Annotated in this window: 105 protein-coding genes, 2 tRNA genes and 7 pseudogenes (2 of these 114 running past the window's edge); 63 read left to right on the forward strand and 51 right to left on the reverse strand. The window is 64.8% G+C overall.

The features are described from left to right. The 6 genes from cobS to ACX40Y_RS09500 all read left to right on the forward strand — a co-directional run. Nucleotides 1-306 carry the 3' portion of a cobaltochelatase subunit CobS gene (gene cobS, locus ACX40Y_RS09475; RefSeq protein ID WP_459119314.1) on the forward strand. Its footprint begins 702 nt before the window's first position, so only the last 306 of its 1008 coding nucleotides appear in the window; its start codon lies beyond the left edge, outside the window; the stop codon is at nucleotides 304-306. Nucleotides 307-321: 15 nt separating this feature from the next. Further along, nucleotides 322-444, forward strand: a complete 123-nt coding sequence (locus tag ACX40Y_RS09480; protein WP_459119315.1) for a hypothetical protein — start codon at nucleotides 322-324, stop codon at nucleotides 442-444. A gap of 68 nt (nucleotides 445-512) precedes the next feature. Continuing rightward, entirely contained in the window at nucleotides 513-2342 is a 1830-nt protein-coding gene (gene cobT / locus ACX40Y_RS09485; protein WP_459119316.1) for a cobaltochelatase subunit CobT, read from the forward strand. Nucleotides 2343-2394: 52 nt separating this feature from the next. Further along, nucleotides 2395-2613: a ribbon-helix-helix domain-containing protein gene (locus ACX40Y_RS09490; protein WP_459119317.1), complete on the forward strand. Its 219-nt coding sequence runs from the start codon at nucleotides 2395-2397 to the stop codon at nucleotides 2611-2613. Nucleotides 2614-2708: 95 nt separating this feature from the next. Further along, nucleotides 2709-5099, forward strand: a complete 2391-nt coding sequence (locus ACX40Y_RS09495; protein ID WP_459119318.1) for a TonB-dependent receptor — start codon at nucleotides 2709-2711, stop codon at nucleotides 5097-5099. Between the two features lie 134 nt (nucleotides 5100-5233). Continuing rightward, nucleotides 5234-5917, forward strand: coding sequence for a Fe2+-dependent dioxygenase (locus ACX40Y_RS09500; protein WP_459119319.1), 684 nt, complete (start codon nucleotides 5234-5236; stop codon nucleotides 5915-5917). Between the two features lie 10 nt (nucleotides 5918-5927). On the opposite strand, the gene ACX40Y_RS09505 is transcribed toward ACX40Y_RS09500, so the two are convergent. The 6 genes from ACX40Y_RS09505 to ACX40Y_RS09530 form a co-directional block, all read right to left on the reverse strand. Then, nucleotides 5928-6896 carry an FAD:protein FMN transferase gene (locus tag ACX40Y_RS09505; RefSeq protein ID WP_459119320.1) on the reverse strand — a complete coding sequence of 323 codons (969 nt, stop codon included), beginning with the start codon at nucleotides 6894-6896 and terminating at the stop codon, nucleotides 5928-5930. 26 nt (nucleotides 6897-6922) lie between these two features. Beyond that, the gene (locus ACX40Y_RS09510; protein WP_459119321.1) at nucleotides 6923-7798 is read right to left on the reverse strand and encodes a DUF4198 domain-containing protein; all 876 of its coding nucleotides are present in this window, start codon (nucleotides 7796-7798) and stop codon (nucleotides 6923-6925) included. Between the two features lie 19 nt (nucleotides 7799-7817). Beyond that, nucleotides 7818-8348, reverse strand: coding sequence for a DUF2271 domain-containing protein (locus ACX40Y_RS09515; RefSeq protein ID WP_459119322.1), 531 nt, complete (start codon nucleotides 8346-8348; stop codon nucleotides 7818-7820). Nucleotides 8349-8356: 8 nt separating this feature from the next. Next, a complete protein-coding gene (locus tag ACX40Y_RS09520; protein WP_459119323.1) occupies nucleotides 8357-8998 on the reverse strand; it encodes a PepSY-associated TM helix domain-containing protein in 642 nt (213 codons plus the stop codon). Nucleotides 8999-9136: 138 nt separating this feature from the next. Further along, on the reverse strand, nucleotides 9137-13759 hold the full coding sequence (locus tag ACX40Y_RS09525; RefSeq protein WP_459119324.1) for an NAD-glutamate dehydrogenase: 4623 nt from the start codon (nucleotides 13757-13759) through the stop codon (nucleotides 9137-9139). Between the two features lie 78 nt (nucleotides 13760-13837). Continuing rightward, on the reverse strand, nucleotides 13838-15106 hold the full coding sequence (locus ACX40Y_RS09530; RefSeq protein ID WP_459119325.1) for a PAS domain-containing protein: 1269 nt from the start codon (nucleotides 15104-15106) through the stop codon (nucleotides 13838-13840). A gap of 200 nt (nucleotides 15107-15306) precedes the next feature. Here ACX40Y_RS09530 and ACX40Y_RS09535 point away from each other — a divergent pair. Beyond that, nucleotides 15307-15382, forward strand: a tRNA-Thr gene (locus ACX40Y_RS09535). A gap of 1164 nt (nucleotides 15383-16546) precedes the next feature. On the opposite strand, the gene ACX40Y_RS09540 is transcribed toward ACX40Y_RS09535, so the two are convergent. Together ACX40Y_RS09540 and ACX40Y_RS09545 are read right to left on the reverse strand one after the other, a co-directional pair. Further along, complete coding sequence (locus ACX40Y_RS09540; RefSeq protein WP_459119326.1) at nucleotides 16547-16924, reverse strand: hypothetical protein; 378 nt, start codon at nucleotides 16922-16924, stop codon at nucleotides 16547-16549. Beyond that, nucleotides 16921-17460 (reverse strand): hypothetical protein, encoded by a 540-nt coding sequence (locus tag ACX40Y_RS09545; protein ID WP_459119327.1) that lies wholly within the window; start codon nucleotides 17458-17460, stop codon nucleotides 16921-16923. The genes ACX40Y_RS09540 and ACX40Y_RS09545 overlap by 4 nt, the downstream gene beginning before the upstream one ends. Here ACX40Y_RS09545 and ACX40Y_RS09550 point away from each other — a divergent pair. The 4 genes and pseudogenes from ACX40Y_RS09550 to tnpB form a co-directional block, all read left to right on the forward strand. Beyond that, nucleotides 17452-18288 carry a hypothetical protein gene (locus tag ACX40Y_RS09550; protein WP_459119328.1) on the forward strand — a complete coding sequence of 279 codons (837 nt, stop codon included), beginning with the start codon at nucleotides 17452-17454 and terminating at the stop codon, nucleotides 18286-18288. The genes ACX40Y_RS09545 and ACX40Y_RS09550 overlap by 9 nt on opposite strands. A 422-nt stretch (nucleotides 18289-18710) precedes the next feature. Continuing rightward, nucleotides 18711-18983, forward strand: a complete 273-nt coding sequence (locus ACX40Y_RS09555) for a hypothetical protein (RefSeq protein WP_459119329.1) — start codon at nucleotides 18711-18713, stop codon at nucleotides 18981-18983. Nucleotides 18984-19396: 413 nt separating this feature from the next. Further along, nucleotides 19397-19771, forward strand: coding sequence for an IS66-like element accessory protein TnpA (gene tnpA, locus ACX40Y_RS09560; RefSeq protein WP_459119330.1), 375 nt, complete (start codon nucleotides 19397-19399; stop codon nucleotides 19769-19771). Next, nucleotides 19768-20064, forward strand: a pseudogene (tnpB, locus tag ACX40Y_RS09565) (IS66 family insertion sequence element accessory protein TnpB); the annotation flags it as partial. The gene tnpA and the pseudogene tnpB, both read left to right, overlap by 4 nt. A 159-nt stretch (nucleotides 20065-20223) precedes the next feature. Here the strand turns inward: tnpB and ACX40Y_RS09570 are convergent. The 7 genes and pseudogenes from ACX40Y_RS09570 to ACX40Y_RS09600 form a co-directional block, all read right to left on the reverse strand. After that, a pseudogene (locus ACX40Y_RS09570) lies at nucleotides 20224-20508 on the reverse strand (JAB domain-containing protein); the annotation flags it as partial. Nucleotides 20509-20609: 101 nt separating this feature from the next. Continuing rightward, entirely contained in the window at nucleotides 20610-21473 is an 864-nt protein-coding gene (locus ACX40Y_RS09575) for a hypothetical protein (RefSeq protein ID WP_459119331.1), read from the reverse strand. A 356-nt stretch (nucleotides 21474-21829) separates the two neighbouring features. Then, on the reverse strand, nucleotides 21830-22624 hold the full coding sequence (locus ACX40Y_RS09580; protein WP_459119332.1) for a hypothetical protein: 795 nt from the start codon (nucleotides 22622-22624) through the stop codon (nucleotides 21830-21832). Nucleotides 22625-22676: 52 nt separating this feature from the next. After that, the gene (locus ACX40Y_RS09585; protein ID WP_459119333.1) at nucleotides 22677-22925 is read right to left on the reverse strand and encodes a hypothetical protein; all 249 of its coding nucleotides are present in this window, start codon (nucleotides 22923-22925) and stop codon (nucleotides 22677-22679) included. Nucleotides 22926-22949: 24 nt separating this feature from the next. Further along, on the reverse strand, nucleotides 22950-23288 hold the full coding sequence (locus tag ACX40Y_RS09590; RefSeq protein ID WP_459119334.1) for a hypothetical protein: 339 nt from the start codon (nucleotides 23286-23288) through the stop codon (nucleotides 22950-22952). 54 nt (nucleotides 23289-23342) lie between these two features. After that, a complete protein-coding gene (locus ACX40Y_RS09595) occupies nucleotides 23343-24017 on the reverse strand; it encodes a hypothetical protein (protein WP_459119335.1) in 675 nt (224 codons plus the stop codon). 447 nt (nucleotides 24018-24464) lie between these two features. Next, nucleotides 24465-25499, reverse strand: coding sequence for an FRG domain-containing protein (locus ACX40Y_RS09600; protein WP_459119336.1), 1035 nt, complete (start codon nucleotides 25497-25499; stop codon nucleotides 24465-24467). A 1018-nt stretch (nucleotides 25500-26517) separates the two neighbouring features. Between ACX40Y_RS09600 and hsdR the strand changes: the two genes are divergently transcribed. The 6 genes and pseudogenes from hsdR to ACX40Y_RS09630 form a co-directional block, all read left to right on the forward strand. Beyond that, complete coding sequence (hsdR, locus tag ACX40Y_RS09605) at nucleotides 26518-29901, forward strand: type I restriction-modification system endonuclease (RefSeq protein ID WP_459119337.1); 3384 nt, start codon at nucleotides 26518-26520, stop codon at nucleotides 29899-29901. A 23-nt stretch (nucleotides 29902-29924) separates the two neighbouring features. Continuing rightward, nucleotides 29925-31403: a class I SAM-dependent DNA methyltransferase gene (locus ACX40Y_RS09610; protein WP_459119338.1), complete on the forward strand. Its 1479-nt coding sequence runs from the start codon at nucleotides 29925-29927 to the stop codon at nucleotides 31401-31403. Continuing rightward, complete coding sequence (locus tag ACX40Y_RS09615; RefSeq protein ID WP_459119339.1) at nucleotides 31400-32710, forward strand: restriction endonuclease subunit S; 1311 nt, start codon at nucleotides 31400-31402, stop codon at nucleotides 32708-32710. The genes ACX40Y_RS09610 and ACX40Y_RS09615 overlap by 4 nt, the downstream gene beginning before the upstream one ends. Next, nucleotides 32703-32987, forward strand: a complete 285-nt coding sequence (locus tag ACX40Y_RS09620) for a hypothetical protein (RefSeq protein WP_459119340.1) — start codon at nucleotides 32703-32705, stop codon at nucleotides 32985-32987. The genes ACX40Y_RS09615 and ACX40Y_RS09620 overlap by 8 nt, the downstream gene beginning before the upstream one ends. A gap of 84 nt (nucleotides 32988-33071) precedes the next feature. Further along, nucleotides 33072-33141 (forward strand) — tRNA-Ser (locus ACX40Y_RS09625). A gap of 151 nt (nucleotides 33142-33292) precedes the next feature. After that, nucleotides 33293-33859 (forward strand): annotated as a pseudogene (locus ACX40Y_RS09630) (tyrosine-type recombinase/integrase); the annotation flags it as partial. A 72-nt stretch (nucleotides 33860-33931) separates the two neighbouring features. Here ACX40Y_RS09630 and ACX40Y_RS09635 read toward each other — a convergent pair. Continuing rightward, nucleotides 33932-35095: a TonB-dependent receptor plug domain-containing protein gene (locus ACX40Y_RS09635; protein ID WP_459119341.1), complete on the reverse strand. Its 1164-nt coding sequence runs from the start codon at nucleotides 35093-35095 to the stop codon at nucleotides 33932-33934. A gap of 421 nt (nucleotides 35096-35516) precedes the next feature. Here ACX40Y_RS09635 and ACX40Y_RS09640 point away from each other — a divergent pair. The 3 genes and pseudogenes from ACX40Y_RS09640 to ACX40Y_RS09650 form a co-directional block, all read left to right on the forward strand. Further along, nucleotides 35517-36536, forward strand: a pseudogene (locus ACX40Y_RS09640) (M16 family metallopeptidase); the annotation flags it as partial. Nucleotides 36537-36657: 121 nt separating this feature from the next. Then, the gene (locus tag ACX40Y_RS09645; RefSeq protein WP_459119551.1) at nucleotides 36658-37908 is read left to right on the forward strand and encodes a M16 family metallopeptidase; all 1251 of its coding nucleotides are present in this window, start codon (nucleotides 36658-36660) and stop codon (nucleotides 37906-37908) included. A gap of 128 nt (nucleotides 37909-38036) precedes the next feature. Next, nucleotides 38037-38591: pseudogene (locus ACX40Y_RS09650) on the forward strand (DUF3526 domain-containing protein); the annotation flags it as partial. 165 nt (nucleotides 38592-38756) lie between these two features. Here the strand turns inward: ACX40Y_RS09650 and ACX40Y_RS09655 are convergent. After that, nucleotides 38757-40283 (reverse strand): FUSC family protein, encoded by a 1527-nt coding sequence (locus tag ACX40Y_RS09655; protein WP_459119342.1) that lies wholly within the window; start codon nucleotides 40281-40283, stop codon nucleotides 38757-38759. 37 nt (nucleotides 40284-40320) lie between these two features. On the opposite strand from ACX40Y_RS09655, the gene ACX40Y_RS09660 reads away from it, so the two are divergent. Further along, the gene (locus ACX40Y_RS09660) at nucleotides 40321-41079 is read left to right on the forward strand and encodes an IclR family transcriptional regulator (RefSeq protein WP_459119343.1); all 759 of its coding nucleotides are present in this window, start codon (nucleotides 40321-40323) and stop codon (nucleotides 41077-41079) included. A gap of 28 nt (nucleotides 41080-41107) precedes the next feature. On the opposite strand, the gene ACX40Y_RS09665 is transcribed toward ACX40Y_RS09660, so the two are convergent. Further along, entirely contained in the window at nucleotides 41108-42580 is a 1473-nt protein-coding gene (locus ACX40Y_RS09665; protein WP_459119344.1) for an aldehyde dehydrogenase family protein, read from the reverse strand. Between the two features lie 28 nt (nucleotides 42581-42608). Next, a complete protein-coding gene (locus ACX40Y_RS09670) occupies nucleotides 42609-44075 on the reverse strand; it encodes a carotenoid oxygenase family protein (protein WP_459119345.1) in 1467 nt (488 codons plus the stop codon). Between the two features lie 153 nt (nucleotides 44076-44228). Here ACX40Y_RS09670 and ACX40Y_RS09675 point away from each other — a divergent pair, with 153 nt between their 5' ends. The 5 genes from ACX40Y_RS09675 to ACX40Y_RS09695 all read left to right on the forward strand — a co-directional run bounded on the left by ACX40Y_RS09675 (nucleotide 44229) and on the right by ACX40Y_RS09695 (nucleotide 49996). After that, nucleotides 44229-45101: a VOC family protein gene (locus tag ACX40Y_RS09675; protein WP_459119346.1), complete on the forward strand. Its 873-nt coding sequence runs from the start codon at nucleotides 44229-44231 to the stop codon at nucleotides 45099-45101. 29 nt (nucleotides 45102-45130) lie between these two features. After that, nucleotides 45131-45979 carry a fumarylacetoacetate hydrolase family protein gene (locus tag ACX40Y_RS09680; RefSeq protein WP_459119347.1) on the forward strand — a complete coding sequence of 283 codons (849 nt, stop codon included), beginning with the start codon at nucleotides 45131-45133 and terminating at the stop codon, nucleotides 45977-45979. Beyond that, the gene (locus ACX40Y_RS09685) at nucleotides 45979-47622 is read left to right on the forward strand and encodes a bifunctional 3-(3-hydroxy-phenyl)propionate/3-hydroxycinnamic acid hydroxylase (RefSeq protein ID WP_459119348.1); all 1644 of its coding nucleotides are present in this window, start codon (nucleotides 45979-45981) and stop codon (nucleotides 47620-47622) included. The genes ACX40Y_RS09680 and ACX40Y_RS09685 overlap by 1 nt, the downstream gene beginning before the upstream one ends. Before the next feature lie 131 nt (nucleotides 47623-47753). Continuing rightward, on the forward strand, nucleotides 47754-48761 hold the full coding sequence (locus ACX40Y_RS09690) for a SphA family protein (protein ID WP_459119349.1): 1008 nt from the start codon (nucleotides 47754-47756) through the stop codon (nucleotides 48759-48761). A gap of 26 nt (nucleotides 48762-48787) precedes the next feature. Next, the gene (locus tag ACX40Y_RS09695) at nucleotides 48788-49996 is read left to right on the forward strand and encodes an MFS transporter (RefSeq protein WP_459119350.1); all 1209 of its coding nucleotides are present in this window, start codon (nucleotides 48788-48790) and stop codon (nucleotides 49994-49996) included. Nucleotides 49997-50167: 171 nt separating this feature from the next. Here the strand turns inward: ACX40Y_RS09695 and ACX40Y_RS09700 are convergent. Beyond that, a protein-coding gene (locus ACX40Y_RS09700; RefSeq protein WP_459119552.1) for an IS3 family transposase occupies nucleotides 50168-51255 on the reverse strand; the annotation gives its coding sequence in 2 pieces (ribosomal slippage) (nucleotides 50168-51018 and nucleotides 51018-51255; 1089 coding nt in all). Nucleotides 51256-51318: 63 nt separating this feature from the next. Between ACX40Y_RS09700 and ACX40Y_RS09705 the strand changes: the two genes are divergently transcribed. After that, nucleotides 51319-52523 (forward strand): IS3 family transposase gene (locus ACX40Y_RS09705; protein WP_459119351.1). Its coding sequence is split into 2 segments (ribosomal slippage): nucleotides 51319-51571 and nucleotides 51571-52523, totalling 1206 coding nucleotides; the frame shifts between segments, so codons are not numbered across the junction. Between the two features lie 290 nt (nucleotides 52524-52813). On the opposite strand, the gene ACX40Y_RS09710 is transcribed toward ACX40Y_RS09705, so the two are convergent. The 3 genes and pseudogenes from ACX40Y_RS09710 to ACX40Y_RS09720 form a co-directional block, all read right to left on the reverse strand. After that, a complete protein-coding gene (locus ACX40Y_RS09710) occupies nucleotides 52814-53665 on the reverse strand; it encodes an energy transducer TonB (protein ID WP_459119352.1) in 852 nt (283 codons plus the stop codon). 85 nt (nucleotides 53666-53750) lie between these two features. Next, nucleotides 53751-54530, reverse strand: a pseudogene (locus ACX40Y_RS09715) (IS5 family transposase). 132 nt (nucleotides 54531-54662) lie between these two features. Next, nucleotides 54663-55343, reverse strand: a complete 681-nt coding sequence (locus tag ACX40Y_RS09720) for an acyloxyacyl hydrolase (protein ID WP_459119353.1) — start codon at nucleotides 55341-55343, stop codon at nucleotides 54663-54665. A gap of 195 nt (nucleotides 55344-55538) precedes the next feature. On the opposite strand from ACX40Y_RS09720, the gene ACX40Y_RS09725 reads away from it, so the two are divergent. Further along, a complete protein-coding gene (locus ACX40Y_RS09725) occupies nucleotides 55539-55985 on the forward strand; it encodes an RcnB family protein (RefSeq protein WP_459119354.1) in 447 nt (148 codons plus the stop codon). An 8-nt stretch (nucleotides 55986-55993) separates the two neighbouring features. On the opposite strand, the gene ACX40Y_RS09730 is transcribed toward ACX40Y_RS09725, so the two are convergent. Then, nucleotides 55994-57337 carry an ATP-binding protein gene (locus ACX40Y_RS09730; protein WP_459119355.1) on the reverse strand — a complete coding sequence of 448 codons (1344 nt, stop codon included), beginning with the start codon at nucleotides 57335-57337 and terminating at the stop codon, nucleotides 55994-55996. Further along, nucleotides 57334-58050, reverse strand: a complete 717-nt coding sequence (locus ACX40Y_RS09735) for a response regulator (RefSeq protein WP_459119356.1) — start codon at nucleotides 58048-58050, stop codon at nucleotides 57334-57336. Before ACX40Y_RS09735 ends, ACX40Y_RS09730 begins: the two co-directional genes overlap by 4 nt. A 159-nt stretch (nucleotides 58051-58209) precedes the next feature. On the opposite strand from ACX40Y_RS09735, the gene ACX40Y_RS09740 reads away from it, so the two are divergent. From ACX40Y_RS09740 to ACX40Y_RS09795, 12 genes are all read left to right on the forward strand, one after another. Then, nucleotides 58210-58695, forward strand: coding sequence for a hypothetical protein (locus ACX40Y_RS09740; RefSeq protein ID WP_459119357.1), 486 nt, complete (start codon nucleotides 58210-58212; stop codon nucleotides 58693-58695). A gap of 70 nt (nucleotides 58696-58765) precedes the next feature. Next, the gene (locus ACX40Y_RS09745; protein WP_459119358.1) at nucleotides 58766-59191 is read left to right on the forward strand and encodes an EF-hand domain-containing protein; all 426 of its coding nucleotides are present in this window, start codon (nucleotides 58766-58768) and stop codon (nucleotides 59189-59191) included. A 50-nt stretch (nucleotides 59192-59241) separates the two neighbouring features. Beyond that, nucleotides 59242-60297 (forward strand): sensor histidine kinase, encoded by a 1056-nt coding sequence (locus tag ACX40Y_RS09750; RefSeq protein WP_459119359.1) that lies wholly within the window; start codon nucleotides 59242-59244, stop codon nucleotides 60295-60297. Beyond that, nucleotides 60294-61034, forward strand: a complete 741-nt coding sequence (locus ACX40Y_RS09755; RefSeq protein WP_459119360.1) for a LytR/AlgR family response regulator transcription factor — start codon at nucleotides 60294-60296, stop codon at nucleotides 61032-61034. Before ACX40Y_RS09750 ends, ACX40Y_RS09755 begins: the two co-directional genes overlap by 4 nt. 123 nt (nucleotides 61035-61157) lie before the next feature. Further along, complete coding sequence (locus ACX40Y_RS09760; RefSeq protein WP_459119361.1) at nucleotides 61158-63569, forward strand: DUF6265 family protein; 2412 nt, start codon at nucleotides 61158-61160, stop codon at nucleotides 63567-63569. Nucleotides 63570-63584: 15 nt separating this feature from the next. After that, nucleotides 63585-63794: a DUF2274 domain-containing protein gene (locus ACX40Y_RS09765; protein ID WP_459119553.1), complete on the forward strand. Its 210-nt coding sequence runs from the start codon at nucleotides 63585-63587 to the stop codon at nucleotides 63792-63794. Between the two features lie 232 nt (nucleotides 63795-64026). Then, complete coding sequence (locus tag ACX40Y_RS09770; RefSeq protein WP_459119362.1) at nucleotides 64027-64359, forward strand: ArsR/SmtB family transcription factor; 333 nt, start codon at nucleotides 64027-64029, stop codon at nucleotides 64357-64359. A gap of 11 nt (nucleotides 64360-64370) precedes the next feature. Further along, nucleotides 64371-64799: an arsenate reductase (glutaredoxin) gene (arsC, locus tag ACX40Y_RS09775; RefSeq protein WP_459119363.1), complete on the forward strand. Its 429-nt coding sequence runs from the start codon at nucleotides 64371-64373 to the stop codon at nucleotides 64797-64799. A 4-nt stretch (nucleotides 64800-64803) separates the two neighbouring features. Next, nucleotides 64804-65883, forward strand: coding sequence for an ACR3 family arsenite efflux transporter (arsB, locus tag ACX40Y_RS09780; RefSeq protein ID WP_459119364.1), 1080 nt, complete (start codon nucleotides 64804-64806; stop codon nucleotides 65881-65883). Next, on the forward strand, nucleotides 65883-66638 hold the full coding sequence (gene arsH / locus ACX40Y_RS09785; protein WP_459119365.1) for an arsenical resistance protein ArsH: 756 nt from the start codon (nucleotides 65883-65885) through the stop codon (nucleotides 66636-66638). Before arsB ends, arsH begins: the two co-directional genes overlap by 1 nt. 336 nt (nucleotides 66639-66974) lie before the next feature. After that, nucleotides 66975-67268 carry a helix-turn-helix domain-containing protein gene (locus tag ACX40Y_RS09790; protein WP_459119366.1) on the forward strand — a complete coding sequence of 98 codons (294 nt, stop codon included), beginning with the start codon at nucleotides 66975-66977 and terminating at the stop codon, nucleotides 67266-67268. Between the two features lie 2 nt (nucleotides 67269-67270). Beyond that, on the forward strand, nucleotides 67271-68518 hold the full coding sequence (locus ACX40Y_RS09795) for a type II toxin-antitoxin system HipA family toxin (protein ID WP_459119367.1): 1248 nt from the start codon (nucleotides 67271-67273) through the stop codon (nucleotides 68516-68518). A gap of 342 nt (nucleotides 68519-68860) precedes the next feature. On the opposite strand, the gene ACX40Y_RS09800 is transcribed toward ACX40Y_RS09795, so the two are convergent. Genes ACX40Y_RS09800 through ACX40Y_RS09810 form a run of 3 tightly spaced genes read right to left on the reverse strand, consistent with a single transcriptional unit; the run spans nucleotide 68861 to nucleotide 72182 of the window. Then, nucleotides 68861-69193 (reverse strand): hypothetical protein, encoded by a 333-nt coding sequence (locus ACX40Y_RS09800; protein ID WP_459119368.1) that lies wholly within the window; start codon nucleotides 69191-69193, stop codon nucleotides 68861-68863. 50 nt (nucleotides 69194-69243) lie between these two features. Continuing rightward, a complete protein-coding gene (locus ACX40Y_RS09805) occupies nucleotides 69244-70902 on the reverse strand; it encodes a GH39 family glycosyl hydrolase (RefSeq protein ID WP_459119369.1) in 1659 nt (552 codons plus the stop codon). Then, nucleotides 70899-72182: a metal-dependent hydrolase family protein gene (locus ACX40Y_RS09810; protein ID WP_459119370.1), complete on the reverse strand. Its 1284-nt coding sequence runs from the start codon at nucleotides 72180-72182 to the stop codon at nucleotides 70899-70901. Before ACX40Y_RS09810 ends, ACX40Y_RS09805 begins: the two co-directional genes overlap by 4 nt. Nucleotides 72183-72209: 27 nt before the next feature. Between ACX40Y_RS09810 and ACX40Y_RS09815 the strand changes: the two genes are divergently transcribed. From ACX40Y_RS09815 to ACX40Y_RS09825, 3 genes are all read left to right on the forward strand, one after another. After that, entirely contained in the window at nucleotides 72210-74411 is a 2202-nt protein-coding gene (locus ACX40Y_RS09815) for a penicillin acylase family protein (RefSeq protein ID WP_459119371.1), read from the forward strand. A 559-nt stretch (nucleotides 74412-74970) separates the two neighbouring features. After that, nucleotides 74971-76089: a DUF47 family protein gene (locus tag ACX40Y_RS09820; protein ID WP_459119554.1), complete on the forward strand. Its 1119-nt coding sequence runs from the start codon at nucleotides 74971-74973 to the stop codon at nucleotides 76087-76089. A 6-nt stretch (nucleotides 76090-76095) separates the two neighbouring features. Further along, nucleotides 76096-77109 carry an inorganic phosphate transporter gene (locus ACX40Y_RS09825; protein ID WP_459119372.1) on the forward strand — a complete coding sequence of 338 codons (1014 nt, stop codon included), beginning with the start codon at nucleotides 76096-76098 and terminating at the stop codon, nucleotides 77107-77109. A 496-nt stretch (nucleotides 77110-77605) separates the two neighbouring features. Here the strand turns inward: ACX40Y_RS09825 and ACX40Y_RS09830 are convergent. Then, nucleotides 77606-77947, reverse strand: a pseudogene (locus tag ACX40Y_RS09830) (integrase core domain-containing protein); the annotation flags it as partial. A gap of 518 nt (nucleotides 77948-78465) precedes the next feature. Between ACX40Y_RS09830 and ACX40Y_RS09835 the strand changes: the two are divergent. Then, nucleotides 78466-79584: a collagen-binding domain-containing protein gene (locus ACX40Y_RS09835; RefSeq protein WP_459119373.1), complete on the forward strand. Its 1119-nt coding sequence runs from the start codon at nucleotides 78466-78468 to the stop codon at nucleotides 79582-79584. A 709-nt stretch (nucleotides 79585-80293) separates the two neighbouring features. Beyond that, the gene (asd, locus tag ACX40Y_RS09840; protein ID WP_459119374.1) at nucleotides 80294-81145 is read left to right on the forward strand and encodes an archaetidylserine decarboxylase; all 852 of its coding nucleotides are present in this window, start codon (nucleotides 80294-80296) and stop codon (nucleotides 81143-81145) included. Nucleotides 81146-81151: 6 nt separating this feature from the next. Here the strand turns inward: asd and ACX40Y_RS09845 are convergent, their stop codons facing one another. The 5 genes from ACX40Y_RS09845 to ACX40Y_RS09865 form a co-directional block, all read right to left on the reverse strand. Further along, the gene (locus tag ACX40Y_RS09845; RefSeq protein WP_459119375.1) at nucleotides 81152-81892 is read right to left on the reverse strand and encodes an HvfC/BufC family peptide modification chaperone; all 741 of its coding nucleotides are present in this window, start codon (nucleotides 81890-81892) and stop codon (nucleotides 81152-81154) included. Beyond that, on the reverse strand, nucleotides 81889-82710 hold the full coding sequence (gene bufB / locus ACX40Y_RS09850; protein WP_459119376.1) for an MNIO family bufferin maturase: 822 nt from the start codon (nucleotides 82708-82710) through the stop codon (nucleotides 81889-81891). Before bufB ends, ACX40Y_RS09845 begins: the two co-directional genes overlap by 4 nt. A 56-nt stretch (nucleotides 82711-82766) precedes the next feature. After that, a complete protein-coding gene (gene bufA2, locus ACX40Y_RS09855; protein WP_459119377.1) occupies nucleotides 82767-83027 on the reverse strand; it encodes a BufA2 family periplasmic bufferin-type metallophore in 261 nt (86 codons plus the stop codon). A 71-nt stretch (nucleotides 83028-83098) separates the two neighbouring features. Beyond that, entirely contained in the window at nucleotides 83099-83764 is a 666-nt protein-coding gene (locus ACX40Y_RS09860; protein ID WP_459119378.1) for a DUF1109 domain-containing protein, read from the reverse strand. Beyond that, nucleotides 83764-84297 (reverse strand): sigma-70 family RNA polymerase sigma factor, encoded by a 534-nt coding sequence (locus ACX40Y_RS09865; protein WP_459119379.1) that lies wholly within the window; start codon nucleotides 84295-84297, stop codon nucleotides 83764-83766. The genes ACX40Y_RS09860 and ACX40Y_RS09865 overlap by 1 nt, the downstream gene beginning before the upstream one ends. Nucleotides 84298-84514: 217 nt before the next feature. Here ACX40Y_RS09865 and ACX40Y_RS09870 point away from each other — a divergent pair, with 217 nt between their 5' ends. The 13 genes from ACX40Y_RS09870 to ACX40Y_RS09930 all read left to right on the forward strand — a co-directional run bounded on the left by ACX40Y_RS09870 (nucleotide 84515) and on the right by ACX40Y_RS09930 (nucleotide 96142). Next, on the forward strand, nucleotides 84515-84772 hold the full coding sequence (locus ACX40Y_RS09870) for a BufA1 family periplasmic bufferin-type metallophore (RefSeq protein WP_459119380.1): 258 nt from the start codon (nucleotides 84515-84517) through the stop codon (nucleotides 84770-84772). A gap of 61 nt (nucleotides 84773-84833) precedes the next feature. Beyond that, entirely contained in the window at nucleotides 84834-85283 is a 450-nt protein-coding gene (locus ACX40Y_RS09875; RefSeq protein ID WP_459119381.1) for a DoxX family protein, read from the forward strand. A 65-nt stretch (nucleotides 85284-85348) separates the two neighbouring features. Further along, nucleotides 85349-86515 (forward strand): lycopene beta-cyclase CrtY, encoded by a 1167-nt coding sequence (gene crtY / locus ACX40Y_RS09880; protein ID WP_459119382.1) that lies wholly within the window; start codon nucleotides 85349-85351, stop codon nucleotides 86513-86515. Between the two features lie 205 nt (nucleotides 86516-86720). Then, entirely contained in the window at nucleotides 86721-88265 is a 1545-nt protein-coding gene (locus ACX40Y_RS09885) for an alpha-N-arabinofuranosidase (RefSeq protein WP_459119383.1), read from the forward strand. Between the two features lie 154 nt (nucleotides 88266-88419). Further along, nucleotides 88420-88851 carry a GNAT family acetyltransferase gene (locus ACX40Y_RS09890; RefSeq protein ID WP_459119384.1) on the forward strand — a complete coding sequence of 144 codons (432 nt, stop codon included), beginning with the start codon at nucleotides 88420-88422 and terminating at the stop codon, nucleotides 88849-88851. 7 nt (nucleotides 88852-88858) lie between these two features. After that, nucleotides 88859-89206, forward strand: coding sequence for an ArsC family reductase (locus tag ACX40Y_RS09895; protein ID WP_459119385.1), 348 nt, complete (start codon nucleotides 88859-88861; stop codon nucleotides 89204-89206). Nucleotides 89207-89288: 82 nt separating this feature from the next. Beyond that, entirely contained in the window at nucleotides 89289-89729 is a 441-nt protein-coding gene (locus ACX40Y_RS09900) for a hypothetical protein (RefSeq protein ID WP_459119386.1), read from the forward strand. Nucleotides 89730-89914: 185 nt separating this feature from the next. Next, nucleotides 89915-91042: a glycoside hydrolase family 43 protein gene (locus ACX40Y_RS09905; protein ID WP_459119387.1), complete on the forward strand. Its 1128-nt coding sequence runs from the start codon at nucleotides 89915-89917 to the stop codon at nucleotides 91040-91042. A gap of 130 nt (nucleotides 91043-91172) precedes the next feature. Continuing rightward, entirely contained in the window at nucleotides 91173-92030 is an 858-nt protein-coding gene (gene panB / locus ACX40Y_RS09910) for a 3-methyl-2-oxobutanoate hydroxymethyltransferase (protein ID WP_459119388.1), read from the forward strand. A gap of 74 nt (nucleotides 92031-92104) precedes the next feature. Next, entirely contained in the window at nucleotides 92105-92815 is a 711-nt protein-coding gene (locus ACX40Y_RS09915; protein WP_459119389.1) for a tetratricopeptide repeat protein, read from the forward strand. Continuing rightward, entirely contained in the window at nucleotides 92812-94137 is a 1326-nt protein-coding gene (locus ACX40Y_RS09920; protein WP_459119390.1) for an outer membrane protein assembly factor BamB family protein, read from the forward strand. Before ACX40Y_RS09915 ends, ACX40Y_RS09920 begins: the two co-directional genes overlap by 4 nt. A 132-nt stretch (nucleotides 94138-94269) precedes the next feature. Further along, a complete protein-coding gene (der, locus tag ACX40Y_RS09925; RefSeq protein ID WP_459119391.1) occupies nucleotides 94270-95640 on the forward strand; it encodes a ribosome biogenesis GTPase Der in 1371 nt (456 codons plus the stop codon). 76 nt (nucleotides 95641-95716) lie between these two features. After that, complete coding sequence (locus ACX40Y_RS09930) at nucleotides 95717-96142, forward strand: Hpt domain-containing protein (RefSeq protein WP_459119392.1); 426 nt, start codon at nucleotides 95717-95719, stop codon at nucleotides 96140-96142. Nucleotides 96143-96208: 66 nt separating this feature from the next. Here ACX40Y_RS09930 and bfr read toward each other — a convergent pair whose 3' ends face one another. The 7 genes from bfr to purL all read right to left on the reverse strand — a co-directional run bounded on the left by bfr (nucleotide 96209) and on the right by purL (nucleotide 102860). After that, complete coding sequence (gene bfr / locus ACX40Y_RS09935; RefSeq protein ID WP_459119393.1) at nucleotides 96209-96691, reverse strand: bacterioferritin; 483 nt, start codon at nucleotides 96689-96691, stop codon at nucleotides 96209-96211. An 88-nt stretch (nucleotides 96692-96779) separates the two neighbouring features. Beyond that, a complete protein-coding gene (locus ACX40Y_RS09940; protein ID WP_459119555.1) occupies nucleotides 96780-96950 on the reverse strand; it encodes a (2Fe-2S)-binding protein in 171 nt (56 codons plus the stop codon). 34 nt (nucleotides 96951-96984) lie between these two features. After that, nucleotides 96985-98226, reverse strand: a complete 1242-nt coding sequence (locus tag ACX40Y_RS09945) for a DUF418 domain-containing protein (protein WP_459119394.1) — start codon at nucleotides 98224-98226, stop codon at nucleotides 96985-96987. A gap of 10 nt (nucleotides 98227-98236) precedes the next feature. Continuing rightward, nucleotides 98237-98905 (reverse strand): nitroreductase family protein, encoded by a 669-nt coding sequence (locus tag ACX40Y_RS09950; RefSeq protein WP_459119395.1) that lies wholly within the window; start codon nucleotides 98903-98905, stop codon nucleotides 98237-98239. A gap of 77 nt (nucleotides 98906-98982) precedes the next feature. Next, nucleotides 98983-99384 (reverse strand): hypothetical protein, encoded by a 402-nt coding sequence (locus tag ACX40Y_RS09955; RefSeq protein WP_459119396.1) that lies wholly within the window; start codon nucleotides 99382-99384, stop codon nucleotides 98983-98985. Nucleotides 99385-99457: 73 nt separating this feature from the next. After that, nucleotides 99458-100522, reverse strand: a complete 1065-nt coding sequence (locus ACX40Y_RS09960; protein ID WP_459119397.1) for a sensor histidine kinase — start codon at nucleotides 100520-100522, stop codon at nucleotides 99458-99460. Between the two features lie 121 nt (nucleotides 100523-100643). Then, nucleotides 100644-102860, reverse strand: a complete 2217-nt coding sequence (purL, locus tag ACX40Y_RS09965) for a phosphoribosylformylglycinamidine synthase subunit PurL (protein WP_459119398.1) — start codon at nucleotides 102858-102860, stop codon at nucleotides 100644-100646. A 98-nt stretch (nucleotides 102861-102958) separates the two neighbouring features. Between purL and ACX40Y_RS09970 the strand changes: the two genes are divergently transcribed. After that, complete coding sequence (locus ACX40Y_RS09970; protein WP_459119399.1) at nucleotides 102959-103342, forward strand: PAS domain-containing protein; 384 nt, start codon at nucleotides 102959-102961, stop codon at nucleotides 103340-103342. A gap of 33 nt (nucleotides 103343-103375) precedes the next feature. Here the strand turns inward: ACX40Y_RS09970 and ACX40Y_RS09975 are convergent, their stop codons facing one another. Both ACX40Y_RS09975 and ACX40Y_RS09980 read right to left on the reverse strand, forming a co-directional pair. Beyond that, a complete protein-coding gene (locus ACX40Y_RS09975; protein WP_459119400.1) occupies nucleotides 103376-103654 on the reverse strand; it encodes a hypothetical protein in 279 nt (92 codons plus the stop codon). A gap of 149 nt (nucleotides 103655-103803) precedes the next feature. After that, entirely contained in the window at nucleotides 103804-104211 is a 408-nt protein-coding gene (locus tag ACX40Y_RS09980; protein WP_459119401.1) for a winged helix-turn-helix transcriptional regulator, read from the reverse strand. 88 nt (nucleotides 104212-104299) lie between these two features. On the opposite strand from ACX40Y_RS09980, the gene ACX40Y_RS09985 reads away from it, so the two are divergent. Then, nucleotides 104300-105148: an NAD(P)H-binding protein gene (locus ACX40Y_RS09985; RefSeq protein ID WP_459119402.1), complete on the forward strand. Its 849-nt coding sequence runs from the start codon at nucleotides 104300-104302 to the stop codon at nucleotides 105146-105148. 188 nt (nucleotides 105149-105336) lie between these two features. Here ACX40Y_RS09985 and arsC (ACX40Y_RS09990) read toward each other — a convergent pair whose 3' ends face one another. Genes arsC (ACX40Y_RS09990) through aroQ form a run of 4 tightly spaced genes read right to left on the reverse strand, consistent with a single transcriptional unit; the run spans nucleotide 105337 to nucleotide 108003 of the window. Then, on the reverse strand, nucleotides 105337-105672 hold the full coding sequence (gene arsC / locus ACX40Y_RS09990; protein WP_459119403.1) for an arsenate reductase (glutaredoxin): 336 nt from the start codon (nucleotides 105670-105672) through the stop codon (nucleotides 105337-105339). Then, entirely contained in the window at nucleotides 105669-107033 is a 1365-nt protein-coding gene (gene accC / locus ACX40Y_RS09995) for an acetyl-CoA carboxylase biotin carboxylase subunit (protein ID WP_459119404.1), read from the reverse strand. The genes arsC (ACX40Y_RS09990) and accC overlap by 4 nt, the downstream gene beginning before the upstream one ends. Before the next feature lie 10 nt (nucleotides 107034-107043). Continuing rightward, nucleotides 107044-107526 carry an acetyl-CoA carboxylase biotin carboxyl carrier protein gene (accB, locus tag ACX40Y_RS10000; protein ID WP_459119405.1) on the reverse strand — a complete coding sequence of 161 codons (483 nt, stop codon included), beginning with the start codon at nucleotides 107524-107526 and terminating at the stop codon, nucleotides 107044-107046. 42 nt (nucleotides 107527-107568) lie between these two features. After that, nucleotides 107569-108003 carry a type II 3-dehydroquinate dehydratase gene (gene aroQ / locus ACX40Y_RS10005; protein ID WP_459119406.1) on the reverse strand — a complete coding sequence of 145 codons (435 nt, stop codon included), beginning with the start codon at nucleotides 108001-108003 and terminating at the stop codon, nucleotides 107569-107571. A gap of 79 nt (nucleotides 108004-108082) precedes the next feature. Between aroQ and thiS the strand changes: the two genes are divergently transcribed. Continuing rightward, nucleotides 108083-109087: a sulfur carrier protein ThiS gene (thiS, locus tag ACX40Y_RS10010; protein WP_459119407.1), complete on the forward strand. Its 1005-nt coding sequence runs from the start codon at nucleotides 108083-108085 to the stop codon at nucleotides 109085-109087. Next, nucleotides 109087-109860, forward strand: coding sequence for an alpha/beta hydrolase (locus ACX40Y_RS10015; RefSeq protein ID WP_459119408.1), 774 nt, complete (start codon nucleotides 109087-109089; stop codon nucleotides 109858-109860). The genes thiS and ACX40Y_RS10015 overlap by 1 nt, the downstream gene beginning before the upstream one ends. On the opposite strand, the gene ACX40Y_RS10020 is transcribed toward ACX40Y_RS10015, so the two are convergent. Beyond that, on the reverse strand, nucleotides 109857-110450 hold the full coding sequence (locus ACX40Y_RS10020; RefSeq protein ID WP_459119409.1) for a methyltransferase domain-containing protein: 594 nt from the start codon (nucleotides 110448-110450) through the stop codon (nucleotides 109857-109859). The two genes, ACX40Y_RS10015 and ACX40Y_RS10020, sit on opposite strands and share 4 nt — an antisense overlap. 91 nt (nucleotides 110451-110541) lie before the next feature. Between ACX40Y_RS10020 and ACX40Y_RS10025 the strand changes: the two genes are divergently transcribed. Beyond that, on the forward strand, nucleotides 110542-110712 hold the full coding sequence (locus ACX40Y_RS10025) for a CsbD family protein (RefSeq protein WP_459119410.1): 171 nt from the start codon (nucleotides 110542-110544) through the stop codon (nucleotides 110710-110712). Nucleotides 110713-110787: 75 nt separating this feature from the next. Here ACX40Y_RS10025 and ACX40Y_RS10030 read toward each other — a convergent pair whose 3' ends face one another. The 3 genes in view from ACX40Y_RS10030 to ACX40Y_RS10040 are tightly spaced (at most 53 nt apart) and all read right to left on the reverse strand, a layout consistent with a single transcriptional unit that may run on beyond the window. Then, entirely contained in the window at nucleotides 110788-111054 is a 267-nt protein-coding gene (locus ACX40Y_RS10030; protein ID WP_459119411.1) for a hypothetical protein, read from the reverse strand. 53 nt (nucleotides 111055-111107) lie between these two features. Next, complete coding sequence (locus tag ACX40Y_RS10035; protein ID WP_459119412.1) at nucleotides 111108-112763, reverse strand: thiamine pyrophosphate-binding protein; 1656 nt, start codon at nucleotides 112761-112763, stop codon at nucleotides 111108-111110. 46 nt (nucleotides 112764-112809) lie between these two features. Next, on the reverse strand, nucleotides 112810-113525 hold the 3' portion of the coding sequence (locus ACX40Y_RS10040) for a GH25 family lysozyme (protein WP_459119413.1). Its footprint extends 139 nt past the window's final position; the window shows 716 of its 855 coding nt (coding positions 140-855); its start codon lies off the right edge, out of view; the stop codon is at nucleotides 112810-112812.

Consider the following 113525-nt stretch of genomic DNA (forward strand, 5'->3'; position numbering starts at 1 on the left):
CGGATCGTGCTCGCCAAGTCCGGCGAATATGACAAGCCCGGCGGCAAGGAGACGGTGGAGAACATGGTCCGGGTGGCGGAGCTTACCCGCCGCGGCTTCATCAACGGCGACATCTCGACGGTGATGAGCCCGCGTACCGTGATCACCTGGGCGCAGAATGCGCTGATCTTCGGCGATATCGGCTTCGCCTTCCGCCTGTCGTTCCTCAACAAGTGCGACGAGGCGGAGCGGGCGCAGGTCGCCGAATATTATCAGCGCGTGTTCGGCAAGGACCTGCCCGAGAGCGTGGTCGGCCGCGCCGCCTGAATAAGGGCGATCCAGGTGGAAGCGGAGGCGATCCGCACCAACCCGGAAATCGTCAAGCTGCGCGCGGTGGAGAAGTGGAACGGCCAGTTGCCGACCTATACGGGATCGGGTCCGCTGCCCTTTATCGACGTCAAGTGACCCAAGCGGCGCCGGCAGCGATGCCGGCGCTTCCTTGACTTCTGCCCCGCCGGGGGCATGTGGGAGGGATGGCGCAGGATTCCCCTCTCGATCGCTTCCGGGACGTGCTTGCCGGCACCGCCCGCGCGCTTTCCGGCAATGCGGAGCTGGAGTTCGGTTTCACCGCCGATGCGCCGTTCCAGAGCGGCAAGACGATCAAGGTGCCGACGCCGTCGCGGGCGCTGCCGCCCGAACAGGTGGCGGAGGCGCGCGGCTTTGCCGACAGTTTTGCGCTGCGGATGCGCCACCATGATGCGGCGATGCACAACCGTGCCGCCCCGCGCGAGGCGGCGGCGCGCGCCGTGTATGACGCCGTCGAGACCGCGCGGGTCGAGGCGCTGGGCGCGCGCGGCTATGCCGGGATCGCCGACAATCTGGAACATGCGCTGGCGATGCGGCTGCGCTCCGACCCGATCGGCCGAGCACGGACACGGGACGAAGTGCCGCTGTCAACCGCCGTCGGGCTGCTGGTGCGCGAACGGCTGACCGGGCGCGAATCGCCGGCTGCGGCGGCGCTCGGGCTGGCGCTGATGCGCGACTGGATCGAGGATCGCGCCGGGCCGGAGCTCGACGCGATGGCGCTGGCGATTGACGACCAGCGTGCCTTTGCCGCGCTGGCCACGAAGCTGCTCGAGGATCTCGAACTCACCGAGGGCGAGATGGTCCCGGACGAAGCCGATGAGGGCGGCGACGAGGACGAGGGCGAGCAGGATCAGCAGGAGCAGGGCGAAGACGAAGGCGAAAGCCAGGCCCAGCAAGGCGAGGGCCAGACCGAGGCGCGCGGCGAGCAGCGCGATCGCGAGCAGGGTGACGAGGGCGATCAGGACCAGCAATCCGACGACGGCGAGGAAGGCGACGGCGAGCCGGGGGAGGATGGCGATGACGGCATGATGCCCGCTCGCCCCAATCGCCCGTGGAGCGATCTGCCGCCGCAATTCGAATATCGCGCCTATACCGGCAAGTTCGACGAGGTGATCGCCGCGACCGACCTTTGCGATGCCGACGAGCTGGAACGGCTGCGTGCCTATCTCGACCAGCAGCTCGTGCATCTGCAGGGCGCGGTGACGAAGCTGGCAAACCGCCTTCAACGCCGGCTGATGGCGCAGCAGAGCCGCAGCTGGGATTTCGACCAGGACGAAGGGTTGCTCGATGCCGCGCGGCTGGCGCGCGTCGTGGTCAATCCGATGCAGTCGCTGAGCTACAAGGTCGAGCGTGATACCGAGTTCAAGGACACGGTGGTCACGCTCTTGATCGACAATTCGGGATCGATGCGTGGTCGGCCGATCTCGATCGCGGCGATCAGCGCCGACATCCTTGCCCGCACGCTCGAGCGGGTCGGCGTGAAGACCGAAATCCTGGGCTTCACCACGCGCGCGTGGAAAGGCGGACAGTCGCGCGAACAGTGGCTTGCCGATGGCCGCCCGGCCCAGCCGGGGCGGCTCAACGATCTGCGCCATATCGTCTACAAACAGGCCGACGAGCCGTGGCGGCGCGCCAAGCGCTCGCTGGGCCTGATGATGCGCGAAGGGCTGCTCAAGGAGAATATCGACGGCGAGGCGTTGCTCTGGGCGCATTCGCGGCTGATCGCCCGGCACGAGGATCGCAAGATCCTGATGGTGATCTCCGATGGGGCGCCGGTCGACGATTCCACGCTGTCGGTCAATTCGGGTTCCTATCTGGAGCGCCATCTGCGCCAGGTAATCGGCTGGATCGAGGCGCGCTCGCCGGTCGAGCTGGTGGCGATCGGCATCGGCCATGACGTGACCCGTTATTACCAGCGCGCGGTGACGATCATGGACGCCGAGCAACTCGCCGGTACGATGGTCGAGCAGCTCGCGGCGCTGTTCGACAGCGAGTAGCGCCTTGGCCGAAATCGGCATCGTTCCGCCACCCGGTGGCTTTCGCGGCCCGGTGAAGCGATCGATCACGATTGCCGGTCACGCGACCTCGATCAGCCTCGAACCCGTCTTCTGGCAGGCCCTGGAGGCTGCGGCCGAGTCGGCAGGCGTCCCGCTCAGCAGCCTCGTCGCAGCGATCGATCGCGCCCGCATCTCGGCGGACGAGCCGCCCAACCTCGCCAGCGCGCTGCGCACCTGGCTGATGGCTTCACGCGACGCTTTAGAGGGGTAATTCGGCCGCGAACCGCTAATATGCAACTCGCTCGCAATTGCATTGACACTGAGAACCAGTCGCAATAATCGCTTCCGCAACGATTGTTCGCGATAATGAAGGGGAATTCAGTGAATCGCAGTTCCGCGTCGACGACGCGTATGCCGGCCTTTGTGGCGCTTGCCTGTGTCGGTTTCATCGCATCGGCGCCCGCCCGTGCCGAGGATCCGGTCAAGACCGGCGACGCCGTCCATGCCGATTCGACCGCCGCCGAGGGCGAAGACCAGGACCAGCAGGGCCGCATCATCGTCAACGGTCAGCCCTATGAACCGAAGCAGGAAACGCCCAAGGCCACCCGGCCGGTGCGCGATACGCCGCAGACGATCACCATCCTGACCAACGAAGTGATCGAGCAGCAGAACCTGCTGACGCTGCGCGACATGCTCTCCACCGTCCCCGGCATCACCTTCGGTGCGGGCGAAGGCGGCGGCGGCTATGGCGATTCGATCAACCTGCGCGGCTATTCGGCGAACACCGACATCACCGTCGACGGCGTGCGTGACAGCGCGCAATATACCCGCACCGATCCGTTCAACCTCGAACAGCTCGAAGTCGTCAACGGTCCGAACTCGGTTCAGAACGGCGCCGGCTCGGTCGGCGGTTCGATCAACATCGTCACGAAGAAGCCGCAGGCAAACACGCGGATCGTGGCGTCTGCTGGTGTCGGCACCGACAATTACTATCGTGCGACCGTCGACGCGAATGTGCGTGTCAACGATCTGATCGCCTTCCGCCTGAACGCGATGAAGCATGAAAACGACGTGCCGGGGCGCGACGTCGAGAAATACAAGCGCTGGGGCGTCGCGCCTGCGGTGACGATCGGCATCGACGGTCCGACCCGGCTGACGCTGCAATATGTCCATCAGGAAGATGACAACACGCCGCAATATGGCGTGCCCTATTACCAGTCGATCGGCGGCGCCGTGCCCGGCGTCGATCGCAGCGATTATTTCGGGTTTCGCAACGTCGATACCCAGCAGACCAATGTCGATCAGGCGACGATCACGTTCGAGCATGAGTTCAGCGACTCGGTGTCGATCCGCAACCTGGCGCGCTGGCAGGACGTGACGCAGCTCGCGATCGTCGATCCGCCGCAGGGCACCTATTGTCTCGCCTCCGGCCAGACCCCGACGGGAACGGCGTGCCCGGCGACGGTGCCGGTGGGCTATTACCTGCCGAGCGGCCCGCGCGGGAACACGCGCGATTCGGAAAACCAGCTGATGTACGACCAGGTCGATCTCAGCGCCGGTTTCGACACCGCAGGCTTGAAGCACACGCTGGTGCTCGGCGCGGCGGTGAGCTGGGAGAAGTATAATCTGTCGACCGGCAACGTGCTGCGCAATGCCAATGGCAGCGCCTATTATTCGGCTTATCCGCTGATCAATATCGCCAACCCGAACGAAGTGGTGCAGGGGCCGGCCGGCTTCACCTATGGCAGCAACGTCTATACTGGGCCGATCAACTATATCGAAAGCGCCCGCCAGCGGGGCGAGCTGACCAACTATGCGGTCTATCTGTTCGACACCATCCAGCTTACCGAACAGCTTGAACTCAACGGCGGCGTGCGTTGGGAACGGAACGAGGGATCGTACCGCGCGGATACCGTCTCGACTGCCGCCGCAACGCTGGGCCAGGTCACAACGGGCAAGACCTTCATCAACAATGACGATCTGTTCTCGTACCGGGCGGGCCTCGTCTACAAGCCGGTCGAGGCGGTGAGCCTCTACGTCGCCTATGGCAATTCGAAGACGCCGTCGAAGACATCGGTCAACGGTTCGTGCACCGATGCGACGTGCAACGTCGATCCGGAAACCGCGAAGAACTATGAAGTCGGTGCAAAGGCGGAAGTCGCGGGCGGCCGCCTGCTCCTCACTGCGGCGCTGTTCCGCAACGAGCGGACCAACTACCGCGTCGCGACGGGCGATCCGATCGTCCCCGAGCAGCAGCTGGACGGCCAGTCGCGCGTGGATGGCATCGCGCTGGGTGCAGTGGGGCAGATCACCCCGGCCTGGTCGATCACGGCGAACTACACCTATCTCGACAGCAAGGTGATCCGCAGCATCGCGCGCAACAGCCCGGCTGGGACGATCGACTATGCGGCGGGCCAGCGGCTGCCGAACACGCCCGATCATTCTGGCAGCATCTTCACCACCTATCGGCTGCCGTTCGGCCTGACGCTTGGCTATGGCGTGACCTATCAGGGTGAGATGGCGTTCAACAATTCGTCGCTCAACACCACGACGAACGTCGTTTCCGAAGTCGCGACCAGCGACGACTTCTGGGTCCATAACGCATTCCTGACCTATGACATCACGCGCAATGTTTCGGCGCAGCTCAACGTCAAGAACGTGACGGACAGCGAATATTATACTCGCATCCGCAACAATGGCTGGGCGACACCCGGCGAGTCCCGCTCGGCGGTGCTGACGCTCAACGTCCGCTACTGATCGACGACAATCCATCGCGGCATCGACCCTTCCCGGCGACGGGGAGGGCCGATGTGCGGGGGCTTGATCTTCCGCATGGTTCCTGCGTCGCCGATCGTGGCAGGATGCCGCTTTCGCCAAATCCAGGAACGACCATGCTCATCCCGATTCCCGATCTGCTCGATACGGCCCAGGTGGAGCGCGTCCGCGCCATCATCGATGCGGGCGAATGGGCCGACGGCAACATCACCTCCGGCCCCCAGGCCGCGCTCGCCAAGCGCAACGAACAGCTGGTCGAGGGTTGCGCCGCGCATCGCGAGGCGGGGGCGATCATTCTCGATGCGCTCGGCAAGTCGCCGCTGTTCGTTGCGGCGGCGCTCCCGCTCAAGGTGTTTCCGCCACTGTTCAATCGCTATGCCGGCGGCCAGAATTTCGGCACGCATGTCGACAATGCCGTCCGTATCCAGCGGGGCAGCGAATTTCGCGTCCGTTCCGATCTGTCGATGACCGTCTTTCTGGAGGCGCCGGATGCCTATGACGGCGGTGAACTGCTGATCGAGGGGCTGTTCGGCGCCCAGTCGGTCAAGCTGCCGGCGGGGCACGCGATCCTCTACCCCTCGTCGAGCCTTCACCGCGTCACGCCCGTGACACGCGGCGCGCGCGTCGCCAGCTTCTTCTGGCTGCAATCGATGGTGCGCGACGATGCCGCGCGGCGGATATTGTTCGATCTCGATCGATCGATCCAGACGCTGGCGGTGGAACTGGGGCAGGGCCATGCCCAGCTGGTGGAGTTGACAGGCGTGTACCACAATCTGCTGCGGCGCTGGGCCGACGCCTGAACCCCCGGGCTCAGTCCAGCATCGCGATCAGCGCGGGTGACAGCTGCTCGCGAAAGCCGCCGCCGTCGCGAACCACCATCTGCACCGCCAGTCGCTCGCGTTCGGCAAGCGCCATGCCGTCCTGCTCCCCCAGCACCGTCAGCGCCGTGGCCCAGGCATCGGCGTACATGGCGCTGGCATGGAGCACGCTGACCGATGCGACCTCATTGTCGATCGGGCGCCCGGTACGCGGATCGACACTATGGGCATAGCGGCGGCCGTCATGTTCAAAGAAGCGCCGATAATCGCCCGAGGTGGCGACCGACAGCCCGTGCAGCGCCACCCGTAGTGGCGGCGTGGCGGCGCCCTCGATTCGCTCGAGCTCGACCCACCAGGGCTGACCATCGGGCTTGATGCCCTCGCCGCGAAACTCGCCGCCGATCTCGATCAGAAAGTCCCCGATGCCGATCGCGCGCAGCCGATCGGCCACGGCGTCGACCGCATGCCCCTTGGCGATGCCGGACAGGTCGAGACGCGCCGGCGCCAGCCGGCGGAAGCGCAGGGCAGCGGCATCGATCTCGATATGGCGAAGGCCCGATACGGCGAGCGCTTCGGCAACGGCACAAGGCGCCGGCAGGTCGATGCGCGGCCCTGCCGGACCAAAGCCCCACAAGTCGACGAGCAGGCCGATCGCCGGATCGAACCCGCCATCGCTGCGTGCCGCCACCGCGCGCGCGGCGTCGAGCACATGCAGCGCCTCTGCCGAGAGCGGCTGCCACCGGGCGACGACGCTGTCGTTGAACCGGCCGATCCGCGAATCGCGTGCATAGTGGCTGAACTCGGCGATGATCCGATCAAAAACCGCCAGCACTTCGCATTCGGCTTCCGGCGGTGGATCGACGGCGAGCAGCCGCCAGCTGGTGCCCATCGTTTCGCCGCCCAGCGCCGCCACAGGCGCGCCGAAACGCCGGCGACGAAAGGCCGCCGGCGTCAGCGTCATCGGAATGGCGATGCGGGCTTGTTCGCTCAGGGGGCGAGCACTTCGAGCGTGGTCGTGTAGCTCACCCGGCGGGGCTGCGGCCCGGCCGGACCCTGGCCCGGCTGGCGGGCGCCGCCAGGACCGCCGGGGCCTTGCCCTGCGCCTTCGGCTTCGCCGCGCGGCGCATTGGGCGTGACGTTCACCCAGTACATGCCGGGTTCGGGCCAGGTGATCGTCACCTTGCCCTGCGCATCGGTCCGCAGGTCCATCTGCTTCAGCGCATCCCGATAGCGGATGCCGCCGGGGATCGCCGTGACGTAGAGGTTCGGCGCAGGCTTGCCGTCGAGCAGAAACTGGAAGGTCGCGGCCTCGCCGGCGACCAGATCGTTGGGATGCTTCACCGGCACCAGTTCGATGCCGCGGCCGCTGGGCTTGAACACGGTGTCGGTCGGGGCGCCCTGCGTGACGAAGATCTCGTTGCGCATCAGGGCTTCGGACGTGACGACGTCGGTCGCCCCGGCCGGGATCACCGACGCCAGCTTGTCCTTGGTCGTGCCGCGCGGAATCATCTTGGTCTCGCCGTTCAGCGTGTATCGGCCGAACACGCCGTCATTGACCACGGCGATGCGATAGGTGCCCTGCTGCGTCAGGTGCACATCGAACGTGGCGCGGAACTGGCCGACCGCGTGGTTTTCCACCTTGCCTTCGGTGCCGTCCGGCTGCGTCACCGTCGGGATGGCGGGCAGCGGGCGGTGATCGAAAAAGAACAGGTCATTTGAGACGGCGGCGTCGACCGTGATCCAGTTGTCGGTGCCCGAAACCACCGTGGACGACGGCAGCAGCCACATCCGATGGGCGAGTGCGGCCGGGCCGGCGAGCGCGGCGACGGCCGCGACGGCGATAAGCGGCTTGCGGAAATTCATGTTGATCCCTCCCGTTGAATCAGCGCGTGATCGTCAGTGCGACGGCCCCGAGTTCGCTCGTGCCCTTGGTGCTGGCCGTGGCGGTCTTGCCGTTCCAGCTGAACGGCAGGCGGACCACCTCGCGCCCGCCCACTTCGCGTGCGGCCTCGACAACCAGCGTGTAGTTGCCCGGCGTCAGCACGGGCATCGCGCCCTTGCCGCCGGACAGGCGAAGCTTCTGTACGCCCGGCGCGCGTGTCGCACCGCTGACGCCGTCCGCCGGAAACTGCATCGTCCGCCCCGCCGCGCGCCACCACTGGCGCACGTCGCGCAGCCATTTGGTGCCTTCGCCGCCGCGCTTGTCGACATCATACCAGACCGAAAGCGTGCGGGGGGCGCTGCCCTCCTTTTCCAGCCAGATGGCGACATAGGGGCGGTGATATTCGGCCACCTTCATGCGCGGCAGCTCGACTGACAGGTCGACGGTCTGCGCGCCGGCCGTGGCGGGAAGCAGCGTGCCGACGCCCAGCGCGGCGGTGGTCAGCCCGGTAAGGCGGAAAGATATGCTCATGATGCCCCTCAATGGATCAGAAACAGCGCGATCAGCGCGGGAATGGCGAGCCCGGCACCCACCAGCGGCCAGGTGCTCTTGCGATGGCGGGCGTGCATCCACAGCAGCACCAGTCCGGTGAGCGTGAAGACCAGGCAGGCAAAGGCGAACACGTCGATGAACCATTTCCACGTGCTGCCCGAATTGCGGCCTTTATGAAGATCGTTGAGATAGGCGATCCAGCCGCGCGACGTGACCTCGCTCGTCACCTTGCCGCTTTCGCGCTCGATCGCGATCCAGCCATCGCCGCCCGGCCGGGGCAGCGGCAGATAGATTTCGTCGGCCGACCATTCGGCCACGCCCGTGGCCGGCATGTCGAGCGCCGTGCCAAGCCAGGAGGCGACGGCCGGCGGCAGCGGCTTCTTGGTGTCCGGCGCGTCGTCGGGGCGAACCATCGGCTGGAGCGACGCGGGCAGCTGGGCGGCGCGCTCGATGCTGGTCGGGCTGCCTTCGATATCGGCGGCGTGGTTGAGCGTGAAGCCGGTTATCGCGAACAGCAGCAGGCCGATCAGGCTGATGGCTGAGCTCATCCAGTGCCAGGTATGGAGCTGCTTGAGCCAGAAGCTCTTGCGGCTCCGCTTTCGGCTCAGCGGTGGCGAGGGGGCGTGCATCGGGATCGCGCGGTTCCGCAGACAGAGTGAATCGCCGCGTGGATAACGCGAACGATTCGCACTTGCAACGTAATCCTTCAAATGCAGCCGCCCTGTCCGCAACCTGCCACCGGCGGGTCGCAAACAGGGCGGGCGCGATCATTCGCGGCCGAGCAACACCCGCGTCTGGCCGGCGATCTGGGCCAGCATCGCCGCATTCGGCGTGGGCGTCTGCCGGGCACGGCGGACAAGGGCGGCGAACTGGTCGACACGGGCACGGTGGCTTTCCAGCCATGCCGCCACCGCCGCCTGCGGGTCCTGTCCGTCGATCCGGGCCAGGAACTCGAGCCGCAACTGCTGGAAATCACGGGCGAGGCCGGCGATCAGCAGGCGTTCCCAAACGTCGCCGGTGGTGATCCGCGACGCCGTCGATTGTGCCCAGTCGAGCCCCAGCGCCTGGCCAAGCGAAGTGAAGGCCCGGGTGAGTACCAGCTCGTCGATGCCGCGGCGCTGGCCCAGATCGGCCAGGCCGATGCCGCCGTCCAGTTCGAACACGCGGACCACGCGGTCGACCAGCTCGCGCGGGGCGCCGGCATTGGTCAGGCGCTCGCAAAGGCGATCGGCCTGCGCGCGCACTTCGGCCAGCATCAGTCCCTTGGCCTCGCGGCCAAGCGCTTCGATGCCGGGCTTCAGCCGCTCGATCACCTCGGCCGGGCTGGCGCCGGGCGGGGTGACGCGCAGCAGATCGGCGATGTGCCCGCGCACCGCCAGCGCCAGTTCGTCGAGCAATGCGATGCGCGCGGTTTCGCTGATCTCGGCGGTTTCCACCGCTTCCCATAGCGCGGGGAGGCTGAGCAGCTGTTCGGCGACGACGAACATCGCGGCAATGTCGCGCATCGCCGCGCCTTCTTCCTCCGCCAGTTCGAACGGGTGCAGCACGCCGAGCCGGTTGACGATGCGATTGGCGAGCTTGGTCGCGACGATTTCGCCGCGCAGCCGATGCTCGTCGATGGCGGTGGCGAAGCGATCCTGCATCGCCTTGGGGAAGGCGGTGTGAAGATCGTGGACCAGCGCAGGATCATGGCCCAGATCGCCGCGCTCCACCGCGTCCTGCAGCGCCAGCTTGGCGGAAGCGAGCAGCACCGCCAGTTCGGGCCGGGTGAGGCCGCGGCCTTCCTGTGCGCGTCGCAGCAGATCCTCGTTCGAGCCGAGCCCTTCGACATTGCGATCGAGCCGCCCCTCGGATTCGAGGATCTCGATCACCCGCACATAGCTGGGCAGATCGAGCGCGCCGTCATTCTCCATGAAGGACAGCGCCAGCGTCTGGAGACGATTGTCCTCCAGCACCAGATGCGCGACATCGTCGGTCATCGAGGCGAGGAGCGCGTTGCGGTCCTCATAGGCCAGCCGGCCCTCGATCATCTCGCGGTTGAGCGCGATCTTGATGTTGACCTCATTGTCCGAACAGTCGACGCCGGCCGAATTGTCGATGAAGTCGGTGTTGATGCGGCCGCCGTTCCGCGCGAACGCGATGCGCGCCGCCTGGGTAACGCCCAGATTGGCGCCTTCGCCCACCACCTGCGCACGAACCTGTTCGGCATTGATGCGGATGCGGTCGTTGGCGGGATCGCCCACCTCGCCGTTGCTCTCGCTCGCCGCCTTCAGATAGGTGCCGATGCCGCCGAACCAGAGCAAGCCGACGCGCGCCTTGAGGATCGCGATCATCAGGCTGTTCGGATCGATGCTGTCGACGTCGAGATCGAGCAGCGCCTTGATCTGCGGGCTGAGCGGGATCGACTTTTCGGTGCGCGCGAACACGCCGCCGCCCTCGGAAATGAGCTCGGGGTTATAGTCCGCCCAGCTCGAACGCGGCAGCGCGAACATGCGGGCGCGCTCTTCCCAGCTTTTTGCGGGGTCCGGGTTCGGATCGAGGAAGATGTGGCGATGGTCGAACGCGGCGACCAGCTTGATCGCCTTGGACAGGAGCATGCCGTTGCCGAACACGTCGCCCGACATGTCGCCCACGCCCGCCACGGTCACCGGCTCGGACTGGATATCGGTGCCCATTTCGAGGAAGTGGCGGCGCACCGACACCCAGGCGCCCTTGGCGGTGATGCCCATCGCCTTGTGGTCGTACCCCACGCTTCCTCCGGAGGCGAAGGCATCGCCCAGCCAGAAATTGCGATCGGTGGCGATCTTGTTGGCGACGTCCGAGAAGGTGGCGGTGCCCTTGTCGGCAGCAACGACGAAATAGGGATCGTCGCCGTCCAGCACGGTCACGCCCTCCGGGTGCACCACCTCACCCGCGACGATATTGTCGGTGATCGACAGCAGCGCGCGGATGAAGATGCGGTAGCTTTCGGTGCCCTCGGCCAGCCAGGCGTCGCGATCGACGGCGGGCGAGGGGAGTTGCTTCGGATAGAAGCCGCCCTTGGCGCCCGTCGGCACGATCACCGCGTTCTTCACGCGCTGCGCCTTCATCAGCCCCAGGATTTCGGTGCGGAAGTCGTCACGCCGATCGGACCAGCGCAGGCCGCCGCGCGCGACCGGCCCGGCGCGCAGATGAATGCCCTCGATGCGCGGACTATAGACCCAGATCTCGCGCCAGGGCAGCGGGGCGGGCAGCCCCGGCACCTTCGCGGAATCGAGCTTGAACGCCAGCGCTTCCTCGCCGGCCGGCGCATAGGCGTTGGTGCGCAGCGTGGCGAGCACCACGCCCTTGAACAGGCGCAGGATGCGATCGTCGTCGATCGCATTCACCTGCACCAGCCCCGCGTCGATCGCCTTGGCGGCGGCATCGATCGCATCGGCATCGCCACCGCGCGCGGGATTGTGCGCCGCCTCGAACCGCTCGACCAGCGCCATCGCGACCCGCGGCGCGCGTCGCAGCGCATCCACCACCGTCGCCAGCCCGTAATGCATGCCTGCCTGTCGCAGGTAGCGGAACCAGGCGCGCAGCAGCACCACCGCCGACGGCGTGAGCCCCGCCTCGACGATCAGGCGATTGAACAGGTCGTTTTCCGCCCGGCCTTCCAGCACGGCGGCGATCGCGTCTTCGACGACCGTCGGATTGCGATCGAGCATGTCGCTGTGCGACGCCTGCTCGACCTCGAAATCATGGATGAAGGCGCCATTGGTCAGTTCGGTCGGCACTTCCTCCAGCACGCGGAAACCGAAATTCTCGAACGCGGGCACCGCGTCGGACAGCGCCAGCGCGCCGCCCAGGCGATAGAGCTTGATGCGATATTTGCCCGCTTCGTTCGGCACCGGCGTGATCCGCACCGATCGGGCGTGATCGTCCTCCAGCCCGCCGATCCGCACCATGTCGTGCGCGGCTTCCTCGGGCGTGTGGGTCAGGCGATAGACGTCCGGGAACGCATTGGCGAGGCGCAGCGACAGGCGGGCGGCGCCGCTGCCGGCGACTTCGGTAAGGCACGCCTCGACCGCCGGGGCCCAGCCGCGCACCATCCGCGCGACGCGGGCGTCGAGTGCGGCCTCGTCCGGCATCATCGTGTCGCCACGCAGATCGAGCGTGTAGCGCAGCTGCGCCAGCACGCCGTCTTCCAGCGCGATCGACCAGTTGATCATCTTCGCATGCGCAGCCTCGACCAGCATGTTGCCGATCGTCTCGCGGTGGCCGGCGGCGACCTGTTCGCGCGGCAGCCAGACAAAGGCGAAAAGATGACGGCCCAGCGTGCTGCGCACCAGCACCAGCTTCGAACGCGGGCGATCGGCCACCGACATCGCGGTAAGCACCAGGCTTTCCAGCGCCTCGAGGTCGAACGAGGTGGTCAGATCATGCGGCAGGCCGGTCAGCGCATGCGTCATCGCCTTGCCGGTATGGCCCGCTGGATCGAAACCGAATTTCGATTCGAGCATTTCCAGCCGGTTGCGCAGCATCGGCACCATCGCCGGCGGGGTGTTGAGCGCCTGGCTGGTCCACAGGCCATAATGGATCGACAGGCCGGTCACGTCGTTGCCGGTCATCAACGGGGTTACGACGATGTCGAGCGGCACGCGCCGGTGCACCGTCGATGTTGCATTGGATTTCAGCAGCAGCGGCGTTTCGCCGCCCATTTCGAAATAGTCGATCGCCAGCTTGCGCGACGCGTCGGCGAGCAACGGCACTTCATGGGTGTAGCGGGCAAGGCCCAGCTGATCGGTGCTCTCGCCGGCGACGTTCCACTTCTCGTGGCCGAGCAGCGTCATCGCGTCGTCGGCGAACCAGCGCATCAGCGCCTCGCCCTCGCGCGATGGCACGCGAGCCGCATCCAGCCCCATCGCCTGTTGCAGCGGTCGCCAGTCGGAGACGACGTCGCGCACATGCTCCAGCACCCGTTCGATCTCGCTCGCCAGCCCGCGGCGGGTGCGTGCGTCGGCGCGCTCCATCTCGATGTAGATCATCGATTCGGGCCGCGCGTCCTTCGCCTTCTCGCCGACATCGGCCACGCGCCCCTGCGCGTCGCGTTCGACCGGCAGGATCGGATGGATGATGCGGAAGATGCCGAGATCGAACGACGCGATGGCGCCCGCGATCGAATCGACGAGGAACGGCATGTCGTCGTTGATCACGGCGAGCCGCATCTTGCGGCTCGACTCGTCGTGATAGGTTTCGAGATTGAGCCGGACGGTCTGCGGCGGCCGTTCCGCCGCCGTCTCCGCGACAAAGCGCGCCACATCGGTGCGCTCGCCTTCGTCCAGTCCTTCCAGCTCTCCGGGCAGGGCGCCTTCGAAGATCCGATCTTCAAAGGCCTGCATGATCGTTTTTTCCATGATCTTCATATAGGCGCTATGCGCCCGCCGCGATGGCTCCTCAAGTCTGGAAAAACCGGGAGGAAGGGCGCAAGACGGCGGTTCGTCTCACGCGCCGGCGCGGCGCAGCGCCCGTTCGGTCATTGCCGGATCGCCGTCGATCCTCGCGACGATGTCGAGGCCCTGATCGCCGGTGCGTGCCAGCAGCAGCACGAACTCGTCGCCGTCCGAATCGATTGCCACATGCGCGATCGCCGGCCGGTTGCGCAGCGCCTCCGCGGCGCGCGCCAGGACCGCGGGCTTGTTCGACCGCGCGGTGCCGCGGCGCAGTTCGCGCTCGGCGCGGACGACACCCTTGATCCCGCCCGGCGTGATCTCCAGGAACGCGTCTAGGCCGCCCTGCGGCACGGCGATCCGCTTGGCATGGGTGAGGACGGCGGCGAATTCGGTGACGCGCGTCTTGTCGTAATCGGCGCCGAAGACGAGCTTGACGATTGGCGTCATCGGCGCGCGCGCCTGCCGAACCAGGCCCGCCTCCGCGAGCAATTCCGCATAATTTTCATCATCTTGTTCGGCGGCGATCGCGAAATCATAGGCGCGGTCGAGCGCGCGATACAATGCAGCACGCCCACGAAGATCGGAAGCCCGCGCCGCCGCCGCCGATTCGCGCGCCAGCATCAGCTGGTCGGCCAGCGCCGAGTGCAGCGCGGTGCGCGGCAGATCGGCAGCGGCAGGCGCGTCATAGCCGGCGCTCGGCCCGTCCGCCCAGACCGACTGGGCGATCAGCGCATGCGGGGCGAGCCGTCGCGACTGCTCGATCGCCGCGTCCAGCTGTGCCTGGGTGTCGGCGTCGACCAGTTCCTTCCAGTTGATCACGCCATAGATGAAGTCGATGGTGTCCTCGTCGGACGAAAAGGGCATCAGGATGCCGCGATACATCGTGTTGAACCCGCGCTGGCCGACGAACTCCGCCTCGAAGCCGATCGGCGCACGGTTGGCAATGATCTGAAGATAATGATCGGTCAGGCGTGACAGCAGCGAACGGCGCGGCACCTGATCGACATGGGTAATCGATTCGTCGACGCCGCATTCCTCGCGCAGCGCATGGCCGAGATAACGGATCGCCGGATCCTCAACGCCCGCGCGAAAATCGAGCAGCACGCCGTGCGGGCCGAAATCGGCGATGTTCGCCGGATCAAGGTCTTCGATCGAGGGATAGGCGCGTCCCCGCAGCAGCGACACCCAGTGATTATAGGCGCGCACATGCATGCGCCGTTCGTCGCTGCCGACGTCAAAGGGGCGCTCGATACCCTCGTCACCCGGTTCCGACGACGGATCGGGATCGAAGGCGGGATTGATGCCACGAGCCATATTCATGCGGGTGCTCCAATGGGGGCCAGGCCCGGGAAAGCCATATCGGCCTTCTGTGCACGCTCCGTGGTAAACGCCGCGTAAAGGCGCCGGTGCGGGCCGTGCCGAGTTTTTCCTGCCGGAAGCGCGACGGGTGCTTGCCAGCGCGAACGGGTGCTGGTAAGCGCGCCGTCCTCCGGGCAAGCCAGCGCCCGGCTGCACGGTGTGCCGCTTTAGCTCAGCTGGTAGAGCATCGCATTCGTAATGCGGGGGTCACAGGTTCGAGTCCTGTAAGCGGCACCATTTTAAGTGATTGATTTTTCAATGTTTTGTCTCGCGACGCTCGTTTGGCAGCCGCGAGATCAACGATTTTGGTATCGCGCCGGTATCGCAGGTGAGCGTCTGTGTAGCGCCCGACGTCGGCCCAGAATGACTCAACCCCTTCAATAAAGTCGCTGAGATATTCGGGGCGTATGTGGCGGTAATGTCTCTGATTCGTGCCGGTGCCTCGGTGACCCGCCGCCGTCTCGATCTGCGCTTCAGGCACACCCCGGCGGTGCATCTCGGTGCTGGCCGTATGTCGGAGCGTGTTCGGCGAGCCAATTCCGATGAGCTTGGGCCGCGGCGCCGTCTCGCCTAGCTTGCGGCGCGGTGGCAGCCACAGGTCGTTGCCAGCGGAATCTACGGCCTGCTTGCATATGCCGGCATCGATCAGGGTCTTGGCGAATGCGGTTTTAATGCTGTCGACCGGAACCAGATGAAAAGCTGTCTCTCCGCTAACCGTATCTGGCTGAGGCTTCCGCCACTGGATAGCGCGTCCACGATGAATCTCCAGCCAAGGCGCGAGGGTAGGGCAGATTGGAACGATTGACCTACGCTTTTTGGTTTGCTGACGGCCAGGCGCATTGAAGTAGATGAGTCCGTCACGAACTTGCACGTCCTTATTTAATTCGAGAACGGCCTCCACGCGCGCGTTGGTGCTAAGCATGATCATGACAAACATGTGGATGTGATGGCGTTGCTCGCAGGCCCAGGCGGCTTCCAGTAGTGCTGCGACCTGCTCGACCGTGTAGACAAGATCACGCGGTTCGCTTTTCTGGCGCACGTCAGGAACAAATGGTGCTGAAGCGATCATGTTGCGCTTCCAGCCCCAGTTCAGGGGCTGGCGAAGCGCAGCGGTATCGCGGGAGATCGTTGCAGGGCTAACCCCGTGTCCAGCACGCCAAGCGTGGAAGCGCTCGACTAAAGCTGTGGTGATGTCGGCCACGGTCGGGGCGCCGAATAGGCGCCCCTCCTTCTGCTCTAGGGCGAAGAACGTTTGCCAGTGAACGACACCATTTGCGTAGCGCACCGGATCCGCTAGCTTCGGCTGCGCGTGCTGGAGCAACCAATCAGCCATAAGCTTCTCAACGTAGATCTGATCAATTGGCGCCTGCATTGGCTTCTGCGACGCAAGGTAATGGTCGGCTAGCGCGTTGCTCGCTTCTTCCGGCGGCTGATCTGGAGTGCCGCCTCCGACGCCAGTCGACTTGCGGCATGTCCGACGTCCGCGGCCTGCTGCATCTCCGCCTTGATACCAGCAGATGTTCCAATCGTCGCGGTCTGAGCGATACCACAGCCAGAAGGGGCCGAGTTGATGACGGGCGTGGCCGCTGCGGTTGGAGGTGCGTCGTCCTGCTGGCACTGTGCGTTTAGTTCCTTTAACTCGGCCATGGAAATGGCGCTGTAGATGGGTTCGGACATCAGAACGCGGATATGTTGTACGTCCAGATGCAGGCGCGTGCCGTTTCTCGCAGCTCGTCGAAGCCGATCTGCGAGATCGCTGCACGGAAGGGAGAGCGTCAAGGTTCGAGCTCTTTGTGCGCCCAATCGTTAGACCAAGCCCATAGGTCACTCGCTGTTTCCAGGGGGCCAGGAAAAGCCTCTCTTCCGATTAGCTGGGCGATCGACATCATGCGGCTGCCAAAATCGAACTGGGCCTCAATGGGATGAACACCGGGATCTTGGTCGACATGCGCTTTGAAGTCTGATGCAGAGATCGTAAGAAGATAACTATCATTTCCGCTCTCGCCTTGAGACATGGTGAGTAGACCTGCTGCAGTTACGACGACTTCGGTGCATTTGTATGGGCATCTGCCCTTTACGATCGCTTTCGAGCAAGCCTTCTCGCTGCCGAGATTTGAGAGAATGCGATTAAGTGATCCCAGCAGCTTTTCGGTGTTCGCGCGAATTGTGGCAGTCACCACCTCCGGGCGCAAACCGAGGTCGATGAAATCGAGCGCGACAGTGAGTTCGACCATTTGGCGCCAGCCGTAGCTGGCGCGCGTGCCCTTGCCTGTGTTTACCTGGCTCGGCACTCCCGCGCGCTGAAGATGCTGCAAGCGGCCGCGAAACGCCGACGCGTGCGCTTCGGCAATTCCAAAGCGCTGCACGAACACGGACTCGACCTGTTTAAACGAAAGCTCCACGACCTCACCTACGACAATGTTGCTGTTTGCATCTTGCAGGACTCGGCGTGCATTGCAATAGGGAATAACGGCAATGTTGCCGTTAATGGAGCTCGAATGTCGCTTAACCTTCTGGGCCTGGATGCCCTCAGTTCGTCGTCGCCGGGAACCCGCCGATGCCCCTCGATCGATTCCACATCGGCTCCGATTCCTAAGCCATCCCTACGCAAGCCATCACCGGCGAAGCGCCAGTCAAACCCCCTGCTCACTCGGGAAGATATGATCAATTGGCTCTCAGATTCGCGCTTCACTCACGCCCTGACGCTGAACTTCAACCGCGTCGACTGCAGCCTGCGGACGGCTAGGAAATTGTTCGGCATTTTTTGCCGCGATGTTGATCGGATGATGCTTGGCAGGAGGCGTGTCGAAAGGTTGCACACCTGTGAGCGCTTTGAGGCCATCGCGTTCCCTGAGCATCTAGAGTCAAATTTGCATCTTCACGTCGTCGCGAACTTCGCCCGTCGCTACTGGGGAGGGCGTTCGATCACCGAGGAGCAACTGGCCGAGCTGGCACCCATCTGGCGACGTGTGACCAGAGGTTCGGGCACCAGCGAGATCAAGCTGGCGCGAGACGCCGGCTGGGCGAGATATGTGACCAAGGAAATGCACCGCCCTGGCCACGAATACATTCTTTCAGCGGATTTTCATTCGGATCGCTATGTGGTATTATCCCTTCCAGCGCTAGACGACCTGACATCCTAGTGCCACATGGACATAGAAAGGCAGAGCTTGGGTCAGGCCAAGTGACGCTACCCGCAACGTGGCTGCTCTCCTTGAGCACCGCAAAGGGACGGCGGGCTGTCGCATGGCTCGAGGCCGCCGAGGAACCTTTAGGTATCCTTCTCCGCTATGTTGACGGTATCCGTCAGCATTGGAAGGTCGTGCCCGAAAGACACTCGGCTGTCACCTGCTCTAGCAAGAGCGGGGCACATCATTTGATCCTCGCGAGAGATATAACTCTTGGGCATTGCCGAACCATCCTAGGCGATTTGCGCGAAACACAATCATAGACGGTAGGCTGCCTCAAATCGGCGTTGTGGTTGATTGCGAGCCCCTGATTTCCCACCCGCATTCGTGCTCAGCAAAATGCATGGTCGTCTCGTCATCACTAGCGAGATCAAACCATGATGCTTTTTTCTATCGAGTTCGAAGGCGGGCTGCGCAAATACGTCTTTGCTCCCGGAGTTCATCAGGCAGCAGGCTACTTCATCACCTGGCAAATGGCTAACGATCTGCCGACAAGTAGTTTCGTGCTGGATAGGGTTACGATCGGCTCAAAGTCGGGCCAGGAGCGGGATCATCTTCGTGACGCTTTGTCATGGGAGATCGAAGGGATCGCAACATACGACGAAATGGCAGGCTGGCACATTCGCCCGGTGGAGGATGAACGCGAGTAGCAACCCAATACGATCGTCGTGCGGCGCCTCGAGAACGAAGCGAGAGCCTATGTTGCGTTCTGCCCTACACGGCGAGTGCCGCACGCGTCGGGTTTCTGCGATGTTGTGAAAAGGCTGCTCGTTGACTTCGTCAATCAAGCGCGCGCTCGGATGCGCGTGGTTGACGGTTGTTGGTCGTTTGTTGACGCTTAGCGCGTGCTTCCATGAACCCGTTGCCTGGCCTCGTCACCCAAAACGCCGAGACCATGACCCGCGGAGTTCTTGAAGCGCTTCGCGGGTCAGGGCGTGACGAGTAAGCGCGGTCTGCAGGCCGCCTTGCGGTATCGTCGATAGGCGGGATGCTTGCCGCCTTTGACGAGGGCGGTGGTGGTGCAGGAAGTTCGTGTTCTACGACCAGTCATACGAGCACTCATATGACTGGTCGCATGGAAATAGTTGGCCGTGTGTCTGGGCGGCGGCGATGGTCGGACGCGGAGAAGCTGGAGATCCTGGCCGAGGCGTTCCGGCCTGGAGCCAGGGTCTGCGATGTGATCGCCCGGCGCGAGTTGTCGAGCAGCCTGATCTATACGTGGCGCAAGCAACTGCGCGAAGGCAGGCTGGCCGGGGCTGCGCGTCCGCTGCCGGTGTTCGCCGAGGTTCGGCTCACCGAGCCGGTGGTGTCGGCCCCGCCGCCGATGCCGTGTCCGCCGGGGCGCATCGATATCGCGTTGCCCGGCGGTGTTCGGATCAGTGTCGACGGCGGGGTGGATGCAGATGCGCTGGCAGGGGTGTTGTCGGTGCTGCGGTGAGCCCGGCGCCGTTGCCGACGCGGGTATATCTGGCGTGCGGCGTGACCGACATGCGCAAGAGCTTCGACGGCCTGGCGGTGCTGGTGCAGCAGGTGCTGGCGCAAAACCCGCATTCTGGCGCGCTGTTCGCGTTCCGCGGCAAGGGCGGGCATCTGGTCAAGCTGTTGTGGTTCGACGGGCAAGGCCTTTGCCTGTTTTCGAAGCGCCTCGACCGGGGCCGCTTCGCCTGGCCGATGACGGCGACCGGCACGGTGGTGCTGACGCCGGCGCAATTGTCGACGCTGTTGGAGGGCACGCTCGGCTACACCCAGCTGAAGGCGCATGGCGCGATCCGGCTGCTGGTGATGACGCTGTCGCTCAGCGGCTTCATGCTGATCACCTGGTCGGCGACCTTCATCTACACGATCTGGGGCGAGAGTTTCCGGGAGGAGGGCTGAGCCCCTCGGCGTCCGTCAGATCAGGCCGCGCGCGCGGAGGCTGACATGGCCTTCGCGGTCGATTACGACGTGATCGTGGACGACGATGCCGAGCCGCTTGCCGACATCGGCGATGGTGCGCGTGATCTCGATATCGGCGCGGCTGGGGGAGGGATCGCCCGAAGGGTGGTTGTGGACGAGGATCAGCAAGGCCGAGCCGAAATCGATCGCGCGGCGGATCACCTCACGCACATGCACCGGCGCCTCGTCGATCGAGCCTTCGGTCGTCAGATCGTCGCGGATCAGCATGTTGCGCGTGTTTGCCCGAAAACAGGTTATGCTAACCGGCAGAAATCGCAGTTTCTTGCGGATTTCAGGCTCACGCCTTTCTGACTTCATTTTCCACCAGTGAGCCCACGGGCTCAGATTGTCGTCGTCCGCGCCCTAATGTCTTCCATAAGAACAATCAGTTGGGACGGCCAAACGGCTCCCTTGTCAGTTGCCTTCGCGAGCATTTCGTCGATGTGCTTGGTGGACGCAGGAGTGCCGCCGAGCGTGACGTAAGCACCCCGCATTCCTGAGATCGCGTTCTCGACCTTTTTATGCTGTGCCCTGAGTTTGGGGTAGAAGAACGGGAAAGCAATCAGCGACCATGCGGTGCCCAACAGGGTGAGGACGAGGATGATGCCGCCAATCCAATTCATGATCGTGTTGTCATTGCCAATCCAGAGCACGAACGCGGCGATGGCAAGACCGGCAGCGACGCTCACGACATTGTTGAGCAGCCAGCCCAGAATCAGGGGGAGCTTCCTCTTGAGGATTGGCTGAACCTCATCCGCGAAGCCGAACATCTCGCTAGCGATCAGCATGTCCAACAAAAGGCGGTCTAGTGCGGGAACGCGATAGGGGAGGCGAAGATAGGTAGCAGCAGCTTCCTGCGTGTCCTGAGCAATAATGTATGGCTCAAGCCGCCTTTTGCCAGCGAGCCTAATGTGTTGCTTGTGGTACCAGAAGCCCTTCTTCGAACCGCGCTCCTCTTCATCAAGTAGCTTCCAACCGTCCTCATTCACGGCCCGCAGGATTGTCTCAACGACTTCAGCGCCTTGATTGAAGCGCCAGTAGCGGTCTCCCTGATCCGACTTCTTGGCCTCGTCGGCTACTGCCCTGAGCAGACTGCCGTAGCTTCTTTCCTTGATGAGAGGATGGCGCTCGAATGCTCTTCGCAGCTGGGCATCGTCATCCAGGTTCCAGATCGGCTCTTCGTCGTCGTGCGCTTCTTCGATCATAGCATCCCCCGCGGGTAGATGTTGCCGTAGGGCAGTAAGTCGTTCAAGCGATGTTACTCGGTACGCTAAAGACCCCGTCATCGAGTTCTCGCGGGTAAGCCTTCATGATCGCGCACATGGCGCGAGAGGTCATTGGAATTGGCGAGTCTTTGCCGGTGAGCCGAGAAGGATCTGTTTCCCAGCAGCAGGGTTGAGCTATCCGCGCTTCGAATTGGCGGATTTTCGCTTTTCGGCTCCCGTTGCGGCTGCTCTTCGGCGCCCATTCATGCCAAAGAAGCAATTTGGGTCATGGGCCGGAGCGAACTCGCCGCAAACGTCGCAGCGATAATCGTTTTTCGCCATCGAGCCTCTCCGCCTTACGAGCTGGGCAGGAGGAATTGATGCGTGAGCAGTACGGGCGCAACCCACGAGCTGGTGAGCTTGTATGCGTCTATTACGGTCTCAGCAGTGTCCTTCCAGCCCTTCGCTTCATCTACCTTGGATTGGAACGTTCGCAGGATTTTGACGAATCCCTTGAAAAATGCCTCGGCATCTGGGTTGCCATCGCCCGTGTAGGTTCGGTGGTATGCTTCGTAGACAAACACGACCTCCCGGAACGCCGCGAGAGCGTAACCAGTACCCATCCAACCAATCTTCTCCAGCTGAAACTTGAACACGGTCATGCCGTCGAATATTGCCTGTCGAACGAATGGAGGTCCTTCGTCGGATTTATTTAGCTCAGCTAGGTATGTGTCGATCAGAGTGATTAGTTCTTCGACCTCGTCGTCGCTAAGTCTAGGATAGCTGACGATCGGCCGAACAGTCTGAGAGAGGAACTGGATGGGGCTGCCGTGGTCCTTCATCGCTGTCAGGCCTATACCGGCCTCGTTCCACGCTTTCCGAAGCGAATCTCCGGTGAAACCACTCTTGAAGTTGGCGAGGTGGTCCAGCGCCTTGGCCCGGTGGTCGTCGTCAAGACCGGATTCGCCAACGATCTTAGACACAGCATCAATGCGTTCGCAAATACATGCTATTATCTTGAAGAAGTCCGTCGACCATGGCTCCACGCCGAACTGAGAGGCAAGGTATTTGTCTCCTGCGTTGTTGGAGCTTTTAGTCAGTCGCTCAGCGATCTCGCCAAGCTCTCTCGCCGGATCAGTTATCGATGCCATGTCGCATCATTTCGACCTTCGCTCCGATGGTCAACCATGTCGCCAGTCTTGCTTATGGTAGGGGCGCGTTCGATAGCCGCATGTACTGGCTCTCGGTGACAAACACGGAAATCTGCTCGCCTCGGCAATCCTTGATGTAGCCGGTCTCGTAGGTTTCCGATCCCTCGACGCACACGCCGCTGAGCATGACCAAGCCGTCGTGCGTGAAAGCCTGTCGATCGATGCGGACCGTTAGGACCCCTGACGGTCCATGATGAGCAAAGTGCCTATTCAGGTGCGGAAGGTCCGGCGCGTTGCTCATGACCAGAGGCTCCCACCGGGGCGATTAAAATAGGCCCAGCCGCTTGCGAGCGGGCTTGCCGGCTAAAATGCGCTCCATGGATCGCGCCAGCTTCATCACAGCAGCGTAAACGGCATTCGATCGGCCGAGCGGCACCAACGCCTCGATTTCACTAGGCGCCGAAATGCGAATAAGATCGCGATAGTAGCCTTCTACCTCTTGCTGCGTGAGCTTCGTGCCGTAGCGAACGTGCCGCATGGGAAAGTCGATGGCGTCAGCATAGCGTTCGTATCGGGCAGCGCGTTCGCCCTCGTCCGTTGTCCAGCACTGGTCTCGTCGTGTCCGCAAAGCTCGGATGTAGTCGTTCAACGCGTCGTAGTTCAAAGCAAGTCACCATCTGAGTGGAAGCGACGGGCTCAACGCGAGCCCGTCGTCACCTTACTTCCACTGGAGACCGGAAGTGTCGAACACAAATTGCTGACGGCCCTTCTGGAAAAATTCGGCTTCAACCACGGTGCGCTTGGCTTTTTTGAGCCCCGCAAGTACCCGCCCTTCGTTGGTGAAGAACGCGGTCTCACTTGAGCCATCGCTCGTGCCGGTACAGCTCATTTTCTGGACGGGGCCGTCATCGAACTTCATCGAGATGTACGTGTCAGTGAAGCCGTTACAAAGAACCTGACCACTCTCGACCGAGAACATGACGTTCAGGCCGCTCTCGGGGTTCTTCCTAACCGTCAAGGTTCCAGTGGTCACACCATAAGGGAAATCCAGGTCAATCTCGTTGTTGCTCTCGATTGAAGCGAATTTGGTCGTAGACCCCCTCATCTCGTCCTTGTCCTCCGAGTAGGACCATTTGCTTTCGACCGCAGGCTCAGCAGGGGCCTTCTCAGCCACACCGGAGGGTGAACTGGCGTTCGGAGTAGAAGCGACCTTTTCTGTCTTCTCAGAGGCTGCGGCGACGTTCGGCGAGTCTGGCTTGGGAACGACGATCATCATAAGAACGAACGATACCGCAGCCGCGATCCCGAAGTGCTTGCGCGTCAGATTCGGTATGTATGGCTTAATCACCCCTACGACCGCCGCAAGAAAGACGATCGTCACCAACCCCATCATGGTAAATTCCCCTCCGTTGAACACGTATCATTCGCGCACGGGGCGCGAAGAGCAAGATTCCTCTTTTCACCAATCAGTTACAGAAGGGTAACCGCCTTCGTTAATGATTTCAGGCCGCCTGACTTCGCATCGGCGTGACTATAGCAAGCAATCGCGGCGCCCGCGGAGTGGGCTAAGCGCGAAGCGCGGCAATCAGGGGCGGCGAGCGCGTAGCGGCGAACCATGTCCGTGCCTTGGCGCCTTCGTCGCCGTCCGGGTTGCCGAAATGCGTGATCGGGATGATGCAGCGGCAGCGCGGATCGAGGACGGGCTGCTCCCAGAAGCCCGCCGTTCCAGATTCCCATAACCCGGCCGGCAGCAATGCTCGCCAATTTCCGGTCGTTCAGCGGGTTGGGATTTGATATTTAAAGCCGCCGTTTGTCGGAGATGTCGGTCGAGAGGACGGATTTAGATTGGGAGAGATGATCGGACCGCATCTGCCAGTTCGCACATTCCGTCGACTGATGAGCGCGGATATAGTGCGCTTTCACCAACCAGCGGAAAGTGCCCACTTTTCTCCCAGAAGCTTTCTGGTTCGAACCGGAATTTGGCTATTAGCCGACGGCCAAAATCCATTTCGGCGTGAGAATAAAGCACCTTCTGCTCCGCCGTAGCGCATTCAGGATATTCAGCGAGAAGGTAACCCTCCTGCACATGAGGTCGAACAGCAGTCGGGGGACAGACACTTGCGAGCCTGACTGTCTGGATTCCTGCCTCGGCACTTGCGGTGATTGCTCCGCTTACGTTGGGGATGCCTAGGACAAACACAAACGCCTCCCCGTTCGCGTGGTGCGACGCGAAGGATGCCGCGATCCGTAGCGACTGTGTCACGTCCAGAAGAGGGGTAGGGCAAATCTCGTAATGCTGAATCATAGCCCAGCGAAGGATGCGCTGACGCTCGAGCCTCTCCCGACCGAGTAGCCCGCGAGCCTTGTATTCCTTCACCAGTGCCGCTTCCGCATACACAAGTCGCTCAAAGCGCTTGTTTAGTGCCGTCTCTGTTGGCACACGGCTCGAACTTGAGGCGCGCAGCAGGCTCGGCTTCAGCGAAGTGTAGCCAAGCCTGTTCTTGTGATCACCGCTCTGGCCCCGGAACATGAGAACATAATCACGGTTCCTGAACTGCAGCTCCGCAACCTTGGTGGCGAGGTCGACGTAGTTGCGTACTAAGTGAGCGCGGCCCTTGCGGATAGCGCTGGTGCTCAATCCCGTCGTACTCTCCGCGCTGTCAGTAAACGTCCAAATCTTCTGGCTGCCAATAATCTCCATTCTCGTTCCCCCTATAGGCGAATGTGCATGAAACTGTTCGATTTCCAAGCGCGCTTCCTCCTGAAGGGGCTGGTCATATTGGGGAGCAGTATTTCGTTCAACCGAAAGAAAATCCAAAAGCTGACAGTCGGGGTGCGGCACAATCTCCGTTGTTCCGCGGTGCCGGTCGGGCATGCGCCGGAGTCGGCTTCTCGCCGCGCGTGCCGTTCAACACGCCGCTACGGGACGCTCGCAAAGTCCTGTTCGAGTTGTTCTATTGCGCCGAGCGGACAGCCAGAGGTCCTAGTGAATCCCGGTGCTATTCACCCGGGTGGTGCCGATCAGGCGCGTTCCGCGCTACATTAGCCATCCATCGCCTCTTATATGCTAAATATTGCTCATTATCAGTAGCTTGTTGACCTATGGGGGTGTTGTTGGCTACCGCGTTGATATTGATGATCCTCACAGCATCAGGAATTGGAATGTCAGATCTCAAGATACCGAAGGTTGAGCACGAGAAGCACACGGCTCGACCTCCAGAAAACGTAAACCGTGAAAAACTGCGCGAGGCTATCAATCAGGCGTATCGTAACACGTTGAAATATCTTGGTCGGTGATCCTGTGTTGCTGGCACTGGAAGATGCCAGGGCAATCCACGCTTACCAGATTTTGCTACGAGGCGGTTTGGCCGGGATCAAGGATGAAGGCCTTGTAGAGAGTGCATTGGCCGCCCGTTCAATTTGTGGACGTATGAGGGGCCGATGATGTGCTTACCCTCGGCATCAAGCTGTGCATGGCGATCGCGTGCAATCATGGCCACCTGGATGGCAACAAGCAAACCGGCACAGCCGCAATGCTGGAGTATTTGGCGCTGAACGGGTACTGGTTGTCTGTTCCAGACAGTAACGAAACGCGTCCGCTACTGTTCTGGTAGAGCAATGCCTCGTGCGGGAGATCGACGAGCGTCAACTCTATGAGATGCTCGTTTCTAATTGATAAGGAAGTGCGGGGTGCAAACGAATAGCGTTCGGCTGACCATCTGAATGGGCTGGGCGGCATGCGCCAGCTCGCTGCGAGCTACCTCCGTCGGGGCAGTGCTTGCGTTTCGCTCGGAACCTGTCACTCAAGCTCGCTGCGGCTCGTGTGGACGCAATATGAAGCGGCAACATGCGCTCCATCTTGTAGAGTTTGACGGTGGACCTATGATCTCCTTGTGAGTGGGGGATCGTCAAACTTTAGCTTTCTTGCGGCGACCGATGATCGCCTCTGGCGTCTGGCCGTACTCGCTGAGCGGTATTTCGTCGATGATGCGCCTACCTCTCTCGCCAAGCTCCGCCTCTTTGCAGAACTGATGGCGAAGGAAATCGCGGCTGCACATGCGTTGCTCCCGCTGGGCAAGCCCAGCTTCGATGACGTGCTGTCCGCGCTGCGTCGAGGCTCGGTGCTGCCGCAGGAAGCGCTCAATATCTTCCACTTTCTCCGCCGCACCGGCAATGCCGCGGTACATGAGAATGCCGGCTCTGCCCGCGAGGCGCTAGCGGGGCTGAAGATCGCCCGCGAACTCGCGATTTGGTATCACAAGGTCTACAACAAGCAGGCCGGCTTCGACCCTGGACCGTTCATTCCACCGTCGCCGCCCGCAGACCCGAGCGCGGACTTACTGAAGGAGCTTGCCGAGCTTCGTAAGGTCGCCGACCAGAGCAAGCATGCGGAAGCGGCTGCGCGTCTCGCTGCGGCCGATGCCGAGGCTGCCCGACGGGAGGCGTTGTTGCTCGCCGGCAAGCGCGAGGAAGAGGCTGCCTTTTGGGAACGCTTCGCGCGGGAGACCGAAGCTAAGGCTAAGGCGGCGGAGACGGCGGTCCTGGCCACGCAGCAGGCGGCCGAAGCCGAACCTGCCGCGGAGCGTGATGTGCTGGCCGCTGCCGCCGCGAAGGTGCCGATCGATCTCGACGAGCGCGACACACGCGTCCTGGTCGACGAGCAGCTGCGCGCGGCGGGGTGGGAAGCGGACAGCGTGCGCCTCGATTACCGCAAAGGCGCGCGCCCCGAATATGGGCGTGCCATGGCAATCGCCGAGTGGCCGACCAAGAGCGGGGATGTCGATTACGCCCTGTTCGTCGATGGCCGCTGCGTCGGCGTGATCGAGGCCAAGCGTCGGCTGAAGGACGTGCCCGGCCATCTTCCCCAGGCTCAGCGCTATGCCCGCGACATCACCCTCGACCCCGACGCACTGCCCCAAGGTGGCCCCTGGATCGACGGCGACGCCCGCTACCGCGTTCCCTTCATCTTCGCCACCAACGGCCGCCCCTATGTAAAGCAGCTGGCGACCAAGTCCGGCATCTGGTTCTGGAATGCGCGCACCGGCGAGGCGCCGCGCGCCATCGCCGAGTGGTTCTCGCCGCAGGATCTGGTCGAGCGCCTCGAGCAGGAAATCGGCGACCCGCTCGCCAAGGTGGCCGAGCGCGAGCTCGGTGTCTCCGGCCTTCGCCCCTATCAGGAGCAGGCGATCACTGCGGTCAACGAGGCGATCGCCGCCGGCCAGCGCGCGATCCTGCTCTCGATGGCGACTGGCACCGGCAAGACCCGGCTTGCCATCGCGCTGATGTACGAGCTGCTGCGCGCCAAGCGCTTCCGCCGTATCCTGTTTCTCGTCGATCGCAGCGCGCTTGGCCGCCAGACGCTCGATGCGATGGCGACGACCGACACCGCCGGCTTCCTGAAGTTCGACCAGGTCTTCCCCGTCGCCGATCTGGAGGCCAAGTTCCCTGAGGCGACAACGCGCGTCCAGGTCGCGACCGTTCAGGCGATGGTCCGCCGCCTGTTCGACGAGAGCAAGGACGGCGAACGCCCGACCCCCGGCACCTACGACCTGATCATCGTCGACGAGGCGCATCGCGGCTACACGCTCGATGCCGAGCTGCGCGAGGAGGATCTCGGCTTCCGCACGCTCGACGACTATCTCTCCGTCTATCGCCGCGTGCTCGACTATTTCGACGCCACCACCGTCGCGCTCACTGCCACGCCGGCGCTGCACACGCGCGAAATCTTCGGCCCGTCGGTGTTCCACTATGGCTATCGCCAGGCGGTGATCGACGGCTATCTGATCGACCATCGCCCGCCGCGCCGCATCACCACCGCGCTCAGCCAGACCGGCATCGTGTTCGACAAGGGTGACGAGGTCTCGGTCTATGATCCCCGGACCGGCGAGCTAAACCTGATCGACTTGCCCGATCAGGTCGATTTCGAAGTCTCCGAGTTCAACAAGAAGGTCTATACCGAAGCGTTCAACCGCGCCGTCGCCCAGGCGATCGCGCTTGAATGCCCGCCGGATCAGCCGGGCAAGACGCTGCTCTTCGCGACCCGCGAGGATCACGCCAATCTGCTGGTCGATGCGCTCAAGCAGGCGTTGCGCGAGGAATATGGCCCGCAGCCCGACGACCTGGTGATGAAGATCACCGGCCGCAACGATCGCCCGCTCGACGACATCAAGAAGTTCAAGAACGATCCCCGCCCCAAATATGTCGTGACGGTGGACCTGCTCACCACCGGCGTGGACGTGCCCGCAATCACCAACCTGGTGTTCGTGCGGCGGGTGAACAGCCGCATCCTCTACGACCAGATGATCGGCCGCGCCACGCGCCGCTGCGACGAAATCGGCAAGGACTATTTCCGCATCTTCGACGCGGTCGAAATCTACGCCAACCTCCAGGACTTTACCGACATGCGCCCGGTCGTCACCGATCCGGCGCTGAGCTTCGCCGAGCTGGTTCGCGATCTCGAACGCGCGCCGACCGAGCCCGATCAGGCGATCGTCCGCGACCAGATCGTGGTGAAGCTGCGCGGCGCGCTCAAGCGGCTCGACGAGGACCGCCGCACCGCGCTGGAGCAGGTGCTGGGCAGCCTGCCGGCGCTGCCAAACCGGCTGAAGGATGCGCCCCCGGCAGACACGCTCGCGCTGTTCCGCCAGCATCCCAAGCTCGCCGCGGTGCTCGACACGCCGACGCGGCGGAACAATGACGGCATCTACGTCTCCGAGCATGACGACGAACTCGTCTCGGTCGAGGATGACTATGGCGACAAGGCCTCGCCCGCCGATTACATTTCGGGCTTCGAGGCCTTCGTCCGCGACAACATGAACGCCGTGCCCGCGCTGATCGCCGCCACCCAGCGCCCGCGCGATCTGACCCGCGCCGAGCTCAAGGAAATCGCCGTGCTGCTCGATGGCCAGGGCTATTCGGAGGCGAGCCTGCGCCAGGCCTATGGCCGCGTCCGCAATGCCGACATCGCCGCGCACATCATCGGCTTCGTCCGCCAGGCAGCGCTTGGCGACCCGCTGGTGCCTTATGCGGTGCGGGTGGAGAATGGCGTGCAGAAGATCCTCGCCGGCCGCGACTGGACGCCGGTGCAGCGCCGCTGGCTGCAGCGCATCGGCCGCGCGCTGAAGGAGCAGCCGGTGGGCGATCCCGCGATGCTCGCCGATCCGCTGTTCGCCCAGAATGGCGGCTTCCCGGTGATCGACCAGCAGTTCGACCACAAGCTGGCCGAGGTGCTGATGGACCTGAACGCCGCCATCTGGGATAGCGGCGCCGCCGCCTGAACGGCCGCATTAGGAGTGACAAGTTGAATCCCGCCAGCGAACTCGTGAACAAGCTGTGGCGCCTGTGCGCGCTGCTGCGCAAGGACGGCATCACCTACCAGCAGTACGTCACCGAGCTGACCTATCTGCTGTTCCTCAAGATGGCGTCCGAGCAGAAGGACGAGGGCAAGATCCCCGAGGCCTATCGCTGGCGCGCGATCACCGCGGCCAACGAGGCCGAGGTGCTGCAGCGCTATCGGCAGGCGCTGGTCGATCTCGGCGATCCGTCCAAGGTCTCCGAACGCTCGGTCGTCGCGATCTTCCAGAACGCCACTACCGTCGTCCGCGAGCCGGCGACGCTGCGCAAGCTGATCGACGCGATCGACGGCCTCCACTGGTTCACCGAAGAGCGCGACGCGTTCGGCGATGCCTATGAAGGCCTGCTCCAGAAGATGGCGGAGGAGACCAAGCGCGGCGCAGGCCAGTATTTCACCCCGCGCGTGCTGATCGACACGATGGTCGCGCTGATGCAGCCCCGGCCGGGCGAGGTGATCCAGGATCCCGCCGCCGGCACTGGCGGCTTCCTGATCGCCGCCGATCGCCACATGCGCGCGGCGACCGACGATTATTTCGAGCTGTCGCCTGCCCAGCAGAAGTTCCAGCTCGGCCAGGCGATCCGCGGCATCGAGAATGTGCCCGACACCTTCCGCCTGCTGCTGATGAACCTGCACCTGCACAAGATCGACCCCGATCATATCGATCTGGGCGACACGCTGTCGCCCAAGGGCAGCGATCCGCGCTTCAAGCAGGCCGATCTGATCCTCTCGAATCCACCCTTCGGCCCGGCGGGCGGGCCGCCGACGCGCGACGACCTGTCGATCACCGATCGCGTCTCGTCCTACCAGCTGCCGTTCGTCGAGCACATCGTCCGCGCGCTGCGGCTGGGTGGGCGCGCGGCGGTGATCGTGCCGGATAACGTTCTGTTCGACGACGGCCGCGGCAAGGCGCTGCGCCAGCGGCTGATGAGCTGGTGCGACCTCCACACCATCCTTCGCCTGCCCACCGGCATCTTCTACGCGCAGGGCGTGAAGACCAACATACTGTTCTTCACCCGCGCCGATGAGGAGGCGCCGCTGGAGGATGCCACGCAAGGCGTGTGGATCTACGACATGCGATCGGGCGCGCCCGCCTATGGCAAGACCAACCCGCTCAAGGAATCGGACTTTGCCGAGTTCGTCGCGGCGTTCGGCGATGATCCGTTCGGCCGCGCACCCCGCACCGATGGCGGCGAAACCGGCCGCTTCCGCCATTTCACCCGCGCCGAGATCGCCGCGCGCGGCGACAATCTCGACATCAGTTGGCTGAAGGACTCGAGCGCCGATGCCGAGGACGGGCTGGACACGCCCGAGGAACTGGCGGCGGCGATCGAGGGCCATCTGCTGGCCGCGCTGGAGGAAGTCGGCGCGCTGGTGGCGGAGCTGGGCGTCGAGGCGGATGCGCCGGTGGTGGAGGAACTGGCGTGACGCTGCCGATGGGGTGGGTTGAGGCGACGGTTGATGACCTTGGTGAGTACCTCAACGGCATGGCCTTCAAGCCGACCGACTGGGCCGAGGAAGGCGTTGGCATCATTCGCATTCAAAATCTGACGGACCTCTCGAAGCCTCTCAACAAGACGAAACGGACTTTCGACGAAAGGTATCGTGTCCGCAAAGGCGACCTGCTCGTGAGCTGGTCGGCTACGCTTGATGCGTTCATTTGGAACCGTGAAGATGCTGTGTTGAATCAGCATATCTTCAAGGTCACGCCATCGGACTGTGTTGACCGGGGTTTCCTGTTTTATCAGCTGCGCGAACTGATTGCGGAGATGGCCGCTTCTGAGCATCTCCATGGCTCAACGATGAAGCACATCAACCGGGGACCGTTTCTCGCACATTCTGCCGCGCTACCCCCGCTCGCAGAACAGTGCCGCATCGTCGCGAAGCTGGACGCGCTGACCGCCCGCCTCGCCCGCGCGCGGGCGGAACTGGATCGGGTGCCGGTGCTGGCCAAGCGACTGCGTGAGACGATTGTGGAGGCTGCATTCTCGCCCGATGACTCGTCGAGCTGGCGCAATTTCAGCCTGGGAGAGCTCGCGGTGGAGGGGCCATCAAACGGTTGGTCGCCCAAAAGTGACGCCGGTGCTCAAGGCGCACTGACGTTGAAGCTTACGGCGACGACCAGTGGCCGCCTCCGCTTGGACGAAGCAGCAGTCAAGCGGATCCACGAGGTGCCGGAGACTGGTTCGAGATATTGGCTGCGACCCGGTGACCTTCTTGTGCAGCGAGCCAATGCGTTGGAGCATGTCGGGGTCAGCGCAATATTCGAAGGGCCGGAGAACACATACATCTATCCTGACCTGATGATGCGCTTGCGCTTCTCAGATCCCAATCTCACGAAGCTGCTTTGGTATCGTATGAACTCGCCGACCATACGCCAGTACATGCGAGATCGCGCGACCGGCACGGCAGGAAATATGCCGAAGATTAGCGGCGGTGTGGTTCGTGAAATCCCTGTTCCACTCCCTGCTAAGCCATGCTGGGCGCCAACGGTGGCGCGTCTCGACTCCGCCTTCGCCCGCGCCGATCGTCTCGAAGCCGAGGCGGCGCGCGCCCGTGCGCTGCTCGTTCGGCTGGAGGCGGCGATCCTCGCCCGGGCGTTCCGGGGCGAGCTGGTGCCGCAGGACCCGGCTGACGAGCCGGCCAGCGTGCTGCTCGACCGCATCCGCGCCGCCCGCGCGGCGGCGCCCAAGGCGAAGCGGGGAAGGAAGGCAAAGGAGCGAGAAAATGCGTAGCGCCGAGTTCCGGGCCTGGCTGAAGCGACGCACCTACAAGGGCCAGCCGCTCAACGACAAGGCGATCACCACCCGCGTCGGTAAGCTGCCGCGGGTCGAGCGGGCACTGGCCGATCTCGGCTTCGACGCGCCCGATCTGGATACGGGCGGGGGTTCAAACGCAGCTACGAGGTTATGTTCAGTCAGCCGCACGCGTTTGACAGCGCTGTTCAAGAGTCATCGGTTGCGCAGGATCGGCGGCCCTTCGCTCCCGTCACTGGGTGGGGCTGAGGTGTAGCTGGCTTGGTATCGCGCTGGTATCGCAAGAACCTCGATTTACCCATCTTTTGGGTCCTTCTTTGCGACCTTCTGACGGTTTTCTGCGGTTTTATCGTACGTGACGCGCATTCGTAATGCGGGGGTCACAGGTTCGAGTCCTGTAAGCGGCACCAGTACATCTAGAGAACATCGATAGAAAACCGCAGAAAACTGGGATAAAATGGGCCTAACGCGGTCCCATATTTTCTCATTATGTTCCGCTGTGGCCCACTCAAAAGGGGCCACGAATCATGGGGCCACGAACGCTTCAGGAGCCGTGGCCCCATGCTTACCGTGGTCCAGATTCGAGCGCTTCAGCGGGCACCCCGGCCCTTCAAGGTTTTCGACTCGGACGGGCTCTATCTGCTCGTTCAACCCAGCGGCGCCCTGCTCTGGCGGTTCCGCTATCGCTGCTGCGGGATCGAGCGGAAGCTGTCGCTCGGCAGCTTCCCCGACGTATCGCTCCAGCAGGCTCGGCGGGCGCGGGACTTGGCGAAGGCCGAGCTCGACGACGGGATCGATCCGGTCGAGGAGAAGCGGCAGAAGCGCCTCCAATCGGAATTGGCGGCGAAGACCACCTTCGAGGTCGTCGCGAAAGAGTATATCGAAAAGATGGAGCGGGAGGGGAAGTCGGCGGCCACCCTCAAGAAGGCGCGCTGGTTTCTGGAACTGCTAGCGGGCATCGCCCGGCGGCCGATCGCGGCGATAACCCCGCACGAGTTGCTCGACGTGCTGAAGCGGGTCGAGCGCCGAGGGCATCATGAAACGCCGGTGCGGCTGCGCTCCTTCGCAGGCCGCGTGTTCCGCTATGGCTTCGCAACGCTACGCACCGAAAAGAACCCGGCGGACATTCTCCGGGGGGCGCTGACCGTACCCCGTGTGAAACATCATGCCGCGATTGTCGAACCGAAGAAGGTGGGGGAGCTACTCCGCGCGATCGAAAATTGTGCCGAGATAATCCAGCGTCACCCGCAGGCGATCGGTGATCCGCTGTTCGACATTGAGCGTCAGGCCGTAATTTTCCTGGTGCTCGCCGGCATCGGGCGGAATCTTGCTGCTGACGGTGTTCTTGTCGAAATCCTGCAAGCCGGCCGCCGTCGGGTTGCTGAAGTCGGTTCCCGGGCGCCATTGCAGATAGCGCACATTGGTCTGCGGCCAGCCAAAGGGCGTGGTCGCCGGCATCGTATAGATCAGCTCGATCGCGCCCGGCTCGGCATCGTCGACCGCAGAGCGCTGGTCGAGCGGATAGTTGGCGAGGCCGGCCGCGACCAGTTCCTGCCGCGAAATGCGGCCGCGATAATCATGGGTGGTATAGCCCAGCTTCGCGTTTTCGGCCGGGCTGGTGCGGGTGTACGAAAAGGTCGCGGTAACGGAACCGCTGGACCAGGCGGTTGCAGCCGTCGCCGTTGCCTGGCGGGTGTCGGCCCCGGTGCTGCTGAATTCGTTGCGGGCGGTGAGCGATAGCCCCTTATAGCCCTTTTTCAGAATGAAATTGACCACGCCGCCCAGTGCGTCGGCGCCATAGATGGCGCTGCCGCCGCCCAGGCTCACCTCGACGCGCTCCACTGCGGCGAGCGGGATGTTGTTGATGTTGGCAAAGCCTTCCTCGATCCCCGCGGCCCCGGCGATACGGCGGCCGTTGACGAGGACGAGCGTGTTCTTGCTCCCGAGCCCGCGAAGGTTCACGCCCGCGACGCCCAGCCCGCCCAGACCGCCGTCGTCGAACTTCACTTCGGTCGACTTGCGATTGTTGAGGCCATAGCCGACCGATGCCTGGTTCTGCGGCAGCGAGCGGATGAAATCCTGGACGTTGGACACGCCGAGCGCCTTGATATCGTCGCTGGTATAGACCTTGACGTCACTGCTGCGATCGTAGCTGCCCAGCCGCGAGCCGGTGACGAGGATTGAATTGCCGTGGCTGTCACCCTCTTGCTTGTCCACCTGCGCCGGCACTTGGGTGGTTACCGGCACCTGGCCGTCGGCATCGGCGGGTTGTTCCTGGACCGGCGTACCGTCTTCGCTGGCGGGATCGGTGCCCGCTACGGTCTGCGCCCAGGCGTCCTGCGCAGCGCAGACGAAGGACGTCACCAGGATGGTACTGACGAATAATGCTGTTCTGATTTTCTGTGCTTGCGACACGACGCTTCCCCTTTTCGGGGGCGTCCGCATCTCGACGGATCGCCCCTCAACCCCGATGGAAATGACAGCGTCGAACGCGAAGCTTGCAATAAGCTTGCAGCGCGCCTGCGGGAAATCCCGTCGGGCCGGCGGCACCATTTGTGCGGGTAAGCATCCTGCAAGCTTCGCGGGCAAAGCCATGCCGCCATGGCCATGGGGCCGGGTGTGCAGGGAAGGAGCGACGATGTTCACGCGACGGATGCTAATGGCGGGGCTGATGATGACGGCGTCTCCGTCGTCGCTGGCGATGGCGCAGGGCACCCCCTCCAGGCCCATGGCCGCCGCTTCCGCGCCCGCCCAGGCCCCCGCAGCCGCCGATTCGATCGACGCGATGCAGCTGCCGTTCGACAAGTTCACCCTGCCCAACGGGCTGACCGTCATCGTCTACCCCGATCATTCGCAGCCCGATGTCCTCGTCTCCATGACCTATCGGGTCGGGTCGAAGGACGAGCCGCGCGGCAAGACCGGCTTCGCGCATCTTTTCGAGCACATGATGTTCCAGGAGACCGAGCATCGCAAAGGCGAGTATTTCACGCCGCTGCGCGAAAGCGGCGCGCTGAACGTCAATGGCAACACGACCACCGATCGCACGCGCTATTTCGAACTCGTCCCCACCAGTGCGCTTGATCTGGCGCTGTGGATGGAGAGCGACCGGATGCAGTATCTGGTCGGCGCGATCGACGCTCAGGCGCTCGACGGGCAGCGCGCGGTGGTGAAGAACGAGAAGCGCCAGTCGGAAACCGGTGCCAGCGCGGCGCAGACGGAAGCCTTTCTGGCCGCCATGTATCCGGCCGCACATCCCTATTCGCACACCGTGATCGGGTCGATGCGCGATCTGGACAATACCAGCGTCGAGGATGTCCGCACCTGGTTCGACACCTATTACGGTGCCTCCAATGCCATATTGGTGCTGGCGGGCGACATCGATCCGGCCACGGCGCGCGAGAAGGTCGCTCATTATTTCAAGGATGTGCGGCCCGGACAGCAGGTACAGCAGATCGCCCGATGGGTGCCCGTGCTCACCAGCCCGCGGCGGCTCAAATTCGTCGGCAAGCTACCGAACGTCCAGCTCAGCCGCACCTGGCCCGTACCGAGCGGCGACGATAGGGACGGCGTTCTGCTGGATGCCTTTGCCGCGGCGATATCCGGCGCGCCGGATCGCCCGCTGAACCAGGCGCTGGTCGAGCATGGCGGGCCAGCGCTCGGCGTAAACGCCCATTTCGACGACGCGCAGGTGAACGCCACCTTCACGATCGACGTCGATGTGAAGCCGGGCGCTGACCTGGCCGACGTGAACCGCAGGCTGGACGCGGCAATGGCGAAGCTGTTGCGCGACGGGCCGGACCCGGTGGCACTGCGCCAGAATATCAACATCAAGGACAATATGCTGCTCGAAAGCTTTCCCCGCCATCGAACGGGCGACGCTTGCCAATGGCGCGCGGATCGTCGTCCTGCGCCGGCCCAGGCTGCCGCTGGTAGAAGTCGCGTTCGTATTCAACACGGGCAAATATATCGACCGCGCCTATCCGCACGGGCTGGCCAATTCGACCTTCAGCAGCCTGTTCGGCGGCAGCGCGCAATATCCGCAGGGCAAGATCGAGGCCCGAATGCGCGAACTGGCCCTGTTTCCCAGCGTGACCGGGGGCGAACGGCGCAGCACGGTGGCGTTTTCCACCACCAGCGCCGGCCTGTCGGAGGCGACGGCCTTTGTTGCCGAGGTGTTGCGCAAGCCCGCCTTCCCGCAGAAGAAGATCGACGACTATCTGCGGCAGGTCGACCAGACCTATGACGCCTATGAACGCAACCCCGCAGGATCGCAGGACGCGCTGTTCAACCGCGCGCTATGGGGTGCGGACCATCCCAACGGGCTGATCGAGGATCGGGTCCAGGCGAAACAGCTGTCGCGCGACGCGATGCTCGCCTTTTATCGCAACGAAGTCGCGCGGGCGAACATGACGGCCTATTTCGTCGGCGACATCACGCTCGATCAGGCGCGCGACCTGGTCGGTAAGCATTTCGCCGGCTGGCACGCCGATGCCAGGCCCGCGCTTCCCGCCCCGACGCCCGCGCCCCGGCCCACCGGCGCGCGCGTGATCCTGATCGACGTTCCAGGTGCGGAACAGAGCCATGTCATGGCCGGGCGGCTGATCGCGCCCTGGGAACCGCGCCGCGCGATGACCGAACAACTGGCCAATGGCGCGCTGGGCGGCAGCTTCACCGGCCGCATCAACATGGACCTGCGCGAGGACAAGGGCTGGACCTATGGCACCTATTCGCGACTCGGCATTTCCGCCGAAGCGCAGCGCACCTTCTATGTTTCGGGATCGATCCAGACCGACAGCACCGCCGCCGCGATCCAGGAAATCATCAGGAACATTCGCGAATTCACCACAACCAAACCGATGACCGCGCATGAACTGGAAGTCGAGCGCAACGCGCTGCTGAAAAAGGTTGAAACGGGGCTGTCGTCGAACCAGGCATATCTGTCGGTCCTGCTCGATGCCGACAATCGCCACCTTCCGCTCGATTTCGTCCGCACGGTCCCGGCGATCGTGAAAGGCATTTCGCTGGACGACGCCAACGCACTGGCGCGCGAGACCTTCCGCACCGACGATTTCGTGTGGACGATCGCCGGCGACCTCAAGAAGGTGGAAGCAAGCATCCGTGCGCTGAACCTGGGAACGGTGGAAGTGCAGGACGTCTATGGCCACCGTATCCGGTGATCCGCAGGGGGGCGCAGCGGCTTCCGCACAGCAACGCGAGATCGCCAGCTTGTTCCTGGCGTTTGCGCGCCGCTCGTGTAGGAATTCCATGTGATCCATTTCCGCCAAGCCCTGCTGCAGGTGCCGCCTGGCTGGTGCTGGTGCTGATCGCCCAGACGCTGGCCAATGTGGGGATCAACCAGGCGATCCCGGTCGACCAGGGCACCGAAATCGCGCTGGCCCAGCGCGAGGCCGTCAACCACGCCTGGGACATTCCGCGCGAGGCGACGATGCAGCGTTTCTACGCCGCGCATCCCGAATGGGCGGATTCGCCGCCGCTCGGGCCGCAATTCCACTACAAATGGTATTTCGCCTTCCACCAGAATGGCGACGAAAGCGTCGCGGCGCGCGTGCGCGCCTATCGGGCAGGGCTGGAACGGCGCGACGCGGCGGGTCGCGCGCTTGGCTGGGTGCTGCCGTCGGTGGGCGTGCAGGCGCTGCTGTCCAGGCTGGCCCATACCGATCTCGCTGCCCAGCTTTCCTATCAGGATCGGATCCGGGCGTTCCACGCGCGTCTGCGCGCCTTTTATTACGGTTATCTGTTCCGGGATCGGCCGTTCGGGAAAGCAGATTTCGAACGGGCGCCGAGCTTCTCGGCGGGCGATCCGGCGATGGACAAGGCGCCGTCCGCCACGACGCGCTAGAGCATTTTCAAGTTGACCGTTTACGGTCAACGACTCGGAAAATGCGGCAATCAAACACGTGGAGCGTTTTCGCCCATGGTGAAAACGCGCTAGCGTCGCCGAACGGCGAGAGCGTCTTCACCGAAGGTGAAAGCGCTCTGGCAGGCTGCGGAACGGGCGCCCGGCCTATCGCCGGCCGGGCATCCGCAGGGCGGCGGCAAGCACATGAAGGGTTGGCGAGCGCTGACCGCCCTCCAGCTCGAGTTCGCGCAGGGCGATGGCGGATAGCGCACGGCGCAGCGCATCCCGTCGGCCGCCGGATTCGAGCCCGCGCATCTTCCGGTACAATCCGATCGCACGCCGGCGCAGCAACCTGCGACTGGTCGAAACGCTGGCGGGCAGCACCAGCCAGTAGGTGACGGCGGCGATGGTGACGCCGGCGATGATCGCGGCGCCGATCGCCATCGTCGTGCCGAACGGTTCGGCAGGGGTCAGCGGGCGCGCGGTCAGCAGGAACGTCATGTTCAGGTCAATGGCCAGCTTGCCGGTCGGGCGAAGGCGCATCAGCACGGCGCCCAGGAACAGTACCGGAAAAAGCCCGAGCAGCGCCCACAGCGGATCGCCGGACATGGTCGAAAGCGCGAAGCGAAACACCAGCCCCAGCAGCGCACCGCAGAGACAGCCGGCCAATGCGTGGAGCAAGGCCCGATTCCCCTGCGCATGGCTCGAGAACAGCGAAGCGAACAGCACCGCCGCCACCGTCATCATCGCGCCGAAGGGCCAGTTCAGCCCCAGCCAGAGCACCGATGCCAGCGCGATGGCAAGCATCGGCCGAAGCGCGGCGCGCAGCGTGCGCCCGGGCGAAAGCGTGGATCGGAACCAGTCCCAGGAAAGCCCCGCATCGGGCGAATCGATCGCCGCGCGCAACTCGGCCAGCAGCACGGCAGTTTCGCCGCACTCGCCTTCCTGCATCGGCCGGCGGCGGGCAAGCAACGCAACCAGCAATGGCGCCACGCGATGCACCGTTCGGGCAGTACGTCGCCCGGCGGCAGAACCGGCGGCCAGGTCGTCGGCCTCGCGATGCAACGCCGCGATCGCGATCAACAGGGCATTCCTCGATTCCGCGGGCGCCCCGGCCACGGCGTCCAGCGTTCGCGCCACCAGATCATCGAGCCGCGCCTCCAGCGGCACGGTTTCGCGGCGGGGCCCCAGCCCGAACGCCACGATGGAAGAGCACACAATGCCGATGATCGTGCACAAGATGCGATCCAGCGCCACGTCCCCGCTCGCGCCCGGCGATGCGCCGAGGGCGAACAGGACCACGATCGCCGCCGAATAGCCCGACAGCACGAAGGTATAGGTACGGAAGTGGCGGAACAGGCTGCCCCCGGCCGCACAGATGCCCACCCACAGGGTCAGCGCTGTCAAGGTCGGGAGCGGCGCGCCTTTCAGCCACAGCAGCATCGCTTCGCCCGCTGCCGCGCCGATCACCGTCCCGCTGAGGCGTGCGACGACCCGCTCCAGCAACAGTCCGCGGCTCGGCTGCGCGACCAGCCACACCGTCATGCCGGCCCACCAGGGGTGATGCAGCCCCGCCAGCCAGGCGACGGCCATCCCGAGCAGGGCCGCCAGCGTGGTATGCGCTGCAAACCGCAATGGTTCGCCGGCGCCGCCCAGCCGGTTGTCGGGGAAACCTCGCCTGCTATGGAGCATGGAACAGGCGGCCGATGGTGGCGTCGCGGGGCAAGGCATGGCAACGGCGGACAAGGTACTTTCGATCCTGGGGCTCTTCACGATCGAGCAGCCGAAATGGACGGTCGATGCGATCGCCTCCACCCTCGGCCTGTCGGGCAGCACCGCCTATCAATATGTCGGCAGCCTGGTGAATGCAGGGCTGCTGACCTCGGACAAGAGCGGAAGATATACCATCGGCCCGGCGGTGATCGAAATGGATCGGCTGATGCGCCGGTTCGATCCGCTGATTCACGAGGCACAGGTGCCGCTTCGCACGCTGGTGGATGCCACGGAAGGCGATGCGATCGGGCTGCTGTGCCGGGTCTACCGGTTGCGGGTGATGTGCGTCGACCAGATCGTCCGGCATGCGCCCGAAACGGCGATCAGCTACGAGCGCGGGCGCCCGATGCCGCTGACGCGCGGTGCCGCGTCCAAGTCGATCCTGGCGCATCTCGGCACGCGAACGCTGCGCCGCTTCTACGATTCCGATCCCGCGGGCGTGGCCGCCGCCGGGCTGGGCGATGGATGGGAAGCGTTCCGGCGCACGATGCGCCAGATGCGCAAGGCCGGCGTGCTGGTAACGTTGGGGGAACTGGATCCCGGCATGATGGGCATCTCGGCGCCGGTGTTCGATGGACAGGGCGACGTGCTGGGATCGATCGGTCTGGTGGTGCCCGCCCACCGCTATCCGCAGGGCGGCCCCGCGCTGAACAAGGCCGAGGCCGCCGTGGCCGAAGCCGCGGCGACCCTGACGGACGCGCTCGCCGCGGCCTGAGCAACAAGGGCAGCGCACCCGATCCGCTTCAGAACGGATAGGCGTGTGGCGTTTCCTGCACCGTCACCCAATGGTCGGTGGTGAATTCGGAAACGATCCAGTCGCCGTTGAACCTGCCCAGCCCGCTGTTCTTTTCGCCGCCGAACATGTTGAACGGGCTGTCCTGAACCGAGATGTCGTTGACGTGCGTCATCCCCGCCTCGATCCGGCGGGCCAGCCGCATGCCGCGCGCGGTGTCGCGCGTGAAGATGGCGCTCGACAGTCCATATTCGGTGGCGTTCGCCAGCCGGATCGCCTCTTCCTCGTCGCGGGCGCGGATGATCGGCGCAACCGGCGCGAACTGTTCCGCCTGGGCGAAGGCGCTGTCGTTCGCCACGCCCGAGAAGATATGCGGCGGCACCACCAGTCCCTGTGCCTCGCCGCCCAGATGCTCGGTAAAGCCGGCCTCCCGCGCGGCGGCGATGTTGCGCAGCGCCGCGTCGCGCTGCCGGGCGTTGATCAGCGGCCCGATCACCGTTTCCGGGTCTGCCGGATCGCCGACCTTGAACCCACGGACATGCGCGGTGAAGCGCTCGACAAAGGCATCGTGCAGCGTCGCGTCGACGATGATGCGATTGCCGCTCATGCAGATCTGGCCGTTGTGCAGGAATCGCGCAAACGCCGCCGCCTGCACCGCCAGGTCGAGATCGGCATCGTCCAGCACGACGATCGGCGCATTGCCGCCGAGTTCCAGCCCGACATGCTTCAGCTTGCCGCCGCTCATCGCCAGGCTGGCGATATGCTTGCCGACGCGCGTCGATCCGGTGAAGGAGATCAGCTTCGGCACCGGGTGCAGCGTGAAGGCGTCGCCGATATCGGCCACGTCCCCGACGACGACGTTGAGGAGACCGGCGGGGATGCCGGCCTCCTCATATATCTTCGCCAGCAGGATGCCGCCGGTCACCGGCGTGTCGTCCGCCGGCTTCACGACCACGCCGTTGCCCAGCGCGAGCGCGGGCGCGATCGAGCGGTGCGACAGGTGCATCGGGAAGTTCCACGGACTGATCACGCCGATCACGCCCAGCGGCTCGCGAAACACGAAGCTCTGCTTGCCGGGCGTGTCGATCGGCATGATCTTGCCTTCCACCCGATAGGGCAGCGACATCGCCTCCAGCGCGCCGGCCCGCACCGAGCTCCACTCGATCGTCGCCTTGAGCAGCGTCGATCCCGATTCGCGGACGATCCAGCCGATAATCTCGTCCTTGCGCGCGTCCAGCACGCGCACGACGCGCTGGAACAAGGCACTTCGGTCTGCCGGTGACGTATGCCGCCACGCCTTCTGCGCATGTTCCGCGGCGGCGAACGCGTCGTTCAGATCGTCGATCGTCGCCAGCGGAATCTGGTTGAGCAGGGTGGCGTCATACGGATTGTGGTTGTCCAGCAGCTTGCCGGAACGGCCCTGTCGCCAGCGGCCGTCGATAAATTGCTGGTCCAGCCCTTCATAGGCTGCGGGGGAAGACATCAATGGATTCCTTGTTGGGCTCTCAAGATCAGCCGCGTCCGGCCAGCGCGGTATCCGGCAGCCAGTTGCCATGCAGGCTCATGCGCATCCGCACCGGCAGCTTGACGCGGGCGATCGGGCCTTTCTCCAGCGACAGCGCTTCCAGGATCACCAGTTCGGTCGTGTAGCTCTCCAGATGGTTGACCAGGGCGAGGACATAGCCGTCGCCTTCCGGCGCATCGGGCGACCGCGGCACGAAGGTCGGCTCCTGGAAGCATTCCGCATCGCCGGGGAACCAATGCTGCACCGCGCCGGTCACGACATCCACATGCACCAGCAGGTTGAAGAACTGCCACGGCGGCGGGCCGCAGCGGTCGGTCGCGAAGCGGCTGATGTCGCAGCCAAGCATGATGCCGTGGCGATAGGGCCGGCCGACGAAACGGTCGTCGCAACGGGGAAATTCGCACGGCGCATCCATCAGCGTCGTCATGCCGGCGACGTTGCTGTTCGAACCCAGGTCGAAGGTCCAGCGGGTGAGCTGGAAATGCAGCGTCTCGGGTGACGGCGAATAACCGTCGGCGGTGGGGAAGAAATAGAACAGGTTCCCGTCGACGCAGGGCGTGTCGACATGGATGCGATCGCCCTCCTCGAAGGCGTTCAGCACATGCGCCTGGAAACAGTTCGGGCCCCGGAACCAGCGCAGGTCGGAACCGTCGCCGTCGCGCCGCATCACGCCGAATTCATATCCCAGGTCGGGCTGCCATTCGAAATGGTTTCCGCCCGCCTTGATGCGCTCCAGGTCGGCGGTCGCGGGCAGAACCGGGAACACCACATACTGTTCGGTCACGGCGAAATCGTGGATCATTCCCGCGAACGGCGCCTTGATCCATATCTCGCGCACAAGGCGCCCCTGCGGCGTGAATTCGTAATAGACCACGTCGGTGGTGCCGATGCCGCCGGCCTCATATCCGAACGCCTGCAGGTTGCCGGTGGCGGGATCGAACTTGGGATGGGCGGTGAACGTCGTGTTACCGATCTGGCCGTCGGCGTTCCAGATGCCCAGCGTCTCCAGCGTCACCGGATCCATCGCATAGGGCAGGCTGTCTTCCTTCAGCGCCAGCAACAGGCCGTTGAAGGGGACGATGTTGGTATTGGCGGTGCTCGGGCTCAGCCCATGGACCGAGGGGTCGTCGGTAAACGGATTGCGGTACTTGCCGTGCAACGAACGGCGGGCGGCGCGCTGCGCCTTCACCCGGTCCGTTTCAACATAGCGCCGCTGGAAATCGACATGGCCGTTCTGGAATCGAAAGGCCGTGATGGCGCCGTCGCCGTTGAAGTAAATGTCGTCGCCCAGCATCGGCGGGTACAGCGCATCAGGCGCAACCTGCACGAATCGGCCGGACAAGGATGCGGGAATCTCACCGACGACCTCAAGATCGCGCACACCGCCTTCGAACCGCGACGGCGTGTACAGCGGACCGGTGAAATCGGGCGTTTCGGGAAAAAGCAACTTCATAACCCTCTCCTAGCTGGCGCGGAGACTGAGTCCGCTCCCCTGCGATTCCCGATGTAGCGCCGATCGGGGTAATTGACAACATTTTTCCAGCATAATAGGAATTATGTAGATTTTACGGCCCCGGATGCGGTTCCGGCGCCAAGGGAGGATGCGATGCCGACATTTCCTGACAATCGTTGGGGACGCCCGCGCGCCAGCCTGGTCGCACGGCTGCACCATCTGGAGATCGGCTGTGCGGACCCGCAGCGCAGCGCAGCCTTTTACGGCCAGGCGCTTGGCTGCACGATCGAAGCCGATGGCGATGGTTTCATCGTCCGGGGCCCCGATCGCCTGCTCGTGCTCCGGCCCGGCGCGCCCAAATCGCTGCTCGCCGCCGCCTTCGCGCTGCCCGATGCCGGGGAGCTGGAGCGGTTGCGCGTCCGCCTGGAGGATGCGGGCCATCCCCTTGTGCGCGGTCCGCACCGGCTGTTCGGCGACTCGATCACGGTCGCCGATCCGGACGGGAACCGGTTCGTCTTCGGGCTCGCCGACTCGGCCGGCGCAAGCGAGGAAGCCGATGGCGCGACGCCCCCGGCGCGGTTGCAGCATGTCGTGATGGCCAGCCGCGATCCGGCGCGGGTGACGCGCTTCTTCACGGATATACTGGGCTTCACGCTGTCGGACGACGTGCTCGACGATCAGGGCGGCGTGCGCACCTCGTTCCTGCGCTGCAGCGACGAACATCATAGTTTCGCGGTCTTCCTGGCTGCCGAAAACCGGTTCGACCATCATTGCTACGAGACATCGGACTGGAACGCGATTCGCGACTGGGCCGATCATCTCGCGGACCTGCGCATCCCGATCCAATGGGGTCCGGGCCGCCACGGGCCGGGCAACAACCTGTTCCTGTTCGTCCACGATCCCGACGGGAACTGGGTCGAAATCTCCGCCGAGCTCGAGATCGTCCGGCACGACCGGCCGGTCGGCAAGTGGCCGCACGAACAACGCACGTTGAACAGCTGGGGGCAGGGGCTCCTGCGCAGCTGAACCGCCCATCACCCATCGGAGTAGAACATATGAAATTGGCGAGTTTCACGGTTTCGGGCCGTGCGAGCTATGGCGTCGTCGATGGCGACACGCTCTTCGACGTTGGCGCCGTGCTCGCGGATCGCTATCCGGATCTGAAGGCGCTGATCGCGGCCGACGCGGTGGCGGCGGCGCAGGCGGCGGTGGCGACCAGCGACGCGCTTGCCTTGGCGGAAGTCGCGCTGCTGCCGGTCATCCCGAATCCCGGCAAGATCTTCTGCGTCGGCCATAATTACGAGACGCATCGTCAGGAAACCGGGCGCGACAAGACCGAACACCCGTCGATCTTCACCCGCTTCGCCGATAGCCAGACGGCGCATGGCGCGCCGATCCTGCGGCCGCGCGTCTCCACCATGCTCGATTTCGAAGGCGAACTGGCGGTGGTGATCGGCAAGGGCGGCCGTTCCATTCCGGCGGGCGACGCGCTCGGCCACGTCGCCGGCTATGCCTGCTACAACGATGCCTCGGTACGCGACTGGCAGTGGCATACCCGCCAGTTCACGCCGGGCAAGAATTTCCCCGGTACCGGCAGCTTCGGGCCGTGGCTGGTGACCGCGGACGAGATTCCGGATCCGAGCGTGCTGTCGGTGACGACGCGGCTGAACGGCACCGTGGTGCAGTCGCAACCTACCGCCGACATGCTGTTCCCGATCCCGACGATCATCGAATATCTGTCCGCCTTCACCCCGCTTTCGGCGGGCGACGTCATTGTTTCCGGCACGCCGGGCGGCGTGGGTGCCAAGCGCCAGCCGCCGCTGTGGATGAAGGCCGGCGACGTGGTCGAGATCGACATTCCGGGCGTCGGCCTGCTGGTCAATACCGTGCAGGACGAGGCGTGATGCATGCCCGTCCCGATAGTGCCGTCCACGATCACTATCCGGTGGTCGTGGTCGGCGCCGGCCCCACCGGGCTGACGCTCGCCAACCTGCTGTCGCGCTATGGCACCCGCGCCTTGCTCGTCGAACGCAACCCGACAACGGTGCAGGAGCCGCGCGCCGTGTCGATCGACGACGAGGCGCTGCGCACGATGCAGGCGGCCGGCATCATCGATGCGGTGCTACCCGATATCGTTGCCGGTTATGGTTCCGAATACCTCTCCCCCCGCCGGCACATGTTCATGAAGGTGGAACCGACCGCCCGCCCCTATGGCTATCCGCGCCGGAACGCCTTTCGCCAGCCGCGGTTCGAGGCGACGCTGCGCCGGACGCTGGAGGGATCGGCCACGGTCGATACGCTGTTCGGCCATGCGCTCGCTTCGTTCGATCAGGATGCCGATGGCGTCACGCTCGTACTCGAAAGCGTCGACGGGCAGCGGCGCACGGTCCGCTGCGATTATCTGGTCGCCGCCGATGGTGCGCGCAGTAGCATCCGCACCAGCCTGGGCCTGGTGCTTGATGGCGAAACCTTCTCCGAACAATGGCTGATCATCGATCTGGAGGATTCGCCGGCGCCGAGCCGCAACACCATCGTGTTCTGCGATCCGGATCGCCCGTGCATCGCCTTGCCAGGACCCAACACCACCCGCCGGTTCGAATTCAAGCTGTTGCCCGGCGAACAGCCGGAACACGCAACCGACGAGGCTTTCGTCGAGCGCCTGCTCGCCGATCATGGCGCGGCACCGGGGAGCCGGATCTGCCGCAAGGCGGTCTATACCTTTCATGCTCGCCTCGCCCCCCGCTGGTCGGTGGACCGGGTGTTCCTTGCAGGGGATGCCTGCCATCTGACGCCGCCCTTCGCGGGACAGGGCATGAACAGTTGCATCCGCGATGCGCACAATCTCGCCTGGAAACTGGCCTGGGTGACGCGCGGAACGCTGCCGGCCAATCTGCTGGGCACCTACGAGCGCGAACGGCGTGACCATGTCCGCGAGATGATCCAGCTGGCATTGCGTATGGGCCGCATCATGGGCCCGCGCAACCACAGCACAGGCTTCGCTACGCGCGCGCTGTTCCACCTGCTCGGCCTTTGGCCGGCGGCGCGCGAATATTTCGCACAGATGAAGTACAAGCCCGCCCCGCGCTTTGCCGAGGGATTCCTGATCCCCGATGGCGATGGCGCTCGAAAGACGATCGTCGGGCGGCTGCTGCCCCAGCCGATCGTCGAAACGGCAATGGGCGAGCAGGTCCTGCTCGATACCTTGCTGGGCGACGGATTCGCCCTTCTCGGCATCGGCAGCGCCGCGGCGTCCCTGCCGGAAATCGCATCGCTGCCTGCCTTCGCCGTGCTGAAGCCGGCATTGATCGGCCTGCATGATAGCACCACGGCCATGGAAATGAGCGGCGTGCGACAAGTCCTCGATGCAGCGGGGACGCTGCGCAACGCCGCCGGCAATCGCGACCGGGTGTTGCTGATCCGCCCGGACCGGTACGTCCTCGCCGCGTTCACCCCTGCGCAGGCGGCGACTCTGGCCAGCCAGCTTTATGCCCTGGGCATCGCCCAAGGCGTGGACGCACGGGATCAGGAGGTCGAATTAGCCGCCTAATAACCCACAATATTCCATCCATACCGGAATCGTTTGAAATATGCATTATTCCGGATATAACAGAATCTGCTCAGCGAATCGTGCTGACTGCCATGAGAGGACCTCAAGGTCCCCATTGAGGAGAGGATCGGATGGTTGCAAAGTTCACGTCAGTTGCAGTTGCGGTCTGCATTTCGGGTGGGCTCTGCGCCCCCGCCCTGGCCCAATCGAGCGGGGGGCTGCCCGCCTCCCAGATTCCCGATCTCGTCACGCCCACCAACGGGATCAATCTCGGCAGCACCAGCTTCGGGGATGGCTTCAGTACCCTGAAGCCGGGCGTGACGGTGCTGCAATATGTGCGGTACAACGACTCCAATTCGATGACCGACGCCAACGGCAATGAATCCTCCTCGTTCCGCAATCCGCGCATCAAGGTGTTCACCACCGTTACCCAGATTTCGGTTGCGAGCCCGTGGGATATCAACGGCAACCGGATCGGATTCGACGTGCTGATCCCCGTCACCTCGATCAACGGCAAGTTCGATCCGGGAGGGCCGCAGTTGGTGGACAATGGCACCGAACTGGGAGATGTCACCTTCGGGCCGTTCATCCAGTTCAAGCCGATCATCAAGCACGGCCGCCCTGTCGCGTCGTTCCGGGTGGCACTGAACGCTATCGCGCCGACGGGCGGGTTCGATCGGAAGCACGATCTGAACCAGAGCAGCGGCTATTGGTCGATCGTTCCCTATGTCGCCTGGACCATATTGCCCGCCAAGGGCTGGGACATTTCCGGCCGCACCCAATATCTTTACAATTTCAAGACCTCCCGGATCTCCAATCCGCCGACGATCCCGGGTTTCACCTTCCGCGACGGCCAGGCCGGTCAGCTGATCTACAGCAATTATTCGGTTTCGCGCGAAGTGGCACGCGGGATCAGCATCGGGGCGGCAGGCTATGCCGTGCAGCAACTGGATAATGACCGGATCAACGGCATCCGGCTGCCCGATACGAAGCGATCGGCGCTGTATCTGGGCCCGGGCTTCCAGATCAACCGGCTGCCACGCTGGACCATCAACGCGAACATCTATCTGCCGGTGACGACCCGCAATTACGCCAACGGCCCGCAGTTCAACCTGCAGGTCATCGTCCCGGTCCTGTAACTCGCCTCAAACACAGGAAGCGTGCCATGCACAGCATCGCTACACCGCTGCCGGACAGCGCCTCGCATCCCGAGGCGAACACCGGAGCATTTTCCGGCGTTCTCCTCGCCCTGCTCGCCTGTCTGCCGATCGCCGGCACCCTGCTGGTCGCCCAGGTTCTGCCGCAGATGGAAGCCGCGTTCCCCGGAACGCCGGATCTGCGTGCCCGGGTCTCGATTGCCCTTACCGTTCCGGCGCTGATCATTGCGCTCTGTTCCTGGGGTACGGGATGGCTGGCGGACCGGCTGGGCCGCCGCCGGCTGCTGGTGGGATCGCTCTTCTTCTACGCGGTCTTCGGGTTGCTGCCGCTGGGCCTGCACAGCCTGGATGCGATCATCGCCGCACGCGCGGCGATGGGCGTCGCCGAGGGCGTGATCATGACCTGCTCTACCGCGCTGATCGGCGACCTTTATTCCGGCCCCCAGCGCGAGCGGCTGCTCTCGCTGCAGACCGCCTGCGGATCGATGGCGGCGGTGGGATTCGCGATCATCGGCGGCGTGCTCGGTAATTTCGGCTGGCGGACGCCGTTCGCCGTCTATGCCATCGCCCTGCTCGTTCTGCCGCTGGTCGTGATGTTCGTTCCGACCGATCGACCGGCCGCACGCACGGCGGCCCCGCGCGACAACGCCAACGCCGATCCTCTGCCGATGGGGCCGCTGCTGGCGATCTGCGCCGCTACCGTGGTCATGTCGCTGGCTTTCTATGTAGGGCAGATTCAGACGCCTTTCCTGCTGAACGCCATCGGGCAGGTAGCGCCGTCCACCGTGGGTCTGGTTTCTGCGCTGACGAACATCGCAGTCGTTGCCGGAACCGCCTGCTTCCCGATCGTCCGCCGCTACGGCCTGCCTCAGGTGAGCCTCGGCACCTTTCTGTTCCTGGCGGGCGGACTGGCAATCGCAGCAATGGCTACGACCCATACCACCGTGGTCATCGGCCTTATCATCGTCGGATTGGCCGGCGGCATCGCGCTGCCGACACTGCTCAATGGCGCCATGGCGCTGCTGAGTTTCCGCCAGCGGGGTCAAGGCACCGGCCTGTGGCAGTCGAGCTTCTGGGCCGGCCAGTTCGCTAGCCCGATCCTGGTCGTCGTGTTGACCGGCCTTTCGGGTTCGCTCCACAGCGCCGTTGCTCTGTGTGCAATCGGCACGCTGTGCCTCGGCACTGTTCTCGCGCTGGTACTGCCTCGCAACGGATGAGGTGGCTGACGATAGCCTTCCACTGTTCCGCCCGGCACCCCAAGCGATCCTTATCTTGGCGAAAGCGGGGATTGACGTGACCCCAGTGTTGCATCCAACGGCGACCAGAGACCGACCGGCGTTTGACCCTGTCCCGGAAATACCTCCGGCCAGAACGAGAGATCCGGCGCTTCATCGGCCGGGGTTAACCCCGGCCGATGAAGCAAATTCGGCCGGTGTCATGAACCCCAGGGATGTGTGAGGTCGGCTGTCGTTGAAGTCCGCCCGCCACGCTTCGATCTTGGCCCTGGCGTCGTCCAATGACAAGAACCAGTGCGTGTTGAGGCATTCATCGCGCAGGCGGCCGTTGAACGACTCCACGAAGGCATTGTCGGTCGGCTTGCCGGGCCTGCTGAAGTCCAATGTCACCCGGTTGATGTACGCCCAATGGTCGAGCGCCCGGGAGATAAACTCCGGCCCATTGTCCACGCGGATCTTGGCGGGCGAAGATCCGGGGTCGAACAGCAGGCGGTCGAGAACGTCGACCACCTGCTCGCCCCGGATGCCCTGATCAACCCGGATCGCCAGGCATTCCCGTGTAAAGGCATCGACTACGGTCAGCGCGCGGAAGCGCCTTCCGTCGAACAGAGCGTCGGACACGAAGTCCATCGCCCAGATCTCGTTCGGTCCTGAGGCCAATGGCCGCTCCACCCGGCGCGCCGCCATGGCGTGCCGGCGCGGGCGTTTCGCCCGCAAATTCAATCCCTCCAGTCGATAAAGCCGATGGATGCGCTTCACGTTCACCGGCCAACCCTCGCGCCGCAGAAGCACATGGATACGGCGATAGCCGTATCGAACGCGCGTCTCGGCAATCTCCTTGATCCGCTTGCGCAGTGGCGCCTGGTCAGCGCGGATGGACTTGTAGCGATGCGTCCTGCGGTCGAACCGGAGCACGGCGCAACCGCGCCGTTCGCTCACGCGGAACCGGTCCTGAACCCAGTGGACGATCTCCCGAAGCCGGCCAGGCGCTACACTTTTTTTGACAGCACCTCCTGGAGCATCGCCTTGTCCAGCGACAGGTCTGCCACCAGCCGCTTGAGCTTCTGGTTCTCGTCCCCAAGCTGCCGCATCTTACGAAGTTCCGACGGCCCTAGGCCGCCATACAACTGCTTCCATCGGTAGAACGTCGCTTCCGAAATGCCCATCTTCCGGCATACCTCGGCCACCGGCGTCCCTACCTCCGCTTGCCGCAACGCAAATGCAATCTGCTCGCCCGTGATGACGTGCGCCCCTGAAATGTGACCGCGAGAAGGTAGAGTCCGACGCAAAGGAGTCGGACGGATATGAAGCGCAGCAGGTTCAGCGAAGAGCAGATCATCGCGATCTTGAAGGAGCAGGAAGCGGGCATGGCTACGGCGGATGTGTGCCGTCGCCACGGGATCAGCTCTGCGACATTCTACAAGTGGAAGTCGAAGTACGGCGGGCTGGAAGTATCCGAGGCACGCCGGTTGCGGGCGCTCGAGGAGGAGAATGCTCGGCTGAAGAAGCTGCTGGCCGAGGCGATGCTGGACAATGTTGTGCTGAAGGATCTGGCGTCAAAAAAATGGTGACGCCCGGCGCGAAGCGGGAAGCGGTCGCCCATGCTCGTGAACATCACGGTCTGAGCGAGCGTCGGGCGGAGCAGCCCAAGGTTCCGGCGATGCGGAGCATCGTTGGAAAGGCTGCGGAGGGGTGCAGTCTGGTTGGCGTGAGCCGCAGGGTGATCCGGTATCAGCCGACCAGGGGCGATGATGCGCCCTTGCGGGCGCGGTTGCGCGAGCTGGCGGCGGAGCGCCGCCGGTTCGGCTATCGTCGCCTCGGCTATCTTCTGGCGCGGGAGGGCATGACGCCTAATCACAAGAAGCTGCGGCGCATCTACCGCGAGGAGAACCTGCGGGTCCGCCGTCGCGGCGGCCGCAAGCGAGCCTTAGGCACGCGGGCGCCGATGCTGTTGCCAGACGGGCCGAACCAGCGCTGGTCGCTGGACTTCGTATCCGACACGCTGACGTGCAGCCGTCGCTTCCGCATCCTGTGCGTGGTCGATGACTACACGCGGGAATGTCTCGCTCTGGTAGCCGACACGTCGCTGTCGGGCGTTCGAGTCGCGCGCGAACTGACGCGGTTGATCGGGCTGCGCGGCAAGCCGCATACGGTGGTCAGCGACAATGGCACCGAGCTGACCTCGTCGGCCATCCTGCGCTGGTCGCAGGAACGGCGCGTCGAATGGCACTACATCGCGCCGGGCAAGCCGATGCAGAACGGCTTCGTCGAAAGCTTCAACGGGCGGTTGCGCGACGAATGCCTCAACGAGACGCTGTTCACGTCGCTGGCGCACGCCCGCTTCGTGCTCGACGCCTGGCGGCATGACTACAACCACGTCAGGCCGCACTCGAAACTGGGCGGGAAGACCCCCGCCGAGATCGCCGGCCAAGGTGTCCGGGGGCATGCCCCCGGACACCTTGGCATCCCATCAAGCAACCATCATGAAGGAGCGAGACTCTACCTCTGACTGGTAACAATCTGGGGCGCACGTCAGGTTCAACACCACCAGAACAGGTAAGCCAGGGAATAGCCGCAGGGAAATGGCTGCTTCCAAAACTTTGGAAAGTCTCCGCATGTCAGAGATTGGGCGGCAGTGGCGGTCGAAAGCGCCGCAGCAGTGTCGGCCGGCCGCTCACGATTTGCCGCCCGGTGCTGATCGGAGCGACTTGCGGCTTGTTCTGCAGAGTGATCTTCGTTTGAATCACAATGTGGCAGCAGCGATCTTGGTAGGATCGCTGCTGCCGTCGAGCGGGGGCGCTAGTCCGAGGGAAGCGCCCAGCTCATTGCGAACGGATAGTTACCTTCCGTCGCTTGACCGGCTGCATCCAACGCGGGTGCGAACTTCGCCCGTCGCGACAGGATGTCGCACGTGGCCAGGCGCAGGGACTGATGCACTGCAGTCGAAGTCGGCGCAACTTCGCAACCACTCACCAGCCCCTGCGCTGAGACTTGGAGCTCCACCTGCACGCGGCCCTCCTGCTCCATGCGAAGCGCTGAATCCGGATAGTCGTCGATCGTGAACAGTTGCGCTTGCGGGGTGAGCAGCCTTGGCTTCGTTGCCATGGGCTTGCCCGATCCGGGATTTCTCCGCGCCAGCTCGGTCGCGCACCGCCTGAGAAGGCGCAATTGCTCCCCGCTGTTTTTCGGGGCGATCTTGAACTGCCCATTCTCACTTCGCGTATCCACGATGAACCCGCTGCCCGCGTAAATCCTGTCCAGATCGCGATCGTAGAGTCGCCGGGTTGCCTTTCGCGTCGCGTCCACCCTGACATGGAAGGCTATCGGGTTGAGCCGATCGACCAACTCCCCATCCGCCTTGAACGGCCTTAGCCACGTGCCCATGCTCGGTTTGCCCTCGCCTTCCGCCAGCGCGCTGCCTGAGAATTGAATCCAGGTTTGATTGAACACGGTGACGGCGAGGGCGACCTCAAGCCGCTTGCCGGCATGCTCGTCGGAGCCCAGCACTGTCGTGCAACCCAGTGGGCCACGTGCGATGCCACCGCCAGGCCAAGCCGCCCAAGGGCTGGTCTTCTCCGGCCAACCCTGCGCCTGCGCCTGGGCTGGGGAGATTAGGACGATCGACGAGAATAGAACAATCAGTTGCTTCACAGCTCCCCCGAGCTCTGCATTCGACTGATTACGATGGCTTGCAGGTCGACGCGGGTCAATGGGCGTCGCTGCAAATGGCAACGTTCTAGGCCCTGTTGACCAAATTTGGCAACCACCGGCGGATCGCAGCGAGATTGAGGAAACTGGCGAACGACAGCGCGGTCTTGTCGTAGCGGGTGGCGATGCGGCGTTGATGCTTGAGGTACCCGAACATGCGCTCGATGCGATTGCGGTCCCGATATCGACGGAAGTCGCAGGCGATGGGTTCGCGCCGGTTGGCCTTTGGCGGGATGATCGGCAGAATACCGCGCATCAACAGGTTTGCGCGGACCACATCGCCGTCATAGCCTTTGTCGGCCAGCAGCGCGTTGGGCTTGTTGACCGGTAGCGCCATGAGGTCCTCGACAGCGCCGTAGTCCGACGCTTCACCGCCGGTCAGGAGGAAGCCGAGAGGACGTCCCTGATTGTCACAGCAGGCGTGGACTTTGCACGTAAAGCCGCCGCGTGATCGACCAAAAGCCTCCTTATGAGTCCCCCTTTAGCGCCCGCTGCCGAAACATGGCGGCGGACCGTGGTGCTGTCGATCATGTGCTGCCAGTCGTCGGTCAGCCCGAACTCGACCAGCGTGGCCAGCATCGCATCCCAGACGCCTTGTTCGGCCCAACGCCGGAACCGCACATAGACCGAGTTCCACTTGCCGTAGCGTTCGTGCACGTCCCGCTAGGGACAACCAACCCGCAGCACATGCAGCATGCCGTTCAGCAATCGCCGATTGTCATGCGAGGGGCGCGCCTTTCGGCCGCGCTCGGACGGTAGCAGCTCTTCGAGCACCGCCCATTCCGTCCGTCAGATCCCCACGCGCCATTGCCGCTCCCTGCAAAGAGCAGCCTTGAATCAGAGATCAGCCAATTTGGAAATCCACTTTGTCAACACGGCCTAAAGTCGGACAAAGTCGTACGCCGGGATGAGGAGCGACACAGCCGATCCCTGTCTCTGCCTATCGCGCCCTGCTCGTTATTCGAAATGAGAGATAGACCCCATGACCGTTATAAGCGGGGTTATGCGCGACGATCCCCGCGCCGTTCGATACATGGCTTATATGATAGCCGGCTTCGAATGCGAGGCGGTCGTTGAGCTTGACCATCGCACCCGGTCCGGCCCGCAGAAAGCCGTTGAAGCCGGTGCCGCCGGGCGGGAACTGCACGCCGTGCGTCCAGAGCATGTTGACGGATCCGTCGACGAACAGCCGGACCCTGTCGAGCCGCAACAGGTCGATTCGCGCTTCCGCGCCGCCATTGAACCCCAGGACATCGACATTGCGCGCCGGGGCCGTGGAGAACGGCTCGTCAGTCGAGCCCTTCGCATAGGTAATCCCGCCACCGGCGCGAAGCTCGAGCGGGCCCTGCAGCGTCCAGGCGCGTTGCACCTCGAGCGTCGCCAGGCCGATGTCGCGGAAGTCGCGGTTAAAGTCATTGCGTGGCGCATTGTACTCGGTGCGCACGACCCAGCTTCGTTCGTCGACCGAGAAGAACCCCTTCTTCTCGATACCGGCCGCTTCCTGCGCGGCTGCCGGCGTCGATGCCGCCAGCGCGGTCAGCGCCGCCGCGGCGGCTGTTCGCGCAAGGAAGGAAGAACGGCCAGTTGCTTGCGGCCGATAAAGATCGACAATCCGATGCATGACACTTCCCCTGGACCCGGACAGGAGGCGACCGGGTGCTCGCAGAAGCGATAGGATTTGGCGGTAAGTACAACATTGCTTCGCGGTAACGGAGTGTGCCGGCCGCCTTGGCGCTTACAAAAGGTTACAGAGGCACATTCCAGCGTTGCATTCGGCGGGAAGAAGAAGCGCATCCTTCTTGCGGAGTGAAAGCGTATGATCTTCGAGATAGTCGTCGCCGGCGCACGTCATGCGGGCGTGGCAGCGATGCTGCTGACGTCTTCCGTTGCGATTTCGCAGCCGGCTGCTGCTGCCCCGGTGCAGGTCTACCGAGCCGTACCGCGCGTGGTGGTGGTCGATCGGACCCGCCCCGGCTGGTGGCGTGGTCGGCCGGAATTCACCGTCTATGCCGGTCCGCGCCGAGGCTATTACTTCGCACCCGGCTATGGCTATTATCTGCCGCCGCGCGGGGTGTATGGCCGGGTCTGGGTGGCAGGAGTCACGTTGCCGCCGCCGATGCGGCGCTATGTCGTCGTCGAGCCGCGCGTCTATGGCCTGCGCGTGCCGCCGGCGGGCTATCGCTGGTATTATGCCGGGGATCGGATCGTGCTTGCCGCGATCGCCACGGGCATCATCCTGGAGTCGGTGCCCGGCGGCTGGTAGCGACGCGTTCAGCGCGCCGCGCGGGGATAGTGCAGCACTACGCGGAGCCCGTGCGGCGTCGCCTGCTCGAACCGCACCGATGCCCGATCGCGGCCGGCAAGCGCGCGCACGATCGCGAGCCCCAGCCCGGCGCCGCCGGTCTCGCGACTGCGCGAGGGATCGAGCCGCTGGAACGGCAGGCCCAGCCGCGACAACGCCTCTGCCGGCACGCCGGGGCCGTCGTCTTCGACGGTGATCGCGACTGAAGCCTCCACCGCCGCCGCCGTTACGACGACGCGGTTGCCGTGGCGCAGCCCATTGACGATCAGATTGTCGAGTACCCGTCGCAGCGCCAGGGGCGTCGCGGCGATGGCCAGTTCGTCGGGCACCGGCGCCAGGGTAACCGCGTCGCCGAGCTCCGCATGCGCGGCGACGATTTCGCCGAGCGCGGGTGCCAGCGCCACGGGCTCGGGTCGCGCCGGTGGTGCGCTGTCGCGGTCGGCGAGGAACAGCGTGTCGTCGACCAATGCGGCCATCTCGTCGAGGTCGCGCACGGCCCGGTTGCGCTGCTCGCCATCCTCGATGAACTCGGCGCGCAGCCGCAGCCGCGTGAGATAGGTGCGCAGGTCATGCGCGATCGCGCCGAGCACGCGGGTGCGCTCGCCGACCAGCGCGCGGATCTGCGCCTTCATCTCGTTGAACGCGGCGGCAAGCGCGCGGATCTCCCGCGGCCCCCGCACCGGCAGATCCGGCGCGTCGAGATCGTCCGCGAACCGGCGGACGCCTCGCGACAACCGCCCCAGCGGCCGCGTCGTCTGCCGTACCGCCAGCATCAGCGCGCCGAGCAGCACCAGCGCCCCCGCCGCACCGACCACCGCCCGGCCCTGGATATAGGCGCGCAGATCGTCCGAGGGCTGGCTGGTGAGCAGCAGGATCTTGCCGTCGCGCAAGCCGATCGCCACACGGATCGGCGCCAGAAAGCGGGCCGGTCGCGCCGCATCGCCGATCCATCGCCCGATCCGCGGTCGCCGCCCGTCGACGCTGACCGCGCGGCCGTTCGCGGCGGCCCGATAGCGCGCGGCGAGCCCCTCCAGTTCGTCCGAAGACCGCCAGCGTGGCGGAAGCGCGGACGCCAGCGACAGCGAATAGAGGCCGCCGTCGAATGCGCCGATCAGCGCGCTCCGCTGTGCTGCCGGCGCGCGATCGAGCGCATCGGCGATGGCAGCCGCTTCCGCCGGTTTCGGCAGGCCATAGGAGCGGCCGGAATCGGATGATCGGGGCAGCACCACCGCCGCGATCACCAGCTGGACCAGCAGGAAGCCGATCAGCAGGATCGCCGCCAGGCGCAGCGAAAGATTCGATCCGATGCTCATAGCCGTTCCACCGCGAGGGTGAACTGGTAGCCGCCGCCGCGCACCGTCTTGATGATCGTCTCGCCGCCCGGCGCGCAGGCGAGCTTGCGGCGCAACCGGCTGAGCTGGACGTCGATCGCCCGGTCGAACGGTCCGGCGCTGCGGCCGCGCGTCCAGTCGAGCAGCTGGTCGCGGTTCAGCACCCGCTGCGGATGGGTGGCGAAACAATGGAGCAGGTCGAACTCGCCGGCGGTCAGTTCGATCTCGCCGCCGTCCGGCGTGGACACCGCCCGCGCGCCGACGTCGAGCGTCCAGCCTCCGAAGCGGTAGCGTTCGGTGGGAATAGGGGCGTGCACCCGGTGGCGCGCGCGCGTCCGCCGCAGGATCGCGCGCACGCGGGCAACCAGCTCGCGCGGGTTGAACGGCTTGGCGAGATAATCGTCCGCGCCAAGCTCGAGGCCCACGATGCGGTCGACATCGTCGCTCTTGGCGGTGACCATCAGCACCGGAATCTCGCCGGCGATGTGCAGGCGCCGGCAGAGCGAGAATCCGTCCTCGCCCGGCAGCATCACGTCGAGCACGGCAAGGTCGACCCGGCGACGCGCGTTGAGCTGATCGAACTCGGCCGCCGTCCGACATCCCACCGCTTCGAAGCCCTCGCGCTGGAGCAGGTCCACCACGAGCGCGCGGATTTCCCGGTCGTCCTCGACAACGGCGATGCAGCTGGTTTCCATGGCGTAGCAATAGCGCCGCCCGCGCCGCAGGTGAACGCGGCGAGGCGCCGCCGTTACACTCTGTTACCCTTCGTCACCCGGGGGTCGCAGCGGGATTACAGCCGCCCGCTATCCCCGATGCCAGCGGCGACTTCCGTCGCCTGTGCAAGGAGTGACACGATGTACAAGCATGTTCTGGGCTTCGCCGCGCTCGCCGCGGGGCTGGCGGCTGTGGCCATCCCGGCCGAGGCGCAGGTGCGCCGCGGCCATGCCGTGGCGGGGCGGAGCGCTTCGGGGCAGGGCTTTGCCCAGTGGCGATCGGCCACGCGCGCGCCCGGCGCGGCGACGGTTCGGCGTGGCCTGCAGCTGTCCGACGGACGCGGCTATCGGCACGAACGGAGCCGCGACTATGGTCCGGGCCACTTTTCGGCGGATCGCAGCACCCAGTTCAACAACGGGCGCGGCGCCACCACCGCGCGCGACGCGAGCTGGGGTGACGGCAGCTTCAACGGCAGCCGCACGACCACGCTGAACAACGGCGACAGCTATCGCCGCACGACCAGCGCCACCAACAACGGCGACGGCACCGCAGGCTATACCAGCACCTTCACCGGCCCGCAGGGCGCCACCCGGACGGTGAGCGGCACCGTGCCAACCCGTCGCTGACTCTTATCCCCTTCGGCCGCGCCTTCAGCCCCTGGGCGCGGCCGCCCCCACGCTTTGAGGCCTTCATCGCATGAAGACGTACCTGTTCCTTCCGATCGCCCTTCTGATGGCGAGCCCCGCACTGGCGCAGATGCAGCGCGATCCCGGCGCCGCGCTGGCCAATGCCGATACCAATGGCGACGGCGTGACGACCCGCGAGGAGTTCCGCCAGTCGCGCGTTGCCCGGTTCGACAAGGCCGATCGCAACCATGACGGCGCAGTGAGCCACGATGATTTCAAGCGGCTCGCGCGGTTCCGGCCCGACGCCGTCGAACGGCTAGACGCGCTGATCGCCGAAGCCGATGCCGATCACGACGGCCGCCTGACCCGCGACGAACTCGCGCGGGCGCCGATGCCGATATTCGATCGCGCTGACGCCGATCATGATGGCAGGGTGACCCAGATCGAACTGACCGCGTTCAAGGCCAAGGTCGCCGCGCTGCGCGATCGGCGCTGATCGTCCCTTCCGCGGCGTTGGTGACGATGGCATGATCGCGCGCGATCGTCATGCCCGAGCGCCACCTTCTCCGCCTCGCCGCGATCTGGGTCCTCTGGCTAATGGTGGCCCTGATCACCTCGGCGCAGACCTATGTCGCCGGCCTCACTGCCGGAACGGCCCAGCCATGGCGTGTGGCGTTCGCCAACGGTATCCTTTGGTACGCGCCCTGGGCGGTGCTGACGCTGCCGGTGGTGGCGGTGGCGCGCCGCTTCGCGAGCGAGCGGCGCGTGCCGCTGTTGGCGGCGGTCCATCTGGCGGCAGGCATCTGCATCGCCGTCCTGCACGCAGCGCTCTACACAATGTTGAACGCGGTGATCTACGGCAGGACGGCATGGGCCGCCTGGAGCACGGAGCTGCTGCTGCGCAAGCTGACGAGCACCGTTCACGTAAACCTGATGATCTATGCGATCATCGTCGGCATCGTGCTCGGCGCCCGTGCCTATCGCGCGCTGCGCGACCGCGAAGTCGCCGCGGCACGCCTTCAGGCGCAGCTTGCCGAGGCGGAGACGGCGGCGCTGCGGGCGCAGTTGCAGCCGCACTTCCTGTTCAACACGCTCAACGCCATCTCCGCCCTGGTGCCCGACGATCCGGTGACAGCGCAGCGGTTGATTGCGCGGCTGGGCGATCTGCTGCGGTTGTCGATCAACGAGCGCCGCACGCAGCAATGCTCACTCGCCGACGAGATCGAATTTGCCGACGCATACGTCGCCATCGAGGTGGCGCGGCTGGGCAACCGCCTCCGCGTTGTCCGGCATGTTGACCCCGAAGCGCTTGCGACGCAAGTGCCGGCGCTGCTGCTCCAGCCGCTGGTGGAGAATGCGGTGCGCCACGGCATTGCGCCGATCGTCGCGGGCGGGACGATCGACATCCATGTCGAGCTGCTGGGCGATACGGTCCGGATCGTCGTGGCCGATGATGGCGCGGGCGCGGGCGCGGTTATCGAAGGGGTCGGGCTGGGCAATGCGCGTCGGCGCCTTCGCCGGCTATACGGCGAACGGCAGTCGCTGGATATCGAGAGCGCACCGGGGAGCGGGTTCCGCGTCACGCTGATGGTCCCGCGATGATCCGGACACTGATCGTCGACGACGAGCCGCTCGCGCGCCGCGCCATTCGTGCACCGCTGGACTTGCAACGCGATTTCGAGGTGATCGGCGAGGCAGGGCATGGCGGTGCCGCCATCGCGGCGATCGAGGCACTGCGGCCCGATCTCATCTTTCTCGACGTGCAGATGCCCGAGATGAGCGGGTTCGACGTGATCGAAGCCGTCGGCGTGGATGCGATGCCGCTGATCGTGTTCGTGACGGCGTTCGACGCCTACGCCCTCCGCGCCTTCGGGGCGCAGGCGCTCGATTATCTTCTCAAGCCCTTCGACGATCTTCGCTTTGCCAGGGTCCTCGATCGCGCCCGGCGGCAGCTTGCCGCCACGAATGGGCGCGGGGATCGGCTGCGATCGATGCTTCGGGCGCTTGGCGAGGCGCCGAGGCTGGTAGTCCGGTCCAACGGGAGCGTCCGGCTGGTCCGGCTCGACGAGATCGACTGGATTGCGGCGGCCGGTGACTATGCCGAGGTGCATTGCAACGGGCGTGCGGTGCTTCTCGGCGAGTCGATGGCCGCGCTGGAGCATAGCCTCCCACGCGAGGCATTCGCGCGCATCCACCGCTCGGCGATCGTGCGCCTCGACCGCGTGAGCGAGATACGCTCCGGCGCCCATGGTGACGGCACGGTGCGGCTCGTCTGCGGTACGGAACTGCGATTCAGTCGACGATACCGGCAGGCGATCGACGTTTATTTGCGGCGCTGATCCCGCCTGCCGATGCGGCGGTCCCGCTCGGCGACATCGCGTTGCCTGCGCAAACCCTTTGGGGCCGGATGCCGATGTACCGGAACGGGAGGGGTGAACATGGGCTGGGCGAAAGATCCGTCTGTGCGGCGTCGGCTTCTGGCGGTGGCGCTCGCGCTGGCCGCTTTGTTCTCCACCGGCCTGTCCCGGGCGCAGCCCGCTGGCCCGCGGGCGATGATCAAGCTCCGCGTGGACAGTAGCCCCGCCCCGCGCGCGACGATCGCCGACATGGCGTGGATCGAGGGACATTGGATCGGCGAGATGCCGGACGGCCCGGTGGAGCATGTGGTGCTCAGCCCCCGCTTCGGCCACCTCCCCGGCTTCGTACGGGCGCTCGGCGACCGAAGCCCGGTGTTCTACGAGATCAGCGTATTCGCCGAGGCGGGCGATTCGCTGACGGTGCGGGTCAAGCACTTCACGCCCGAGCTTGCCGGCTGGGAAGCGCAGTCGGGCTATGTAGACCGCCCGCTGGTTGATCGCGATGCGACCAACTTCTACTTCGACGGCATCACCTTCTCGCGAACCGGGCCGGACAGCTTCACCGTCTATTTCCTCAATCGCGCGGACGGTGAGGAACGCGAGACGCTGGTGATTCCGTTCCGCCGCAAATCCGCGTCCGTGCCCAGCCAGTCCGGCGTCCCGGCGGGCACCGTGCAACAGCAGGGGCGGCTGATCACCGAGCAGCTGCGATCGGCGAGCTTCGGCGGGAGCAGGATCGGCATCTCCCCGATCCGCAACCTCACCGTCTATCTGCCGCCCGGCTATTCGCAGCCCGAGCGCCGCTTCCCCGTTCTCTACTATCTTCCCCACTTCTTCGAGGATCATCGCGAGCCCTTCGCCAGCCATGGTGCGAAGGAACTGCTCGACGCGGCGATCCGGGAGCATATGATCGGCGATGTGATCGTCGTCGTCGCCGACTTTTCCACGCCCGCAGGCAGTTCCTGGTACGTGAACTCGCCGGCCACGGGAAATTGGGAAGACTGCATGGTGCGCGAGTTGGTGCCGCATGTGGACGCCACCTACCGCACCCTCGCCAGCCGGAACTCCCGCGGCGTGGTCGGCGACGGTGTCGGCGGCTACGGCGCGATCCGCTTCGGGATGCGCCATCCCGAGCTCTTCGGCGTGGTGTATGGCATGAATCCGGTGGGGACCGGGCCGAGCATCCAACCGTCGCACAGTCGCCCCGATTTCGACCTGCTGGCGCGCGCGCGATCGCTCGACGACCTGGGAGATGACGGCTACTCGCGTATTTTCACGTCGATCTACCAGGCTTTTTCGCCAAACCCCAACCGGCCGCCGCTCTATTTCGATCCCCCGGCGCGGCGGGCGGATGGCCGGCTCGTCGTGGACAGCGCCATCACCGCGCGGTTCCAACAGGCCTTCTCGCTCACCGAGCTGCTGCCTGCCTATACGGACAATCTGAAGTCGCTTCAGGGTTTCAAGTTCGACTGGGGGCGGCAGGATATGATCGCCGATCACGTCTATGGCGCCCAGGTGCTATCCCATCGCCTGGCGGAGTTCGGCGTAGCGCATGAAGCCGAGGAACATGGCGGCGGCTTCGGCGATCGGCATTGGGGCGAACAAGGGCGCTTCTACACCGACGTGCTGCCCTTCTTCGCGCGCACCCTGCTGTTCGGCCCGCCCACCACGGTGGAGGATCGCGTAACTGCCGCGCACGAACGAGTGCGCGAGGCAATGATCGCGAACGACCCCGGCATGCTCGCTGCGCTTTATCGCGCCGATGCGAAGAGCATGCTCGACTATCAGCCCGCGCTGCAGGGGGCGGCGCAGATCGCCGCCTATCACAGCGCCATGGGGAAGCGGCGGCGGGTGACCGGCTATGTGCCCGTGGCCAACGAAATCCTCGATCTTGGGAAAGCCATTGTCGAAACGGGAACGTTCACGATCAGCTGGTCGCTCGCGACCGGCGCCACCGAGGAAGAGCGAGGCAAATACTTTCATGTGTGGGGCGTGGAGCCGGATGGCAGCCTGCGGCTCAAATCCGACGTCCGGGGGTATTTCCGTCGCTTGCCCGATCCTGCCGCCTTCTTCGTCGATCTGCCAAAGGGCCATCCATCAGCCGAGCGCCCCTCCGCCGCCGACCCGGCGCTTGAACGCACGCTGCGCGCCAGGAACGAGCGCAACGCCGTCGCAGTCCGGACCCACGACGCGGAGACGCAGATCGCCGACTATGCCGAGGATGCAGTGGTCATGCCGTTCGCGGACACCAACAAGACCGGCATCGCTGAGATCCGGCCCTATCTGCTCGCCTACACGGAGCGCGGCCGGGGCGTGACTTTCGACTCGGTGCGCGTCTGGAATGTCGGCTTCGAAGATTTCGGTGCCTATGTGATCGAGTACCCGAAATTCCAGGTAAACTGGCGATCTTCAGACGCTTCTGGCGTCGTGAAAGGGGGTGGCCTGCGCCTGTGGCGCCGCCGGGCCGACGGATCGCTTGCGCTATTCAGGCAAATCGGCACACACGACTATCGGTGAGTCACATCGGTCAGGCTGAAACTCGCCAAGCTGCCGGATCGAAAGACCGTCAAGCTGGCGATCCTCATTACGCCCGAACTGCACCGGCGGCTGCAGGACTATGCTGCGCTATATGCCGAGACCTATGGGCAGAAGGAGGCGGTGACGGATCTGATTCCGGCAATGCTCGCGTCCTTTCTGGATAGCGATCGCGGCTTCGCGCGTGCGCGCAGCGTAACCCGGTGAAGCGCAGGGGGTAGCGAAACCGCTTCCTCGTTTGAACAGATACTCAGGCGGCAAGACGGTTCAGTCGAGCGGCGGTATTGGGGGGGGGCCTGAGCCGGCCTCCAATCAGTCCCCTCGGCTTTTCCGCAAACGGGCCAGCGCCAAATCCCCGTCGTCCGGGCTGAGCGGGGATACCATCGCAGGCTGAACTCTGCACTGGCGGTGAGGGTAATATATCCGCTATGCTAGATATATGGAAAACGAATCGGCCATCGCTGCGCTGGGGGCCCTTGCCCAAGGAACACGCCTCGACGTGTTTCGCCTGCTGGTGCGGCACGAGCCGAACGGCATGGCGGCGGGGGAGATCGCTCGCCAGCTGGAGGTGCCGCAGAACACCATGTCGGCGCATCTCGGTATTCTCGCACGCGCCGGCCTGATCCGCTCCGAGCGGCAAAGCCGCTCGATCATCTATCGCGCCGACCTGGCGGGCTTGCGCGCGCTGACGCTGTTCCTCGTCAAGGATTGCTGTGCGGGCAGCGCCGAGTTGTGCGCGCCGCTCGTCGCCGAACTCGCCCCCTGCTGCTGAAAGGACGTGCCATGGCCGTCGATATCATCATCTATCACAACCCCGAGTGCGGCACGTCGCGCAACGCACTCGCCATGATCCGCAATGCCGGCATCGAGCCGCATGTCGTCGAGTATCTGAAGACCCCGCCTTCGCGGGCGATGCTGGTCGACCTGATCGCCCGCGCCGGGATGCGCCCGCGCGACCTGCTGCGCGAAAAGGGCACCCCCTACGCCGAGCTGGGCCTGGACGACCCGTCGCTGTCCGACGATGCGCTTCTGGACGCGATGATGGCGCACCCGATCCTAATCAACCGTCCCCTGGTCGCCTCACCGCTGGGGGTGAAGCTGTGCCGCCCCTCCGAAGCCGTCCTCGACCTGTTGCCGGCCGCCCAGCGCGGGGCGTTCGCCAAGGAGGATGGCGAACAGGTGGTCGATGCCGCCGGCGAACGGGTGCGCTGACGCCATGTCGACGGTTTCCCCTACACTGGACGCAGCACCTGCGCGTCCCGGCATCGGCACCTTCGAGCGCTATCTGACGCTGTGGGTGCTGCTCTGCATCGCCGCCGGCATCGGGCTGGGGCAGTTGCTGCCTGGCGTCTTCGCGTCGATCGCGTCGGCCGAAGTCGCGCGCGTCAACCTGATCGTCGCCGTGCTGATCTGGCTGATGATCATCCCCATGTTGCTCAAGATCGACTTCGGCGCGCTCGGCTCGGTGCGGCAGCACTGGAAGGGCGTCGGCGTCACGCTGTTCATCAACTGGGCGGTGAAGCCCTTCTCGATGGCGGCGCTGGGCACGTTGTTCATCGGCTGGCTGTTCGCACCGCTGCTGCCGGCGGGGGAGGGGCCTTCCTACATCGCCGGCCTGATCCTGCTCGCGGCGGCGCCCTGCACGGCGATGGTGTTCGTGTGGTCGAACCTCTGCGAGGGGGACCCGACTTACACGCTGTCGCAGGTCGCGCTGAACGACGTGCTGATGGTGTTTCTCTTCGCGCCGCTGGTCGGGCTGCTGCTCGGCGTGGCGTCGGTGACGGTGCCATGGGACACGCTGCTGATCTCGGTGCTGCTCTACATCGTCGTGCCGGTGATCGCCGCCCAGTTCGTCCGCCGCGCCGTGTTGGCGCGCGGCGGGCAGGCGGCGCTCGACCGGCTATTAGGCCGCCTCGGTCCCGCGTCGCTCGTCGCGCTGCTGGCGACGCTGGTCCTGCTGTTCGGCTTCCAGGGCGAGGCGATCGTCGCGCAGCCTCTGGTGATCGCGCTTCTGGCGGTGCCGATCCTCATCCAGGTCTATCTGAACGCCGGTCTCGCCTACTGGCTGTCCCGCCGGTTCGGCGTGGCCTGGTGCGTGGCCGCACCCGCGGCGCTGATCGGCGCGTCCAACTTCTTCGAGCTGGCGGTTGCCGCCGCCATCTCGCTGTTCGGGCTCAAATCGGGTGCGGCGCTGGCGACGGTCGTCGGTGTACTGGTCGAAGTGCCGGTGATGCTGTCGGTCGTCTCGATCGTAATGGCCTCGCGAGGATGGTATGAGCGGGGAGCTGCTGCCTGATGCCGCTACGCACGCTGGAAGATCCGGACACGCTGCCGGCACTCGATGCCGCCTTTGTCCATTCCAAGCCCGCATCGGGCCTGGGGCTGCTCGATCCCGCGCCCCGTATCCTGTTGCTCTACGGCTCGCTGCGCGAACGCTCCTTTTCGCGCCTGGCGGTCGAGGAAGCGGCCCGCCTGCTGCGCCTGTTCGGCGCGGAGACGCGCATCTTCGATCCCTCCACCTTGCCGCTCCCCGACCAGGTGCCCGGCGACGATCACCCGGCGGTGCACGAACTGCGCGAACTGGCGCTGTGGTCCGAGGGCCAGGTCTGGTGCAGTCCCGAGCGGCACGGCCAGATCACCGGCATCATGAAGGCGCAGATCGACCATCTGCCGCTCGAAATGAAGGGGATGCGCCCGACGCAGGGGCGGACGCTGGCCGTCATGCAGGTGTCCGGCGGCTCGCAGTCGTTCAACGCGGTGAACACGCTGCGCTTGCTCGGCCGCTGGATGCGGATGTTCACCATCCCCAACCAGTCCTCGATCGCCATGGCCTACAAGGAATTCGACGACGCAGGCCGCATGAAGCCATCGAGCTATTACGACCGGATCGTCGACGTGATGGAGGAACTGGTGCGCTTCACCGTCCTGCTCCGTCCGCACACGCCGCAGCTTGTCGATCGCTATTCGGAACGAAAGCAGGCGGGCGTCGCCATCGATCCGGCCGCTGATCTGTCGAGCATTGCCATCGCGCCACAGGGGAAGCGGGCGTGAGCGCCGTGTCCGTGCGACCTGCGACGATAGCCGATGCCGCTGACGAACACGCCATCTATGGCCCGTCGTCGAGCATAAGGCGATTTTATTCGAAGAGGTGCCGTCGTCGATCGACGAGATGGCTGCCCGTATCGACGCTATGTCCACGGCGTGCGGGTGTGCGGACCCAGATCGTAACGGGCTCGTAGCCGACTATGCCTTGGTCGAGAAATGATATGTTTTCATTTCATTCTGCGATCTATGATACGAAAACGTTTCAATCTAATTGACATGCGCCGGGGAATGTGATCTCTTCCCGTATCAATGGATGCAAGTATGATATGTTAGGGGATCATCGTGGACGCGCCGTCAGCGACCCTCCAGGAAATTGGTGAGCGATTGCGCGAGGCCAGGCGGACCGCCGGACTGACGCAAGAACAGGTAGCGGACTTGGCTGGCATCTCGCGGCCACGCTACCGGGATATTGAAACTGGAGTTGCCGCCGCGCGTGCTACGACGCTGATGAATGTTGCGCGGGCCCTTGGGCTTGAGGTGATGCTGGTGCCACAAGCGATGATACCCGCCGTGCGCGCGTTGCTGCAGCCTCAGCACGACGAGGATCTAGCTGCCTTCGTCCCGCAGGGGGATTGAAGGTGACGCAGGTTCCGCAGGCCACCCAGTCGCTGGATGTCTTCCTGAACGCGAGGAAGGTCGGCGTGATCGTCCGGACGCCAGGCGACTTCAACGCATTCAGCCTTGACCCCGCCTATCGGGCCACCGGCGGTTACCCGATCCTCAGTCTGTCTTTCCGCGCAGCGGCAGGGGGGCTGCGAAGGGATCCGAAGCCCTTGGCCGGTGCGCTGCCTGCCTTTTTTGCGAACCTGCTTCCAGAGGACAAGCTGCGGGACGCGATGGAAAGGCATCATGCCGGGGCGGTCCGTCCGGGCAATGATTTCGACCTTCTGGCGGCCCTCGGCACCGATCTGCCGGGCGCGGTGCGGGTGATCCCGAGCGAGGGCTTCAACGTCGCACGGCCGGAGGCAGCAGCGAGCACGCCCAAGGCGCGCTTCTCGCTTGCCGGCGTGCAGATGAAGCTGTCGGTGATGAAGAACACCGGCAAGGGAGGCGGCCTGACCATTCCGCTCGAAGATGGACAGGGCCAATATATAGCCAAGTTTCCGTCGACCGCATTTCCCGGCGTGTCCGAAAACGAGTTGGCTAATCTGGCACTGGCGGCGGCCATTGGCATGGACGTGCCGGCGCGCGAACTGGTCGACAAATCGGATTTCGACGGAATCCCGGAGGACTTCGATACCTTGGCCGAGGGCAAGGTCCTGCTGATACGGCGCTTCGACCGCGGACCATCGGGCGAAAGGATCCACATCGAAGATTTCGCCCAGGTGTTCGGTGCCTATCCGTCGCGGAAATACGATGCCGCGGCCTATCACGACATCGCCGCTGCCTTGGGTGTGGCGATCTCTCCGGCGGCCGCGCTCGAATTCGTACGCCGACTGGTGTTGGCCGTGATCACCGGCAATGGCGATATGCACCTCAAGAACTGGTCGCTAATCTATTCCGGCGACGGCAACCTTGCCGCGCTGGCGCCAATCTACGACGTGCTGTCGACCGTCCCCTATCTCCCAGCGGACACTCTCGCGCTGTCGCTAGGTGGCGAACGTTCGTTCAAGGCGCTGACGGCAGATCGCTGGAAGGTCTTCGCAAATCGCGCGCGCCTGCCCGAACCGGCGGTTCTCGAAGCCGTGGTGGAGACGGTGGCTCGCGTCCATGCGCACTGGTGGAAGTTGCCGGAGCGTGAGGTTGTTCCGTTGAACGTCCTTGAGCGCATCGATGCGCATGTCAGAGCGATGACCCCGATCCTCGAGGCATGCGGCAAGCGCTGATCCACTTCGTCCGGCATGCGACGCGATCTCGCGAGCGGCACCGCTTAGAAATCACTCTGCCGGAACATGTATGACCGGCGCTGAATAATTGACCCTGATCGCCCGAAAAGCGCGCCGCGAATCACGTCCAAAAAGTACCAAAAGGGTTCAAGGGGCGAGGGTTCGTGTCCGGGTTTCGGACCAGATTTTTTGGTGGGCCACGAAGGGGCCACGGATCGCAGGCTCCGCCAAAACCCACGTTTTTCTGCGGGCTGCAGCGCCCGATGTGAGTCCTGTAAGCGCACCATTTCCGGTCAAAAATGGGCACTGACGTGGACCTACAACGACCACATCATTGCACAACTACGCTGGTGCGGAGGTCGTCCACCACATCACGTCAGTTCGGTCGCGCGCGGTTTGCGCCATTCGTGTCAGCGGACCGGACATGGCAATCGAGGGTTGAACTTCCGCCGCGTCGCCCAGCTTCTTGCCGCCGAGCTTCGACAGGTCGGCCGGCTGGTAGAGGACATAGTCTGGGAACGCGGGAGCGGTGCGCTTGACGGCGGGGTAGGGGCCGGTGCCTGCGGTGTCGGGCATCGCCTCATAGGCTTGCTGCGAGGTTTGCATGGCATCGGCGCCCGCCATGCCCAGCGATCCCATGAAGAGGAGCGTCGCCATCGTTGCTGCCAGCATCATCGCACTTCCCCTCCGAACGATTGATTTTGTCCTATTGTTATACGCGACAACTATCTCGGCGTCACGACCAGAAGCGAGACGCCCTGCCGCGGCAATTGGAATCGCGTCGTTGAACCCGCCAGGGCCGTCGGCGCCGGGTCGATCGTCGCCAGTGCCGCGGCCTTTATCAGCGCCGTGCGCTGGGCATCGCTGGGAGCGATCGGTGATCCCATGGCGCGCCACGCGGCGAACGCGTTTGAATGCACTTGGTCGATCCGATAATGCATCACCCGCGCCCCCCGCGCGAACGCTGCCGACAGGCCGCTAAGCTTCAGCGTCACTTCGGCTTCCGGCCCCGGTACGTCGTCGTCAAGATAGTGCCAGACGAGGATCGACAGCGTGTCGCCTTCCAGGCTCGCGATACTGCCGACGTCGGGGACGCCGCGCACACCCTCTTGCAACACGATATCGAGCGGCACCTGATGGTCCGATGCGGCGTGGACATAATGGCCGCGCATCTTCGCGAGCAGTTTGAACAGGTTCATCACCGGCAGGTCGATGCCGGCGGAGGTGAGCTGGCGGAAGCCGGCGAAGGGCGGCTGGTCCTCGAACTCGAACGCCCAGGACAGCACGCCTTCCAGCGTCAGGCCTCGCCGGGCGGCGAGCGCCTGGAGGCGCGGGAGTGTCGCGGCGGTGTAGCTCGAATACATCGTGCCGTTGCGATAGGCATTCGCCGGGCCCTGGCAGGCAGCGCAGCCTTCGGGATCGGACTCGCCGATGATGATCGGCTTGGTCCGGCCCACCGGATCCGCGGCGATCGTGGCGAATTCATGGTCGGCAGCGCGAAGATGCGTGTCGAGACCCATACGGACATAGCTGCCCAGCGCACCCGTCACCACCACCGGCTGCCCCTTGGCATGGAAGGAGAGAAAGTCGGTGGGCGTGCCGGCGGCCTTCACATGGCCAAGGAAAGCGGCGAGAAAGTCGTCGCCGGCACCTGCGCTGTCCGGGCCGCCAACGCGCGCCTCGGGCAGCGCCCGCCGCACGCCGCGGATCGCGCTGTCGTGCAGCCGAAAGAACTCCTCGCGCGTGCCGCCCCAATAATATTGCGGGAGATTGGCCTCGTTCCACGTCTGAAAATACCAGCTGGCGACTTCGGTGCGGCCATAGCGCGCGACGCAGTGGCGCACCCACTGGAACACCAGTTCTTCCCATTTGGCATAGTCGCGGGGCGGATAGGCCCAGCCGGTGCGAAGGGTGCCGCTGCCGGGACGCCAGTCGTGCTGGTAAGGTTGGGGCTTCGTAGACATTGCCTCGGGCATGAAGCCCAGCTCCACATAGGGCTTCACACCGCGCGCCCGATACGTATCGAAGATGCGGTCGACGATCATCCGGTCGTAGATCGGGCGGCCTTGCGCATCCTCACGGTAGATGCCGGTCGAGCCCCATTTGAGGGCCGGCGTGCCGTCGCCTGAGGTGAACAGGTTGTGCGTGCGAAAATAGACCTGGTTCGGCAGCAGGGCGCCGAGGGTGGCGAGCGTGGTGCGCCCGTCCTTCATTGTCGCGTAATTCGGTTCGTCGGCACCGAAAAAGCGCCAGACCGGCCGCACCGGGCCTTCGTCACGCGCAGCGTCGACTTGGATGGTGACGGCGATCGGCTCTGGATCGGCAGCGGCCGCGCCAGGCAAAACGACTGCCGCTGCGGCGAGCGATAGGAGCAGCGGCTTCACTTGGCCTGCTCCAGCCGCACGATCTTGCCGCCCTTCATCACGAAGCGCACCGCGCGCACCGTCTGAATGTCGCGCGTTGGATCGCCGGCGACGGCAACGAGATCGGCGAGCAGGCCCGGCCTTACGCTGCCAAGCCTCGCGGCCTCCCGGGCCCAGCGCGCGTTACCCGACGTCGCCGCCATCAGCACGTCCGACGGGCGCATGCCCGCAGCCGCGAGCAGCACCATCTCCCGGGCATTGTCGCCGTGCGCATAGACGCCGACGTCGCCGCCCATGCAGATCGGTACCCCGGCCCGGAGTGCGAGCCTAAAACTGTTGCGGTTGACGCGGACTGCAGCGGGCGCGGGCTCCGCGCCATTCCAGCCGCGATAGCGCGAGGTTGCGTCCGAGGCGGCAAGCGTTGGGCAGAGCGCGATTTTCTTCGCGGCCATCGCGGCAAAGATCTGGAGGGTGCCGCCATAGCCATGCTCGATCGTATCGACCCCCGCTTCGACCGCACGACGCATCCCTTCGGCCGTCGCGGCGTGCACCGCGACCGGTCGCCCGGCGTCGTGCGCGGCGGCGACGGCGGCCTTGATTTCTTCGAGGCTCAGCGTGGGGCGACTCTCTTCGCCCGCGCGCCAGCGATAATCGGCATAGAGCTTGATCCAGTCGGCGCCCGCGGCAATCTGTCGGCGTACGGCGGCGACCATCTGATCGGGACCGGAGACTTCCTCCGCCCCTTGAGGCACCGCGACGCCTGGCTCAAACCCTTTGGGCCCATAAGCGCCGAGAGCGACGATCGCGCGTGTCGCCACCTGCAACCGCGGCCCCTCGACGATTCCTTGGTCGATCGCCGTCTTGAGCCCCACATCGGCATAACCGGCGCCCTCGGTCCCGAGGTCGCGCAGGCTGGTGAAGCCGGCGAGCAGTGTCGCGCGTGCCTGTGCCACGGCACGCGCAGTGCGTAGCGCCAGCGGCTCGTGCAGGACCTGATCGTCCCCGTTCGCCTCGTTGTACGGGTGAAGGAAGAGATGGGCGTGGCCTTCGATCATGCCGGGCATCAGCGTGTCGCCATCGAGCGCGACCACGACGGCATCCGACGGCACGGCGAGGTCCGGCCCGACCGCGACGATGCGTTCCCCGCGCACCAGCACCTCCCAACCGGGATGCGCCTGGCCGTCGACCGCGTCGAACACCGCCATGGGCTTGAGCAGAATGGGAGGTGCCTCGGCCTGCTGCGCGCCTGCCGCGCTGCCCAGGGCGAATGCCGCCAGAACCGCAAACCAGTGCTTGGCCATTCGCTCCCCCCATTCTAGTCTCCCGTCATGGATACGCTGATCCGGCGCACGCGCAATCCGTTGCTTATATTGGGTTTGCTCGGCGCTATCGCCGCTGCGCCCGATCCCGAGCGGGCGCGCTGGCAGACCCAGGCCGGTCGGGTGACGATCACCCGCGACGACTGGGGCATTCCGCATATCCGGGGGCGAAGCGACGCCGACGCGGTTTTCGGCATGATCTATGCGCAGGCTGAAGATGATTTTCCGCGGATCGAGGCAAACTATCTGACCGCACTCGGTCGCACTGCCGAGGCTGACGGCGAAGGGGCCTTGTGGGCCGATCTGCGGCAGCGGCTGTTCGTCGATCCTGTGGCGCTGCGGCAGGACTATGCGCGCAGCCCCGCCTGGCTGCGCGCGCTGATGCAGGCCTGGGCTGATGGCCTGAACTATTATCTTGCGACCCACCCGCAGGTGAAGGCGAAGGTGCTGACGCGGTTCGAGCCCTGGATGGCGTTGAGCTTCACCGAAGGCAGCATCGGCGGCGACATCGAGCGGATTTCACTGAGCGGGCTCAAGACCTTCTATGGCAGCCCCACGCCGCCCACGCCCGAGGAGCGGGGTATCGTCCCGCGCGAACCCTCGGGCTCGAACGGCATCGCGATCGCGCCCAAGCTGACGGCGGACAAGCGCGCGCTGCTGCTGATCAACCCGCATACCAGCTTCTACTTCCGCTCCGAAGCACAGGTGACCAGTGACACCGGGCTGAACGCATATGGGGCGAGCACCTGGGGGCAGTTCTTCGTCTATCAGGGCTTCAACGAACAGGCGGGGTGGATGCACACCTCTGCGACGGTCGACAATGTCGATGAATTTGCCGAGCGGGTCGTGCGCAACGGCGAGACCTGGGCCTATCGCTACGGCAAAGAGACGCGGGCGGTGCAGGCGCGAGTGGTGACACTGCGCTATCGCAAGCCCGACGGGTCAATGGGAGAGCGGCGCTTCACCACCTGGCGGACGCATCACGGGCCGATCGTGGCAGCAAAAGACGGGCGCTGGATCGCGGTGGCGCTGATGTGGCGCCCGGTCCCTGCGCTCGAGCAGAGCTTCCTGCGGACCAAGGCAACCGACCTTGCGAGCTATCTCAAGGTAGCCGAGCGCAAGGCCAATTCCTCCAACGACACCCTGTTCGCCGATGCCAAGGGCGAGATCGCGTTCCTGATGCCGCAGTTCATGCCCGTGCGCGACGATCGCTTCGACTACACCAGGCCTGTCGACGGCAGCGACCCGGCAACCGACTGGAAGGGCCTGCATAGCCTGTCGAGCCTGCCCAGCGTGCTGAACCCGAGAACGGGCTGGGCGTACAATACCAACGACTCGCCCTGGCAGGCGGCGGCGTCCGACAGCCCGAGGGCAAAGGACTATCCGCGCTATATGGACCAGGTGGGCAGTAATGCTCGCAGCGTGCATGCCGAACTCTTGCTCGCCGGCAAAAACGGCTGGACCGCCGAGGCGCTGCGCGCGACGGCGTTCGATCCCTATCTGCCCGCCTTCGCCCGATTGGTGCCCGATCTTGTGACGGCATGGCAGGCGCTGCCGGTGGCCGATCCGCGGCGTGCAGCACTGGCCGCGCCGATCGCGGCGCTGGCGGCGTGGGACTATCGCTGGAGCGCGGAATCGGTCGCGACCAGCCTCGCGGTGTTCTGGGGCGACCAGCTTTGGCGCGACGTCGGCAGCTTCGCACAGGCAGAGCGAATAAACGTGCCCGATTACATCGCCGCCAAGGTCGACGCGCCGACCCGCCTCGCAGCGCTGTCCGCCGCGGTCGATCGGCTGACGCGCGACTTTGGATCGTGGCGTACGCCTTGGGGAAAGATCAACCGCTTTCAACGTCTCGACGACGCGCTGCAGCCGCATTTCGACGATGCACGGCCATCCTCGCCGGTGCCGTTCACCTCCGCGCAATGGGGCAGCCTCGCATCGTTCGGTGCCAAGGCATGGCCGGGTACAAAGCGCTACTACGGCACCAGCGGAAACAGCTTCGTCGCGGTGGTGTCGTTCGGCCGGAGGGTCGAGGCGGCGGCAGTGATGGCAGGCGGGCAGAGCGGCGATCCAACCTCGCCGCACTTTGCCGACCAGATCGACCGCTACGCGACGGGTGCACTGCGAAAGGTGTATTTCTATCCGGACGAGCTGGCCGGACATGTCGAGCGCCGCTACCGGCCCGGCGATCCGCACGAGCCGGCGCGTTGACGCAGCCGGGGTGAGGGCAGCAGCAGGTCCGCATATCCGTGTGTCGGGGATTGGCCCCCGGTACGGCGGCAGCTTCTGGCGTTGATTGCTTGTTCCGCCAGCATCGGTCTGTTTGGATCACATCGCCCGGCTTGGCCGCATCAACGCACAAGAACGCATCTCGCACCTCTTGCTCGAACTCCACGAGCGTTTGAGCTTGGTGGGACTGACGAGCGGCGGATCCTTCGATGTGCCGATTACGTAGGAGCAATTTGGCCGATGCTCTCGGCCTAACGTCGGTCCACGTCAACCGCATGCTCCAGCGAGCGCGGCGGGAATCTGGATTAGTCTGGTCCGGCGAGCGCGCGACGATCGACGTGCTCGATATCTTGGCGAAGCGCATCTCCACGATAGGGTGACTTGGGCTGGCGGGACGACCAGTTAGAGTGTCGTGTCGCCGCCGGCGCCGGTCGAGCAGCCAGCAAAAGCCGTCTCCATCGAGCTTTGCTCGAGCTGTCTGTCCGCTTGTCATCCCGTCACCAACTTGTAACAGGGATCCATCGTCCCGGAGCTGAACCCCATTCGCCAGATTGCTGCCCTTCCCTATCGTACCCGTGGCGCAGGTGCCGACGCAGCTACACAGGTTCTGCTTGTAACCTCACGCGGAAGCGGGCGCTGGGTGATTCCGAAGGGCAATCCGAGTTCCGGCCTTAGCAGCCATGCAGCTGCGGTATTGGAGGCGGAGGAGGAAGCGGGCTTGCAAGGGATGATTTGCCCATTCCCTCTCGGCTCTTATCGCTATCGTAAAAAGCGCGGTAATGGCGCCTCGCTGATGGTCGATGTGGAGGTTTTTCCTTTCGCCGTCACCCGCGAACTCGAGACGTGGAAGGAACAGCCTCAGCGCCAGCGTCAATGGTTCAGTCTTGCGGAAGCGGCTGACGCGGTCGATGAGCCCGATCTGCGAGACCTGATCCGCTCCTTCGGCCCCGAGGAGTTCCGAGCGGCAACCCGGCGCACGGGGAGGCTCGGTACCGTGGTCCAGAAATCAAAGGTCAATCACATGTTCTCGTGGTTCCAACGCCTGTTGCCGAAATCGGGCAACTTCTTTGAAATGTTCGAGGCGCATGCCGCGACCGTGGTTGCCGGCGCCGATGCGCTGGCGCGGTTACTGCAGGATGGCGAGCCCGATCATATCCGAGAAGTGATTGAGCGCGAGCACGACGCCGACGAGATCATTCGCCAAGTGCTCCAGACGGTGCGCGTCACATTCCTGACGCCGTTCGATAGGGGCGCAATCACCGCGCTGATCGGATCGATGGACGATGCTATCGACGAGATGCAGGCGACAGTCCGTGCGATCGATCTTTACGAAATCCGGCATTTCGAGCGCGAGATGAAGGACATGGCGGGCATCGTCGTCGATGCTGCCCGGCTCACGCTGGAGGCGATGCCGCTGCTGCGCGACATCGCCAAGAACGGAACCCGCCTGCACGAGCTAACCGAGCGGCTGGTGCGGATGGAAAGCCATGCCGACGATATCCACGCCGCCGGCCTCAAACGTGCTTTCAAGGAAATCGGGCCGCAGGATGCGCTGCAGTTCGCAGTGCAGCGCGAGTTGTACAAACATCTCGAGCGTATCGTTGATGCATTCGAGGACGTCGCCAACGAGATCGACGGCATCGTCATCGATCACGCCTGATCCATTATGTACGACCTAGCCCTGCCGCTGCTGATCGGGTTGATCCTCGTTGCACTGGCGTTCGATTTTCTGAACGGCCTGCACGATGCCGCCAACGCGATCGCCACCGTTGTCGCGACGCGGTTGCTGAAGCCCGTCCATGCCGTGGCCTTTGCGGCCTTCTTCAACTTCGCCGCCTATTTCGTGACGATTGCGGTGCCAAGCCTGCACAAGGTGGCGGAGACGATCGGCCAGGGCCTGATCGACAAGGACCTGATCACGCCCGGCGTCGTGTTCGGCGCGTTGGTAGGCGCCATGTTCTGGAACGTGGTGACTTGGCTGAAGGGCATTCCCTCTTCGTCGAGTCATGCGTTGGTCGGCGGGATGATCGGTGCCGGGGTGACGCATGCCGGTATAGAGGGCATTCAGTGGACCGGGCTAACCAAGACCCTGCTGGCGATCGTGCTGTCGCCGACGCTCGGCATGATCGTGGCGATGCTGATCATGCTGGTAACGAGTTGGCTACTCCGACGGGCAACCGCGAGCCGGGCGGAACGGTCCTTCCGGATGCTGCACCTTATTTCTTCCGGTGCCTATTCGCTGAGTCATGGGTTGAACGATGCGCAGAAGACAATGGGCATCATCACCGTGCTGCTCTATTCGACCGGTTACTTGCACGGGAAGTTTGAGGTTCCGCACTGGGTGGCCATCAGCTGCTATGTCGCGATCGCGCTGGGCACGATGACGGGCGGCTGGAAGATCATCGAAACGATGGGCTCGCGCATCACGAAATTGTCGCAGCACCAGGGCTTCAGCGCCTCGCTGGGTGGATCCATCATCCTGTTCGCTGCGTCCTGGCTAGGGGTTCCGGTATCCACCACGCATACGATCACCGGCGCGGTGATCGGCGCGGGAACCGCGAGGCGCGCATCCGCGGTGCGTTGGAGTGTGGCAAGCAACGTCGTCGTCGCGTGGGTCATCACGTTACCCGCTTCGGCCGCAGTGGGAGCGCTGTTCTACGCACTGACCCGGCTATTCTGAGGGCTGCAGTTGGAACTAATCTTCGCCCTCGCTCTAATGCTTCTCGGAGCGCTCTTCTGGGCCCTGGTCTTGCGGTATTGGGAAGGCGCATTTGGGTGCATCCTGGCGCTCACCGGTTCTCTCCCGCTGCTGTTCCTGCTTATGGGTGGCGCATTCCGATGGGGTGCGGCGTTGCTCTGTGCTTTGACGCTATTGGGTGGCGGCATCATTGCGCGACATGGCCAGCGCGAGCGCTGAAGCGGGCAGATTCACTTTGCCGGTCTGGAGTGAACCGCCGAGACCGGTTGCGTCGCCATACGATCAGATCCTCGCCGATTTGCGCGAGCGGACCGGGCGCGACATTTTTCGAACCGCTCACCGGAAACTTGTGGACGGTGGTCTGAGCCCCGACCTTCCTCCACCTATGAGTAGAGCCGACGGTCCGATTGATGCCGATGCTTGGGCGTGATGACACTGGGTTGGGGGTTAACCCCCGACCCGGTTTGCCGCCGATGGATTTGGCCGCCATCTCGACCGGGGTCAGGTTGCCCAGGCTCGAGTGGAGCCGGTAGTGATTGTAGTCGTGCCGCCAGGCGGCCAGCACCGAACGGGCCTGGGTCAGGCTGGTGAAGATCGTCTCATTCAGGCACTCGTCCCGCAGGCGAGCATTGAAGCTCTCGATGAACCCGTTCTGCTGCGGCTTACCCGGTGCGATGTAGTGCCATTCGACCTCGCGCTCCTTGGACCAGCGCAGGATCGCCATGCTGGTCAGTTCAGTGCCGTTGTCGCTGACGATCAGCGCTGGGCGGGACCGTTCGGCAATCGCCCAGTCCAGTTCCCGGGCGACCCGCAGGCCAGCGGCGTTCCGCCAGCATCTACGGCCTGATCGCGACCGTCCGCTTTTGACAGTGCCGCCAATTTCGGCGATCGGGCGTACATCCGGCGAAACGGCTCAATAGGCTGTCGTGATCCGGATTGGCGTAGCATTTCCGCTCTTTCCGGTCGGGGCCGTTCGGGTACAGAGACAATCCAATCGGCGATCGCGGCAAATCGTCCTTCGCTATCAGGGTGACATGCTTCGATGGCGCCTGGCTCGATCACCCCGCCTTCAAGCAAAAGCCGCCTGTTCTGACGGCGCAGCGCTCGGGCCCACCTTTCTGATCATCCCAACGGTCAAGTTTCTTTGTTCGGTGGGCGGAATTAACCTTTGGCGAGAAAATCAAGCCTTTGGCGTGTCTGTCCCAAATTGAGAACGGGCGCTGTAAAACGCGATTGTTTCGAGGGGGTCATAATCACTATTGGCGACACCTGATTTCGAATCGAATTTTGATGCTTCGTGATGAAGCTTGCGATTGATTGATTACGGAGGGGGTTCTCATGCGCCATTTGTTCCTTGCTGCGGCTGCTACCGCGCTCGCATCGTCACCCGCGATCGCCGCGCCTGATCCTGCTGCCGGGCTCCAGGCACTGCGCGAACTGAACCTCGTGGTGTTCGACACGCTGACCACCAGCGGCCAGGAGATTGAGGGGCGCACGTTCGTCGGCTCTCTCGTGGCCTCCAATTTCACCAATTTCGGCATTGGCAATCCGAACCAGGGTTCGGCGGCCTCGGCCTTTGATGTGCTAAGCGTCGTTGGCGATGCGACCGGTTCCTTTCGCCTCAAGGCGGGCTATCCGAACGGATCGAACGGCATTGTCGGTACCACCGCGCGTGTGGGCGGCAATGTGGGCTATGTCGATTTCAACACCAGCGGCGGCGCGATCGGCACGCTGATCGCGGGCGGTGACCTTACCACCTCGTTCAACATCAACAACAATGTCGTCCGCTATGGTGGCAACGCCGTTGGCGGCCTGAACGGTGCGGTGAAGGACAGCAGCCTCGCGGCGGGCGGTGCCAATGATGTTGCGGCAGGTCTGCAGCTTCAGATGAGCGAATTGCAGGCAAATCTCACCGGCTTGTCGGACTTTCTCACGACGCTGCCTTCGCTTGATACCATCGGAACGATCAGCACAGCGCTGGATTATTCCGGTGCCACGAACGGCTATGCCGTGTTCACGATGACCGAGGCCGCGTTCGAAGGGCAGAACGCGAATTTCGACGTGCTGTTCGGCAACATGCCGACCGGCATCACCACCATCATCAACGTGCTGGGCACCGACCTGGTCCAGCAAGGCAATTTCAACCTGTCCTCGCTCAACCAGTCGGTGATCTGGAACTTCAACGATGCGCAGAGCCTCTCGCTGAAGGGCTTTCATGGCACCATCCTGGCTGCCGCGGCGATGGTGACGAACAGCAGTGCGCTGGAAGGCAGCATCGTCGCGCGCAATTTCCAGCTGAACGGCGAAATCCACCTCGGCACCTATGCCGGCACCGACGAATTCCTGACGCCGCCGGGTGTTCCCGAGCCGGCCACATGGGCGATGTTGATGATCGGCTTCGGCTCGCTGGGCTTCGTCTCGCGTCGCCGTCGCGACCGGGCGCTTGCGGCCGCCTGAGGCAAGCGGGACAGCGGCTATGCTGTTGCCCCTGCTTGCGATAGCAGGATGGCGAGGCGCGCTCTAACGCGCCTCCGCTGTCATTCAGAGCAGGATCAGGTTAAGGCGCCATCAAGCCCGCCTACGGTCGATCTCGCTTCAGCCGGTGCCGTCGTTACCGATTGGCGAAAGGTTGACCCGGCGGTTCTTGCGAGAAGCCGGGTGGATGGCCGATCAAAGGGTCTCCAGAACTTTTGCTTACCCATTTCGCGAGACTCTGAGCTCTTTCGCGAAGGCGGATGGCGATCGAACGCCGTCGCAGTCGAACGCAAGGCGATCGACCAGGGCGGACATGCAGCGCCAGCCCGCAGCGCCGCGCGTTCCCTTGTCCCATCATCGCAAATGAGCCTGCGTTGCGCAGCGGCGCGGATAGGGCTGCGCTGGTTGCGTACTTCGCGGCGATGCCCAACTCGATCAGGCAGACGAAAGGCATCATCAGTGCCTACCTGAACGACCGTGCCCTGTCTGCTCCATTGCTACGAACGCGACAAGCATTGCTCCGTGCTGATCCGGCAGAAGGCATCCCGTCTCGCGGCCCGCATCCGTTAGCCTGGAGAGCAGAATCCGACAGCGATGTGATCGAACCTCACATCGGCAAACAGGTGCGCCGATGTGATTTGCTGCGAACGATTTGCTGCTATGGCCGTCGCCTCAATCTTGGAAGTACGCGATGTCCGACCGTCTTGCCGTCCTATTGCAACATGCCCTGCCGAAGCGGCAACTGACGCTTCTGGCCGGTCATATCGCCCGGGCACAGGGCGGAGCGGTGAGCCGCTGGCTGATCCGCCGGTTCGTCGCCCGATACGGGGTTGATATGGCTGAGGCGGCGAATCCCGATCTCGCAAGCTATGCCAGCTTCAACGATTTTTTCACCCGGCCATTGCGCGATGGCGCCCGGCCACTCGCCCGGGCGGATTTCGTCTGCCCGGTCGATGGTGCGATCAGCCAATTCGGCGCGATCGAGGATCATCATATCCTGCAGGCCAAGGGGCATCGGTTCACCACGACGGCGCTGCTTGGCGGTGACCCCGCGCTCGCGCTCGAGTTCCGGCACGGCAGCTTCGCCAATCTCTATCTGTCGCCGCGCGACTATCACCGGCTGCACATGCCGTGCACCGGGCGGCTGATGCGGATGATCCACATCCCTGGCAGCCTGTTTTCCGTCAATCCTGTCACAGCGCGCGGTGTGCCAGGTCTGTTTGCGCGCAATGAGCGTGTCGTTTGCCTGTTCGAGAGTCCGGATCACGGACCGTTCGCGATGGTTCTGGTGGGCGCCACCATCGTCGGCAGCATCGCCACCGTGTGGCACGGCGTAGTCAACATGAAGCGCACCGGCATGCCTGGCGAATGGCATTATGCGGACCAGAACATCGTGTTGGGGCAGGGGGCGGAGATGGGCCGTTTTCTGCTCGGCTCAACGATCGTAATGCTGTTCCGCCCGGGGGCGATCGCATTTTACGACCATTGGGCGCCGGGCGCCGCTGTGCGCTTGGGCGAGCGAATGGGCGACCGCCCAGCCTGAGCGCCGCTATCGAATTTCGCTGATCAAACCGTCTTTCAGCCACCGGCCAAGCCATTCGCCGGCAGTCATCGATCCGGTGTCTGCGCCGTGCGCTGCCACCAGGTCGGTACAGAGTGAACCGAACGTCGCCCCGGCTTGCAGGCGGCGTAACGCGTTGGCTTCGGGCGCTTCGACGGTGCGGAAGGCCGGATCTAAGCCGTCTCGCCATACCAGTACCGCGGCACCGGAGGGTAGATGCTCGACGACCGGGACGATCGCATCGTCTGCCAGGGCGCGCCAGATGGCAGCAGCATTTGTCTTTACCGGAACGAGCGACACGGAGGGCGCGAACCGGAATTCCGCTGCGTCCCAATCGACGTCGCGGATGGCCGCGGCTGTCAGTGGCGCGACATCCGCGACGATGAACGCTTCGGCCAGCGCCCGTTCGATCTGCGCCAGCTCCGCAAACGCAGGATTGTCGGGGAACCGCTCTACAACGCTATTGGAAAAGGACGCGCCATAGGCATCCAGTGTCCATTCGTGCGGCGGCGTTGTATCGATGTGTATAGCAGCGGCCGACAGAAATGCCGCTTCGCCGATCCAGCGACGCAGGTTCGGAAATCCCGCTTCCAGCGCGTCGATCAACTGGCAGCGATAATTGTTGAGGTAAACGTCGAGGCCGGGGGCGTGCGCCAGCCGTGCTGCCGCGCGGGGGCATTCCTCGCGAAGCCAGCGGCCAAAGTCTGCCTGCAATTCGCCAAGTGTCATGCAGCGATGCCCGGTGCGGCGATCGATCGTGCTCGCCCCAGCTCTGTAAGCAGATCGGCAAGAGGCGGAATCGCGTCGTCCCGCTCGATCATGGTCGCGACAGCCCCGATCTGTTGCGATGCGGCAGCATAGAGGTCCCAGACTGCATCCTGCACTGCGCGGTCGTGCGTATCGATCAACATCGTCTCGCCCTCGCTGTGTCCGGCGAGGTGTATCTGACGCACGCGAGCGGTCGGGAGGCCAGCGAGATAGTCTTGCGGGTCGAAGCCGTGGTTCATCGCGCTCACGAACATGTTGTTGACGTCGAGAAGCAATTCGCAGTCGGTGCGGGCGCACAGCGCGTCGAGAAACGCCCATTCAGACATTTCAGCGCCGGCAAAAGCCAAATAGCTCGACGGATTCTCGATCAGGATCGTTCGGCCGAGCGCGTTCTGCGCGGCATCGACATTGTCGCACACGACCCGCAGTGCCTCTTCGGTATAGGGCAGGGGCAACAGATCGTGCGACTGGAAGCCGCCGAAGCGCGTCCAGCAGAGATGATCCGACACGAACATCGGCTCCACCGCGTCCACCAGCGCCCGGAGCCGGCCGAGATAGTCTCGATCGATGCCGTCGGCGGAGCCGACCGACATCGACACACCATGTAGCGCCACAGGATAGCGCTCGCGAACGCGGCGCAGAACGTCGCGGGGGCGGCCACCGGGCAACATGAAATTTTCAGAGATCACCTCGACGAAGTCGACCGGGACCTGCGTTTCGAGGAACTCGGCATAATGAGGCTTGCGTAAACCAAGGCCGAAGCGGCGATGTTGAGGCATTATTGTCATCCTCGAATTCGCGGCGGCGCGACCAAGCGGACGCGCCGCCGGTCACATCATTTCGGCTCGGTCAGGCTGCCGCCCTGCGCCTTGCAGGCCTTGGCGGTAATCGCCTTGAAACCCTGGCCCTTGCAGCTGTTCTGGCCCTTGCAGTCATTGTTCGCGGTCTTGCAGTCAGACGTGCCCTTGCAGCTGTTGATACCGTAGCAGTGCACGACCTTCTCGCCGGCCGCGGCAGGGGCGGCAACGCTGGCGCCGGACAGCGCAACAAGGGCGGCGGTGGCGGCGATGCTGGCGCCGGTCTGGATCGTGATCATGTCGAGGCTCCCTGAAAGGATGGTGCCGGTTCGGCTTTCCTTCTACGGGCCCCATCCGCGTCCGGTTACAGTTACCACCGCAATACGCGCGGGCCGAGCAGTGCACCCAAAGCCGCCGTCAGCAAGATGCCCAGGCTGTACCAGGTGAGCACGAACACGGCGGCAAACTCATCGCAGTGCAGGCAATAAATTGTCGCGGCCCAGGCGCCGGCAGCAAGCCCTGCTGCCGCACCCGCGGCCCGAAGGTCTGTCGGGGCGAGCTTTCGGAAAGACCAGAGCAGGCCGATGAAGATCGGGATCGCCAGCAACAGCACGCGCCAGGGGCATTCGTCCCAGCTGCCGCCTAGCCAAATCGAAAGCCAATCGCGCGTTGGCGTACGGGACAATTCGATAACGCCCATCGCGGCGAGCAGCAGCACCGGCAGCGCAAGCGGCCACAGCATTCGCAGTGACCCGCCGGCAGGACGCGCCAGACGCGTTGTGGCGACAACGGCGATGAGCCCCAACGCGACCGTGTAGCCCCATTTCATCCAAAAATCGAAGCCGGACATCGCCCTCGGCAAATCGGGCCTCATGCCAAACAACGCGAAGACAAGGCCTAGGCTCACAACACCGCCACTTGCGATGCCAAACGCAATGCGACGACCGATGAACAGCGCCGGCACCGGCCGCAGGTCGGTTGCCAGTGCATCGATCAGGTGGTCGGTGCCGCGTTCGGTTTCCAGATGGGGTATCATCAAGATTCCCCGCGCAGCCGTGCCGCAAGCGCCTTGAGGCCGCGATGCACCGAAACCTTCACGTCTGAATGGCCGATCCGCGCCCCGTCCGCCGCCTCGGCAACGCTGAGTCCGTCGATATGCGTGTCGCGAATCGCCCGCGCCTGCTTGCCGGGTAAGCCCGCTAGAAGCCGATCGACGTCCAGTCGCGCCGTCAGAGCATCTTCGAATCCTTCGATCATCAAAATGGCTTCGATCTCCTCGATCGGCAAAGCGACGCGACGGCGGCGGAGATGGTCGATCAGCCGATAGCGCGCAATTGCGTACATCCACGCCGTGAACGGGCGATCGCGATCATATGTGCCGCGCTTGGTGTGAATGGCGATCAACGTTTCCTGCACCAAGTCCTCGATATCCTCATCACCGCCCATCCGACGACGGAAAAAGCCACGGAGCAACGGCACCAGCGCGCGGAGCAACGCCGCGTGCGCCGCGGCATCGCCATCCATTCCCGCCGTCATCCATGCTCGTAGCGCTGCTTCGCTGTGCCGCATTCCCACTCCCCGACCGGGTGTACGCAGGCGCGCGCCGACAAGTTACAGCAAATGCTGCTGAGCGCTATCGCCCCGCTGCGGGCGAGGCTGTAACCGCGGTACGTCCAGCGGCGTATGGCGGTAGGTGACCCGGCAACAACGCCTCCCTCAGGGTCACCGCGCGGCGGCGTTCTCCCCTGGATTGTCGCCGCGCGAGAGGCAACGAAGGAGATACTCCATGATCCAGACGTCTGCCGCGATTGCCGCCACCCTTGCGCTTAGCCTCGCCGCTCATTCCCCTCAGCAGCCCCAGATGGAAAAATGCTATGGCGTCGCACTCGCCGGCAAGAATGACTGCAAGGCGGGCGCAGGTACCAGTTGCGCCGGCACCTCCACCAAGGACTATCAGGGCAACGCGTGGAAGCTGGTAAAGGCAGGTACTTGCACGTCGATCAAGACCCCCAAGGGCAACGGCTCGCTCACTCCCAAGGCATGACATTCTGCCTGGTCGGCTGGTCGCGCGGCCGGGCATCCCCTCACTTGCTGCGGAGTTCGTGATGCACGCCCTTTTCCCGCTCTACACCCGCGCCGGTGGCATTGCCGCTCGTCTGCTACCGGCATCGCTGACGCTGCTCGTGGCGCGTCTGGGCGTTGCCGCCATCTTCTTTCTGTCCGGGCGGACCAAGGTTGAAGGGTGGCTGACGATCACCGAATCCACCTATGAGTTGTTCCGCACCGAATATGCGTTGCCGCTGCTCCCACCCGCCATCGCGGCGCACATCGCGACCTATTCAGAGCATCTGTTCTCGATTCTGCTTGCGATTGGACTCTTGACACGGCCTTCGGCCTTCGCGTTGCTCGGGATGACCGCTGTTATCCAGTTATTCGTCTATCCCGACGCCTGGCCAACTCATCTCAGCTGGGCGGGGCTTTTGCTGCCGCTAATTGCCGGGGGGCCGGGCGCCTGGTCGCTAGACCGGGCGATTGCGCTCGAACCGCCTCGCTAATCGCCCGAACGGCCGCATTGTCGGCGCGCCGATCCGCGCCTATGCAGGGCGGCGAGGGGCGAACGATGCGCTATGATCTGATCCTGGTCGGCGGCGGACTGGCGAACGGCCTGCTCGCGATTCGACTGGCGCAGCGCCGGCCCGAACTTTCGGTGGCGATCGTCGAGGCTGGGGCGGCGATCGGGCGCGACCATATCTGGTCCTCGTTCGATCACGACGTCGAGTCCGCGCAGCGCGACTGGACCGATCCGTTCGTCGCCCACCATTGGGACGAATACAGCGTCCGCTTTCCGGGCGGCGAGCGGCGGTTTGATGCCGGCTATCGCACCGTCAGCAGTGCCGATCTCGCCGCGGCAGTGCACGCCGCGCTGCCCGGGGAGCGCATTCTGCGCGGCACGCCCGTTGTTGAACTGGATGCGGGATCGGTGACGCTGGCGGGCGGCCGTGTCCTGACTGCCGGCGCGGTGATCGACGGGCGCGGACTTGACCGCGATCACCCGCTCGATCTGCGCTGGCAGAAGTTCGTCGGCCTCGAATGCGAGCTGGAGGCGGAGCACGGCCTTGCCGGACCGATCGTCATGGATGCGACGGTGACGCAGGCGGACGGCTATCGCTTCGTCTACACGCTGCCCTTTGCGCCGCGCCGCCTGCTGATCGAGGACACCTATTTCAGCGACGATCACGTGCTGGAGAACGACGTCGTGCGGGAACGAGCACTCCGTTATGCCGAAGGCCAGGGCTGGCGCATCGCCCGGGTGGTGCGCAGCGAGGCGGGCGTGCTGCCGATGGCGCTGGGCGGCGACGCGGCCGATCTTTGGTCCGCATCGCCCCCCGGTGTCGCGCTGGTCGGGCTTCGCGCCGGCCTGTTCCAGCCGGCGACCGGCTACAGCTTCCCGGATGCGGTGCGCACCGCCGATCTGATCGCCGGCCTCGATGACCTGTCCGGCGCCAGCATCTATCGGGCACAGCGGCACCACAGCATCTCCGTATGGCGAGCGCGGCGCTTTTACCGCTACCTCAACGCACTGATGTTTTTGGGCGCGAAGCCGGACGAGCGCTACCGGGTGATCGAGCGCTTCTATCGCCTGCCGCCCGGGCTGGTGCACCGCTTCTATGCCGGGCAATCGACCGCACTCGACAAGGCACGCATCCTGATCGGCAAGCCCCCGATCCCCATCGGCCGCGCGGTGGCGATCACCGCGACGCGGCTGGCAGGCGCAGGACGGCGCTGAGCGTTATTTTGTCCGACTATAGATGGTCGGCGCTCGCCAATGTTTCGAATGATTGCTGATGCGAAGGCGTCAGCGCCCGCGCGGGTGTCGAAACGACTTGTCCTACAAAATGGCATCGATAAACGTCATGTGGACCGCTGGCGCGCAGGACTCGATTCGAGAGCCGCCGGTGCGCCGACCGAAAAGACGACAAAGGGGAGACAGGATGAAGAGCGTTGTTGGACTGGCCATCGCGGCCCTGCTGCTGGGGGCGCCCGCCCGCGCGCAGGAAGCGGGCGACACCGCCACCGTGCATGGCGATCGTCCGGGGCCGGTTTATGACAAGCGCCTGTTCGGGCAGTTCGCCGAGCATCTCGGCGCCGGCGTCTATTCGGGCATCTGGGTCGGCCCGAGCAGCAAGATCCCGAACGTCAATGGCTATCGGACCGACGTGATCGATGCGCTGAAGGCGATCCGCGTGCCGGTGATCCGCTGGCCGGGCGGTTGCTTCGCCGACGAATATCACTGGCGCGAGGGCATCGGCCCGCGCGACAAGCGTCCGGTGAAGGTCAACACCCATTGGGGCGGCGTGACCGAGGACAATGCCGTCGGCACGCACGAGTTCATGAACTATGCCGAACTGGTCGGCGCCGAGGCCTATGTCTCGGGCAATGTCGGTTCGGCCCCGCCGCGCGACATGGCCGAATGGGTCGAATATATGACGTCGCCCACCAACTCGACGATTGCGCAGGAGCGCCGCGCCAATGGCCGCAAGGAACCGTGGAAGCTGCCGATGTTCGGTCTCGGCAACGAACTCTGGGGCTGCGGCGGCAACATGCTGCCCGACTATGCCGCCGACGTCACCCGGCGCTACGCCACCTTCCTGAAGGTGCCGAACGGCCAGAAACTGATGAAGATCGCCAGCGGCGCCAACAGCGGCGATTACAACTGGACCGAAGTGATGATGCGCAAGGCCGGCGACCTGATCGACGGCATCGGCGCGCATTACTACACCATCCCCTATAGCTGGGGGAAAAAGGGCGCCGCGACCGGCTTTGACGAGGACCAGTGGGCGCGGACGCTCGTCAAGACGATGAAGATGGAGGAATTCATCATCGGCCATTCGCGGGTGATGGACAAATATGATCCGGCCAAGCGGGTGGCGCTGCTGATCGACGAATGGGGCACCTGGTACGATGTCGAACCGGGCACCAATCCGGGCTTCCTCTATCAGCAGAACAGCCTGCGCGACGCGATGGTCGCCAGCCTGAATCTCGACATCTTCTCCCGCCACGCCGATCGTGTGCGCGGCGCGAACATCGCGCAGATGGTCAACGTGCTCCAGGCGATGCTGCTCACCGACGGCGCCCGCATGGTGAAGACGCCCACTTACTGGGTGTTCGACATGTACAAGGACTATCAGGACGCGACCGTGCTGCCGATCGACGTCCAGTCGCATTGGTACAACAAGAACGAATGGACGATGAAGGCCGTGAGCGCGAGCGCGGTGCGCGGGAGCGACGGTGTGGTGCATATCGGCATCACCAATGTCGATCCGAACCGCGCGACGACGCTCACCGTCAAGCTGGAAGGCGTGAGCGGTACCGCCGTTTCCGGCCGGGTGCTGACCGCGGCGGCGATCGACGCGCACAACACTTTCGACGCGCCGGATGCCGTGAAGCCTGCACCGTTCACGGGCGCGACGCTGGCGAACGGTGTCCTGACCGTGGCGATGCCGGCCAAGTCGATCGTCATGCTCGACGTGAAGTAAGCAGCGAGACGCCGTGTCGCCGAAGGGCTGGCGGTGCGCGGGGCGGGGCAGAACCCGCACCCCACCGCGCATCGCCGGCCCTTCTGCCATCGGCGCTCGACAGCCGGTGCGCGCCTGCGCCATTACCGGCGCCGATACGGCGCCGGGAGCAGGCATGAACCAAGACGATACACCGCCGATCCGTCCGGCTGTGGCGGCGGACCGCGCAGCGGTCATCGCACTTTGGGAAGCGTGCGGGTTGACCCGCCCGTGGAACGATCCCCGCGCCGATTTCGACCGGGCGGTATCGGCCGACGCGGCGTTGATCCTCGTGATCGAACGTGCCGGTGGCTCGATCGACGGCAGCGTGATGATCGGGGACGACGGGCATCGGGGTTGGGTCTATTATCTGGCGGTTGCCGACGCCGCGCGCCGGCAGGGACTCGGGCTCGCGCTGATGGCGGCAGCCGAGCGCTGGTTGCGCGATCGTGGTTGCCCGAAGCTCCAATTGATGGTCCGCGACGGCAACGATGCGGCGACCGGTTTCTATCGTGCGCTGGGTCTAACCCCCCAACCGGTTGTGACGCTCGGCCGTTTCCTTAAGTAAGGACGGCATGACCATAACGCTGCACGGCATTCCGAATTGCGACACGATGAAAAAGGCGCGGGCATGGCTCGACGAGCACGCCATCCCCTATGTGTTTCACGACTATAAACGCGAAGGGATCGATCCGGCTCGACTGGCGCAGTGGGTCGATGCGGTCGGCTGGGAAGTCCTGCTGAACCGCGCGGGCACCACCTTTCGCAAGCTGCCCGAAAGCGAAAAGGCAGCGATCGACGCCGACAAGGCAAGCCGTCTGATGATCGCGCAGCCGTCGATGATCAAGCGCCCGGTGCTGCAATATCCCTCCGGTCTGATCGTGGGTTTCGCACCGGACCGATACGCCCACGCATTGCTCTGAACTGCGGTGTTTACGTAGGTAACTGGTCAGGTTGCCGAAATTATAATATGTTATCATCGAAACACCCGGGAAAGGGGGTCGCATGGCGTCTTATATTCGACAGAAGCCGGCGCGTTGGTTTGGCACCGCGGCGATGATGCTGTTCCTCTGGGCCGTGCTCGGCTGCGTTGCGCTTTATTTTCATGCGACATTCGATCCTGCGGCGTCGAGCGGGATCAGCGACTGGGATCGCGACTATTATCGCGATCTGCCGCTGTGGTTCGTCTATGATTATGCGATCGCAGTGGGGGCGTCGCTTCTCGGATCCATCGCGATGCTTCGCAGGTCGCGATCGGCGAACATCCTATACATCATTTCATTCGCCGCTGTGGTGGTTCAATTCGGCTATGTCTTCATCTTTACGGGGATCGTCGCCAGCAAGGGCGTGGTGCAGACGCTGCCATTTCCGCTGATCATCCTTGGTATCGCGATCTTGCAGATCTGGCTCGCTGGCCTCGCCACCCGGCGCGGCTGGATTCTCTAGGGCTCTCCACGCCGAGCGACGAACGCAGCGGTGCGAAGAACCTACGGAATCCCGCCGCCGCAGGCTCGCGCGTGCCTCGATTCCTACCCGCCACTGCCAAACCGCTTGCCCGGCGCCGCGGACGGATGGTAGCGCTACCGAAAGGCAGCAAAAGCTGCACGGGACCATGACGAGAGGATAGACTGTTGCGTCATTCGCTGAAACTTTCGACGGCTGCGGCCGCCATCGCGCTCCTCGCCGGCTGCTCGGGCGGCAATTCGGCGCAGAACGAGGCTTCGGCCAACGCCGCCGCCCCGGCCAATGCATCGGACGAGGCGCGCAGCCCGGACGGCAAGCGCTATCTCGCCCAGCCGCTGGTCAACGATCTCTATTTCGCCGATCCCTCCGCGCACGTCTTCAACGGCAAGATCTATGTCTATCCCAGCCATGACGTCGATATGGGCATCCCCGATGACGATCTCGGCAGCCAGTACGCGATGCACGACTATCAGGTGCTGAGCATGGACCGCCCCGGCGGCCCCGTGACGGTGCATCCGGTGGCGCTCGACCTGAAGCAGGTTCCCTGGGCCTCCGAAAAGGCCTGGGCGCCCGACGCGGCGTTCAAGAACGGCACCTATTACCTCTATTTCCCCGCCAAGGATAAGCAGGGCGTGTTCCGCATCGGCGTCGCCACGTCGGATTCGCCGGTCGGCCCGTTCAAGGCCGAGCCGCAGCCGATCCAGGGCACCTATTCGATGGACCCCGCCGTCTTCACCGACGATGACGGCCAGAGTTATCTCTATCTCGGCGGCATCTGGGGCGGTCAGCTCCAGCGCTGGGCGACGGGCAAATATGATCCCAATGCCGGCGACACCGATCTCAAGCAGGACGACAAACCCGCCCTGTCCGGCAAGGTCGCGCGCCTCGCCCCCGACATGAAGAGCCTCGCCGAGCCGCTGCGCGACGCGGTGATCCTCGACGAAAAGGGCAAGCCCGTGCTCGGCGGCGACCATGACCGCCGCTTCTTCGAGGCGGCGTGGATGTTCAAGCGCGGCGGCAAATATTACTACATGTACTCGACCGGGGACACGCACTTCCTCGCCTATGCGATCGGCGACAATCCCTATGGTCCGTTCAAATATACCGGGCGCATTCTGGAGCCGGTGCAGGGGTGGACCAGCCACGGTTCGGTCTTCGAATTCCAGGGCAAATGGTATCTGGCCTATCACGATACGCAGCTGACGAATAAGAACCATCTGCGCTCGGCCAAGATCACCGAACTCACCTTCCGCCCGGACGGTACGATCGAAACGCTGAGGCCGTTCAAGGACTGAGGCGCTGCGGCGACTTTCGGGTCGCCCACGTCCGCGCGGGGCTCCGCCGCTGTCACGGTGACGGAGCGGCCGCGCGCACCGGCCGCTGAAATGGTGGCGGCTTCGCGACGGACGCGCTAGAGCGCAACCCATGTCGCATCTCACACTCGATACCGCCACCAGCCGCGCCAATCCCACGCCGGCACCGATGAAGCGCGTGACCGCGCCCGCGATCCGCGCGCGCAAGGGCGGCGAGCCGCTGGTGATGCTCACCGCGTACACCGTCCGCATGGCGCAGCTGATGGACCCACATTGCGACATGCTGCTCGTCGGCGACAGCCTGGGGCAGGTGATCTATGGCCTGCCGTCGACGGTGCCGGTGTCGCTGGAGATGATGGCGGCGCACGGCGCGGCGGTGGTGCGCGGCAGCTATCACGCGATGGTCATCATCGACATGCCGTTCGGCAGCTATGAAGGTTCGCCCGAACAGGCATTCGCCAGCGCCGCCCGGCTGCTCAAGGAAACCGGCGCGGCCGGCGTCAAGCTGGAGGGCGGGGCGGCGATGGCGCCGACGGTCCGGTTTCTGAGCGAGCGTGGCATTCCGGTCGTGGGCCATGTCGGCCTGACTCCCCAGGCGATCAATGTGCTTGGCGGCTATGGGGCGCGCGGCCGCAGTGATGCCGAGCGGGCGAAGCTGATCGACGACGCGGCGGCCATCGACGCTGCCGGCGCACTGGCGATCGTCGTCGAAGGCGTGGTCGAGCCGATCGCGGCGGAGATCACCCGCTCGATCGCGTGCCCGACGATCGGCATCGGCGCCTCGGCGGCGTGCGACGGCCAGGTGCTGGTCGCGGAGGACATGCTCGGCCTGTTCGAGCGGACGCCGCGCTTCGTCAAACGTTATGAGGATATTGCCGGCCGTATTTCCGCCGCGGTTGAAACCTATGCGGCCGAGGTAAGGTCCAGGGCCTTTCCCGGATCGGAACAGGTCTATCCGCCGCGCGACTGACCGGCTAACGCCGCTTTCCCTTGCGGGGGCGCGCCGCTAAGGTCCGCGCCCGAACCAGACCCATGGAGTAGATTTTGGCGCTTCCCCCCGGAACCACCGATCAGGCCTTTCTTCGCGAGGTTGACGAGGAATATCGCCGCGACCAGCTGATGGCGGCGGGGCGTCGCTATGGCGTGTGGGTCGCGGGTGTCGTGGTGGTGGCGCTGATCGCCCTGGCCGCCTGGCTGTACATCGATCATCGTCGCGAAACGGCGGCGGCGGCGCGCGGCGAGGACTATGATGCGGCGCTGCGGCTGGTCGCGCAGAACCAGGCCGCACAGGCCGAGCCGGCGCTCGACAAGATCGCGCAGACCGGTGACGACGGCTATGCCGCGATGGCGCGCATCACGCTAGGCAACCTGCTGCTCGCGCGTGGCGACAAGGCTGGTGCGGCGACCAAATTCTCGCAGGTCGCCGGCGATTCCCGCGTCGATCAGGCGTTCCGCGATCTCGCGCTGGTCCGCCAGACCGAAGCCGAATTCGATACGTTGAAGCCCGACGCGGTGATCCAGCGTCTCGGCACGCTCGCCAACCCGGATTCGCCGTGGTTCGGCACCGCCGGCGAGATGGTTGCGGCCGCCTATCTCAAGTCTGGCAAGCGCGCCGAAGCGGCCAAGCTTTACGCCTCGCTGGGCGACGCGGGGGACCGCGTGCCCGATTCGATCCGCCAGCGCGCGAGCGAGCTCGCCAAGACGCTGTCGGTTGCCCCGACGACCGACAAGACCCAGGAAAAGACGGCTAAATGAACAACAAGGTTCGTGTTGTTACCGCAGTGGCGGCACTGGCGCTGGTAAGCGGCTGTGGCGTGTTCAAGGGCGGCGGCGCGCGCAAGACGCCGGTGCTCGGCGAACGCGTGCCGATCCTCGTCACCGAAAACGACATCAGCGCTGACAAGACGCTGGCCGATGTCGAGGTGCTGCTGCCGGAGCCGGTGGTCAACGACGCCTGGACGCAGCCTGGCGGCAGCGCGTCCAAGGCGATGGGCCATCTCGCGCTGGGCCAGTCGCTGTCGCAGGCCTGGTCGAAGCAGGTGGCCAAGCCGTCGAAGCGCGAGCGGCTTGCCGCGTCGCCGGTGGTTCAGGGCAACCATCTGTTCGTCGTCGATACCGAGGGGCGGGTGCACGCGCTTGCCGCCGATACCGGCGCGACCATGTGGACGACGGCGACGCATGAGGGCAAGCGCAATCGCGACGCGCTGTTCGGCGGCGGCGTCAGCGTCAGCGGCGACCGGGTGTTCGCCACCAATGGTCTGGGCGACGTGGTGGCGCTGAACGTAAGCGACGGCAAGGAATTGTGGCGCAAGCGCCCGGGTGGCCCGCTGCGCGGTGCGCCGACGATCGCGAACGGCAACGTCTATGTCGTGACGCAGGACAACCAGCTGTTCGCCCTGTCCGAGGACAAGGGCGAGGTGGTGTGGACCGCCACCGGCAGCATCGAATCGCAGGGCGTGTTCGGCGTCGCCGCACCGGCCTCTGCGCAGGGCACGGTGATCGCTGGCTTCTCGTCGGGCGAACTCAACGCTTATCGCTATGAGAACGGCCTGTCGCTGTGGGCGGACGTGCTGACGCGCAACACGATGTCGACCTCGGTATCGTCGCTGTCCGACATCGACGCCGAGCCGGTGATCGATCAGGGCCGCGTCTATGCGCTTGGCGAGGGCGGCCGCATGGTCGCGATCGACATCACCAGTGGCAGCACCCTGTGGGAACAGTCGATCGCGGGCATTTCCTCGCCTTGGGCGGTTGGCGAATGGCTGTTCGTCGTCACCGACGACGCGCGGTTGATGTGCCTTTCGCGCAGCAGCGGCAAGGCGCGTTGGATCGTCCAGCTGAAGCACTACAAGAACCCGAAGAAGCCGAAGAACCCGATCAGTTGGCGTGGGCCGGTGGTGGCGGGCGGACGACTGCTGCTGGTGAACAGCCGCGGTGAACTCGCCTCGGTGTCGCCGAAGGACGGCAGCGTGATCTCGACGATGGAAACCAACGCGCCGGTCACGCTTCAGCCGGTGGTGGCGAACAACACGCTGTATCTGCTCGACAGCAAGGGGCGCCTGACCGCCTATCGCTGATACGGATCGGGTGCGGTGCGCACCCGCTTTCCGCCAATACAAGGGCCGGGGCGCGTGCTCCGGCCCTTGTTGTATTTCCCGGCGGTGCCGCGACGCTTTGCGTGAGCGGCCCGCGCGACTAAGAGATCGATCATGCCTTTGCCAACCGTCGCCATCATCGGACGCCCGAATGTGGGCAAATCGACGCTCTTCAACCGGCTCGTCGGAAAGCGGCTTGCGCTGGTCGACGATCAGCCCGGCGTGACGCGCGATCGCCGTGAGGGCGATGCGAAGCTGCTCGGCATGGAGTTCCGCGTCATCGATACCGCCGGCTATGAGGACGAAGACGCCGCGACGCTGCCCGGCCGGATGCGCGCGCAGACCGAGGCGGCGGTGGCCGATTCCGATGTCGCGCTGTTCCTGGTCGATGCGCGCGCCGGCGTCACGCCCCTCGACGAGGAAATCGCCCGCTGGCTGCGCAGCACCGATCGGCCGGTCGTGCTGATGGCCAACAAGGCCGAGGGGCGCGCCGGCGAAGCGGGCGTGCTGGAGGCGATGGCGCTGGGGCTGGGCAACCCGATCCCTTTTTCGGCCGAGCATGGCGAGGGGGTGGTCGACCTGTTCGAGGCGTTGCGTCCTTATATCGAACGCGACGAGGAAGAGCTGGAGGACGAGGATCCAGAGTCGCCCAATGCAATCCTGAAGCTGGCGATCGTCGGGCGGCCCAATGCGGGCAAGTCGACGCTGGTCAACCGGCTGCTCGGCGAGGACCGCATGATCACCGGCCCCGAAGCCGGCATCACGCGCGATTCGATCGCCATCGAATGGCACTGGACCGACAATGAGGGCCAGGCGCGTCCGGTCAAGCTGATCGACACGGCCGGCCTGCGAAAGCGCGCTCGTGTCGAGGAAAAGCTGGAGAAGCTGTCGGTCGCCGATACGCTCCGCTCGATCGATTTCGCCGAGGTGGTCGTCCTGCTGCTCGACGCGACGCGCGGGCTGGAGGTCCAGGATCTGAAGATCGCCGATCGCGTGCTTCAGGAGGGACGCGCGCTCATCATCGTCCTCAATAAATGGGACGTCGCCGAGAATGCCTCGAGCTTGTTCAACGGCGTCAAGGGCGCGTTGGACGAGGGGCTGGCGCAGGTGAAGGGTGTGCCGTTGCTCACCGTCTCGGCGATGACCGGCAAGGGGCTGGATACGATGATGCGCGTCGCGTTCGAAACGCGCGAATCTTGGTCGCGGCGCGTCTCGACCGGGCAGCTCAACCGCTGGTTCGAGCGCGCGATCGAGGCCAACCCGCCGCCGGCACCCGGCGGCAAGCGCATCAAGCCGCGCTACATCACGCAGAACAAGACACGCCCGCCCAGCTTCGTGCTGTTCGGCACGCGCGTCGATCTGTTGCCGACCAGCTATCAGCGCTATCTGGTCAACGGCCTGCGCCGCGAGTTCGATTTCGGTGCGGTACCGGTGCGGCTGAACCTGCGCGCGCCGAAGAACCCGTTCGATCGCGATCCGAGCTGACATCGCCGCGTTGGCAAGAAGCTGTTTACCGTCGCTGCGCTAGACCCGGTGCCTCCACCGGCGCAGGTTGAAGACCATGAACGCAGCAACGATCGGCAACGAACAACTGGTCGACTGGACCGCGTTTGCGCAGACCCGCAGCGAACTGGGCGTCAATTTCATCCGCATCCTCGGCTATTTCCGCGAGGACGGAGTGAAGTCTGTGGCGCGGATCGAGGAAGCGATGCGCGCGAACAATGCGGCGTCCATGGTGATCCCGGCGCATACGCTGAAAGGCGAGGCGCGCCAGTTTGGCGCCGATCCGCTCGCCGATCTGGCCGAACTGATCGAGATGACCGCGCGCGCGTGCGTCGAGCGGCACGACACGCCGAGCGACGCGCTGGAGCATGTCGTCCGTCTGCGGCCGATGTTCGAGACGACGCTGGCGATGCTGGAGCGTGAGAGCAATCCACTGGCCGTGCGGCGCCCCGCCGCCTTCGGCAAGCGCGCGATCGCCGACTGATCGACGCCCGGACGCGCAGTTCGCGGTTGCTCTTATGGCCGGGGTCTGGCCCCGGCCATTCTGGCGTCACTCGTCGCCAGCGGGAACGCTGTTGAGCTGGACATAATTTTCGATGCCCATCCGGCTGATCATGTCGAACTGCTTTTCCAGCGTGTCGACATGCTCTTCCTCGCTCTCGAGGATCTCGACGAACAATTCGCGGCTGACGAAATCGCGCACGCTTTCGCAATATTGCACCGCGTCGCGCAGCATCGTGATCGCTTCCATCTCGAGCGCCAGATCGGCGCGCAGGATTTCCTCGACCGTCTCGCCGATGCGCAAGCGGCCGAGCAGCTGGAAATTAGGAAGGCCGTCGAGAAAGAGAATCCGCTCCGCAAGCTTGTCCGCGTGCTTCATCTCGTCGATCGATTCGTGGCGCTCGAACTTGGCGAGCTTGTGGACGCCCCAATTGTCGAGCATCCGATAATGCAGCCAATATTGGTTGACTGCGGTCAGTTCGTTCTTGAGCGCTTCGTTGAGCAGCTCGATGACTTTGGTATCGCCCTTCATCGCCTGAAATCCTTTCGTTCAGGCGATATCTAGCGCGAAATGAAGGAAAGAAAAACCGCGGATTTCCGCGATTTCTTACCTGCAATCGTCACGCAGCCGCACGTTCCTCGGCGATGATGGCGCGGGCATAGGGGACGCATTGGCCGCATTTCGCCTGGCATCCGAGGGCTCGATATGCCTGGCAGGCGCTTGCTGCCCCGTCGCGGGCCGCGGCGCGGACATCGCGCTCGCGAATTGCATTGCAAACACAGACGACCATGAACCCTCTCGCGGTTGACATGGTCTAGGTAGAGCTACTGCGAGCGATTCGCAAGGGTATTGCGAATGAGTTGCACGCGGCCGCGTGCGAGGCTGCGCCACAGCCACTCCATCGGCCCATAGCGAAAATGCCGGAGCCAGGGGAGCGACCAGAGCAGGATCAGCGCCCAGACGATGAAAACCACGGGATAGAGCTGCCAGCGCGAAAGGCTGCCATACCAGCCGAGCCCGAACCCCTCGAACAGCAGGACGCAGAGGACGCTCGTCGCCAGATAGTTGGTGAAGGCCATTCGCCCTGCCGCGGCAAGGCGCTCGCTCAGCCAGCCGCCACGGCGCGCGAGCAGCAGGATCAGGCAGGCCCAGCCGAGGATCGCGGGCGGGCGGAGCGGGGCGGCAAGCGCAAACGCGCCGATCGCGACCGCCGGCATGTCGAATTGCGCGGCGACCATATAGGCGGCGATGAGCGCGAAGCCGGGGATCGAGATTGCCCAGCAGATCAGCCAGAGACTTCGGTAACGCGCCGCGGGCCAAGCGCCAGACAGCAAGCCGCTGCGCAGCGCGGCCATGCCGAACAGCATATAGGCCAGCGTCTCCCAGCCATAGAGCAGCAGCATCCGCAGCGGCGCGGTCGCCAGGGTGTCGATCCGATGCCGGAGCAGCGACAGATAATCGCCACGATGCAGCGCGATGTCGGTAGCGATCCAGTCGGGCGGCGGCGTGCCGAATCCGGTGGTGAGCTGGGCGAGCGCTCGGGGATGGGCCGGATCGGGATGATGGCCGAGCATCCAGGCCGAATGGGCGACGACGGCAAACTGGTAGCTGGCGATCAGCACGAGCACGCAACCCAGGCCGACCAGTTGCTCGGTCCGCAACCGGCGGAACGCGAACGCGATCATGCCGACCAGCGCGTAATGCGCCAATATGTCGCCGTCCCACACCAGCCAAAGATGCGCGAGGCCGAATGCCAGCAGCCAGGCCATCCGCATGAAGTGCACCTGCGGGGCCGACTGGTCATTCGCCTCGGCCGAATCGCACACGATCAGCAGCGATGCACCGAACAGGAAGGAAAACAGCCCCCGCATCCGCCCGTCGAACAGGATGAAGTTGACTAGATAGACCGCCAGATCGGCGCCGTGCCACCCGCCAAAGGCGCGCGGATTGAAATAGGCGGGCTCCGGCATCGCAAAGCCGACGATGTTCAGCAGCAGGATGCCGAGCACCGCGGTGCCGCGGACGATATCGAGCGATAGGAGCCGCTGGCTGGGCGGATGCGTCACGCCGGGGGGCTTACAGCCAGCTGGCGATCTGCTCCAGCGGCTTTTTGTCGAGCGCTGCCGCCGGCACCGTCGCGTCGTCGGCGGCGTGGCCGGCGACGATCAGCATCACCGGCTTTTCCCAGGCCGGGCGGCGGCAGATCCGGGTCAGAAAGCCGGCGGGGTCGGGGGTGTGGACGAGCGTCGCCAGCCCGGCGCGATGGAGCGATGCGAGCAGCAGCCCACAGGCGATGCCGACGCTTTCGTTCACATGCACGTTCGGGATCAGCTCGTCGGCGCTTTCCCGAATCCGGCCAAAGGCGACGATGATCCAGGGGGCGGATTCGAGATATGCCTTGTCGGCGCCCCCGCTATACTCGCGCACCGTGCCGAGCCATTCGGCACTGCCCGCGTCGCCATAGAGCCGACGTTCCTCTTCCTCGATCGCCACGCGCAGGGCGACCTTCGCGCCCGCCGATGCGATCGCGCAGAAATGCCAGGGCTGCCGATTGGCGCCGCTCGGGGCGCCGCCCGCAGTGGCGATCGCGGCTTCGATCACCCGGCGCGGCACGGCACGCGTGGAGAAGGCCCGGCAGCTGCGGCGGCTCGACATGTCGTCGCGAAAGTCCTCGGCGCGCGCGAGCCGTTCGCCCTCCGACAGGTCGGGATAGGGGCGCCAGGGGAGGAAAGAGGCCGTGGACATGCTAGTTTGTGATATGTCGGAGCAATCGGTGTCCGGTCGAGTCTGGGCTTTCCCGTACCCGTCTGTCGACGCCCTGTTCAATCTTGTGCCGGACGACGCACGACCATCTTAACGCCGCGCCATTCGGCATTGATATCGCGCGCATCGGTGTCGCTCAGTCCGGCGTGACGGGCGGCCTCGCGGATGAGCGGTTCGTTCAGATCCTCCGCCGACTCCGCCGGCCAGCACGCCCACAAAAAGCCGCATGGCGCCAGCAGCGGGACAAGCGCATGGAGTTCGCGTTCCAGCGGCGCCAGCGCCGTGACGAAGAGGCACGCGCCCTGCATGCCGTCCGTCGCACAGGCCTGTTCGTCGATGCCGTTACGTTCGGGGTCGATCGCCCGGCGGATCGAGGCGGGCATGTTGTGGAACCAGACGCGAATCCCGCGCCTGAAGCCCAGTGTTTCGGCAAGCTGCGGCGCTGAAATGGCTGGAGTCATGCGATCCTCCCTCGGCAAGGATATCGGATAGCCGGGTGAAGCGCCAGCGCGCCTTGATCGCGATCAGCCGGGATCAGGGCCGTTCGCCGGCATCGTCGGCCGGTTCGCCGGGATCGGTGCGGCGCAACGCCGCGATGTCCACACCGGTCAGCCGCATGATCGTCCCAGGCTGTCGGGGCACGATTTCGAGGGTCGCGCCAAGCCGCTGCGACAGGTTCCGCGCGATCCGGAGACCGAGGCTGTCGACCCGATCGACGTTGAAATCCGCCGCAACGCCAGCGCCGTCGTCCTCGATCGTCAGCGACAGCATCTCACCCTCGCGGGTCAATGCAACGGTGATCGTGCCTTCGGAGCGGCCGGCAAAGCCATGTTCGATCGCATTCGCCACGCCCTCGGCAAGGATCAGCGCGATCGGGATCGCGCCGTCGGGCGGCAGCATCAATCCGGTCTGTGCCTTCACCTGGTGGCGGATGCCGATCTGGCCGGCGGCGGTTGCCAGATCGCCGATCAGTTCAGTGACGAACTGGTCGAGCGGCAACTGCTCGCCCCGCGTGCCGTAAAGCTGCCGCTGGATCCGGCCGATCAGTTGCAGCTTGTCGGCCGCGTCGGCGAGGGCGCGGCGGGCGTCGCCTTCGGGGAGCGCCCGCTTCTGCAGCGTCAGCATCGCGGCGACCATCTGGAGATTGTTGGACACACGGTGCTGCAATTCGTTGAACAGCAGCTCGGTATGCTCGGCCAGCGCGCGGCTGCGCTCGCGTTCGTGCGTCAGCCGCGCATTGGCCCGCTGCATCCAGTGGATCAGCAGAATGTCGACCGCGACGACGCCGATATAGAAGAGCAGCGCGATTGGGGTGCCGTGACCCAGCGCGAAGCTGTGAACCGGCGGAATGAAGAAGAACCAGGCCAGCAGCCCGCACAGGACCGCTGCGATGATGCCCGGTCCCCGGCCGAACAGGAACGAAGAGAGGATGACGGCCGGGAAAAAGGTGAGATAGGGGAAGCCCGGCGGGAAGAGCGGATCGAGCACGAGCCGGAGCCACCAGGCGCAACCGCACAGGACGAGCGTTATCGAATAGGCGACCAGCCGCCGCTCGGCCATGATCGGCAGTCGTTCAAGCTGCCGTTCGAACCGTTTCATGCGGTGGAAATCCCCATCTCCCCGGTTGTCGCGACAATGCCTCCGGATGTGCAGGGTTGCATTAGCACGCAGAAACGCGCCGGACGCAACCCCGCAACGTCCAATCAGCGTGCCAAGCCGCTCAGCCTGCCTCAGAATCGCCCATCAGCGCGGGGAAGAAGCCTTCATGCGCCTTGCGCAGATCGTCGAGGCTTACGCAGAAATCGCCTTCCTCCATCTCGAAGATGATGCGGTTGGCGATGGTGCGGCCGATCGGATCGGCGGCGAGCCCGGCCTTGTCGGCGGCGACCAGGAAGTCGGCCAGCGCCTCGTCCTTCACCGTCACCACATAGAGGCCCTGGTCCTCGCCGAACCAGCTGCCGGCGATGCCGAACGGCTGGGGCTGGTCAAGGATCGCGCCGATGTTCGAGGCCAGCGCCATTTCCGCGACTGCGACCGCCAGGCCGCCGTCCGAAACGTCATGGCAGGCGCTGACCGCGCCGCCGGCGATCGCCGCGCGGATGAAGGCGCCGGTGCGGCGCTCCATCATCAGGTCGACGGGCGGGGGCGGGCCTTCCTCGCGGCCGCAGATCTCGCGCAGCCAGATCGACTGGCCGAGATGGCCGCCGCGCTCGCCGACCGCGATGATCACGTCGCCGGTGCCCTTGAAGGCGATGGTGCAGTTCTTCTGCCAGTCCTTGAGCAGGCCGATCGCGCCGATCGCTGGCGTCGGCAGGATCGCCGAGCCGCCGCCGGTCGCCTTGCTCTCGTTGTACAGGCTGACATTGCCCGAGACGATCGGGAAGTCGAGCGCGCGGCAGGCGTCGCTCATGCCTTCGAGGCAGCCGACGATCTGGCCCATGATCTCGGGGCGCTGCGGGTTGGCGAAGTTGAGGCAGTTGGTCACCGCGAGCGGGGTCGCGCCCACCGCGGAGAGGTTGCGCCACGCCTCGGCAATCGCCTGCTTGCCACCCTCGACGGGGTCCGCGAAGCAATAGCGCGGGGTGCAGTCGGTGGTGATCGCCAGGCCCTTGTCGGTGCCGTGGACGCGCACGACCGCGGCGTCGCCGCCCGGGCGCTGCACGGTGTCCCCGCCGACCATGTGGTCATACTGCTCCCAGATCCAGCGGCGGCTGGCGATGTCCGGCGAGCCCATCAGCTTGACGAGATCGGCGGCGGGATCGGTGCATTCGGGCACGTTCTGCAGCTCGGGCTGCTTGGGCGTCGGCACATGCGGGCGATCGTAGAGCGGCGCTTCGTCGGCCAGCGGGGCGAGCGGGATGTCGCACACCACATCACCCTTCCACTTGAGCACCATGCGGCCAGTATCGGTGACATGGCCGATGACGGCGAAATCGAGCTCCCATTTGCGGAAGATCGCCTCGGCGAAATCCTCGCGGCCGGGCTTGAGCACCATCAGCATGCGCTCCTGGGACTCGGAGAGCATCATCTCATAGGGCGTCATGCCGGTTTCGCGCTGGGGCACGTCGTCCATGATCAGCTCGATGCCGACGCCGCCCTTGGACGCCATCTCGACGCTCGACGAGGTGAGGCCGGCGGCGCCCATGTCCTGGATGGCGACGATCGCGTCCGATGCCATCAGTTCGAGGCAGGCTTCGATCAGCAGCTTCTCGGTGAAGGGATCGCCGACCTGGACGGTGGGGCGCTTCTCTTCCGAATCCTCGCCGAAATCCGCGCTCGCCATCGTCGCACCGTGGATGCCGTCGCGGCCGGTCTTGGAGCCGACATAGACGATCGGATTGCCGACGCCGGATGCTGCCGAATAGAAGATCTTGTCGGTATCGGCGATGCCCACGGTCATCGCGTTGACCAGGATGTTGCCGTCATAGGCCGGGTGGAAGTTCACCTCGCCGCCCACGGTCGGCACGCCGACGCAATTGCCATAGCCGCCGATGCCGTGGACCACGCCGGCGATCAGGTGCTTCATCTTGGGATGGTCGGGCCGGCCGAAGCGCAGCGCGTTCATGTTGGCGATCGGGCGCGCGCCCATGGTGAACACGTCGCGCAGGATGCCGCCCACGCCGGTCGCCGCACCCTGATAGGGCTCGATATAGCTCGGGTGGTTGTGGCTCTCCATCTTGAAGATCGCCGCCTGGCCGTCGCCGATATCGACGACGCCGGCATTCTCGCCGGGGCCGCAGATCACCTGCGGGCCGGTGGTGGGCAGCTTCTTCAGGTGGATGCGGCTGGACTTGTAGCTGCAATGCTCGGACCACATCACCGAGAAGATGCCGAGCTCGGTCAGGTTCGGCTCGCGACCGAGCGCCTTGAGGACGCGGTCATATTCTTCGGGCGAAAGGCCGTGCTCGGCCACGATCTCGGGCGTGATCTGGGTCATGGCCGGACCCCTTAGCGGGGTCGTGCGCGCGCGTCACCCCGGCAGTTGCGGGGGAGGGACAAACCTTGTGTTAACGCGAGGCGGGCTAGTCACCCGCGATGCCCATCCTGCTGCTCCCCGGCCAAGGAATGCGCGTCAGCGACCCGCTGTTTCCGCTGCCGGCCGCATGGGAGTGCGATCTTGCGACCAATGCATTGCGGTGGTCCGTCGGCGTCTATGAATTGTTCGGCTTTCCGGCGGGCGCTACGGTGACGCGCGACGAGGTGGTGGCCATGTACACCCCCGAATCGGCCACGCTGCTGGAGGCGGTCCGCAGCCGCGCGGTGGCAGAGGGCGGCAGCTTTACCATCGAGGTTTCCATTCGCCGCCGCGACGGCGAACTCCGCCGGGTGCGGCTTACGGCAGACGTGGAATTCGAAGGCGGCCGCCCGGTGCGCCTCTATGGCACCAAACAGGATGTGACGAACGAAACCATTACTTAAATGGCTTCTGATTACATCCAAAGTTGCCTCGATTCATTGAGGCTTCAAGCTTTCATCGACTGCAATGTTAATGCGCTTCGACAAGGCGGCGTCGGCATCCTCGTTGTTGCGGCGGTTGAATGTGGTCCATTCGGTTTTGGTGAGGCAAAAGCGCCGGGGAAGCATTGACCCTGTCGGGACGATTCTTCGGCAAATCTTCTTCTCCGCAACATCGGCGTTAACAGCCGTCTCGATTTGAGTTTGTGCTGCCTGTTCGGCCTGCAACGTCCCGAAAGAAAGCGATGCCAAAGCGGTCGAGATTAGGACGATCATCATGATTCCCCTTTCATGCCGCCAAAGCGTAACATTTCATGGCCGGGGGAAAAATTCTTTTTTTGTAGGATTATCGTCCAGAAACCTGCTGTAAAATGCTGGAGCATGTATCCTGAAAGAACAGCCGGCGTGGCGGTGGGGACTTTGCACTAAAGGCCCGATTGGGCGGTCGCTGACGCCGGCATCAGCGCGCCGATATTGGCCTGGATCCACTCGACCAGATCCTCGACCTTGGCCGCGGCTTCATCGCCCAGCGGGGTCAGGCTGTATTCGACGTGCGGCGGCACCACCGGGAAGCTGCGGCGCTCGACCAGCTGATGCGCTTCCAGCTGCTGGAGCGTCTGGGCGAGCATGCGTTCGCTCACCCCGTTCACCCGGCGGCGCAGTTCGCTGAAGCGGCGGGTGCCGCCCTGCAGCGCGACCAGCACGAGCAAACCCCAGCTGCTGGTGATCCGCTTGAGCACCGCGCGCGACGGGCAATCGGGGACGAACACGTCGCCGCGGTCCATCATCGCGGCGAGGGTGCGCGAGGGGGTGCGGGGCGCGTCGTCCGACATTTTTAATACTTACCTTTGTGTGCGTACTTACGATTCGTAAGTGGGGCGCTAGATCGCGCTGGTCAATCTACGATCGGAAGGAAATGCCATGTACGCCGTTACCGGAGCCTCGGGCCAGCTGGGCCGCCTTGTCCTCGAATCGCTGCTCGGCAAGGTCGCGCCGAGCGAGATCGTCGCGCTCGCGCGCACGCCCGAGCGCGTCGCCGACCTTGCCGCCAAGGGCGTGACCGTGCGTGCGTTCGACTATGATGCGGCTGAAACGCTGGCCCCGGGGCTGGCGGGCGTGACTCGGCTGCTGCTGATATCGGGCAACGCCATCGGCAGCCGGGTGCCCCAGCACCGGGCGGTGATCGAGGCGGCGAAGGCGGCGGGCGTGCAACTGATCGCCTATACCAGCCTGCTCCGCGCCCAGACCTCGCCGATGCAGATGGCGGCCGAGCACAAGGCGACCGAGGATCTGCTCGCCGCCAGCGGCGTGCCCACCGCGCTGCTCCGCAACGGCTGGTATACCGAGAACTACCTGATGAGCGCCGGTCCCGCGATCCAGCACGGCGTTCTGATCGGCAGCGCGGGCGAAGGCGTGGTGTCCGGTGCGGCGCGTGCGGACTATGCCGAGGCGGCGGCGGTGGTGCTGGCGCGTGGGCAGGCGGGAACGTTCGAACTGGCCGGCGATGCCGGCTTCACCCATGCCGAACTGGCGGCGGCGCTGGCCGATGCCTCGGGCAAGCCGGTCGCCTATCAGGATCTGCCGCAGGCGGACTATGCCAAGGCGCTGGAAGGAGCGGGGCTGCCGGCTCCGTTCGCGGCGATTTTGGCGGACAGCGATGCGCGGGTGGCCGATGGCGCGCTGTTCGACAATTCCCGCACGCTCTCCGGGCTGATCGACCGGCCGACCACGCCGTGGCGCGAGACGATTGTGGCGGGGGTGAAGGGCTGAGCATCCAAAATCCTCCCCGGGCGAAGCTCGGGGAGGGGGACCGCGCCCGCAGGGCGTGGTGGAGGGGCGGCCGCGTCAGCGGCGGTTTCCCGCGGCCGTCGCGGAATACCGCGCCTTCGGCGCGGCCCCTCCACCATTCGCTGCGCGAATGGTCCCCCTCCCCCAGCAAGCTGGGGGAGGACTTGATGTTACAGGATTTCTCGCACCTTTTCCGGCGGGCGACCCAGCCGAACGCCGCGCTCCGTCACCACCAGCGGGCGTTCGATCAGGATCGGGTTGGCCGCCATCGCATCGAGGATGGTGTCATCGTCCGCGCCTTTCAGCGGCTTGGCGGCGTCCTCGGCGATGCGCAGGCCTTCGCGCGCGGTCATGCCGGCGCGCTTGTACAGCTCCGCCAGCGTTTCGCGGGTCGGCGGCGTCTTCAGATATTCGATCACCTCAACCTCGGCGCCGGCGTCCTTGAGGATCGCCAGCGCCTCGCGCGACTTGGAGCAGCGCGGGTTGTGGTAGATGGTCGCCTTCACGCCGAAGCTGCCTCGTCCTGGCGCGCCAGCCATTCCTCGAGCCACTTGATCGTGTACTCGCCCTTCTGGAACTCGGGGTCGTCGAGCAGGGCCTGGTGGAGCGGGATGGTCGTCTTGATGCCGTCGACCACGAACTCTTCCAATGCACGCTTCAATCGCAGGATGCAGCCCTCGCGGGTGCGGCCATAGACGATCAGCTTGGCGATCATCGAGTCGTAGTAAGGCGGGATCCGGTAGCCCGAATAGATGCCGCTATCGACGCGAACATGCATGCCGCCCGGCGCGTGGAAGTGCGTGATCGTGCCCGGCGAGGGCGCGAAGGTGCGCGGATCCTCGGCGTTGATGCGGCATTCGATCGCGTGGCCGCGAAACTCCAGATCCTCCTGGCGCACCGACAGGCCATGCCCTTCGGCGACGCGGATCTGCTCGCGGACCAGGTCCATGCCGGTGATCATCTCGGTCACCGGATGCTCGACCTGGAGGCGGGTGTTCATCTCGATGAAGTAGAACTCGCCATTTTCCCACAGGAACTCGATCGTGCCGGCGCCGCGATAGCCCATGTCGGACATCGCCTTGGCGACGATCGCCCCCATCCGTTCGCGCTCTTCCGGGGTGATAACCGGCGAGAGGGCCTCTTCGAGCACCTTCTGGTGGCGGCGCTGGAGCGAGCAGTCGCGCTCGCCCAAGTGGATCGCGTTGCCGTTGCCGTCGCCGAACACCTGGAACTCGATGTGGCGCGGATTGCCGAGATATTTTTCGAGATAGACGGTGGCGTCGCCGAACGCGGCCTTAGCCTCGCTGCCCGCCTGCTGCATCAGCGTCTCGAGCTGGTCCTCGCTGGTGCATACCTTCATGCCGCGACCACCGCCGCCGGAGGCGGCCTTGATGATCACCGGATAGCCGGCCTTGGCGGCGATCGCCTTGGCCTCTTCCAGGTCGCTGATCGGGCCGTCCGAGCCCGGCACCAGCGGCAGGCCGAGCGCGCCGGCGGTGCGCTTCGCCTCGATCTTGTCGCCCATGGTGCGGATATGCTCGGGCTTGGGCCCGACGAAGATCAGCCCGTGCGCCTCGACGATTTCGGCGAACTGGGCGTTCTCGGACAGGAAGCCATAGCCCGGGTGGATCGCATCCGCGCCCGAGATCTCGGCAGCCGAGATGATGTTCGGGATGTTGAGATAGCTCTCCGCCGCGGCCGGCGGGCCGATGCAGATCGCCTCGTCCGCCAGGCGCACATGCATCGCATCGGCATCGGCGGTGGAGTGCACCGCCACCGTCTTGATGCCCATTTCGTGGCAGGCGCGGTGGATACGCAGCGCGATCTCGCCGCGATTGGCGATCAGCAGCTTCTTGATCTCGGGCATGGTCGTTCCGTTACTCGACCACGACGAGCGGCTGGTCGAACTCGACCGGCTGGCCGTTGTCGACCAGGATCGCCTTGACCGTGCCGGCGCTGGGCGCGTGGATCGGGTTCATCACCTTCATCGCCTCGATGATCAGCAGCGTATCGCCGGCGGCGACCTGCTGGCCGACCGCGACGAAGGGCTTCGCCTCAGGGTTGGGCTTGAGGTAAGCGGTGCCGACCATCGGCGACTTGACCGCATTGGCAGCCGGCTGCGGCGCGGCAACGATTTCGGCCGGCGCAGCGGCGGCGGCGACCGGGGCGGGCGCGGCGTATTGCGGTGCTGCCACCTGCACGGCGGCAGGCGCCGCCGTCACCTTGCGGGCAACGCGGACGCGGCGTTCGCCGTCCTCGACCTCGATCTCGGTCAGCTGGGTGTCGTCAAGCACGGCGGCGAGCTGACGGACCAGTTCGATGTCGACCTGAATTGCACCCGATTTGGATTCTTCGGCCATACGACCCTTCTTCTGAATTCTTAAATGAAACGGCGCCCTCTGTCAGAGACGCGCGGCGGCTTCAAGCGCGAGTATATAGGAAAGCGAACCGAATCCGGCCACGGTGCCTTTCGCTGCCCGGCCTACATAGCTGATACGGCGAAAGGATTCGCGCGCGTGCGGATTGGAAAGATGCACCTCGATCACCGGCGTGCGGATGCTTTTGATCGCATCGTGGAGCGCCACCGAGGTATGGGTGTAGCCACCCGGATTGAGGATCACCGCCCGCGCGCCCGTCGCCTGCGCCTCGTGCAGCCAGTCGATCAGATGGCCCTCATGATTGGACTGTCGCATCTCGATCTCCAGACCGAGGTCGCGCGCGCGGTCTTCCAGGATGCCGGCAATGTCGTCCAGCGTGTCCGATCCATAGATTTCCGGCTCGCGCAGCCCCAGCAGATTGAGGTTGGGGCCATTCAAGACGAAGATCGTATCGGCCAATGCAGGCGCCTTTCGGTTGCGGGCGGGATGCCGCCCTCCCTATATGAGCCAGCGTCTCCAATCAAATCCAAGGCAGCTCATGCACAGCGACGGCACCGTCTCCATCCGGGTCAACGGCGAACACAAGCGCATCACTGCGGGGCTCACGCTCGCGCAGCTGGCCGAGGAGTTGGGGCTGGTGCCCGAAAAGGTGGCGGTCGAACGCAATCTGGAGGTCGTGCCGCGCTCGACCTTGGGCGAGGTGCGGGTCGAGGATGGCGACGAGCTTGAAATTGTCCATTTCGTGGGCGGCGGCGATCATGCCGGCCCCCGTGCCGACGACAACTGGACCGTGGCGGGCAAGACCTTTCGCTCGCGCCTGATCGTCGGCACCGGCAAGTACAAGGATTTCGAGCAGAACGCGGCGGCCGTTGCCGCCTCGGGCGCCGAGATCGTCACCGTGGCGGTGCGCCGGGTGAACGTGAGCGACCCCAAGGCGCCGATGCTCACCGACTATATCGACCCGAAGAAGATCACCTATCTGCCCAACACCGCAGGCTGCTTCGATGCCGATTCGGCGATCCGCACGCTGCGGCTGGCGCGCGAGGCCGGCGGCTGGGAGCTGGTGAAGCTGGAAGTGCTGGGCGAGGCGCGGACGCTCTATCCGGACATGGTCGAGACGCTGCGCGCGACCGAGGTGCTGGCCAAGGAAGGCTTTAAGCCGATGGTCTATTGCGTCGACGATCCCATCGCCGCCAAGCGGCTGGAGGATGCGGGCGCCGTCGCGATCATGCCGCTCGGCGCGCCGATCGGATCGGGGCTCGGCATCCAGAACCAGGTGACGATCCGGCTGATCGTCGAGGGCGCCAAGGTGCCGGTGCTGGTCGATGCTGGCGTCGGCTCGGCCTCCGACGCGGCGGTGGCGATGGAACTGGGCTGCGACGGCGTGCTGATGAACACCGCGATCGCCGAGGCCAAGGATCCCATTTTGATGGCGGCGGCGATGAAGGCGGCCGTGGAGGCCGGACGGCTTTCCTATCGCGCCGGCCGCATGGCCAAGCGGCGCTACGCCGATCCGTCGAGCCCGCTGGCGGGGCTGATCTGATGCGGGGCGCGCTCGCCGCACTGGCGCTGGTTGCGCTCGCCGGCTGCCACCCGCGCCCGCAATCCGATCCTTCGGTCAACGCCGGCCCGATTTCGGCAGAGGGCGTGACGCTGACCGCGGCCGATGGCGTCAAGATCGCCGGCGTCTATACGCAGGCGACCAATCCCAAGGCGCTGATCCTGCTGTTTCATCAGGCGAATTCGGGCAAGGACGAATATGCGCTGCTCGCGCCGCAACTGGCGCAACTCGGCTATTCGTCGCTTCGGATCGATCAGCGGGCCGGCGGCGAGATGTTCGGCGTCAACGAAACGGTGAAGGCGCTCGGCAAGTCGGCCGACGCGCTCGATGCCAAGCAGGACATGGATGCGGCATTCGCCTGGGCGGAAAAGCAGAAGCTGCCGGTGATCCTGTGGGGCAGCAGCTATTCGGCCTCGCTTGCCTTCGTGCTCGCGGCCGAAAATCCCGGCGCGGTCAAGGCGCTGCTCGCCTTTTCGCCGGGCGAGTATTTCGATACCGAGCCGAACATGGTCGAGCGGGCAGCGGCGAAGCTTCGTATTCCCGTGTTCGTCACATCGGCGCAGGACGGCAAGGAGATCGACGCCGCGCGGGCGATCGTCGCGGCGCTGCCGGCGGGATCGGCGACGCAGTTCGTGCCGAAACAGGGCGGGGTGCATGGCTCGTCGACGCTGCTGCGCACGCACAACCCCGATGGTGCCGAGCCGGCATGGCAGGCGGTGAAGGCGTTCCTCGCGCGGGTGACGGCGACGGACTAATCGCGCCGGGCGAGCCAGACGCTGCGCCCGCCCGAGCCCGCGTCGGCAGGAACGAACGCAACCTCGCTCAAACCGTGGGCGGCGAAGATCGACCGGTAGTCGGCGGGGGCGAGGCTGGCATGATAGAGCGGCTCGCCGAACTGTTCGCCGCACGCCTCGCCCGCAGCAGGGCCGGCGTTGAACAGCAGCGCACCGCCCGGCGCCAGCAACGCCGCCAGCCGGGCGAGCAGCGGGGCGTGATCCTCCGCCGGCAGATGAAACAGGCTGTCCCAGGCGATGATGCCGTCGAACGGCCCGTCCACCGCCACGGTTCGCATATCGCCCTGCAACCACCGATGCCGGCCAAAGCGGGCGCGGGCCAGCGTGACCATCGGCGGGGCGATGTCGACGCCCGTCATCGCCGCACCGCGATCGATCAGGTAACGCGCGATCGGCTCGCCGCCGCCGCATCCCAGATCGAGGATGCGTGGACCGGGTGGCAACCCGAGCAGAAACCGATCGAGCCAGCCACGCTCGACGAATTGCCGCCGCCGTGCCGTGTCGAAGGCATGAGCGTTGCGCGTGTAATGATCGGCAATGTCACCGGGCATCGGGGAACCGCAAAGCGGGGGCAGACGTTATCTCAAACAAGTCGCAACAGTGCAATCGGGCACGTTCGCGCCGGGATAGGAGATTGATATCATGGGCGAACTTACGGACAAGATCAAGGGCAACGTCAACGAGGCGGTCGGCAAGATCAAGCAGCAGAGCAACGATCCGGAGACCCGCGACGAGGGCGCGGCCCAGGAACTGAAGGGCAAGGCGCAACAGGGCGTCGGCAAGGTCAAGGGCGCGCTCGGCGACGATATCTGATCCTTTCCCTCAGAAGAAACGGGCCGTATCGCGAAAGGCGGTGCGGCCCGTTTCGCTTCGGCGGGCCTGCGCCCGTCAATCGGGGGTGTAGAAGGCCCAAATGTCCGGTTCGATCTGCGCTGCGGCAAAGCGGATGGGCTCGTTTCGGCTTCCGACCTCGCAAACCATGAACGAGAATGTCTCGCTCGTCTTGAGCGGGTGGGGCAGGCGGACGGTGCGCCGGTCGATCCAGCGCCAGTCGCGCTGCCAGATCGGTACGCCGCCGATCTTCATGCGATCGTGCGGCGCGCCGATATGCGCTGTGCGCCAGTGGGTGGCGAACTGGGTGCCCATCTTCTTCATATAGACGGACGGTGCGGCGAGCGGACGCAGGATCGGTCCGCTCGCGCAACGGTTCAGCCCGCTCGAATGGCGGATACCGTGGTCGCAGGGGTGATGAACTCGATCTCGGTCTTCAGGTGAAGCAGCCTGACGCCCGTTTCGGCGAGCGCACGATCGAGCGCGGGCGCGAAATCCGCGGTCTGCGTCACCGCCTCGGCCCAGCCGCCATAGGCGCGGGCTAGGGCCGCGAAATCCGGATTGTGAAGCGCGGTGCCGGACAGCCGCTCAGGATATTCGCGCTCCTGGTGCATGCGGATCGTGCCATAGGCGCCGTTGTCGACCAGAATGACGATCAGGTCCGCCTCATGCTGGATCGCGGTCGCCAGTTCCTGCCCGTTCATCAGGAAATCGCCGTCGCCGGCCAGCGCGACCACCTTGCGACCGGGGAAGCGCAGCGCCGCCGCTACCGCCGCGGGCACGCCATAGCCCATCGCCCCGGCCGTGGGGGCGAGCTGCGACGGGTGCGCGGCATAGGGCCAATAGCGATGCCACCAGCCGGAGAAATTGCCGGCGCCGTTGCAGATGATCGTGTCGGCCGGCATCGCCTCACGCATCGCCGCGACGCACTGGCCGAGATCGAGGGCCACTCCGTCGCGCGGCTGCGGCGTCGACCAGGCGAGCCATTCGGCATGGGCCGCGTCCGCGTCGAACCGAGGCAGATCGACCTCGTCGCCCATCGCCGCCAGCGAAACGGCGAATTCGAACGGGCGCGCGCAGATCGGCAGGTCGGCGCGATAGACGTGGTTCAGCTCGTCGGGATCGGGATGGACATGGACCAGCACCTGGCCCGGATGGTCGGGGGTGACGAGCGTGTAGCCGTCCGTCGTCGCCTCGCCCAGTCGCGCGCCGACCACCAGCAGCAGATCGGCCTGCCTGATCCGCGCGACCAGCTTCGGGTTCGGGCCATAGCCGAGATTGCCCGCCCAGACCGGCGACGTGTTCGGAATCGCATCCTGCCGGCGAAACGCGCCGGCCACCGGCAGTGCGATCCGTTCGGCGAAGCGCAGGAAATCCTCACCCGTCTCGGCGTCCCATCCGGCGCCGCCGACGATTGCGATCGGTCGCTTCGCGGCGCGCAGATGTTCGAACAGCAGATCGAGATCATAGCCGTCGGGTGACTGGATCGGCGGCGCGATTGCGGGCCGGTCCAGCGTCTCGACGACGTCGCACAGCATGTCTTCCGGCAGCGCGATCACCACCGGGCCGGGCCGGCCGCTGGTGGCGACGCTCCAGGCGCGGGCGATATATTCGGGGATGCGGGCGGCATCCTCGATTCGCGTCGCCCATTTGGCGAGCGGCCCGAACATCGCCGGGAAATCGACTTCCTGAAATCCCTCGCGGTCGCGCATGCCGCGATCGACATCGCCGATGAACAGCAGCAGCGGCTGCGAATCCTGCATCGCCACATGCACGCCGATGCTGGCATTGGTGGCGCCTGGTCCGCGCGTGACGAAACAGACGCCGGGCCGCCCGGTCATCGCGCCATCGGCACAGGCCATGAACGCCGCGCCGCCTTCCTGCCGGCAGGTGACGAGATCGATCTCGGGCGTGTCGTGCAGCGCATCGAGCACGGCGAGGAAGCTCTCGCCGGGCACATGGAAGATCCGGTCGCAGCCCTGCGCCACCAGATTGTCGACGAGGACGCGGCCCCCGGTACGTTTCGCGGTCATTGCCAAGGCATAGTCGCGGGCACGGGGGCAAGTCGAGCCGTGCCGCTCAACGCGCCCATTCATCGGCCAGTTGTTCCGCGGTGCCGCCGAACCGGTTGCGGTCGACATGCCCCGCCGCATCGCCGGGGATGCCGGGAATCGACGCCGGGCCGTCGGAAAACTGCCAGAGCCAATAGCTCGACCAGCTGGGCTGGAGGCTTGGTCTCGGCCCATATTGCGCGAGCCAGAGGCGATGCGCGCCGAAAAACGGATCGGCCGCGTCGCCGAGCGATTCCTTGATCAGGTGCCCCGAATACAGCACGCCGCGCCGGCCGAGCCGTTCGTGCAGCCGCTCCAGAAACGCGCGCGCGCCGTCGATCGACATCTGGCTGGCAGGATCGACCTCATAATCCAGCGCCACCAGCGTGGCATCGTCAGGCATCGCCGCCGCAAGAAAATTTTCCACCTGATCGGCTGGGTCGCGCCCATTTCCCCAATGATAGGCGCCCCACAACAGCCCCGCCGCGCGCGCTGCCGCGCGCCGCTCGGCATAGCGCGGATCGCGGCCGGTGGCGCCGGTGCTTGCCTTGTGGATGATGCCGCGCACGCCCGCCGCCCGGGCCTTGGCGAAATCGGTGATGCTGTTGCGGTGATACAGGTCGATCACCGGCGGCACGGCGTGGCGCGGTGAGGGCGCCGCCGCCCCGGCCTCGATCCGGCCACCGCCGCACCAGGCGAAATTGCCGTCCGGCGTGGCGATCCAGGCGGAGTCGCCGTCCACCG

The organism is Sphingomonas sp. RS6 (assembly GCF_054489705.1).

Excerpts from the sequence above, each read along its gene's own strand:
- accB (WP_459119405.1), bottom strand. The coding sequence starts at position 107,526 with ATGGCCGAAGAATCCAAATCGGGTGCAATTCAGGTCGACATCGAACTG.
- ACX40Y_RS09580 (WP_459119332.1), bottom strand. The coding sequence starts at position 22,624 with ATGGCATCGATAACTGATCCGGCGAGAGAGCTTGGCGAGATCGCTGAG.
- thiS (WP_459119407.1), top strand. The coding sequence starts at position 108,083 with ATGCACAGCGACGGCACCGTCTCCATCCGGGTCAACGGCGAACACAAG.
- bufB (WP_459119376.1), bottom strand. The coding sequence starts at position 82,710 with ATGCCTCAACATCGCCGCTTCGGCCTTGGTTTACGCAAGCCTCATTAT.
- ACX40Y_RS09940 (WP_459119555.1), bottom strand. The coding sequence starts at position 96,950 with ATGGTCGTCTGTGTTTGCAATGCAATTCGCGAGCGCGATGTCCGCGCC.
- ACX40Y_RS09720 (WP_459119353.1), bottom strand. The coding sequence starts at position 55,343 with ATGCATCGGATTGTCGATCTTTATCGGCCGCAAGCAACTGGCCGTTCT.
- ACX40Y_RS09555 (WP_459119329.1), top strand. The coding sequence starts at position 18,711 with ATGATGCTTTTTTCTATCGAGTTCGAAGGCGGGCTGCGCAAATACGTC.
- ACX40Y_RS09960 (WP_459119397.1), bottom strand. The coding sequence starts at position 100,522 with ATGAAACGGTTCGAACGGCAGCTTGAACGACTGCCGATCATGGCCGAG.
- ACX40Y_RS09825 (WP_459119372.1), top strand. The coding sequence starts at position 76,096 with ATGTACGACCTAGCCCTGCCGCTGCTGATCGGGTTGATCCTCGTTGCA.
- bfr (WP_459119393.1), bottom strand. The coding sequence starts at position 96,691 with ATGAAGGGCGATACCAAAGTCATCGAGCTGCTCAACGAAGCGCTCAAG.
- ACX40Y_RS09500 (WP_459119319.1), top strand. The coding sequence starts at position 5,234 with ATGCTCATCCCGATTCCCGATCTGCTCGATACGGCCCAGGTGGAGCGC.
- accC (WP_459119404.1), bottom strand. The coding sequence starts at position 107,033 with ATGCCCGAGATCAAGAAGCTGCTGATCGCCAATCGCGGCGAGATCGCG.
- ACX40Y_RS09755 (WP_459119360.1), top strand. The coding sequence starts at position 60,294 with ATGATCCGGACACTGATCGTCGACGACGAGCCGCTCGCGCGCCGCGCC.
- ACX40Y_RS09860 (WP_459119378.1), bottom strand. The coding sequence starts at position 83,764 with ATGATACCCCATCTGGAAACCGAACGCGGCACCGACCACCTGATCGAT.
- ACX40Y_RS10025 (WP_459119410.1), top strand. The coding sequence starts at position 110,542 with ATGGGCGAACTTACGGACAAGATCAAGGGCAACGTCAACGAGGCGGTC.
- ACX40Y_RS09735 (WP_459119356.1), bottom strand. The coding sequence starts at position 58,050 with ATGGAAACCAGCTGCATCGCCGTTGTCGAGGACGACCGGGAAATCCGC.
- asd (WP_459119374.1), top strand. The coding sequence starts at position 80,294 with ATGTCCGACCGTCTTGCCGTCCTATTGCAACATGCCCTGCCGAAGCGG.
- ACX40Y_RS09885 (WP_459119383.1), top strand. The coding sequence starts at position 86,721 with ATGAAGAGCGTTGTTGGACTGGCCATCGCGGCCCTGCTGCTGGGGGCG.
- ACX40Y_RS09770 (WP_459119362.1), top strand. The coding sequence starts at position 64,027 with ATGGAAAACGAATCGGCCATCGCTGCGCTGGGGGCCCTTGCCCAAGGA.
- ACX40Y_RS09870 (WP_459119380.1), top strand. The coding sequence starts at position 84,515 with ATGATCCAGACGTCTGCCGCGATTGCCGCCACCCTTGCGCTTAGCCTC.
- ACX40Y_RS09900 (WP_459119386.1), top strand. The coding sequence starts at position 89,289 with ATGGCGTCTTATATTCGACAGAAGCCGGCGCGTTGGTTTGGCACCGCG.
- ACX40Y_RS09550 (WP_459119328.1), top strand. The coding sequence starts at position 17,452 with ATGCTGCAAGCGGCCGCGAAACGCCGACGCGTGCGCTTCGGCAATTCC.
- cobT (WP_459119316.1), top strand. The coding sequence starts at position 513 with ATGGCGCAGGATTCCCCTCTCGATCGCTTCCGGGACGTGCTTGCCGGC.
- ACX40Y_RS09685 (WP_459119348.1), top strand. The coding sequence starts at position 45,979 with ATGCATGCCCGTCCCGATAGTGCCGTCCACGATCACTATCCGGTGGTC.
- arsC (WP_459119363.1), top strand. The coding sequence starts at position 64,371 with ATGGCCGTCGATATCATCATCTATCACAACCCCGAGTGCGGCACGTCG.
- tnpA (WP_459119330.1), top strand. The coding sequence starts at position 19,397 with ATGACTGGTCGCATGGAAATAGTTGGCCGTGTGTCTGGGCGGCGGCGA.
- ACX40Y_RS10035 (WP_459119412.1), bottom strand. The coding sequence starts at position 112,763 with ATGACCGCGAAACGTACCGGGGGCCGCGTCCTCGTCGACAATCTGGTG.
- ACX40Y_RS09505 (WP_459119320.1), bottom strand. The coding sequence starts at position 6,896 with ATGACGCTGACGCCGGCGGCCTTTCGTCGCCGGCGTTTCGGCGCGCCT.
- ACX40Y_RS09670 (WP_459119345.1), bottom strand. The coding sequence starts at position 44,075 with ATGAAGTTGCTTTTTCCCGAAACGCCCGATTTCACCGGTCCGCTGTAC.
- crtY (WP_459119382.1), top strand. The coding sequence starts at position 85,349 with ATGCGCTATGATCTGATCCTGGTCGGCGGCGGACTGGCGAACGGCCTG.
- ACX40Y_RS09725 (WP_459119354.1), top strand. The coding sequence starts at position 55,539 with ATGATCTTCGAGATAGTCGTCGCCGGCGCACGTCATGCGGGCGTGGCA.
- ACX40Y_RS09815 (WP_459119371.1), top strand. The coding sequence starts at position 72,210 with ATGGATACGCTGATCCGGCGCACGCGCAATCCGTTGCTTATATTGGGT.
- panB (WP_459119388.1), top strand. The coding sequence starts at position 91,173 with ATGTCGCATCTCACACTCGATACCGCCACCAGCCGCGCCAATCCCACG.
- ACX40Y_RS09680 (WP_459119347.1), top strand. The coding sequence starts at position 45,131 with ATGAAATTGGCGAGTTTCACGGTTTCGGGCCGTGCGAGCTATGGCGTC.
- arsB (WP_459119364.1), top strand. The coding sequence starts at position 64,804 with ATGTCGACGGTTTCCCCTACACTGGACGCAGCACCTGCGCGTCCCGGC.
- ACX40Y_RS09595 (WP_459119335.1), bottom strand. The coding sequence starts at position 24,017 with ATGATGGGGTTGGTGACGATCGTCTTTCTTGCGGCGGTCGTAGGGGTG.
- der (WP_459119391.1), top strand. The coding sequence starts at position 94,270 with ATGCCTTTGCCAACCGTCGCCATCATCGGACGCCCGAATGTGGGCAAA.
- ACX40Y_RS09895 (WP_459119385.1), top strand. The coding sequence starts at position 88,859 with ATGACCATAACGCTGCACGGCATTCCGAATTGCGACACGATGAAAAAG.
- ACX40Y_RS10030 (WP_459119411.1), bottom strand. The coding sequence starts at position 111,054 with ATGAAGAAGATGGGCACCCAGTTCGCCACCCACTGGCGCACAGCGCAT.
- ACX40Y_RS09930 (WP_459119392.1), top strand. The coding sequence starts at position 95,717 with ATGAACGCAGCAACGATCGGCAACGAACAACTGGTCGACTGGACCGCG.
- ACX40Y_RS09690 (WP_459119349.1), top strand. The coding sequence starts at position 47,754 with ATGGTTGCAAAGTTCACGTCAGTTGCAGTTGCGGTCTGCATTTCGGGT.
- ACX40Y_RS09845 (WP_459119375.1), bottom strand. The coding sequence starts at position 81,892 with ATGACACTTGGCGAATTGCAGGCAGACTTTGGCCGCTGGCTTCGCGAG.
- ACX40Y_RS09750 (WP_459119359.1), top strand. The coding sequence starts at position 59,242 with ATGCCCGAGCGCCACCTTCTCCGCCTCGCCGCGATCTGGGTCCTCTGG.
- purL (WP_459119398.1), bottom strand. The coding sequence starts at position 102,860 with ATGACCCAGATCACGCCCGAGATCGTGGCCGAGCACGGCCTTTCGCCC.
- ACX40Y_RS09585 (WP_459119333.1), bottom strand. The coding sequence starts at position 22,925 with ATGAGCAACGCGCCGGACCTTCCGCACCTGAATAGGCACTTTGCTCAT.
- ACX40Y_RS09875 (WP_459119381.1), top strand. The coding sequence starts at position 84,834 with ATGCACGCCCTTTTCCCGCTCTACACCCGCGCCGGTGGCATTGCCGCT.
- ACX40Y_RS09745 (WP_459119358.1), top strand. The coding sequence starts at position 58,766 with ATGAAGACGTACCTGTTCCTTCCGATCGCCCTTCTGATGGCGAGCCCC.
- ACX40Y_RS09970 (WP_459119399.1), top strand. The coding sequence starts at position 102,959 with ATGCCCATCCTGCTGCTCCCCGGCCAAGGAATGCGCGTCAGCGACCCG.
- ACX40Y_RS09530 (WP_459119325.1), bottom strand. The coding sequence starts at position 15,106 with ATGAATATGGCTCGTGGCATCAATCCCGCCTTCGATCCCGATCCGTCG.
- ACX40Y_RS09600 (WP_459119336.1), bottom strand. The coding sequence starts at position 25,499 with ATGCCCGACCGGCACCGCGGAACAACGGAGATTGTGCCGCACCCCGAC.
- ACX40Y_RS09520 (WP_459119323.1), bottom strand. The coding sequence starts at position 8,998 with ATGCACGCCCCCTCGCCACCGCTGAGCCGAAAGCGGAGCCGCAAGAGC.
- ACX40Y_RS09890 (WP_459119384.1), top strand. The coding sequence starts at position 88,420 with ATGAACCAAGACGATACACCGCCGATCCGTCCGGCTGTGGCGGCGGAC.
- ACX40Y_RS09620 (WP_459119340.1), top strand. The coding sequence starts at position 32,703 with ATGCGTAGCGCCGAGTTCCGGGCCTGGCTGAAGCGACGCACCTACAAG.
- ACX40Y_RS09800 (WP_459119368.1), bottom strand. The coding sequence starts at position 69,193 with ATGATGCTGGCAGCAACGATGGCGACGCTCCTCTTCATGGGATCGCTG.
- ACX40Y_RS09835 (WP_459119373.1), top strand. The coding sequence starts at position 78,466 with ATGCGCCATTTGTTCCTTGCTGCGGCTGCTACCGCGCTCGCATCGTCA.
- ACX40Y_RS09575 (WP_459119331.1), bottom strand. The coding sequence starts at position 21,473 with ATGATCGAAGAAGCGCACGACGACGAAGAGCCGATCTGGAACCTGGAT.
- ACX40Y_RS09865 (WP_459119379.1), bottom strand. The coding sequence starts at position 84,297 with ATGCGGCACAGCGAAGCAGCGCTACGAGCATGGATGACGGCGGGAATG.
- ACX40Y_RS09740 (WP_459119357.1), top strand. The coding sequence starts at position 58,210 with ATGTACAAGCATGTTCTGGGCTTCGCCGCGCTCGCCGCGGGGCTGGCG.
- ACX40Y_RS09675 (WP_459119346.1), top strand. The coding sequence starts at position 44,229 with ATGCCGACATTTCCTGACAATCGTTGGGGACGCCCGCGCGCCAGCCTG.
- ACX40Y_RS09975 (WP_459119400.1), bottom strand. The coding sequence starts at position 103,654 with ATGATCGTCCTAATCTCGACCGCTTTGGCATCGCTTTCTTTCGGGACG.
- ACX40Y_RS09515 (WP_459119322.1), bottom strand. The coding sequence starts at position 8,348 with ATGAGCATATCTTTCCGCCTTACCGGGCTGACCACCGCCGCGCTGGGC.
- ACX40Y_RS09525 (WP_459119324.1), bottom strand. The coding sequence starts at position 13,759 with ATGAAGATCATGGAAAAAACGATCATGCAGGCCTTTGAAGATCGGATC.
- ACX40Y_RS09730 (WP_459119355.1), bottom strand. The coding sequence starts at position 57,337 with ATGAGCATCGGATCGAATCTTTCGCTGCGCCTGGCGGCGATCCTGCTG.
- ACX40Y_RS09810 (WP_459119370.1), bottom strand. The coding sequence starts at position 72,182 with ATGGCCAAGCACTGGTTTGCGGTTCTGGCGGCATTCGCCCTGGGCAGC.
- ACX40Y_RS09655 (WP_459119342.1), bottom strand. The coding sequence starts at position 40,283 with ATGCTCCATAGCAGGCGAGGTTTCCCCGACAACCGGCTGGGCGGCGCC.
- bufA2 (WP_459119377.1), bottom strand. The coding sequence starts at position 83,027 with ATGATCACGATCCAGACCGGCGCCAGCATCGCCGCCACCGCCGCCCTT.
- ACX40Y_RS09660 (WP_459119343.1), top strand. The coding sequence starts at position 40,321 with ATGGCAACGGCGGACAAGGTACTTTCGATCCTGGGGCTCTTCACGATC.
- arsH (WP_459119365.1), top strand. The coding sequence starts at position 65,883 with ATGCCGCTACGCACGCTGGAAGATCCGGACACGCTGCCGGCACTCGAT.
- ACX40Y_RS09665 (WP_459119344.1), bottom strand. The coding sequence starts at position 42,580 with ATGTCTTCCCCCGCAGCCTATGAAGGGCTGGACCAGCAATTTATCGAC.
- ACX40Y_RS09980 (WP_459119401.1), bottom strand. The coding sequence starts at position 104,211 with ATGTCGGACGACGCGCCCCGCACCCCCTCGCGCACCCTCGCCGCGATG.
- ACX40Y_RS10020 (WP_459119409.1), bottom strand. The coding sequence starts at position 110,450 with ATGCCCGGTGACATTGCCGATCATTACACGCGCAACGCTCATGCCTTC.
- ACX40Y_RS09950 (WP_459119395.1), bottom strand. The coding sequence starts at position 98,905 with ATGTCCACGGCCTCTTTCCTCCCCTGGCGCCCCTATCCCGACCTGTCG.
- ACX40Y_RS09985 (WP_459119402.1), top strand. The coding sequence starts at position 104,300 with ATGTACGCCGTTACCGGAGCCTCGGGCCAGCTGGGCCGCCTTGTCCTC.
- ACX40Y_RS09920 (WP_459119390.1), top strand. The coding sequence starts at position 92,812 with ATGAACAACAAGGTTCGTGTTGTTACCGCAGTGGCGGCACTGGCGCTG.
- ACX40Y_RS09695 (WP_459119350.1), top strand. The coding sequence starts at position 48,788 with ATGCACAGCATCGCTACACCGCTGCCGGACAGCGCCTCGCATCCCGAG.
- ACX40Y_RS10015 (WP_459119408.1), top strand. The coding sequence starts at position 109,087 with ATGCGGGGCGCGCTCGCCGCACTGGCGCTGGTTGCGCTCGCCGGCTGC.
- ACX40Y_RS09955 (WP_459119396.1), bottom strand. The coding sequence starts at position 99,384 with ATGACTCCAGCCATTTCAGCGCCGCAGCTTGCCGAAACACTGGGCTTC.
- ACX40Y_RS09495 (WP_459119318.1), top strand. The coding sequence starts at position 2,709 with ATGAAGGGGAATTCAGTGAATCGCAGTTCCGCGTCGACGACGCGTATG.
- ACX40Y_RS09510 (WP_459119321.1), bottom strand. The coding sequence starts at position 7,798 with ATGAATTTCCGCAAGCCGCTTATCGCCGTCGCGGCCGTCGCCGCGCTC.